The organism is Methylocaldum sp. GT1BB (assembly GCF_051027545.1).
Taxonomy (GTDB): domain Bacteria; phylum Pseudomonadota; class Gammaproteobacteria; order Methylococcales; family Methylococcaceae; genus Methylocaldum.
The window spans coordinates 982,672-1,095,634 of the sequence record NZ_CP194902.1 but is presented as its reverse complement, the minus strand read 5'-3'; the positions used below and the strand labels follow the sequence as shown (position 1 = coordinate 1,095,634).

Below are 112,963 nucleotides of genomic sequence, written 5' to 3'. Positions count from 1 at the left end.
GGAGACGAGTTCACCATCATTCTGTCGAACGTCGCCGATGCCGCGGAACCCGCCGATGTTGCCCAGAAACTTATCGATACGGTGGGGAAGCCGATCCACATTCAGAACCATCAGATCTTCGTGGGCGCCAGCATCGGCATAGCTTTATTCCCCGACGACGGTCGGGATTTCACCACCTTGACCAAACACGCCGATGCCGCCATGTATGTGTCCAAGGCAAAGGGACGCCGGACATTCCGCTATTTCGAAGACCACATGAAAGAGGAGCCGCGCCAGCGCATGGTGATGGAAACCCAGTTGCGCCAGGCGATCGAGCGGGAGGAGTTCTTACTCTACTATCAGCCCAAGGTCGACTGCGTTTCGAACCGGATCACCGGCGCTGAAGCGCTGATCCGCTGGCGGCACCCCGAGCAGGGCATCGTATCGCCCGGCCGCTTCATCACCATTGCCGAAGAAACGGCCCTGATCATTCCGCTCGGTCAATGGATTCTCAGGACAGCCTGTTTAAGAACCAGCGCTTGGCAGCACAAACTGCCGGAATTCCGAATCGCTATCAACCTTTCGGCCAAACAACTTTTAGCGGACGATTTCATCGACTTGCTGGATCGGGTGCTGGCCGAAACAGGAACCGATCCCGGGGCCGTCGAATTGGAAATCACCGAGACCTTGGTAATGCACGACATCGAAAAAGCGTCCGAGCGGCTGAGCCGTATCCGGGATCGCGGCATCCATATCGCCATGGACGATTTCGGCACCGGCTATTCGTCCTTGTCTTATCTGCAAAAATTGCCCGTCCAGACCATCAAGATCGACCGCTCCTTCATCCATGCCTATACCGGCGACCCGACTTCGGAGCAAGCGGCGCTGATCAAGACCATCGTGACTTTGGGGCAAATCCTCAATTTAAAGGTCGTGGCCGAAGGCGTCGAAACTCGGGAACAACTGGAACTTTTAAAATTCTATGGCTGCCACGAAATTCAGGGTTACTACGTTTCTCCCCCTCTGCCGGAGGACGAGTTCGAAAAACGCTTTATCGAGCAGCGGGACTCTTGAATCCAATGCCGCTCCGAGCATTTCTTTGAGCGTTTTTTCAGCATGCACGCGCAGCCCCCGAGCTCCAAGCATTCAGCCATAGAGCGGAGATACGAATTCGCCTAGATCGATTGTTCGGGGAGACTGTCCCAGCCGTTCAGTCCGTCCGTTTTCAGGCTAATCTCCAGTAGCAATTCGACCTCTATCCAGAACGGCCGTGCGTGCCGATGCAGTCCCGGGCATGCAGTTCCTTGTACTAGCGCCGGACATCCAATGCATCAAGAGTTTGCGCATCGGCTCGGAAAGCCCTGGTTCGAGCTTAGAGCATTTTCGTATCTACCGTACGGGCACTCGCGAGTAGGTCGGGAATCCTTTCACGGCGCATTTGTCGGCAAAGGATTGCCGACCTACAAATACTTGAGTCGATTTACCCTAGCCGAAAGCGCCAACGACTTCCGTCAAGTCCGTTATGCCGTATGAGCGAGATGAACACTTCGCTGTCATTTCGGCGGGCGGTCAGAATCGCGGGCTTAAGATGCCTAGAAACCCATCGGGGCGTCGTTTTAGGTTATATCCCAAAAACATACCGAATTTTGGGATATAACCGATTCAGATGCTTTCGAATTGATACGGAAGCCCGCGTCCGGTCTCTGCGCCGTCGCGTCTTCCGACAAAGCTATACTTCGTTGCGAAAACGACTTCTCAGGTTCTCCATGCGCAACGCCCTAAACCGACTCTTCCATACCGCCAACACCGTCATCCTCGGCAAGCCGCGCCAGATCCGTCTCGCGATCTGTTGCCTGCTGGCGCGGGGGCATTTACTCATCGAGGATGTGCCCGGCGTCGGCAAAACGACCTTGGCGCACACTCTCGCCAACCTTTTGGGCCTCAAATACCAACGCATTCAGTTCACCAGCGATCTTTTGCCAGCCGATATCGTCGGCTCGTCGATCTTCGACGGGAACAACCATGCGTTTCATTTTCAACCCGGTCCGATCTTCCACCAAATGATCTTGGCTGACGAGATCAACCGCTCGACCCCGAAAGCCCAGAGCGCGCTGCTCGAAGCGATGGAAGAACACCAAGTCACGGTCGAGGGAGAAACCCGTTCGCTGCCGGAACCGTTTTTCGTCATCGCTACTCAAAATCCTGTGTGCCAGATCGGAACGTTTCCTTTGCCCGAGTCTCAATTGGACCGGTTCCTGATGCGCATTAGCTTGGGTTATCCGGATAGCCGGTCGGAGCGTGCCTTGCTCAAAGGCGAGGACCGCTCCGTTTTGCTCGAAAAACTCCCGGTCTGCCTTCAGACGGACGAATTAGTGGCGATCCAGGACCAGGTCAGGAGCATACACGTCTCCGATGCGCTGTTGGATTATCTCCAGGCGCTGATCAGATTCAGCCGCGAATCCGGTCATTACGAATGCGGATTATCGCCGCGCGCGGGCCTCGCCCTGTTGAACGCCGCCCGCGCCTGGACCTTCATCGAAGGACGCGAAGCGGTCTTGCCCGAGGACGTGCAGGCGGTATTGGCTCCGGTTTGCGGGCATAGGCTGCGCCCCGTATCGAGCGGCGCTACGAACGCCGACGTCATCGTGGCGCCGATGCTGGAACAGGTTGCGGCGGTTTGAAATGACTGCTCTCCCGCTTCGGGAACGGCTGGACCTTCGGCGCTTCCTCCGAGGCGAAAAAGCGACCGATGGGCCGATCATGTTGTCTCACCGGCGAATCTTCATTCTGCCCAGCCGATCCGGCTTGGCCCTTGCGCTGCTCCTGTTGATTCAGTGGCTCACCGCCATCAACTATGGCAACAATCTGGCGTTCATCCTCACTTTCCTATTGGCGGCGGCTGCCATGTCCTCGTTGTTCTACAGCTACCGCAACCTTTCCGGACTGAGCGTCGGCGCCGGAAAAATGAGCCCCGTCTTCGCCGGCGACCAGGCATCTTTCGAGTTGCGGCTGACCAACTCCGCGGCTTTGCCGCGCTATGGCATCGAGTTGAGGCTGAAAGACGCCGAGGCGTTACGGATGGACATACCTCCCGAGGGTACCGTTTCGGCAATCCTTCGGGTCCCAGCGGAAAAGCGGGGCTGGCTCGAGCTCGACACCGTAACCATCAGCACCGCGTTTCCTTTGGGAATCTTCTACGCCTGGTCGCCGATCAATCTGAAATATAAGGTTCTGGTCTACCCGAGACCCACCCAGGAACGATTGCCTTTCCCACGTTCCGAGGACGATCATGTCGGTGCCCGACCACGAAATGCTTCCGATGATTTCCACGGGTTTCGGGCTTATCAACCGGGCGATCCGTTCAAGCACATTCACTGGAAAAGTCTGGCCAAAGGACGCGATCCGGTAATCAAGCAATACGCGGGGGACGAAACGGAAGTCCTTCATTTGAACTGGACGGATACCAAGGGATTGGATACGGAGGCGCGCTTGAGCCGGTTTTGCCGCTGGGTGTTGGATGCCGAGCAGGCTGGGATGCGATATGCCCTCAGCTTGCCAGGAACGACCATAGCCGAAGGTCACGGCGCATCGCACTGCCGGAAGTGTCTCGAGTCGCTGGCTCTGTTCGATCTATGAAGAAGCCCGCAGCAACGTCGTTCGTGCCGGATCGGACGCAGGAAAACCTGCTTCTATTCAGTGTTTTCTTCGTTGCCGCACCGCATCTTCTCAATCTCGGCTGGGCAATCGTTCTTTATTTTTCCTTGATGGCGGCCTGGCGATTCGCGTCAGGGTATCGGCCCGCCTTGCTGCCCGGCCGTCTGCTGTTGTTTCTTCTGACCTTGTCCGGCGCAGCTTTGGTTTACGTCGATTACCATCGCTTTTACGGACGCGAAGCCGGATCCAGCCTCTTTCTCGTCGGCCTGGGACTGAAACTGATGGAAATGCGGAACCGGCGCGACGTATACCTGGTGGTCTATCTCGCGTTCTTCGTGGCTCTGACTCAGTACCTGTTCTCCCAGAGCATCGCCCTGGCCGTCTATACGCTGGCTGCCGTTGCCTTGCTGATTTCCGTATTGATCGGTCTGAACGCGGGTCCTGTCCTGTCGCTCAAAACCCAGTTCAGAATGGCGGCGTCATTGGTGGCGCAAGCCATGCCGATCATGGTAGTCCTGTTCATATTCTTCCCGCGTATCGCGGGGCCTTTGTGGAAGCTTCCGGACGATCCGAGCAGTGCAAAGACCGGGCTCAGCGATATCATAGAGCCCGGCAGCGTCAGCCGCCTCGCCTTGTCGCGGGAGCCGGCTTTTCGCGCCGATTTCGAAGGTCCCTTGCCGCTGCCCGCCGAGCGCTACTGGCGAGGCCCGGTGTTCTGGCATACCGATGGAAGACGCTGGACCCTGCCGCCGGAACAAGGCCGGAACACCGTTCAGGCACCGGCATTCTCCGGACCGGCTTACCGTTACACGATCACTCTTGAGCCGCATCAAAAACGCTGGGTTTTCGCTTTGGATCTACCCAAAGTTTTTCCCGAGAACCTCGCTCAGACGCCCGAATATTTGCTGCTGACGCCGCAAAACGTCGGCGAACGCCGGCAATACACGATCAGCTCCTATCCGAATTACCGAACCGGCGAACTCAGCCCCGCCGAGCGGGAACAGGGTCTCCAGCTGCCGGATAGACCTTCGGCACGCATGCTCCGGCTGGTCGAACGCTGGCGCCAGTCGTCGTCGGACCCAAAAGACATCGTGAACAAGGCGCTGCTCCATTTTCGCGAGGAGCCGTTCGTATACACGCTCAACCCGCCGGTCATACGCGACAAGCCGGTGGACACCTTTCTTTTCGAGACCCGCAAGGGCTTTTGCGAGCATTACGCCACGGCGTTCGTTTATCTGATGCGGGTTGCGGGAATCCCGGCGAGGGTGGTAACCGGTTATCAGGGAGGGCAATGGAACCCGGTTGGAAAATTCCTGGAAGTACGCCAAGCCGATGCGCACGCCTGGGCCGAGGTGTGGTTATCCGAACAAGGCTGGACGCGCGTCGATCCGACCGCTGCCGTGGCGCCGCACCGGATCGAGCAGGGGATAGACCTGGATCGGCAAATGGCCGATCACGAGGTCAGTTTCAGTCCTGTCGGACGGGCACTGGCCGACGCCGCTTTCGATCTTCACGACTGGTACGATCAGGCACGTCTCATCTGGGCCAGCGTCGATCACGCTTGGAACCAGCGGGTTCTCAGCTATAACCCGGAAAACCAGAAGCGTTTTTGGGAAGCTTTGGGTATCGTAGACTGGCGGGGATTGATCACCTGGCTGACTGCACTGCTAATCCTCTGCGGCGTGCTGGTCGGACTTTGGCTGCGCCCTCGCCGAAAGCCCAAGGCGGCCGATCCCGCCATGGCGGCTTACAATCGATTCCTCAAAAAAATGGCAAAAAACGGGCTGGTCAAACAGACCGGCGAAGGACCCCGTGATTTCGCTTTACGCGCCGCCTCCGAACGGCCCGAGGCCAAAGAGGCCATCGGCGCCATCACCACGCTGTTCCTGCGGATCCGATACGGACGACAGGCAGATCCGCGCGATATCGACCAGCTGAGGCGACGCGTGAGAGCGTTGAGGGTTTAAACGCGCGCGATTCACGCAGCCTTTTCGACCTTCAGAACAACGCCTTCGGCGGCCACGACGCGAACCTTGCTTCCCGGCTCGCAGTCCTCCCCTTGCACCTTCCATGTGGAATCGTCCACGCGGATCCGCCCCTGACCGTTGACGATCGGATTTTCGAGCGTGAACAGTCGTCCTATATATTGCGCGGCTCGCTGGTTCAGCAAAGGCTGATCGGTCTCGATGGGATGTCTTTTGAGGAACAGCCGGAACACCGCGATGCTGACGATCGACAGTACCGAGAACAATATCAGCTGATACTCCCAGCTCAGCGCCGGCACGATCAGCTTGATCACGCCGACGACGAACGCCGATTCGGCCATCCATAGAAAGTACATTCCCGGCGCGAGGAGTTCGACGATAAGAAGAAACACGCCGAACGCCCACCAGTGCCAAAAAACGATCTCGAATGCCATTTAGCTTGCCTTCTTGGAAAACGCTTCTTTGGTGATTTCGCCGATGCCGCTTAGAGCGCCGATAACGCTGGAGGCTTCCAAGGGCATGAGAATAACCTTGCTGTTTTCGGCCGCGGCGAGGGTTTGCAACGCTTCGACGTATTTTTGCGCAACGAAGTAGTTAATCGCCTGAACATCCCCTTTGCCGATGGCCTCGGAGACCATCAGGGTAGCCCGCGCCTCGGCCTGGGCCAAACGCTCGCGGGCTTCGGCCTCGCGGAATGCGGCTTCCTTGCGCCCCTCGGCTTCGAGAATCGCCGCTTGTTTTTCGCCATCGGCGCGGAGAATCGCTGCCTGTTTCAAGCCTTCCGCCTCGAGTACGGCAGCGCGCTTGTCCCGTTCCGCCTTCATCTGGCGAGCCATGGAATCGACCAGATCTTGCGGCGGCGTAATGTCCTTGATCTCGATCCGCGTCACCTTGACACCCCAGGGCGTAGTGGCATCGTCCACCACTGAAAGCAGACGGGCATTGATTTCGTCTCGCTTCGACAACAGCTCGTCCAAGTCCATGGAACCCATCACGGTACGGATATTGGTCATCGTCAGCTGCATGATGGCAAGCTGCAGGTTGCTGACCTCGTAGGCCGCTTTGGCGGCATCCACCACTTGAAAAAACACGACGCCATCCACTTTGACCATGGCATTGTCTTTCGTGATGACCTCCTGCGAAGGAACGTCCAAGACCTGTTCCATCATGTTGATCCGTGCGCCGATCTGATCGATCACCGGCATGATCACATTGAGGCCGGGCTTGAGTGTCGCGGTGTATTTTCCGAACCGCTGTACCGTGAATTCGGAACCTTGAGGCACGAACTTGACACTCAGTACGACCAAGATAACGGACAGTACCAAGAGAAATAATACGAAAACGCCAAACGCGGTCATCTCTCCCCCCTTATCGATTTTTTGAATATGTAACGTTCTAGAAACTTTTTTCTTTTGCAACTCAGCCGCTTTTTCGCAAACAGGAATCGATATTCTCGTTTTTCGCGGCCTGTTAAAGCTTAGCCGCTTATCTAGACTCGGACCCGATTGGCCACATTACCAAATGTAAACAAGTCAAAAAATCTTTCCTTTAGTTACAAAGCCGGAAGAAGTCTGTTGACGCTCACTATTTTTCTTTTTTAAACAATGCATTAAGAAATATATAAAGGTGTGTTAAAAACAGTGTACGCCTGTGGCTGAGTTGTGGATAATTTTTTGCCGAGCTCTTTCGTGCTCGTTCAGCACACGCTGTCCACAAACTTTAGCAAGGGTTTTCCAGCGGGGGATGGAAAGTATGTGCTTGGCGTCTTCGGAAAGGGGGAGATCGCTTTACGGCCGTACCGGAATGTATGGCAGATATGCGAAACCTCGTCGAGCGTACTCATAGAGATGGTAAGGTGTTGCCTAAGGAGAAAAAATGTACAGGCTATCGAACAATGACTCCGCAAATGCGACGGATAACGTGCAAGCGTATTCGTCTCGAGGCAAACATCGCCGCTCGTCGTCCAAGACGAGGTTGATTTTTCTTTTATCCATTGTGTTGGTCGTAGAAACCACGGCGCTTTTGGTCTTGTTTATCCAGTTGACTCTAAGTGAACAGGAAAATCTGGATTTGACCGTATTGGAGAAGAAACAGGCGCTGGAGCTTCAAGCCCTGAAACCGGAAGTCGAAAAACTGCGGGCCGACATCGCTGCACTAACGACGTCTCGCCTGCCGAACTTGACCAAGCTCGAGTTCGATAAAGTGATTCCGCTCGATCTAGGCTATGTGAAAAACATCGTTTTCACCGTCGCCGGCAAGAACTCGGATAAACATTACGAGTATAAGATCGTTATGCACAATACCGACTTGACGCTCATCCATCCCGAGGTGGATGTCCTTTTTTTCGACCGGGTCGGCGTTCAAGTCGGCGTGTCCAAAATCGGTTTTCACCAAGACGGCACGCCGAATTTGGATATGCTGGAGCGGGGCGAGGTTCGTTCTTTCTCGTCAATGGTCGATTTGACCGGTGATGCCGATCCCGAATATTTCCGGGTCAAAATTCACAAATAAGAGCGAACCGCCGGATCAAACATACAGGGCACTGGAGAGACGGCCGCGATACTCCCGGGTCAGTTCATGATCATCGCCGAGAAACTTGAAAATGGCCAGGCAGGCTTTTCTGGCGCCATCGCCGTCATAATGACGCGCGGCTTTGACCACCTCGATAAAGGTCGATAAGGCCTGCTCGAAGTCGGCATTCTTCAAATACTCGATCGCTGATAAATAGGCAGGCTTCAGGGGAGCTTCCGGCAGCATTTCCGGGTTTTCGGCGTAACCGAACAACCGGGAAAAAGTGCGAATACTTTCCGCCATCGGATGAGAATCCGAATCGGGGCCGATTCGTTCCACGACTGCCATGGCTCGCCTGTGATCCGACGGAAGGAGCAAGCGAGCCAACATGATGGCGGCGACATCGTTATCCGGTTCTGCGGCAAGCACTTCTTCCAGGATTGCCGCGGCCTTGTCGGGACGACCGGCGAAGACCTCGGTTTCCGCTTGTTTGATTCTGTTCCTCAGTGGGCTGGGCAGAACACGGTTCAGCCACTGCTCGATCATGGCCTCCGGCAACGCGCCGCTGAACTCATCGACGACCTGTCCGTCAACGAAAAGCTTGACGTTGGGAATGCTGCGCACCTGATAACGGGCGCTGACGTCCGGCAATTCCTCGGTGTTGATCTTCACGAGCACGAAGCGGTCCGAATTTCTTTGTGCGAGCCGTTCCAAGAGCGGGCCCAAAGCGCGGCAGGGCGCGCACCAAGGCGCCCAGAAATCGACTAGAACCGGTATGGTGTGGCTGCGTTGAAGCACATCGGCATCAAAGTCTGGGATAGCGTCGGACATGATCGTTTCCATCTGAATGAGGTTTTGTTTATCTCGAATCTATTTTCGTAAAGCTGAACTATTCTTTCACTGAATCACGGCCAATCGGGCCAAGCGAGCGGAGAGTTCAAATCTTCGTTCCTGCCGGGTGAGCCACCCGACTTGTCGAGTGTGTGTCTCAGTCTTCGCTAAACTTTTCATGACTCATTACCTATCCGACGCTATCGTCGGTGAATCGGGGATAAATCGTAGCGCAGTAACCAGTCTGCAACATGCCAAACCGATTCAAACCTCAGACACAGGGCTCGATCATCGTGAGGAACGATTTTCTCATCGGACGGCAACAAATCTTTGACCGCGACTTGCGCATTTTTGCCTATGAATTGTTATTCCGCGACATAAACGGAGATACCGTTGAGACGTTCGGACCAACCGCCGCCAGCAATCAAATCGTCGTGGACAGCTTGCTTGAATACGGGTTGGATCAAATCGTCGGAGCACAACTGGCTTTCATTAATTTCACTCGGGAGAACTTGCTCTCCGAAACCCCTTTGCTGCTCCCCAAAGATAAGGTGGTTATCGAGGTACTGGAAGACGTCCACATCGACGAGGCTTTGATTCAAGCCGTGCGAGGCCTGGTTCAACAGGGTTATAAGATCGCGCTTGACGACTTTGTATTTGAAGAGCGTTGGCAGCCTTTGATCGAAATGGCCCATTTCATCAAGTTCGACATCCAAATGGTCACTCCGTCTGCGAGCGGACGTGTGATGGAACGACTGAAGAAGCTGCCGGTCCGCTTCCTGGCCGAAAAGGTGGAAACGCAGGAGCAATATCTGGAGTATCGGGAGCTGGGCTGCCAGTATTTTCAGGGATTCTTTTTCAGCCGGCCGAACATGGTGCGGGGAAAACGGTTGGAAACCAGTCAACACGCCGTTTTACAGCTGTTGGCAAAAATCAATCGGCCGAACATCTCGATACCCGAACTCGCGCGCACGATTTCGATGGACGTGGGACTCAGCTACAAACTGCTCCGCTACATCAACTCCGCATTTTACGCGCTGCCGAAACAGATCGATTCGCTGAAATTCGCGATTACCTATTTGGGTATCCGCGAAGTCCAGCGCTGGGCATCGTTGATCAGCCTGGCGAATTTTCCCGACCGGCCGAGAGAGATTGTCAAAATCGCTTTGATTCGAGCAAAAATGTGCGAATCTCTCGCCGCGTTCCTCAAGTTGCCGAACAGCGAGCAATTCTTCCTGGTAGGCCTGATGTCCACCATCGACCAGCTGCTGGAGACTTCCTTGGATGACGCGGTTGGCGGCCTGCCGCTATCGAGCGAGGTGAAAGATGCCTTAGTGCATCGCGCGGGATTGGCTGGAGAGGCCCTGAGTTGCGCCATCAACTACGAATGTTGGAAGCTGGACGAGGTGCGTTTCGAGAACCTGGACTTATCCCGAATAGGCAAGATTCATCTCGAAAGTGTCGGATGGGCGAACAAGATTTTTCAAGTACTGGAAAAATAGCGGCATCGCCACTCCCGATAGCCGTGGGGCTGAATTTCTTTATTTTTCCTCGCCCGTTTTCAGCTCGCAATGCTCCAGTTCGGGCAATGGCGCTTCCGAAACGCCGATACCCTGCTGTTTGAGGGCGCGCTTTAGCGCCTCGATCTGCTCGTCCAGCGCTTGTATGTGATCGAGCATGTGATTGATCGCGTGAGCCACCGGATCGGGCATGTCGGGCGTCAAACCATAAGCGTCGAAACGCAGTTTGCTGGCGATAGCCTGACGGCGCGCTTCCTGGGCTTGGCGGTCGGTACTCACCACATGACCGGGGATGCCCACCACCGTGGCGCCGGCAGGGACACTCTTCAGTACTACCGAATTGGAGCCGATACGGGCGCCGTCGGCAATGGTTATCGGACCGAGTATTTTGGCGCCGGCGCCGACCACCACTCCATTGCCCAAGGTCGGGTGCCGCTTTCCCTTTTTCCAGGACGTGCCGCCCAACGTCACGCCGTGATATAGCGTGCAGTCGTCGCCGATCACCGCCGTTTCACCTATGACCACTCCCATGCCGTGATCGATGAAGAACCGCTTTCCGATCCGCGCTCCGGGGTGGATTTCGATACCCGTCCACCAGCGGGCCAAGGTCGAGATGAATCGAGCCGGCCATTTGAGCCCGAAATTCCACAATCGATGGCTGAATCGATGAGCCAAAATGGCGTGCACCCCCGGATAGGTGGTGAAAATTTCGAAATAGGATTGGGCCGCCGGGTCACGGTCGAAAATACAGCTGAATTCTTCTTTCAATCGTTGCCACATAAGGGTTCACGCCGGGGGTCGTATTCGAAGCTGAACGGCCGTCAAGATGCCGCGCAAAAGATGAATTTCCTTTTTCTCCAGCATGGCTCGGTTAAAGATTCGCCTGAGCCTGCGCATCACCGAAGGTCCGGGCTTTCTTTCGTGGAGAAATCGGAGGTCGTACAAGGTGCGTTCCAAGTGTCCGTAAAAGGATTCCATTTCAGCCGCCGTAGCCAGGGCTGGACCGTTATTGTCGGTGTGAGCTTGTTTCTGAGTTGAGAGAAAAAGGTCGTAAGCCACGATCTGAACCGCCGCGGCGACATTCAGTGAACTGAAATCGGGATCGCAGGGAATATGCAGCAAGTAGTGACATCGCTCCAATTCCTCATTGGTCAGACCCGAATGTTCCCGCCCGAATAAAATCGCAGTCTTCGTATTACCCGCAGTGACCTGTTTCGCGCATTCCCGCGGATCGAGCTGCGGCCAGGAAATGGTGCGGAGCCGTGCGCTGGCCCCGACAATCAAAGCACAATCGTCGATGGCTTCCTGCAAGTCACGGCAAACCCGCGCCTCGGACAGAATATCGTCGGCACCGGATGCTCGCGCCGTCGCTTCTCCGCTGGGAAAGACCTTGGGCGCGACCAGAGCCAAATCGCGCAGCCCCATGTTCTTCATGGCGCGCGCCGCCGCACCGATGTTGCCGGGATGCGTGGTTCCAACCAGCACGATCCTGACATGGGACAAGCGATTCATGCTTCAGCGAGAGCTATAACCAAAAAAGGTAAAATACTATCAGAAATTTGATACCCTAAACCGCTTTTTAACCAGCGCCGATTCCAATATGGATCCCATGCTCACTATCGCGGTTCGCGCGGCTCGGACGGCGGGCGATATTATCGTTCGCTCGATGGACCGGGTGAACCTTCTTACGATCACGCCCAAGGGACGCAACGACTTCGTCAGCGAAGTGGACCGCCAGGCGGAACGTGAAATTATCCACACTTTGCAGAAAGCTTATCCCACTCACGCTTTTCTAGGGGAAGAAAGCGGTCGGCAAGGCCCGGCCAAGACCGATTTCGTCTGGGTCATCGATCCCCTGGATGGAACCACCAATTTCCTGCACGGGTTTCCTCAATTCTGCGTATCCATCGCTCTGCTCCACCGCGGGCGCATCGAAAAGGGCGTGATCTACGACCCATTGCGCCAGGAGCTGTTTACGGCGGCCCGAGGCGCCGGCGCGTCGCTCAACAATCGGCGTATCCGGGTAAGCAAGCAAAACGGCCTGAAGGGGGCGTTGCTGGGTACGGGTTTCCCGTTCAAGGATCAGCGTCACGTCGAGGCCTATTTGGGCATGATGCGCGATCTCATGAAAGATACGGCCGGAATCCGGCGCGCGGGCTCGGCGGCTCTGGATCTCGCTTACGTGGCAGCAGGGCGGTTGGACGGTTTCTGGGAAATCGGCCTGAAAAAATGGGACATGGCTGCCGGCCTTCTCCTGATTCAGGAAGCAGGCGGCATCGTTACCGATTTGGAAGGGAAAGACAAATACTTCGAATCCGGTAACGTGCTGACGGCAAATCCCAAGCTGCATCAAATCATGGCAAGCATCATCGACCCCCACTTGACCGAAGCGCTCCGCTATTCGGACAATCCGGCGGGCGATCAGTCGGAGTGATCCGGGTTCAATTCCCTGGCGGTGTTTTTTCCTCGCGCACCGTCAGGATCTGCTGCAACTGCTCGCCGTTAAGATTCAGGTTCAAATTCCGAGGCGGGAACGGAATCGGGATTCCTTCCTTGCGGAATATTTCGTCGATTTCGAAACAAAGATCGCTGGTCACTGAATCGACCTTTCCGGCATCGTGGAGAAGCGCGATCAGTTCGAAGTTTCGGGTACTTTCCGCGAACCCTTTGAACAAAACGACCGGCGGCGGGATGCGGCGGATTTCCGGGTGATCTAGCGCGATCTTCAGCAGAAGGTCCCGTACTCGCTTGGCATCCGTGTCATGAGACAGGCCGAGCGGCAGCACGACGCGCCCCACCGCTTTGTCGGCGTAGGTTCGGTTCGTTAGCGCGCCCGAAATCAGCGTGGAGTTCGGGATATACACCGAAGCGCGGTCTAAGGTCGTGATTTCGGTCGCGCGCACGCTGATCTTCTTCACATAACCCTGGTGATCGCCCACCACGACCCAATCGCCGGCCTTGATCGGGCGTTCGATGAGCAGAATCAGCCCGGACACGAAATTGTTGACGATATTCTGCAGGCCGAAACCGATACCTACGGATAATGCGCCGGCGATGATGGCCAGATTGGACAGGTCAATACCTAAGGTCGAGATCGCCAGCATCGCCGCGACAGTAAATCCGACGTAGCCGGTTCCGGAACGGATCGAATGCCGGATGCCGACATCCAGTCGCGTCCGCGGAAAGATACGCTGGTCCAGCGCTTTCTGAATCATCCGGGTGGCTGCGAGTAGCCCTGCAAAAAGCGCCAAGGCCAGCAGCATGTCGGCAAGGGATAGGGTGATGTTGCCGACCTTGAAGCCGAAAAACACGCTGTGAAGCCAGGCGGTGAGATCTTTGCCTGCGGCTCCCCACAATACCAACAGCAGGACCACGCCCATGGCCAGGATTAAGAGGCCAACGGTTCCGCTCAGCCAAAACTTGAGCATCTCGGCGCCGTCGTCGCTCAGGGCGAGGCTGCTGCGGAGCTTGGCCCCCAAGGGCGATGTCTTGCTCAAGACGTCGTCGATGAGTTCGTAGCTGATCTTGCGCAACAGGAGCACGGACAAATAAAGCCCGGCAGTCAACACCAGCTGTGTGGCCAGCAAACGGGACAAGGCCACGTAACCGAGCAAGCCCGATACCGGAATCGCATAAACGAGGAACTTCAACACGAAGCGAAGACGCTGCCAGGTCGGGCTGAGCGAGGGTCTGTCGGGCGAGAACCATATACTGCGACGCAGCAGACTCAGCAACAAAGCTGCAATGAGCAAGCCGAACAGGAATTTTTGCAAAAGCGTCGATTCGACCGAGGCATTGAACTGGGTCCCGATTTCGCTCAATACCCGGTCGAGAGCGAATACGAAAGCCAAGCCGTTCACGGTGCGGCTGATAGCCCGGGCTCCCTCGTCATGGATTTGAACCAAGCGCCACTCCGGCTCGAACGGGGCCAGCGCCGCACGGGAAAAGCCTGCCACGAAAAACAGCGAAATCAGAGAGAGCAAAGCGGTCCGAGCCACGGCCAGCAGCGGCTCGGTCAACAATCCGGTATAAGACAGGCTCAGGAAAAGCGCCAAAACGGCCGCGGACGGTAACAGAGCCCGAATAAAGCCTGTGAACAAAGCCGTTCTCAAACGCTGGCCATAAGTCGGTTCGGCCTCGACTTCGATATAGCCGAATCTTCGAATCAAAGCCCTGCGCAAGGGAAACGCCAACAGGATCGCGACGCCTACGCCTAAGGCCAGGCGCCAACCGATGGCCCGGGCATCTCGCGCAAAGGTATCGCTGGACCGCCACTGCTGAAGGTTTTGCGCGATGACGCTAAATCCGGTACTCAACTCGGACCAAGCTTTTCGCCAAACTGCCGGCGTCAGCGGCGAGATGCCCCGCTTCAAGACGTGCTCGGTGAAACGGATGCGCCGCAAGGTCTTGACCTCGCCTGCGAGTCGGCCGGCTCGAGCGATGATGAGCTCGGCCTCTTTGATTGCGCCTTCCGCCGCAGCGAGGCGTTCGTTCATGGCTTTGCGCTTGGCCGCCACGGTCGGCGCTTCGGGCGGCGCTCCCTCGGCCGGCGGCGGCCCCAAGGCAGCGAGTTCGTCCCGAATCACTTGTACTTCCGGCAGGGCTTCGTCCGATGCCCTGCGGGCATCGAGCTGCATGGTCGTCAGCTCTTCGCGCAGAGCCGCAAGCCGGCGGTCCGGGACGTCGGGTTTAGCCAAATCCTTTTCGGCCTGGTCCAGGACTTTCTGCCAATCCTTCACCAACTCGTTCAACGGGCGCGCCTGTTCAACCTCGGCCGACTGGCTGAGCCCGAGGGGGGATACCAGCATTAAAAGAAGAATTACCGGCCAAAGAAAACGCGGCATCGAAAAATACTTAGTCATTTTGAAATATAGAGAGATAGCGGCGGCGCCGATTGCGTGACCGTTTACATTCCGCTTAGAGGCCTCGCTTAAATGCCCAGGCTATCCCAAAGCTGATCAATTTTTGACCGAACAGCCTCCGTCATCGCGATGGGTTGGCCCCATTCGCGAACCGTTTCGCCGGGCCACTTATTGGTCGCGTCGAACCCGACTTTCGAACCCAGACCCGAAACCGGCGAGGCAAAATCCAGATAGTCGATCGGCGTGTTTTCGATCAACGCGATATCGCGCGCAGGATCCATGCGAGTCGTCATCGCCCAGATCACATCCTGCCAATTCCGCGCATCGATATCCTCATCCACAACGATCACGAACTTGGTGTACATGAACTGCCGCAGGAACGACCATACGCCGAACATCACCCGTTTTGCATGGCCAGGGTACTGTTTCTTCATGCTGACCACGGCAAGCCGGTAAGAACAGCCTTCCGGCGGCAGATAGAAATCGACGATTTCCGGAAACTGCTTTTGCAGGATAGGCACGAAGACTTCGTTCAGGGCAACGCCCAGAATGGCCGGCTCATCCGGAGGACGTCCCGTATACGTGCTGTGGTAGATCGGGCTTTCCCGTTGCGTGATGCGCTCGATGGTGAAAACGGGGAATTCCTCGACCTCGTTGTAATAGCCGGTGTGATCTCCGAACGGGCCCTCCGGCGCCGTCTCGCCTGGATAGATGAAACCTTCCAAGACGATTTCGGCCGTCGCGGGCACTTGCAAATCGCTCAGAAGACAATTGGCCACTTCCGTTTTGGCGCCACGCAAGAGCCCCGCGAAGGCGTATTCCGAAAGCGAATCCGGCACCGGCGTCACGGCACCGAGAATGGTGGCGGGGTCCGCGCCCAATGCGACGGCAACCGGAAACGGCTGGCCGGGGCGGGCCTCCTGCCAGTCCTTGAAATCCAGCGCGCCGCCCCGATGCGCGAGCCAGCGCATGATGACCTTGTTTTTGCCGATGACCTGTTGCCGGTAAATTCCCAAATTCTGCCTTTCCTTATGCGGACCTCGGGTAATGACCAAGGCCCAGGTGATCAATGGTCCCGCATCTCCCGGCCAGCACGTTTGAATGGGATAACGGCCGAGGTCGACATCCGATCCGGCATAAACGATCTCCTGGCATGGCGCGTTCTTCACTTCCTTGGCCGGCATGTTCAGCACCTGCCTGAACATTGGCAGCTTATCGAACATGTCGCGCATGCCTTTCGGCGGTTCCGGTTCCTTGAGAAAAGCCAGAAGCTTTCCAACTTCACGAAGCGCTTCGACCGATTCCTGCCCCATCCCCAAAGCAACCCTGCGGGGCGTCCCGAACAGATTGGCCAGCACCCTGACATGCGATCCGGTCGGCCTTTCGAACAGTAGTGCCGGACCGCCAGCCTTGAGAGTCCGGTCGCATATTTCGGTCATCTCGAGGTTCGGGTCGATTTCCACGGTTATGCGTTTAAGCTCGTCGATCGACTCCAAATGGAGAATAAATTCACGAAGATCGCGATATTTCATGGAATGATGATTCGGACAATAGTAAGGCTGGCTATTGTACCGGTCGCAGAAGATTCGTTTTAGGCCGGATTTGCCAAAAACAGTTCATGTAAACCTCTCTTCGACAGTCCGCCCGCGAGCCGAAAAAACGCCATTCGTGCCTGCCAGGATGTCGATTCCAGCTCTGTGCAAATTCTTCTGCCGACTCCTCCGGAACCTCGAGCCGGCATGTGCAGAATATATCCAAAACCCTGTTAGCAAACTGTTCCGAGCCGAGAGAGCAACGGTTCATCTACATTTGTCCACAGTTCTTACCCGTGTGTACGATGATTTTTATCCACAATAAGGGGTTTCGTAGCTTATTGTTTTTTAATTAGAAATAACATCATTTCAACAAATGCACCGTGCTTACATTTAATTCAGAAAGAAATTTCTACTTATTTGCAATAAGTGTCGTTAATACCGCTGCGACATTCTCGATCCCGATTAAACTTTGTAAGAACCCGTTTCAGTCCTCCTTTCTTTGGAAGGCAAGCACCTCACGCCGCGACAGACACGACTATGAACAACCTCAAATCAGATGATCCGCAATACTGGAAAGCGAGACACACAACGCTGGTTGATGAATCGACGGGATCCCGGCAGAAAACGGACGAGCGAGAGAAATTACTGTGCCGCACCATTATTCGCCTGACCCTGGCGACCAGCGGGCTGGATCCCGCGATCGATCCTCACCTCCTTTATATCCGCGACCTGTTGAGGAAAGGTATTTCGAATGAAAAGCGCCTGGCCGAGTTGAACGACATATCGGAAACGCTCTTGCGGGACGTAAAGGATAGGGGCGGAAACAACAAGCCTGTTAAGCAGGAGAGCGGAATTCTGTTTCGCTTTGCAAAGCAACTTGCAATAAGCGACGAAGAAACAAAAGCGATTACATTGCTCGAACAAAAAGTCGGCCGGGGCGAAATAGCGGACTGGAAATGGTTGCTTTCCGAATTACGGGAGATTTTGCGTCACGACACACCGATTTCGGTTTCTGACAAAGCGGCAAAACCGGGATTTTTTGGCAGATTGCTTCAAACGAACAAAAAGTCGGAGGGAGAAACGGTCGAAATCGGTCCGGTCCGCGATCGTTTGCTACTGCTGCTGGATGTCATAGATCTTCCTTTGAACTTTAGGCAGCAGGCAGAACAGATCAAAACGCGTTTGAAATCGGAATCGGATACGGAAGTACTCGAAAGCCTGCTCGGCGAGGCTATCGGTTTTTTAAGCGACGTAAAAACGTTCATTCAAAAAGAGCAACTGGAAATCGAGTATTTTCTGGCCGGCTTATCCGGCCGCTTGACTGAATTGGGACATGATGCGATCGGAGTGGATGCCAGCACTAAGGCCTTCGTTCGCGATCGTGAGGCAGAACACTCCTCTTTCTCGCTGCAGTTTGAGAACTTGCGCTCGAAGATGGAAGTGATCACCGAAGTGGATCAGCTTAAGGTGCTAGTGAACAACGGATTGAGCGGGCTGCTGCAACAATTGCATATCAATCGTGATCGCGAATTGGGCCTTTTGCGGGACTCCACCGGAAGACTCGGCGAGTTGACTCGCAGGCTTCAGGAATTGGAGCTCGAGGCGGCTGAATTGCGTTCCAAGTTGAGGTTGGCGCATGACATGGCACTTAGGGATTCCTTGACGAACTTGCCTAATCGTATGGCTTATCAGGATCGTATTGCCCAAGAGATTGCCCGATCGCAGCGTTTTCAACAGCCTTTGTCGCTACTGCTGTGGGATGTCGATCATTTCAAGGGTATCAATGATCGTTTTGGACATTCGGCCGGGGACAAAGTGTTGGTGACGGTCGCCCAAGAGTTGGATAAATCCATCCGGCAGACGGATTTCGTAGCGCGCCTAGGCGGTGAAGAGTTCGCGATGATTTTATGCGGCGCCGATGGAGACGCCGCACTCCGGATTGCCGATCAGATTCGGCAAAAAATTGCCCACTGCGGTTTCAATTCGCAAGGACGGCCGGTTCAGGTTACCGTGTCTTGCGGAATGAGCCAGGTACGGAACGGCGACACGTCGGAATCTCTCTTCGAACGGGCGGACAAGGCGCTTTATGAAGCGAAGAAAACCGGACGCGATCGATGTGTACTAAGTTAATTAGCAGATTCGAGCCCGCATTTCGCACAACCCCCTGCTGCTGACGCTATCCAATCGCAGACGGTCGGCCTGGGAGCGCCAGGGCGACCCTTCCAATCGCAAATGTCCCGTTAATGCGCGCTGGCGGATCAGAAACATTCTCGTGAATTTGACAGTCGAAGGGTATGGCGGTCAATAACAACGATGAGGTGTGCCATGATCCCCAGAAGACTGATTGCCGTAATATCGGTAGCATTTTCGCTGTTCGCGGGCGGTCTCGTTGCGGCTGAGCTTGACCGGCTTAACACGGAACTGGATCAAAAGTTTCGACCCGGACTCATCTACCTCAATAAGGCGTTCAATAATGCGATCTATAGCTATTTAGTTCCCGAAAGCATAGTCTTCGAAGTGAAGAATCCGCAAATCGTTTACGTGAATAAGGCTTATGGACAATCGATATATAGCTATCCGAGAGTCGGCCCGGATACGGTAACGGCTTTCAACGTGCAATACGTGAGCCCGGCCTATGGTCAGGCCATCTATAGCTATCCGGGTAACTATAATCTGTCGGGGCGATTGACGTTGTCTTCATGGGTCGACTGAGCCCGATCTTTCGAATAAAGAAACCGCCTCTCGTTCGCTTGCCCGGTCTCTTTTATGGCGCTTAGGGCGATCCATGCTCGTATTTTCACGCATAGACTGAAGATTTTTCGAAGGTCAATACTGGCGCTGCTTTGCGTGTAAATTTAAGGCTTATGTCGGCCGGTCCGAAAGTCGATATCAGGGGAACCGCCGACAGCTGGATTGACGGCGTCGTCGATCGGTATACACGGACATGCAGCCCCCGATCAAGGAGTTGCTTCGAATCACGACTCTAGGGAAAAGGGTTCACGATGAGAAGATCTACGGAAGAGTTCAACTATTCGGACTATTTACGGCTCGATATCCTTCTAAACGCCCAGTGTCCTGAAAGCGGGCGGGATGATCGAGAGGTCCATGACGAGACCTTATTCATTATCGCTCATCAGGTTCACGAACTTTGGCTCAAGGAAGTCCTCTACGAGCTGAAATCAGTGCTTGAATTGTTCTCGGCGATTCCCTTGGACGGACAGAAAGTCGGCTTGATCGCTGCCCGCCTCGGTCGCCTAGTGGCGATCCAGAAGATTATCAATCGTCAGATCGAGGTGCTCGAAACGATTTCTCCGCTCGATTTTCTCGATTTCCGCGATCATCTGTTTTCGGGCTCGGTATTCGAGAGCGGCCAGCTCCGAGAAATCGAGCTTCGTCTTGGTTTGGCCACGGAGCTTACTCCGGACTCGTTCGATCGATTTCGGTCTGAAGAGCGCGAGGCTCTCCTGAAAGCGCGTGAAGAAAAGACCTTGTTCGAGGCAGTCGATAATTGGCTTGCCAATATGCCTTTTCGGAATCCGGAAGGGGGCGAGTTTTGGCCGCATTACCGCCGCCTGGTGCATGACATGCTGCAACAGGATTATCAATGGGTACAGAACAACCGCTCACTGTCCGGTTGGGATCGTCGGGGGCAGCTCAGCAAGCTGGAAAACGGCCGTTACCGGTTCGACGCATTGTTTAAGCCGGAGGAATACGAATTGCTGCGGGATGAGGGGGTATTCCAATTCCGCCAAGCAGCCGTCCTATCCGCCTTGTTTCTCCTTCTTTACCGGGATGAACCGCTTTTGCAGGTCCCTTTTCGAGTGCTTAAACGGTTGATGGATATTGATGACCAATTGATCGGTTGGCGCATCAATCGTTCATTATTCGAGCAACACATGTTGGGAAATAAAGTCGGACCGGGAGGTAGCGTTCGCCACGATTATGTTCGCGAAATGATGGAAGAGAAAAGAATTTTTAGAGATTTGTTTGTTCTCACGACTTTTCTGGTGCCGCGTTCGTCTCTGCCGGAGTTGCCGCAAAAACTCAAACGCAGCCTTGATGTCCACTTCAGCCACAGTTCGGGCGGATAATGACCGTCGGCCATCACGTGCGGGACCGGGTCCCATGATGAGATCCGGCGTTTCGGCTCTTGCTATGAGCTTTGGCTGCGGCTTTAACGACGCACCGCCGTTAAGCGAAATAATTCCGCACGGCAGCTTCGATCAGATTCCACGGAACGATAAACGGCTTCTTAGAAATCCGAATAGAAAGCGTGTCGCCGCTGATATGGTAATGGCCCTCGATTCCATTACCGGCAAACTGTCCTCTTTCTTCGTCGCCGATCAAATGAATGCCCTTGTCGCGCGCCGCTTCCCTCGCTTTGGCGACGATTTCCTCCGCTGATTGGTTAAGCTTGACTTGTACCACTTTGCTCATGATCGAATTGCCCAACGCTGCGTTCTTAAACGGCTATATTAAATGAACTCAATAGCTCCGGGGTGGCGGTTCATGCAATAAACGTCCAATTACTGCCCGCACCAGAACTCAATCGGATTCCCATGTCCTTAGTTAACCTTTATTATCAATACTGATGTGGAAGATGATGCTGAAGTTTCAGCCGTGTGTTTATTGGGTGGGATGCCAAGCAAAAATTTTCTCGAAAAACAACAAGAAGTCTCGTCAATAACGCTACCGGACGGGAGGAGAGGACAACACAATGCAATTGGAATACATCCTAAAATCATACGCACGCTATGCGCCAGTATATGATCAGACTTTTGGCTGGATGCTGAGTTTTCGCGGCCGTTCGATGGCGGCGGGCGTTACCAACAAGCGGCCTGGCAAGGTACTCGAAGTTGGGGTGGGCACGGGTATTAGCCTCTCTTACTATCGTAAGGAGCACGAAGTGCACGGCATCGATATTTCTCCCGACATGCTGGAAAGAGCCCAGCAACGGGTAGCGAGAGGAAAGTTGAGCCATGTTTCCAGCCTTCGCATCATGGATGCCCGTGAACTGGAATTTTCCGACGATTCTTTCGATGCCGTGGTCGCAGCATACGTGATGTCGGTGGTTCCGGACCCGGAGAAAGTGATCCGGGAAATCGAGCGGGTGTGCAAGCCCGGAGGCGATGTGATCATCGTGAATCACTTTGCCGCAGAAAAGGGTTTTAGGCGGGATATCGAAAAATTCTTGGCTCCGCTTTCGAACAAGCTGGGTTGGCGTCCGGACATGCCTGTTCAGGAGATTCTGGGAAATACGTCCCTGCGCGAAGTTAAACGGCATACCTTGCCGCCGCTCGGCATGTTTACGATGTTGCATCTTCGGAAGGACCACGAGACCGCCCTGCAATAGGATCTAGAAGCCATCGGCCTCGGTGAGCGGAAGTCGGATACAAAAAAGGTGACTTTGCGTCACCTTTTTTAGTGCGTGGGGTCGAGTCTGCTCGAAGCTCAGGTGTCGACCAGGGAGTTTCGCAGCTTTTTCATAGCGGTATTCTCCAATTGGCGAATACGCTCGGCAGAAACCTGATAGCGTGTGGCCAGATCGTGCAAGGTCAGTTTTTCTTCGCTCAGCCACCGGCTCGTAACGATGTCCCGGCTGCGCTCGTCCAGTTGCTCGATGGCGGCAACCAGCCGTTGCTGCTTATGCTGTCCCCAGTCGTTATCTTCGAGCAAATCCGCGGGATCGGCATTTTCTTGCTGAAGGTAATGCACCGGAGCCGGTGCTTCTCTATCGTCGCCGTCGTTATCGCTGGGTTCGAAGGCGACATCCTGATTGTTCAGGCGATTTTCCATTTCATAGACAGTCGCGACATCCACACCTAATTCGTTGGCTAGAACGTGAGCCTCGTCGTGGCTCAGCCATCCCAAGCGGTTCTTGAACTTGCGCAAATTGAAGAACAATTTCCGCTGAGCTTTGGTGGTGGCGACTTTAACTATGCGCCAATTCTGAATGATGAATTCGTGGATTTCCGCCCTGATCCAATGAACGGCAAACGAAACCAGCCGGACGCCGACGGCAGGGTCGTAACGCTTCACGGCTTTCATGAGGCCGATGTTTCCTTCCTGGATCAAATCGGGCAGCGGCAAACCGTAGCCCAGGTATCCCCTGGCAATATGGACGACGAAGCGCAAATTGCCGAGCACTAACTGCCGTGCAGCCTCCAAATCGTTATGCTCGCGAAAGCGTACAGCCAGTGCGCGCTCTTCATCGGCGCTATAACGCGGCATCGAGTTTACGGCAGAGACATATTCTTCGATGGAGCCGAGCGAGAGATTAACCGGAAGAGTTAATGCGTTGCTCATAAGTGTCCTCAGTCTTAATTCCTGTTTTAGCTTAGCACTCAACAATGACGAGTGCTAATAGTATGTCTATAAAACCTCGTCAATCAAGTAGGATCAAGTTCCCGTAAATGATAAGAGACGACTATCCATGCCCCGATTATTCCCAATAAGACCGATGCTCCAATCAGGAGTTCTGTTTCCGATAGGCTCAGAAAGGAAAGCGCGTAAGGGCTGCCGTAGAGTTCCGCCAAGTGTCGGGAGGGGCCACGCAGGAACAACAGGAAGAAGCTGACCAACAACCAGGCAAGAGTTCCGCCGAGGAAGCCGTACCAAAAGCCGGCATACAAGAAAGGGCGGCGGATAAAACGGTCGGTGGCCCCGATCAGTTTCGCGACGACGATTTCCTCGCGGCGGTTTTGCAGTTCGAGACGGATGGTGTTGCCTACGATGAACAATACGCCAAGACTAAGTAGCACGCTGAACACGACTACGCTGCGTTGGGCGATCGTTAATATGGCGTGCAGCTTGTGCATCCACTCGGTATCGAGCTGGACGAAATCGGTTTCCGGCAGCGCTCGGAGCTCGCCGAGCAGTTTTTCCACTTCATCGGGACGAGTGAGGGAGTCCTTCGGTTTGATGCCGACGACCGCCGGCAAGGGATTGAAATCCAAAGCCTGTAAGGCATCGCCAAAACCGCTGTAGCTCTTGAGTTGCTGTAACCCCGCTTCTTTCGTAACCAGCTCGGCCACCGCGATTTGCGGGTGCTTATTGAGTGTTTCCGCGACCTTGCCGCCGGCTTCGTTGGTCAGTTCGGGTTTCAGGAACAGCGATATTTGGTTCGTCGCTTCGAGGGTCGAACTGGCCTGCTGAGCGTTCTTGATGAAAACATGGAAACTAGCCGGTATGGTCAATGCGATGGCGATCACCAGCACCGTCATGATGCTGGCGACAGGAGTTCGCCGAAGACGTACAAAACTGGATTTAAGCGTTTCGACGTGCAAGTCGACGTAGGCTCGCAGCCAGTTCGCCGGCCCATTGCCGGTTCGCCGGGCATGCGCCGCATTAGTATCGCGCCTCCTTCGAGGTTTCTGCATTCTTGCAATCGGCACGTCTCAGCCGCCTTCGACCAATTGGCCTTGCTGTAACTTGAGGGTTCGGCAGGCGAACCGCGAAATCAGGTCGAGGTTGTGACTCGCGATCAAGAGCGTTACGCCGACCTGGTTGAATTCCTTAAATAAATCCATGATCTCTGCCGAGAGGCCCGGATCCAAATTGCCGGTCGGCTCGTCGGCCAGAATCAGGGAGGGTTTGTGTACGATCGCTCGAGCGATGCCGACCCGCTGCTGCTCGCCTCCGGACAGCGCAAGAGGAAACCGCTTTTCCTTGCGGAGTAAACCGACCTTATCGAGGGCGGCCCGAACCCGTCGGGCGGTTTCTTGCTGGCTGAAGCCGGCGATGAGCAGGGGCAGGGCTACGTTGTCGAATACGGTTCTATCGTGCAGTAAGCGGTAATCCTGGAAGATCAATCCCAATTGGCGGCGAAGATAAGGCACTTGCCGTTTGGATATACGGTTGATGGGCTTTCCTTCGAAGAGGATCTGCCCCCGATTGGGCCGTTCGATGACCGGAATCAGCTTGAGCAAGGTGCTTTTCCCGGCCCCCGAGTGGCCGGTCAGGAAAGCCATTTCGCCCTTTTCGAGCTGAAAACAGACGTTGGACAATACTTCTCCGCTATCCGAATAGCGTTTGCTGACGTTGATAAATTGCAGCATGGGAAGCGGACAGATTAAGAAAAGGAGCTCTTACGAAAAGAAAGACGAAGGCGTGCGCTCAAGATCGCAGCGCCCCGCCGCAACTGCTGCCGGCGCCCAGTGGCAAATCGAGCATCTGGTTGAAATCGCGGTCGTATACATGACCTTGCCAGTCTACGCTGATCAAGCTGCGGCACATTACGTCTTCCGGATTTTTCGAATTGTGGCTGTTCCTCAACAAAGTCATGTATTCGTCGAACCTCCCCTGACTGATGGGGGTGCTGCCGAAACGCCGGATCGGCATATTGGCAAGGGTGTACAATCGGTTGAAAACGATCCCGTAGCGGCTTTCCAGCTCGCGCTCATAGGCGTTTTCCAATTCAATTTGCGGCGGCAGCAGCGCCGCCCCCTGTGGATTGTAGACCAGATTTAGAATCAGGCCCGAATCGAAGCCGCCGTAGCCGAAGCGATTCAGCTGGTGTAAAGCCCTAAGACTCCTATCGAATACCCCCTTGCCGCGCTGAGCGTCCACGTCCTGCTCAAGATAACACGGCAGAGAGGCAACGATCTCGACGCGATGTTCCGCAAGGAACCTAGCCAGATCTTCATACCCCGGTTCCTCCAAAATCCTCAGATTGCAGCGATAGCCCAGATTGACCTGAAGAGTCTCCAGCCGTTTCCGCGTGATACGGGGGAAATCGGTGCCGGGCAGCAAAGCTAAAGGATCACGCATGGTTCGAAGTACGTTCTGCCATCAGCTTATACCCATCGACCCTTATGGAGAGTAACGCTTCCTATCCAGGTTTTGCAAAGGCCGATAAGCATCGCTTCGGATTATGTCAAATTCGTTTAACGGACTTACGACAGGGATTGTCTTAGGCTTAAAATCGGTTGGACAGCAAAATTTAACAACGATACGGGAGGTTATGATGAACAAATTTGGATTGATGGCCGCAGGCGCGGCGATCATCTTCGGATCCGCGGTTTATGCCGAAGAGATCAGAGTGGAGATGAACAAGATCGACGAAACCGGAATTGCGGAGTCCATCGGTTCCGTCGTCGCCGCGGATACGGCCGCTGGATTGAAGCTGACCCCGGATCTCAGAGGTCTGCCGCCCGGGCCGCACGGCTTTCATGTTCATGAGTTCCCCGACTGCGGCGCCAAAGAAAAAGACGGAAAACCCGTGGCGGGATTGGCGGCAGGCAATCACTTCGATCCGAAGAAAACCGGAAAGCATGCGGGCCCCGTCGGCGACGGTCACGCCGGAGATCTGCCGGTTTTGAATGTGGCCTCCGACGGTACGGCTCAGGAAGCGGTCACCGCCAAGCGTTTGCGCGTAGCCGATCTCAAGGGACGTTCATTGATGATTCATGCGGAAGACGACAACTATGCCGATAAGCCGGGCGGAGCCCGTATTGCATGCGGTGTGGTGAAATAGGGTTTCGGTCGCTGCCTTATCGGCGGTTTGGCTAGAGCTCGAAAACCGCCCGGCCATCCACAAACGTACGAGTCACCCGGCCCTTGACGGTTTGCCCCCAGTAGGGAGTGTTCCGGCCGGTGCTTCGCCAAGTCGAGCTATCAACCGTCCAGGTGCACTCGGGGTCGAAGATGCAGATATCAGCCGGCGAGCCGACGCTGAGGGTGCCCGTCTCCGTGCCCATGACGGCGGCCGGGCCTTGTGTGAGGAGGGCGATCGCCTGACTTAGGGAAAGGACGTCCTCGTCGACCAGCTTCAGCGTCAGAGGAAGCAGCATTTCCAGCGAAGCCATGCCGGGCTCGGTGGACGGAAAGACGTCCAGCTTGGCGTCCGGCTCGTGGGGTTGGTGGTCCGAACAAATCGCCGTTATCACGCCGTTCCTGAGCGCCTCGCGCAGAGCATCCCTATCGGGCACGCTTCGTAGCGGGGGTCTAACGTGGCACATGGCGTTGAATCCGTCGATGTCCGTTTCGGTCATATGCAACTGATGAGCCGCTACGTCGGCGCTGACCGGCGCGCCTTTTTCCCGTGCTCTGGCAATCATCCGGGCGGCCCGCGCGCAGCTCAACTGCGCGAAATGAACCCGTGCCTCGGTGTGCTCGACCAGCGCCAGGACTTGGGCAATGGCTACGGTCTCAGCCGCGTCCGGAATCCCTGGCAAACCCAATCGAGTCGCGGTCGGCCCTTCGTGGACACAGCCTTGGTCGGCAAGCCATGGGTCTTCCGGACGGATGACGACCAGAAGGTCGTGACTCGCGGCATATTCGAGCGCCCGGCGCAGCACCAGCGTATTCGCCATCGGCGCGTGGGCATTGCTGAGCGCAACACAGCCGGCGCGCTTCAACGCACTCATTTCGCTCAAATCCCTACCTTTAAGGCCGCGCGTCAAAGCGCCTATGGGTAGTACCCTTATCTTACCGATCTGTTGCGCCCTTTCCCGGATCAGGTTGACCACGGCGGGTGTATCGATGACCGGATCGGTATCGGGCGGACAGCAGAGCGTGGTAATCCCGCTCGCGCTAGCGGCCTCGCTTTCGCTGGCGATCGCCGCCTTGTGCTCGTAACCAGGCTCGCGCAAACGCGCGCAAAGATCTATAAAACCGGGACATACGATCTGCCCTTCCGCTGAAATCGTTCGATCCGCCATGTAACCGTCCGGCGCGGTCCCGAGCGACACCACACGTCCCTCGGCCAAGTAGAGATCGAGCGTTTCTTCGATGCCGTTCGACGGATCGACGACATGGCCACCGCGGATGGCGATGCGTTCGGTCATGCTATTCGGTCTCCAGGCGAACTTTCGAGATCGGGGCGCATCGCCATGGACAGAATCGCCATGCGAACGGCGATCCCGTGGTCGACCTGCTGAAGTATGACGGAGTGGGGACCATCGGCGACTTGGGAATCGATTTCAACGCCTCGATTGATGGGCCCCGGATGCATCACGATGACATCCGGTTTGGCGCGCGCCAGGCGTTTTTCGGTCAGCCCGAAGCAGGCGAAGTATTCGTGCTCGGTCGGAATGAAGGCCCCGCTCATGCGCTCCTTTTGCAGGCGCAGCATGATCACGACATCAACGTTTTCCAGGCCTTCCTCCAGATCATGGAATGTGGTGACGCCCAAGGTCTCGACCGCAGCCGGCAGCAGCGTTTTGGGACCAATCACGCGCACTTCGGCGGCACCCAGGGTGTTCAGGGCATGAATCTCGGACCGGGCTACGCGGGAATGAAGGATATCGCCGACGATCGCTACTTTCAGATTCGAGAAATCGCCCTTGTATTTGCGGATAGTGAACACGTCCAGCATCGCTTGGGTCGGGTGGGCATGCCGTCCGTCTCCGCCGTTGATGACGCTGATATGGGGTGCCACGTGGCGGGCGATGAAGTGGGCCGCGCCGCTTTCCGCGTGCCGGACGACGAACATGTCGACGTGCATCGCTTCCAGATTGCGGATGGTATCCAGCAGGCTTTCCCCCTTGGATGTGGCGGAAGTGGCGATGTTCAGATTGATTACGTCGGCGGACAGCCGCTTCGCGGCCAATTCGAAGGTGGTGCGCGTGCGCGTGCTGTTCTCGAAAAACAGGTTGACCACGGTCTTGCCGCGCAGCAGCGGCACTTTCTTGACGGTCTGCTCGGTGACGCTGGCGAACGATTCCGCCGTGTCCATGATCTTGACCAGCAAGTCTCGGCTCAAGCCCTCGACGGTCAGAAAGTGTTTCAATCGTCCGCTGGAATCTAATTGAAGATTGTCGGCCTGAATCGGATTCATGATTGCGGAGAAACCGAATGGATGCGAAGTTCGAGCGGGCTCGGCCCGCTGAGGGTAATGCGCTGATCGGCGGCAAGCGTAATTTTGTGCCCTATGCAATCGGGGCGAATCGGAATCTGCCGCCCGTTTCGCTCGATCAGCACGCCCAGCAAAACCTGGGCAGGGCGTCCGTAATCGAAGATCTCGTTCAGCGCGGCACGAACAGTCCGTCCGGTATAGAACACGTCGTCGATCAGCAATATGTTCCGGCCTTCGACGCGAAACGGCAGCACGCTTGGTTTGACTTGAGGGTGAATACCGGTCTGTGAAAAATCGTCCCGGTAAAACGAGATGTTCAAGAGTCCCAAAGGCTCGGCCAGACCGAGTCGGGCATGTAAGCGGTCGGCGATCCAGGCTCCGCCGGTGTGAATGCCGATCATGGCCGGGTCGGAAAACTCGCGCCGCGCCATTTCTTCGCGCAAAGAAGCTTCCAGCCGGTCGAGCAACAGGTCCACCCGCAATGCCGTATCAAACATTCCCGACATCCTTTTCCTTCGTATGGGCCAACCAGGTTTGCAGAATCAATTGGGCGGCGAGTTCGTCTTTGACATCGGCGAAATGCGTCGACCGTTTGGAGCGCCTGCGATAAAAAATCTCGCGGGATTCGCTGGTCGACAAGGTTTCGTCCATCGTGTGGACCGGCAGGTGATAACGGCTTTCCAATTGACGGCAGAAGCGCAAAATGGGCTCGATGATAGGGTTTTCTTCACCTTCCGGGTTATAAGGGAAGCCGACCACGAACGCCGACGGCCGCCATGTCTGAACCAGGCGGGATATGGCGTCCCACAGGGCCTTGCGGCTGGTTACGCGTATCGTTTCAAGAGCTGTCGCGGTACCGGTTACCCGCTGTCCGACGGCCACGCCGATGTTTTTTTCTCCGAAATCAAAGCCGAGATAAGTGGGCTCGTTGGTCTCGTGCCGCACTGGATCGACGAAATCCATGAATTAGCCGTGCCCCGCTTGAGAGGACAGAAGTGAAATATCCACGCCCATCAGTTCGGCGGCGGCCTTCCAGCGATGGGCCGGCGCATAATCGAACAGAATGGCGTCGTCGGCGGGCGCACTCAGCCAGGAGTTCTCGACGATTTCCCGTTCCAGCTGTCCCTTTCCCCAGCCGGCGTATCCCAGCGCCACCAGGACCTTTTGGGGTCCCTTGCCAATGCTCATGGCTTCCAAGATGTCGCGGGAGGTGGTGAGGGAAATGGAGTCCGATACCTTCAGGGTGGAATTCCAGTTACCGCCCGGCTCGTGAAGGACGAAGCCGCGTTCGGCCTGCACCGGCCCGCCGAAGTAAACGGGAATTTGGCCTATGGCGGATTCCTGGATATCGATCTCCATTTGCTGCATCACATCGCCCAAGGTCAGCTCGGACGGGCGATTGATAATGATACCCAATGCGCCTTCCGGACTGTGTTGGCACAGATAAGTGACGGTGCGGGCGAAAAAGGGGTCCGTCATCCCGGGCATGGCGATCAGAAAGTTGTTGGTGAGGTTCGCGATCGCTTCAATCATGGTCATAGTATCGGGGTAGACCGACGAGGCTGCAAGTCAGTTCACGGAAAGGCTGAAATTTCTTGTGGTACTCCAATCGCGCTCAAAGCGCGGAGCATAATCCTATGCGTGAAGCGAGGATCGTCAGCTTGGTGGATACGGGAACAGCGGCGATGTGCGAAAAGCTTCGCAGTCGAGCGCAGAGGCTCCCGGTATTTTGATCGGGTGATCTCGTGCTCAGGTCACAAAGGTGTCCATGAGATCGATCATGAATTCCATCTCTTCGTCGTCGACCCGTTCCCAGCGGGGGATCTTCAGCGCTGCGAGAGCACTCTTGCCCTTGTCGTTTTCGGACATGGCCAGCAGCGCGCCGAGCAGGCGGTCTCGGTGATCCGCGAGCCTAGGGCTTATCATCAGCGCGTGATGGACCACCTGGATCTGGCTGTTGACCAATGCCCGCAGTTGCTTGCGTATGACCGAAGAGAGATCGTTGAACGCCTCGGCGAGAAAAACGCCTGCATCGCAGTAGCCTTTGAGCAATTCCTTGGCGACCAGCACATAGGAGTCGCAGACTTTTAGTTCGACCGATGCGGCATCGAGGTCGGCCGGCTCCAGCATGATCATGCCCATCATGTGGACATCGGGGTCTTCGGTGGTCGCCAGCTTGATCGAGCCGGGCAAATCTTCGACCTGAAGGTAAGGGCGTTCGGTACTCACCGCGATAACCGCCTCGTCCGCCTTGCCTTCCGGCTTGACCAAGGGTTTGAAGCCTTTTTCCCGCACCAGCATGGCGGCATCGTAAGGGTTGGCGTAGATCAGATCGATTCGGTCGGACTTGATGGCGTCCCGCTGACTGTGGAAGTCGTCATACAATTGCAAATGAAATGCCTCGCCCAAGGCCTTTTGCAACCAAGTATTGAAAATGAACCAGCCGGACAGGTGCTCGGGCGTAAAATCCGGGCTTACGGTGAAAACGTGGGGCATGGCATAGTCCTCGCGGAGTCGAGACGCTCAAAACAAGGTGGGATAGAGTTTCATGCATTCGGCGACTTTCTGTCGGGACGGCTTGCGCCGGACCGAGGTATAGCCGATGACCTGGGCGTTTCGAATGTTCGGGATAACCGTGGCCTTGACCCAGTAGAAACCGCCGTCCTTGCGCAAATTCTTGACATAGCCCTGCCATTTTTCGCCGCGCCGCAAGGTTTCCCAAAGATCCCGGAAAGCTGCCGGCGGCATATCGGGATGCCGCAGAATGTAGTGTGGCGCGCCGATCAGTTCTTCCTTGGAATATCCCGACATGTCGACGAAGGATTGGTTGACATGGGTGATGATGCCGGCCGGATCGGTGCGAGAAACGATCAAGCGTCCGTCCGGATAGGGCGACTCGATGTCGGTTACCAGCACTTTCCGGCGAGTCCCGTCGAAATGGACGAGCGTATGTTCTCGGTAGGCCCCGACGATATCTTCGGGCTTCATGTCTTGCATGGCGGCCTCTTGGAACTACGGTGGTCGGGCTGTGCGCCGGTCAAATCAGGCCGGCTATGCTTTCGGCCGCCCGTTTTACGTCCAGAAAGATCAGACCCAACTTGGCATTGGGCTTGGCCATCACGGTCAGCACCGCTTCCTTGCCGGCATAAGTCATCAGCACGTATCCCCTGTCGCCTTTGATGAGCACCTGCTCGAGCGTACCCCGCGACAGTTCCTGGGCGGTCCTGTCGCCCAGGGACAGCATGGCGGCGCTCATGGCGCCCACCCGATCCTCGTCCAGGTTTTGAGGCAATACGGCCGCCATCATCAAGCCGTCCGTCGAAATGACGCCGGAAGCTTCGATGTCGGCCGATGTGCCGTTCAACTCACTCAAAATGGAAGTCAACATTTCTGCACGCATAACTGAACCTCGCTCGCACTCGGATGATTCGGGAAAATTCGTTCTTGATTTATTTGCATCAGCTGCCGACGCCGGCATAGCGGCGGCTCAATATCCAGACCAGGGTAACGAAATCCGGCTGGTTGAACCTCGGCATTCCCGCGGCGACCAGCACGAATCGCTCTTTCCCCAGGTATAGCGGCCAAAATCCCACTTTGCTGTTGCCCGCCGAGTCCACTACGGACCAGGCGCTCGAATTGAGCCCCAGGTTGTTGAGCAAGAGACCCGAGCGACGCTCATGCAGATTGGCCAAATCGGCGCTGAGCGCCGACAGCTCCTCGGCGACTTCGTGGGGAAAACCGTGGGTCGCAAGATAGAACCCTTGGCTGTCGGCCAACAGAACCTTGGCTTGGCTGCTGAGCTGGCTCAGCAGTTCGGGCAGGATTTCGGAAAGAGGCTGATTCGGGCATTTCAGCGGCGCCTTCAACCCTTGCAGCCATTTCGCTTCTTGTGCATGGTGCAGCATGGCATAGGCCCTTTCGGCGTCCTCGATAGCCGACCAGTCTTTCAGGCCGGCCAGGGTGAGCGCTGGGCTGGACTCCATCTGCAGCAAGTTTCTGATGAGCTGTTTGGCTGGGGTGTGCGCCTTGGTCGTGACCGCATGGTAGGCGCCGCCTGGCGTCGGATGAAGATAAAGGTGCTCCGCCAGCGCGTAGTCCTTCATTGATCCTCCAGCCCCGGATCGATGGAGTAGAGCAGCGCCTGTACCAGCAGAGAAACGTCTTTCTTGCGCCGGGCGTCGACCTCGAAAATCGGCGGATTCAGACCGGTCGCTTCCAACTGGCGATGGTAGTCCGATACCAGAGGCGTTGCACGGACGTCCATTTGGGTGACGCCTATGACCAAGCTCGTGGCCTCGATGAAGCTGCCGAATTTGTTCAAGAAAAAGCGCAGATCCTGGAAGGGATCGGCGCGGGTGTTGTCGAGCAGCAGCACCAGGCCGATGCCTCCGGTGGTCAGAATGTCCCACATGAAGTCGAACCGCTCCTGTCCCGGCGTTCCGTACAGATGAATCTTTTCCCCGCCGGGCAAAGTCATCATCCCGTAGTCGAGCGCGACCGTGGTCGAAGCTTTCCGGCTTTTGGTCATATCGCTGGCGACTTGGTCCGTTTTGACCGGCGGAACATCACTGAGCGAGGTGATGGCGGTCGTTTTCCCAGCGCCCACGGGTCCGGTGAAAATGATTTTGTTGTACTGAATCACGATTCGATTCCGCTCCCGTCAAGACATTTTCAAGTGTTTCAAAATCTTCCCGAGAAAGGACGTGCGCTCCGGCTCCGGTCTGGCGGTCGACGCCTGAATTTCCGCGCGGGCCGTCTGCTGTTTCGGCCGTTGCTCTATCAGTCGCAAGGCATGAGCGGCGCTGATGAAGGCAAACACATACTGCTGCCGTATGCCTAAAATCTGCGCCGCCTCGCATACGGTATGGGGGCTGTGATACAACAGTGCTGCGATTCGCATGGTATGAGGGATCAGCAGGAAGCGGGTCAGATTGGGCCAGTGTTTGAGGGCTACCTCGTGTTCGAACGAGATGTCCACAGGGATCTTGCCTTTTGACGTCCAGATCGCCATCTTCCATAAGAAGGCATCCAGCGAGATCATCCGGCTCGGATCGAGCTCGGCCTGGCCGGTGTCGATCGGCGTAACTTTCAGATCCTTGGCGGTTTGCGCGCGGGGTCCGCTGATATCCATATGCGCAAGATTGTTAATGCGAATCGCGCAGGCGGCGCGCAATTGAGCTTCGTCTGCGTTGATCCATATCCGTCGAATCTGTGGAAAGACGACCAGCGGCTTCCATGGCGTTTCCACCCGCAAAGCCTGTTGATGCGAAATGGCGAGCGCGCAGGCCGATTCGAAGCTCCCCTGCAGAAAATCCTTGGGATCGTAGCGGACCGCCGCAGCCTGTTCGGGAACGGTCGGATCGATGTCGTCGCGGACGCCCAGAAAGCTCATGAAGCTTTGCTCATCCATTAGGGCGGCCACTTTGGATACGGATCCATCCGATTTTTCCGGCGCAACGACCGCCCGTAACGGAGTCGGGCGGGTTTCCGGCTCCGGCTTTCCGGCTTGCCGCGGTTGGCGGCCTTGGAGAATTTGCCGGACGCGCCGGATCGCCTGCAGCATGCTCTCAGCTTGGACCGGTTTCTTCAAAAAAACGGTCTCGGGCGAAGACGCACGGTCGTTCAGGGAAAGCAGGATAAGGACCCGGTCGGGATGGGTTTGCCGTTCCCGATCCAGCAATTCGGCCGCCCTCTGTGCGTCCATGTCGATCATACAGGCTTCCGCTTCTTCTCCGTCGCCGACGATCTCGGCCTGGTTTCGGCAAGGGCCGTGCAGGAACATCTTGAACAGTTTCGCAGTCCGCTCGTCCATCCCTAGAACCGCCAACCTTAATGGCGCGATGGCAAAATCGGTCATGGGGTATGTTCCTTTCGCAGATATCGTTCGCACTCGTCCCAAATCGCCGGCAAGGGGTCCATGATCGCCCGAAGCTTTTCACGCGTGTGCAAGAAATTGTCGAGATCACCGGTCGCCCGATACAGCAGCAGTAGTTCCTCAAGTAAATCGGTTCGCTCAGGCAGTCGGAACAATGCGCCTTCCAGTACCGCTCTCGCTTGGTCGATCTGGCTGTATTCGATGTGTTCCCGCGCTTCCACCAGCGGGTCGCGTTCTTCGTCCGAGGCATCGATCGACACCTGGACCAAATTCAGCGAACCGATGACGCCGGGGGCAAGAACCGATTGCCCGGCCGGCGGCAGCTCGGCCCAATCGGGCGTGTTTCCGCATTCAAGCCATCGATCGAGACGCGCATAGCAATCCTTCCTCAACCGATCCCGCGCCCCTGTCAGCAATCGCTTGCGGAGAGAGGGTCCCCTGTGTTCCAGGGCAATGAAAAGGTCCAACAAAGCGGCGTACAGGCCGTCTCGGTCGTTTTGATGGTAGTGGTGCAACACCCGCTGAGTGTGTCGCAGCAAGTTGTCGGGAACCGCAGACACGGAATGGGCCAGATAATCTGCGACGTCGTTTTCTGTGCCTAGGCAGAGCGGATTCGGTTGGAGCGAGTCCTCGATCAGAAAGGCCGGTTCGGCAAAATTCCCTGGACCAACGTCGGGCCCTGCCTCACCGCATCGCGGCAAGGCCGGTCGCTGAGCTTGGGAGAGATAATCGACCATCGGTGTTCTTAATGAGGAAACGGCTAGGCAATTAACAGGGATAAGGTGGACGGCTCTCTACAGGGTCGGCGGACATCGTTCTAAAGGGAAGATTCAGTCAGCGGACCCAGGCGTCCTGGCCGGACACATCAAGAATAGTCGGTTTTTGGGGGAAGGCTAGGCGGTGGAAGGCTGCCTGGACAGGCGCTCGGACGTTATGGCGGAGAGTCCGAGCTTGCAGGGAAAGCTGGGGTGAATCAGGGGCCGGTTTGGAGACGGTGATCGTTCTCGAACCGCCAGGTGCGGGTGATGATCAAAACATCCGCTTCCTGTTTCAGCTCTTGGGGAAAAGGTGCGAAGGGAGCGGCAAGCTGCACGATATTCGTTGCGGCGTCGTCCAGAACTTGATGGCCGGAAGAATGCCGGACCTGTATGCTGTACACGGTTCCGTCCGGCTTGATGCCGACGCTCAGAAGCAGGCTTCCGGAAAGATTCCGGCGGCGGGCTTCGTCGGGATAATTAAGATTGCCGATACGCTCGATTTTGTCCTGCCAGGCCTTCTCGTAGGCAGCGGCCTTGTATTTGTGGGCGTTCACCGAGTTGATGTAAACCAGCTTGGGACGGCGGGCATAGTCTTCCCGCGATTTGTTCAGTTCGGCGCTCAATTCGGCAATCTGCTGGCTGAGCGCCGCGGCGGTGAGCTTTACGGGCTGCGGTTCCGGCAGTATCTCCGTGCCTTGATCCGTGACGATCTTCTTTTCGGATTTTTCCTGTCTCAGCACGCGTTTGAGTTTGGCTTCCTGAACATGCGCGGGATTGGGCGCGTTTTCGGTTTGCTGGCCCTGTCCTTCCTGCGGTGTGGGCTGGTTCCTCGGAATCGCCTTTTCGGTATGGGTTCCGCTGCCTATCTGGTTGTCCGGAGCGAGAAAGTCGGCCTTTTCCGGAGCCTTCTGCGAAGCATTTCGCACCAGAGCGATGGTCAAGGATTTCTTGATTTCCGGGTGCTTGGGCATTTCGAAGCTGACGCCCAGGATGAGAACGGCGTGTGCGATGCCGGCAAAAACCAGGGATAGAAGAAAGCGGTCGGAAAAAACCTTTTCGGTATTCATGAGTCGACGTTATTAAGCCCGCACAACGGACTCGATATGATTCATCAGCAAGGCACTGATATTCAAGCCGAACAGTGCATCCAGCTCCTGCACGCAGGTCGGGCTGGTCACGTTCACTTCGGTCAGATAGTTTCCGATCACGTCCAGTCCCACGAATACGAGTCCTCTTTCGCGAAGCGTCGGACCTACTTGCTCGGCGATCCAGCGATCCCGCGGGGTCAGTTCGCGTCCCTCCGCGCGTCCTCCGGCGGCGAGATTCCCGCGGCTTTCTCCCAGCGCGGGGATACGGGCGAGAGCATAAGGAACCGCCTCGCCGTTCACTAGCAGGATGCGCTTGTCGCCGTCGACGATTTCCGGCAGATAGCGTTGAGCCATGACGAAGCGCGAGTTGTGCCGGGTCATGGTTTCCAGGATGACGCTCAGATTGGGGTCTTTTTCCGCGATGCGGAAAATCGAGGCGCCGCCCATGCCGTCCAGGGGCTTCAGGATGATTTCGCCCTGTTCGTGCAGAAATTCGCGGATCTTGTGCCCTTCCCTGGCCACCAGGGTCGGCGGGCAGCACTGCGGAAACCAGGCGGTAAAGAGCTTTTCGTTCGCATCGCGCAGCGAGCGGGGTTTATTGACCACGTAAAGCCCCTGGTTTTCGGCGCATTCCAAGAGATAGGTGGCGTAGATGTATTCCTGGTCGAAAGGCGGGTCCTTGCGCATCAACACCACGTCCAGGGAATCCAGCGGCGCGACCGTCTCGCCGAGGAAGCTGAACCAGGACTGCTGGTTGCGCTCCACGCTCAGGCGGCGCATCCGCGCATAGGTGCGTCCGTCCCGCAAATAAAGATCGTTGAGCTCCATGTAATGGAGCTCGTAACCCCGCGACTGGGCCTCCAGCAGCATGGCGAAGCTGGTGTCTTTGTGGATTTTGATTTTTCCGATGGGATCCATGACGATCCCGAGCTTTAGACTCATAGCGATTTTTCCGTAATAGGAGGAGCGCGGCTTGACTTAAAAACCTTGAATCATATATAAAGCCTGATTTCCGTTCCAGCTAGGCGAGTTAGAGGTCAACCATGTCCAGAGTATGCCAGGTGACGGGCAAGCGCCGTATTGTAGGCAATAACGTCTCGCACGCTAACAATAAGACGAAGCGCCTGTTCAATCCGAATCTGCACCAGCACCGTTTTTGGGTCGAAAGCGAAAACCGTTGGGTAAGCCTTCGCGTTTCCAGCCAGGGAATGCGCATCATCGACAAGAAGGGTATCGATGCCGTTTTGGCGGATATCCGCAAGCGCGGCGAAAAAGTCTAATCGAGGTCTGAACCATGCGCGACAAAATCAAATTGGTATCGAGCGCCGGCACCGGCCATTTTTACACGACCACCAAGAACAAGCGGAACATGCCGGAAAAGATGGAGATCAAGAAATTCGATCCCGTCGTCCGCAAGCATGTCCTGTACAAGGAAGCGAAAATCAAATAATCCGTGATTTGTCCGGGTCGCGGACCCAAATGACCTCCGTGATCCGGCTTATCGCCCGGCCGTTCCATTGAGCCGAGGCGGTCAGCCCGCCTTTTTTCGGCTCGATTCAAGATTAGTTCATTCGCTCGGCTGCGTAATCTGAGACCGGGCGCCGTCCTCACCGGAAACCGGCCTCGCTCCAAGCAGTTCGAAAAATCATTCGAGTTTAGTAGGTCGGCAATCCCTTGCCGACAAAGCTCCTCGCCGACCGCGTGTGTCGGCAAGGGATTGCCGACCTACGAATTTTTCGGTCCTCACTGAAAAACCGCGGCGAAAAGCTCTTTAGCGGCACAGGAAATTTCGCCCTGCCTAGAGCGGTTCGAAAAAAGCGCCAAGCTCCGCCAGCAACGCCCGCTCCTCCTCGAGCCGTTCCGGATAATCGGAATGGCCGGCTTTGAGCACGAACAAGCGTTTCGGTCCCGCCAGGGCATTATAGATGGCGAATTGGCCGGGCGGTGCGACGAACGGATCGGACAAGGCCGCCGCGACATGAACGGGAATCCGAATGTGCCGCGCGGCGCAGGCGGCGTCGTAGTAGCGTAAGGTTTCCAGCACGGACCCGTGCCGGCGCTCGTATCTTCGGACGGCTTCCCCGCTTCCCAGGGTCGGCAGCGCAAGACGCAAAGGATGATGGCCGAAGGTCGGAACGTTCAGATGGGCCATGCGAATGCGCGGCTCCCAAGGCAGGGCCAAAGCGCCGATGCCGCCGCCGAAGCTGATCCCCGAGTAGCCGATATGCCCCTCGACTTGCGGAAAGACGTTCAGCAGCGCCGAAACCGCCAGCCACAAATCCTCGACACAGCCGCCCAGGATGTAACGATCGCGCCGGTCGATGCCGTGCAGGACATGACGGGCGGGGTTGTCCGGCAGGCGCGGATCGCGGCTCAAGGAAAGGCCGCGGAAGCAGGGAAACAACACCACCGCTTCCCCGACCGGAAGATCGAAATCCGGACCCTCCCGGCCGCCGTAACCGTGCCCCACCACCAGCCCCCGCCGAATCGGTCCGTGTTTGGGACTCAACAGCCAGCCGCCGATCATATAATCGTCCGTCGATCGATAACGGACATCGTAAACATCGAAGTCCGGATGAACGTCTTTGCCGCGAGACAGCTCGGGGTTCGGGTAAACACTCAGCGCGCGCCGGTAACGGGTTTCCCAGAACTCGGCGAAATCGCCGGGTTCCTCCGGGCAGTCGACCCGAAGCAGCGACTCCAGGGTGTAGCCGTAGGTGGGGTCGAATGGAGGCTTAGCGGAAATCACCGTGTTCTTCTTCGAATAATCCGATTCGGCAGTCTCGGCCGCGGGCTGAAACCCGCTCCCACGGATCGAAAACCTTCCAACATCGCCGTAAGCTTCGGCTGAAATACGACTACAGTCATCACAGCAAGCTCTCGATCCAGTCCCAATGCTTGTCCCTGACCATCACGAAACAACACCGGCCATCCGAGAGCGAAGCCCAAATCCCGCCGATCAGGCGGTCGTCCTCGGCACTCGGCCAGCGGTCTGCGCCTTTGTATTCCACCGCGAGCACGACGTCGTTCGGCAATCGGCAGAGGAAGTCCGGATAAAACCGGCCATCGGCCTTCTGCAGAAAGAACGAACACCCCTCCCGCCGAACCAGATTGCGTACCCAGTACCGAATTCGTTCTTTCTGTGCCTGAGTATCAAGCCAGCAAGCGCACTCGAATTCTTCCTTGCTGTCGAAATCGCCGATCCGGCCGTAGAAGTGCCTGCGGAATTCGAAGTAGCCGAAACGTCCGTCGTAGTCTCGGCTCGGTGCGTAGGCTTGCGGGTGAAATTCGAAAGCGTACTGATCGCTTACGGCCACGCGCTCGGCCTGATTTTCGCCAAACAAAGTTTGTTGATAGGCGCTGCCGATAGCTTTGGTACGCAAACGGCGAATGCGCGCTTCGATCAGGTCTCGGATGAGAAACTTCTGTAAGTTGATGCGGGCTAGCGTAAAACCTTCGCGTTTGAGCAGGTTCGTGATCCAGGCCGCGACGAAAGCCTGTTTACTGGCATGCGTCAGCGACGGCTCGGGCAGGTTACGGCACAGCCACGTGGCCAACCGCAGCTCATCCCAGTGTTCCGGCTGATAGACCAGGCCCAGATCGCGCTGTAATTCTGGCAAGAAGCGGGAGACTACCCGACCCGAGGTTTCATCGATATCGATCTCGCCGCCTTCCGAGACCTGGAGGCCAGCCCCCAGCGCAGCGACATCCTCGGCGGTCGGCGCGGCGTCGTAAGGCGATAAGTCCCAGGGATACTCCAGGACCTCGGGATCGTCGAATAGCCGCAACTCGCCTTGTACCCAAAGGGCTAGCTGTGGCACGCGAAAGCGCTCCCCCAGCTCGGCCGGAGTCTGGAAAAATTCCACGGCGGCGGTGCGGCTCGTTTCGGCGGCTTGCTCGATGGCGGCCACGGCAGTCTCCGTTGTGACCGCCGCCTTAAGGTCTTCGGTTTCTTCCTCGGTCAGCGGTGTCTTGATGGTCAGGGTGTTGAGCCGGCTATCCCAACTCACCTTGTCCCGCACCGGCTTGGGTACGCTCTTGAGGTCGGGTTTTTCGGGCAAAGTGATCGCGACGGGCCGGACCACGATGCGGCCGGTGTGCCCGTCCAGGTCGAGCCGCGCCTGTTCGGGTTTCGCCGCGGTGACGAACTCGGCGACTTCGCGCCGCTCGAAGCCGGCCCCGGTTACCAGCCGGTCGCGCAATGCGGCGGCCGTCTCGGCGAAGTTGCGCGACACCACGAAGGCATAGGACTGGTTGAGCAATCGATTCTGCCGATGGCTCGCTCCGGGTTGGCGAAGCACCCGCCCCAGCAACTGTTCTACCGCAGTGGCCGAATGGAGCGAAGCCATGCTCACCAGAATGTAGGCGAACGGGCAATCCCAGCCTTCGGCCAGCGCCTTCTGGGTGATGACGAACTTCACCGGGCAAGCGGGATCGGCGATACCGAGCTTATGTTCCGCCTCGATCTTCTCCAGACCTTTCTCCTCACCGGTGGCGACCGCGATTTCGTCGGCCGGAATCCGGTGATTGGCGATCAGTTCATGGCGCACCCGCTCCACGTCCAGCGTTTCCACGCCGCTGCGCCGGGGTTCGGCTTGGATCAGCACGATCGGGCGAAGGTAATCGGCACCGGTTCGGTGCTCGTCGTCGGCCAGTTTGTGCAATGCGTCGCGGCGGCCGATAGCGTCCGCCAGGCACTGTTGCCAGTTGGGCTCGGTTTCCAGCACTACCGGCAGCTTGATCATTTCCTCCGCTTTCAGCTCGGCGGCGGAAACGCTGTGCAGTACGTTGGACGGCGTCCGCTCGGTATCGGGCGTGGCCGTCAGCTCCATCACCCCGCTGGGCCGAAACCGCGCCAGCATGTCGAAAGCCAGTTCGGTGCGGCTGTTGTGGGCTTCGTCGATGATGACGAGAGGTCGGCGCTGGCGCAGTACGTTGGCCAGCGAATAGGGCACGGTTTGCTCGGCTCCCTGGCCCTCTCTCAGAAGCTCGTCCCGCTGCACCGGCGAAAGATTGTCGAAGTGATGCATCAGCGCTCCGCTGGACTGATAAACCTTGCGGCATTCTTCCTCCTCCACCTGGAAGGCCTGGCGGGTGGCGACGATCACCGCCGTCGAGGAATCCAGCGTGGCGCGGGTTACGCTCTTGGCTTCCTCGAGATCCATCACCGTGACCGGACCGGCTTCCCTCAGCGCGGCATGATAGGGGTGCTTGCGGTCCTTCAGGGCCCGCAGTGTCTGTTCGCGAATCGGCTTGGACGGCACCAGCCACAGAATCACGCTGTGCTCGACGCGTAGCAGATGCGTATTGACCAGTTGCACGCTCCTGGCTGCAAGCCAGGTCTTGCCGCCGCCGGTCGGCACGCGCAGACAGAAATAGGGCATGTCCGGCGGAAAACCCGACAGCGGGTTGTAGGCTAGGCCTCGGCCCCAGAGTCTTTCTGTAACGGCATTGAACGCCACCGAAGGACTGGGGAGTTCGTGGCAGGCTCTGAAATACGCCTCGACGCTTTCGAGTACCTGCGACTGATAGGTTTTCGCGGAAAACGTCGTCATGGCTCACACCTCCAGCGCATAAGGAGTTTGCTTGAAGACGATGCCTTCGCGCGCCGTGCGTGCCCCCATCCGGTTGGCGGCGGCATAGATCACTTTCGGGCCGTCGAATCGGGGCAAGAGGTCGAACACCGGGCCGGTCAGCACGTTGCCGCCCGTCACCGTTTTGTCCTTGAGAATGCCGTTGTAGAGCAGATAGATCGCCCTGCCCTCGTGCACGCCCAGCAAGGGCGATTCGGCCTGGCCGGCGTAGCCGCTGCCGGTTTCGGCGAACCAGACGAATTCGGCGAGTTGGGCGAACGTGACGTCGGAGCGGATCTGGCCGTCGGCGGCGAACAGGGGCTCGGCGGAGAGGCGGCAGAACTGGAATCCGCCGCGGAGTCCCTCGACCTTGTTGCCTTTGGCGCTGGTGTAGCCGGATGCGATGCGCTTAATCCTTTCCGCGGTCACGTTCCGGGCGATGCCCTTGTCCATTTCCACCAGGATGAAGCGGCGGTTGCCGCCGTCCTCCGCGTTTTGCTTCAGTACCGCATGACCGGTGGTGCCGGACCCGGCGAAGGAGTCGAGGATTAGCGAGTCTTTGTCGGTGGCGATTTGGAGGATGCGCTGGATCAGTCTGGTGGGTTTGGGGGTGATGAATACGTCGTCGGATGTTTGGAAGTGGATCAGTTCCAGCAGTTCCTGCTTAGCCTCCTGGGTATGGCCGACGTCTTTGTAAAACCACATCGTTTGCGGAACGCGACCGTCCTTCACCTCGTGTAGGAAACGTTTGATCTGTGGAATGGCATTACCGTCTTTACCCCACCAGATCCGGTTGTCGCGCTCGAGTTCCACAAACCGTTCCTTTGATACACGCCAATACATTCCCTTCGGCGGACTGTCAATCACTCGTCCAGACGGACAAGTGATTGGGTAAGTTCCAGCTGAATAGTAATTACGCGCCGATAAGTCACTTGTTTTCCAAACGCCGCGTGGATCATCGTCCGGATTCCTATATGCAGCATTTTGTTCGTCCGTACGCGGCAGCAAGTTTGGCTTCCAAGCGTCTGCTTTGGAGGCGTATATCACAACGTAGTCATGGTCTTCTGACAAATGACGCGCAGAGTTCTTTGGCGAATAGACCTTCTGCCACAGTACCGTCGCGACAAAATTCTTCGCCCCGAAAATCTCATCCATCAACAATCTCAGCGTCGCCACCTCGTTATCGTCGATTGAAACAAATATCGCTCCATCCTCGCGTAAAAACTGCTTCAGCAGCACCAGCCGCGGATACATCATGCACAGCCAGCGGTCGTGCCGGTCCAGGGTTTCACCTTCCTTGCCGACCACTTCGCCCAGCCAGCGGCGGATTTCCGGACTGTTGACGTTGTCGTTGTAAACCCAGCTCTCGTTGCCGGTGTTGTACGGCGGATCGATGTAGATGCACTTGACCTGGCCGGCGTAGCGGGGCAGCAGGGCCTTGAGCGCGTGCAGATTGTCGCCCTGGACGATCAAGTTGCCGCTTTCCCTCGCTCCCGGCCCTTCTTCCAAGAAGAGAGGCGGGCAGGAAAGTTCCGGCACCGGTTCCAAGAGCCGGAAAGGCACTTCTTTGTGATGTTTGACGACGGCTTCTTTGCCGATCCAGTTCAGAGTGGGCATCCGCGATCCTGATCTTTAGTCTTTTGGTTAGTGCTGATTCGAATGGCTCAATGATGTGCCGATCTCGGCCACGGAATCGGCTTCGCAGCATTGATAGCCGTGCCAGCAGTTTAAAACGTAGAGTCCGAGCGCGAGTGGCGAAGGAGTGTTTGAAATCGACGGTCTCGGTGGCGATGCCGTCGATTTCGCTGTTCTTGAGCAGCGATATAGCCGTAGGGTGGGTTAGGCGCACTCCAGCACCGGCCAGTCATTGAACACTGCGCTTCGAGTGCGCCGTAACCCACCGATTCCGCGGCTTGCCTGGTGGGTTACGGCGCGCGGCAACACGGAAGGAACGTTGCAGGGTCCGTCCGACGCGCGCCTAACCCACCCTACACCAGAAACATGAATCGGAACGTTGTTTTCGGCCATAGTCTTAATTATTGTCACGTATACGGTGCAATAAACAAACAAAAAGGAAAGTTCCCGCGAACCGCGAATGCAGCTAAACCGCTGATCCGCAAGGCTTAGCTCGAACGGCAAGCTCAAGCGTTATATCCAAGCCTCAGCCTATCCAATGCTGCCCCGATCCACCCGAAGCCGATCCGTTCCTGTTCGAGACGGAGGGAAGGACGGATGCGGTTGTCGCGGAGGTCGTCGTAAAGCGCCTGTTCCTCACGGGTGAGGCGGGGAAGATCGCGGCGGACCGGCTGGGGTTCGGTCACCCATTGGGACGGGTGGGCCATCAGGGTTTCGCGGTCCATCAGGAAGGATTCGGCATGGGGAAGATAGGTCCGCAGTTGGTCCAGGATGGCGAATCCGTGGGTGTCGATGTCGCCCCAGTAGTGGACGGCGCAGCGGTGCAGCCAGGCGGCTTTGGCCAGGCTGTCGAATCCGTACCCGGCGCCGAATACGACCATGCTGCGGGGCAGGTTCGGGAAGGCCAGGAAGTTGATTTCGTTTTCGGTGATGAATACCCGGTTTACTTTGGCGTCCAGCAGGGCGAAGGTGCCGTGGTCCAGGGTGACGTCCTGGTCGGTGGTGCCGGGCAGTAAAGCCAGATCGGAATCGAGAATGCGGAAACGGATTCGGACCGGCTTGTCGCGGAATCCGTAGCGGCGGCAAAACTGGCCGAGGCCGACGGCGTCGGCATCGATCGCGTCGGGCGGCAGGGTGAGGTCCAAGAGTTCCGACAACACCGAGCGATGGGTTTCGATGAACTTGGTATGGACGCCCGGAATGTCGATTTGCCGAAGATAGACGCCCGGACGCGGGTGGGCCTCTATCCAGTCGATGATGTCGAGTAGCAGCGGCCAGCGATCGGCCAGTTCCAGGGCTTTCAAGGGATGCTTGGCGAGCCAGGGGAGCGCCGAAGACTGGCGGTTCCGGGTGATCGCCGCCAGCTCGGCGAAGCGCTCGGCGTCGCGGCGTTTTCCGATCAGGGCCAGCGCGTCGTCGAGCGTGTCGATCCAGACTTCGTCGGGAATCCGGTTCGCGCCGAGGACGCGGTGCCGCACCTCGCGCATCACCACCCGGTAGTGCGAACCGCGCCTGAGATCGGCGATCCAGGTTCGTACCTGATCGAACCGGTCCGCGAGTTCGGACGACGAGGGGCCCTTGAGCGTCAGTCGGCGTGGGAAAAGGGTTTCGCCGTCGGCTAAGCCGGAAAGTATCAGCCCTTTGTCCCACAGTTTTTGCACCTGGGCGCGGAGGTCGGTGGGGGTTGTCCACTTCATGCCTCAATTTCTTCCGGTTTATGCGTCATACCGGCAGGGATTGCCGGTATCCAGGACACATGGACGTGACCGGCCTTTGCCGTCCTTGGCTTCTGGACCCCGGCAATCCATGCCGGGGTGACGATCTGCGTAGATATTTATGCTCCCACAGGAAGAGGGCTTTTTAAGAGATTCCGTAAGTGGATGAAAAGATGTCACGCCCTGGCCCTCGCCTTTTCCGCGCGGTAATCCTCGATGGAGAGATTGCGCAGCTTGGAGGCGCGGCCTTCTTCGTTGTGGACGAAGCCGACGCTGGCGACGAAGGGTTCGATGATGTGGATCTTCTGGAGCGGAGTGACGATCAGGAGTTGCAGATTGAGCTGCTGAAACAGCTTCAATCCGTACTGGGCCGATTCGTCGGAGCCGCGGCCGAAGGCTTCGTCGATGACCACGAAGCGGAAGGAGCGGGAACGCACCGCGCCCCATTCCAGGCCGAACTGGTAGGCTAGGCTGGCCGCCAGGATGGTGTAGGCCAGTTTTTCCTTCTGCCCGCCCGATTTGCCGCCCGAGTCGGAGTAGTGCTCGTGCTCCGTTCCGTCGGCACGCCAGCGTTCCGAGGCGGCGAAGGTGAACCAGTTGCGGACGTCCGTGACCCGCGCCGTCCAGCGCCGGTCCATGTCGGCCTGTCCTTCGCGCCCGCGGAAACGCTCGATGATTTCCTTCACCTGGAGGAATTTCTCTTCCGAGTATTGGGCGTCGTCCGAACCCGTCAGCGCGCCTTCGGTGCATTTGCGCAAGGCGGCCTGGAAGTCGCGCAGGTCGTTGTCCGGGGACAGCTGCGCTTCCAGCACGATGTAGCGGCCGGGGTTGTAGTCGATCTGATTCAGCGAGGCGTTGATCTGGGCGATCCGCTCCTTGATGGTCTCCCGCTCGCGGTTCAGTTGCGACTGGAAATTGGCGACCTCGCGGATGGTGTTTTCGTTGAGCAGTTCCTTGAAGCGCGCCTCGAAACGGGGCAGGTCGTCGGCTTCCAGTTTCGCCAGCATCTCGCGGTATTCGTGGGCCGCCTCGACGCTGACGTCGACGTCCTGGGTTTCCAGCCGGTAGGCTTCCTTGTATTCGGCCATGGCTTTGATGATCTTGTCACGCAGACGGCCGAGCTTGGCGTCCTCCGCTTCGATGCGGCCCTGCAGCCACTTGCGCGTGTCCTGTTCGCGCGGGTCGCAGTTTTCGACTTCGAGGCGATGTTCGCCCAAGGCTTCCGCCCGCATTGCGTCCAGCGAGGCGAAGCGGGCCGCGTGGACGGCATTGGCCGGGTCGTCGAGCACGGCCTGGGTTTGCACGCGCAAGGCGTCGGCATCGTTCCTCCTCTGTACTGCCCTCGATCGATCGTCCCTGCGGTCGACGAGCCGGCGTTCGGTTTCTTCCAGGGCGAGCACCAGGGCATTCAAGCGTTCACCGAGTTGCTTGAGCACGTCCGAGGCGGCTTCGAGCCGGCGTTTTTCTTCCTGTAACCTCGCCACTTCGCTGGCCAGGGGGTGCCAGTCGAGTTCGCGGAAGTCGCGGTAGACGTCGAGCTTCGACAGCGTCGCCAGGCGGGCTCTGATCGCCTTTTGTTCGGTGTCGAGGGCGGCGAGGCGGCTGCCCAGCTCGCCCAGCCGGGTCTCGAGCTGCCGTGCCCTGGATTCGAGAGTCGCGATCTTGGCGGCGTTGGACCAGCCGAGCACGTAGCGGCTGCGGTCGTCCAGGCGGTGCCGGTCGTCCTTTTCGTGGCGCTCGCCGGGCGCCTTGATCTGGCCGGCGCGGGTGATGGCCTTGGGTTCGCGCCGGAACTGCTCCTGCGTTGCGCAGCAGGCGTAATCGAAGCGATGGGCGAGTTCGCGTTCCAGCCAGTCGTAAAAGGCCGAATCGGGCTTGACGGCGAGCTTGTGCGCCAGCGAGCCGCGGTTGAGGCTGGGGAGCTCGCCGCGCTGGCCTTCCCGCACCCGGAAATAGACCAGCCGCCCCTTGAGGTGGGTGCGGTCCACCCACTCCGCGACCCGGGCGTAATGGACGTCCGGCACCAGCATGGACAGGCCGAAGTTGCGCAGCAGGCGTTCCGCCGCGCCTTCCCACTCGTCCTCGCGCACCTGGATCAGCTCGCCGGCGAACGGCATGTCGTCCTCGGACAGGTTCAGCGCACGGCACAAGGCGGCGCGCATGGCGATCTGCTGGGCGTCGATATTGCTGCGGCGGGCTTTCAGGCTCTCGATCTCGGCCGTCAGCGCCTTGTGTTCCTCGCGGCCCTGGGCGAAAGCGAAGCGCACTTCGTTTTGCTCGTTCTGCAGCTCCGCTTCGCGGGCGTCGGCCTTGTCTTGCAGGAGGGCGAATTCGCGCCGCCGGGCGAGAAAGGCGTCGTCGTCCTCGGGCGGAACGAGATCCAGGGACCGCACCAGTTCGGCATAGTCTTCGGCTTTCTTGCGCCGACGCGCCTGTTCTTCGTCTTTCTGGCGGATTTCCTCGCCGATCCGCTCGATGCGGTCGCCGCCGTTCTCGGCGATGCTGCGCCGAAGTTCCCTCTCTTCGGCCTGCTGTCCTTGCTTTCGTTCTTCCAGCCGCGCCACCAGCGTATTGAGTCGCGCCAGGTCGTCGTCGAGTGTCGCGATGCGCTTTTCCAGCAGGCCGAGTTTCAGGCGCGCAAAATAAGGTTTGAGCGCCTCGCGGCAGGCCCGCAGTTCCTCGCAGCGGGCGCTGACTTCCGTATGCCGGTCGCAGTCGGCCACCAGAGGCGTGAGCAATTCCACCTGGCGCTTGGCCTTGAGCACCGCCTCGTGGGCGCGGTTGAGGTCGTCGAAGTGAGCGATCAGGGCGGCGACGCGGGGGGCGACGTCGAAAGGCTCCAGCATGTGGCTGCGCACGAAGTCGGTCAGGTTGCCCACCGATTTCATCGACACCGTCTGGTGAAACAGTTCCAGCGCCTGTTCGTTGTCGATGCCGAAGCGGCGGCGGAACCAGGCGCCGTAAGGCGGGAAGCTGTCGAAGATTTCGACGCCCGAGTTGCGCAGCCGTTTGCGCAGGGCGCCGATGTCCGAGCCGAAATGGGCGAAATCCGCGGTGATGGACAGCGCGCGCTCGGCGCCGACGAAAAAGCGCGCCGGCTGGCCTTGCGGCTCTTTCATCCAGAACACTTGGGCCAGGGTCACGGTCTGATCGTAGCCGGCGTTGTGGAACACGCCGAGAATCACCGAGTAGCTGTTGTGGTCGCGCAGGGCGACCGGCTTGGCCGAGCCGGTGGCGTCGCTGCGCTCGGATTTGTAATGGCCCAGCACGTAGGAGCGCAGGGTGCGCTCCCTGGTGTCGGCTCCGGCCGCCTTGTTGTAGGCGATGCGGTGGGCCGGCACCAGCAGCGTGGTCACGGCGTCGACCAGGGTGGATTTGCCGGAACCGATGTCGCCGGTGAGCAAAGCGTTCTTGCCGTCGAGATGCAGCGTCCAGATCCGGCCGTCGAAGGTGCCCCAGTTGAACACTTCCAGGCGGTGCAGGCGATAGCCGGTGAGCGTGTCGTCGCCGATGAAATCGAGGCTCAGCGTTTCCATGTCAGTCATTGTCTCGGTTGTCTTGTCGGTTTTCGAGCAGATGCGCCTTGTAGGCATCCAGCCGCTGATCGAATTCCGCCAGCCACTGTGCGTCGATGAAAGCCTTGAGAATGCGCCGCACCTCGAACATGGCTTCCTGCCCGGCGGGCGGCTTCAAGCGGCGCAGGAAGCCGAGTTCCACGATCCTGTTGAGGTGGGCGTCGACCTGGTCGATCAGCCTGGCCTCGTTGCTGCCCTCGGGCAGGAACACCCGGATCAGCTCGACCGCCTCGCCACGCGACAGCACGAGACGGGTGTCGCCGCCGCTCGCATCGAATTCGGCCAGTTTCTTGCGCAGCAGCGCCAGCAGCAGGCTGACCGGGAACGACAGCGGGCGCCGGACAACCAGGCGCGGCGTCCTGGCCGCGGCGTCGTCCTCGTCGTCGGCGAGCGAGCGCAGGAAGGCGTAGCCTTCGGCTTGGTCCAGCATCAGCTCCAGCCCGAGCACGGCCACATAGTCGCGCACGCGGCCCTGGAAATTGAGCAGCGCGTTCCACAGCGCGGGATCGCTTTCCTGGTAGATCACGCCCTTCAGCAGCGGCACCACTAGGGCCGAGAGATCGGGCGCGGTGTTGTTCGGCGTTTCGATGTCTTGTTCCGCCATCATTACCTCACGAAGATCACCCGCGGCAGCCGGGCTTGTTTCATGCGCCCGTCGTCGCCGTAGTGCCACACGATGATTTCGGTGACCTCTTCATCCACAACGGACTTGAAGGTTTCGCCCGCCAGTTGCAGGTAAGCGACCAATTCGGCAAGCCCCTGCTTCAAGGGACGCTTCTCGCACAGTTCGCGCAGAGTGATTTGCGAGCGTTCCTGCAAGGCATGGCGGATGTGGCGCGACAGCGCCGTTTTGTCGACGACCACCTGGGAGAACAGCGCGGCGGCGTCCACCTCGGTATCGCCTGTTTCCAGCGCCAGGTCGGCGATGCGCGGCTTGATCGGCGGGACGTAGAGCGGCCTTTCCAAGGGCAGCTCGATGGTCGCGGCGGTGTCGGCGACGCTCATGACCTCGCCCGCGGGCGGCGAGTCGCGCAGTTCCAGCGCCTTGGCCTCGATGTTGCGGAGGATGTCCATGATGCGCCGATTCTCCAGCCAGGCCTTGTCGTCCAGGAAGCGCCGCAACTGCTGCGAAAGCTGGGCGACCGTGCGCTGGGTGTGCTCGCCCGCTTCCAGCCAGTCATAGTGAATGCGGCGGGTGCGGGCGTCCGGCCGGAGTTCGGCCACCGGCGGCAGGTTCAGCACCCGATCCAGCAGTTCCGTCAGTTCTTCCTGGCGGCGGCTGGACATGAGGAAATCCCAGAAGGCGCGGAAGCTTCGGCCCTGATCCGAATCGGCGATGGCGTCGCGCTCGCCCATGATCTCTTCCAGCAGCGCGCCCTTGCCGCCGTCCCACAGCGCGATGCGCTCCCGCACCCGCCGGTCCAGTGCGCGGAAATTGTGCTCGACCTCGCGAAAATCGGTGAGGAGTTCTCGGGCGAGCGCCATGAACTGCTGGAAGCGGTCCTTGAGCGCCGTGTCGTCCAGCAGGGGGATGTCGCCGGACAGAATGCGCGCGATCTCGGCGTCGATCTCGTCGCGGCGCTTGTGGAGTTCTGCGATGCGCGCCTCGGGGTCGGTCTCGGAGCCTTCGCTCATCTGCTTGAGCAGTTCGAACAGCGTGAGCAGCCGCGATTCCGTCCCGACGAAAGCCCGTTCGGTCAGCGTGCCCAGCCAGGCTATCGCCTTTTCGGTGGCTGGGGTCAGATCGAAATGCGGTTCGTCCGAGCCCTGAACATAGAACTTGCGTAGCCAGGCCTTGTCGTTGCCGGCCCAGTCGTTCAGGTATTCGAGCGCAGGCTTAGGGAAAGCGTCCTCCCCCAGCCGCTCGCGCAGCCCGAACAACTCGTCCTCCAGCGCCTCGGCCAAATCCGCCTGCGCCATCACCCGCACATTGGGCGCGACGAACACGCGATGAAGAAAACTCGCCACCAGCGGCGCGTGATCCGAGCGCAGCAAGCGCCAGGCCGGATGGTTCTGGCGGAGAAGGTCGAGGGTGGTGAAATCCAAACTCATGGCAGGTCGTGAAAGCGCTCAATCGCCCGTTGTGATTCGTTGGAATTGCCTTCCTTAGTGCATGGCGACGCCAGCCCGGTCGGCGATTTTTCGGGCGAGGCGTTGAAAGTCTCTGTAACAGTCGGAGACCGCTTCTTGATGGGAGCCAATGGCGCCGTCGGCCGATTTCAGGAAAAACATCGGCTTGCGGGCGTCCATCGCCATGGGCATCAGGCTGCGGTAGTGCCTGAGCAAGGCAAGATTGTAGGGATCATTTGCAACGCTGGGGCTGTTTGCGGAGGACTCAGTCAGTACCGCTTCACGATAAACCGAAGGAATACGTGCCATCCAGCGCTGATAGGCCTTGACCGGCCGGCTGTCGCGTATGCTGTGTTGCATGACGACATAACCGACGGGCTGCATCGTGCCGCGGGGCATGGGAACGTCTTGCGGCGCTTTCGGCAACAACTCCGCCCAAACCTCGCGCCATTCCCGCAGCGTGGGTCCCAAGTTCTTGAGGCCTTGCAGCGAAAATAAATCCGGTGCCAGCGGCAGTACCACCTGATCGGAAGCGATGAGCGCCGAGCGGTTGATAGCGCCTAAATTGGGACCGACATCGACGAGAACGATTTCCGCTCCCCAGGTACTCCCTTCCAGAATGAGCCGGTGGAAAGCCGTCATGGTGCGGAAAGCCGACTCGTCGCGGTTGTGGCAGCGCGGCCAGGCATCCGAGAGTTTGTCTTCGAAGCGGGAAAGCCCCAAATCGCCGGCGATGAGTCCCAAATTCGGGGTGATTTTTTCGACATGCGGCGAAGCGATGTCGCCGATGCCGCGCAGAATGGGACGGATGATCCCGTACACGGTCTGCGGGTGGTCATCGTCCGGCCACAGTTCTTCCAGGCGAGTTTCGTCCAGGAACATGGCCGTCAGATTGGCCTGCGGGTCGAAATCCACCGCCAGGGTTCTGACGCCGCGGTCGGCCAGCATCCATGCCAGGTGATATACCAACGACGTTTTGCCGACGCCGCCCTTGTTGTTGAAAAACGCCACGGTTTTCATGTCGCTCTCCGATACACCTTGACCAGTACCGTGTGCGGGTCAAAAAAGTCGAACTGGGCCGGCGGATTGCCGTTCAGCGCGAGCAGCGCCTGCGCGCGCTGAACGCCGTAGCCGAAACGATTCACAAAGCCCAGCGATTTCATGGCTTCCGCGATGATCGGATTGCGGTAGCTGTTGCGAGTAGGGAAATTCTCCGGCGTGGCCTCGCCGTACAACCCGCCCGGACTCAGGATTTCGACATGATCGCTGAACCAATAGAAGCGGATGGGGGTGTTGCTCTCATAGTTACGGTGCATCACGGCATTCATCAGAAGCTCCCGTAGCGCCCATTCGGGGTAATCGGGCACCAATTTTTCCTCGAAACCGCCTACCGTATGAAGCCTGGTTTGGATAAGCAGTCTTACGCGGCTTTCGAGCTCGTGCAGAATGGAGTGCAAGTCACCGGAGATTTCGGCCTGATCCTCGGGCACATCGGTCAAATCGGTACCCGGCAGTTTTAGATATTGCACATAAGCGCCCGGAAGGTAAAAGCGCGGGTTTTTGCCGAACAAAAGAATGCCCGCATGGGTAGGACAGTGGCGTTCGGTGTCGAACAAGCGGAGGGCGGCTAATTGATGTTCGATGGGCCTGTGATTGGCCAAGACCGTTTCAGGGTCGATGGTCTCACGGCGGTAGGCGTCAAATTGCCCCAAGGCAATGTCGTTGAGCCTCGCTTCCAGGCACGGGCGGGCATCGAAGGAGCGTGCCAGCGCTGTGCGGCGCTCGGATAACAAACGTTCTTCCTGCTCGTTGGCAAGGCCTTTGCGCGGACCAACACGGATATGGACCCGCCCCTTGTACCTTACGGGGGGCAAGTCGGAGGGCAACACCTCGACGACCGCCACATCGCCGCCCTGCAATGCGAACTTGAATACATTCATTGCCGGTTGCGGCAGTACGTTTCCATCGGAACGGATGGCGCCGAGATTCTTGAGCAACTCGTCGGTAACGGTCAGTCCTGAAAGAGATCCGTCGTCATTGACCCCTATCAGGAGATAGCCGGGACGGCGATGGCCGGGGAGGTCGTTGGCAAAGGCACAGATGGCTTGGCCGAATTTGTCGGTATCCGACGTTGATCGGGTTCGTTCGATGCGGTCGGATTCGAGATCCGATAGCAGCGCGAGCAGTTCATCTTGACCTAACATGCTTTGGTCCTCCGACGCTTCGTTTGCCTGAACCCACTGGAGAGATTACCGCGCGTTGGCATACAGGGTTCACCCGGGCCGAAAACAAACAGTAATTCTAAGGAGAAATCGGGTATACCGACACAAGATTATCTCTTTAGTTGCCGGCTATTCGATTATTCGCCGAAGGATAGCTCGACTGGCGCGAGAGCAGGCGAAAGCCCGTTCCCAAGGTTGCCATCGGGCAGATCATCGAGCGGGGCGCCGGTCCGATTACGTCGCCATTCCGGTAGGCGCAGGGCGCGTCTCGGCGTTCAACGCGCTCCGGTGACCGTGACGGTTTTCTGGGTCCGGCAGGTGTCGCGGATGCTCTCGCAGCGGGTAAAGGCGTGGGTGTCGCGGTCGAAGCAAACGATGACTTCGTCTAGGGTCTTGGCGCTGCTTCTTTGGCCGTTCGCGCCGCAGGACAGCACGATTTCGTCGTCATCGAGCCCTGGATTCTTTTCCATGAACAGCCGCTCGATCTCCTCCGCTTCGGCGGTTTCGGCGAGGCCGGGCAAATTCAGTTTTCGGTAAAGCGCTTCGGTCAGCTCGAAATAGCCGCTGCGGGACAGCGCGGTGCAGGTTCCGTGGGCCCTCCATTCGTGACGGATCAGATAGTCCGACGGCATGAAGGCGTGAATCCTGCGTTTATCGACCCGATCCGGGCGTCCGCCGTTTCGGCATTCGCGCGGAGCATCGTTTTCACACTGAGGCCAGAGTCCATGTACGATAAATCGACGGTTTTCCCGGCACTGCGGCTCGTGCCGGAGGCCGGGATGGGAACGGCAGAACTCCGGCGACCAGGACAGGGCCAGGGCGTAATACTTGAATTTGCCGGCCACATTATCACTGCAGGCGTATTCGTCTTCCGCGCTCCAGTCCGCATATGCCGGAAGAGCTGAAAAGGCCAGTGCGAATAAGACGATTCTCTTCAGGATGTTCACGGTTTGCCCCCAAGAAGCGGTGCGGCTGAAGCGACCGTTTGCGATGGGTTTAGGATCACGGTTTTCTTATGTGTCTTTTCGGGGTTATTGTACTTGGGCATTTGTGCGGAATGCTCATGCGTCTCGGCGGCAAAATGTGAAGGCGGAATTTACCGGCGATTCGAGTTCAGGTCACCGGCAAATCTCGTTATCTCGGCTGTAGAACGAGTATCTTCGCAAACGATCGAAGGTTCACCACTTCTTCCAGCATCATCCCGCACCGGTCGAACAGACTCCGCCATTCATCGAGAGTCCTCTCTCTTCCTCGGGTGGCCATGAACATTTGCATGTCGAGAGCAGCGCCGGCAAGGTCGGCCCGCAATTCGGCCATGACCAGCTCCATCAGGGCGATGCGGGCGTCCGTTCCGGCGCAAGCGCCGGCAAGATTGGTGAGAGCTTTGGCGCAGGTCTCGTCGTCGAAGCCGTGCAGTACGGCGCTGAGCAGGTAGATGTCCTTGTCGCTCGTCGCCGTCGGGACCGCTTCGAGTAGATCGCCGGCCTGAAAGCTCAGGCGGGCGAGCAGCTCCGGAGCTTCGCGTCCAATCCAATATCGTTCGGCATCCCGGATAACCTGAGCGCGATCGACCACCACGGCTTTCAGATGCGGATGCCGTTTCAGAATGGCAAGGGACTTACTGCCCCTCGATCCGCCGACATCAATCACGCGCTCGAAACGTCCCCAATCGAAGTCGCGGGCGAAGCTGTCTCCGGTCAAGGCTTCAACGCTGTCCATCGCCCGCGAGAACAGTGCGTCGAATTCGGGGTGGCTGTCCATATAAGCAAACAGGTCCTGCCCATGAGCGAGCCCGAAAGGAACTTCCCCTCTCTTGACGCCGTTTTCCAATTGTTCATACCAGGGGCGACTCATCTCCTCCGAGTTGTGCATCAGAATCATCGCGCGCACGCTTTTCGGGTGGTCCTTCCGCAGATAGGCGGAAACGCGGTTATTACCGAACACACGTGGCGACACTTCCTGGAAAACACCGATGGCAGCGAGCATCCGAAGCAGCCGGTGGACGCCATCGGGCTGCGCGGAGACCTGCGCGGCGATCTTTTCGGCCGTGAGCTGTTGGTCTCCCAGCACCGTCGCGATGTCGAGTCGGGCGGCGACGTAAAGCGCCCGCGATTGCCAGAAAGCCGAGCCGATCTGCATTAGGCGAAACGGCGGCGGCGTCAGCTTGTCCGGGATGGTCTGGAGCCAGCCGGCGAATTTCATCAATCGGGAAAACAGCCGAACGGCTCCGGTAGTTTTTTGTAATGGCATCGCGGCTCCAGCTATTCGTGCGGGGCCGGTGCCAGGCCCCCTGTAAAGAGTCGGCCGTTGAACTCGGCCAGGGTTTCGATGAACGCTGCATCCATCGCATGCCCCATCTGTTCCTCGAAGATGTCTTTCAGCAGCATCGGCATCATGGCCAGGCTGACGAATGTCATTCTCAGGATGTCGGGGTCTACCGATGGGGCGATCTGTCCATGGCTTTTCAAGTCGGCCACGGTCCGCGCGCCGCGTGTGCGTCCCCGTTCCAGCAATTGCTGAATGAAGCGTCGGCCCGGGCCTTGGTTCAGCGCCAGCACTTTCAGGATCAGCCTGGGAAATTCAGGCCGTTTGGACATCGTGTCGTAGTAGAGACGGAGGAAATCCGTAAAGCCTTTCACCGACGACAGCATCGGGCCGTCCAGCACATCCAGCAACGGGCTCAACGTATCCCGGATCATCTCCTCGTACAGACCTTCCTTGCTGCCGAAGTAGTAACGGATCATCGAAATATTGGCGTCGGCCTTTTCGGCAATCCGTCGGGTCGTGACCTTGTGGTATTCGTCGGCGAGAAAGCATTCGAGAGCCGCCCTGAGCAGCCGGGACCGGACGGGGGCTGGAGCTTGTTCGGCGGCGACAGCCATGGTCTTCTCCTATAGCGGATGACGGAAACCAGAGTAGCATCCGCCTGTTGCCATCGATAGCGGTTTCGCCAATCAAAACGCGTCCTTTGATTGATTCATGGCTCGGCGCGCAGGGCTATTAGCTCTATCGCGTATTCGGCAAAACTTGTTGCGTTGCCGCCAAATCATAACGGATTAATGCTTGCGTTCGGCCATCAGGCGGGGCACACTCCACGACTGTTGAGGCACGGCTAATTTGTCAAGGGGACAAATATGGATATCAAAAATGAAGAAGAACGTTTTGATCCCTCGAAATTCACGCCGATCGGCACTTGGACACTGCTTTGCCTGATCGTCGCCGGAATGGTGATCGCCTGGCTTTTCCTTTACTTCGGCGTGTTTCTGCCGCGCGGCGGCGTGCAGTGAGGTGAGCCATGCATATCCACCCGCTCGAGAGAAGATGGATTTATGTCGTTCTGGCGGTCATCGGCATCTTTCTGCTGGCCATTTTCTACACCGCCATCGCACGAAACATCCATCCGCCCAGTCACATCGAAACCATCGATTCCGCCAGTCTCCATCTGAGCGAGGAATTCGCCGAGGATAAACTCGGCGTTTGGACCCAGCCCGACGGCACGATCAAAGTGACTCTGGTCGCCGCCCGCTACGGGTTCTATCCCCGCGAGATCCAGCTTCCCGCCGGAACCCAAGTGACGTTCCGCATCGCCAGTGCCGACGTCCTGCACGGCATCCATATCCCGATGACCAACATGGGCACGATGGTCGTGCCGGGCTACGTCTCCGAGATCACCACGACCTTTCCGAAGCCTGGCGAATATCCCATGCTCTGCAACGAATACTGCGGGCTCGGGCACGATCACATGTGGAGCAAGGTGACCGTAGTGGCCAAGGAAAGCTGGCCCGCGGCACCCAATGCGCAACCGGTAAGGAGATAAGCGTATGCTCGCAATCGAAATCAGAAAACTGGCGCTGAGCCATTTCGCGGTCGCTTTCGGTGCCTTCGCCTTGGCGGCGGTTATGGGGTTTTACCAGGTGCTGGAGCGCAGCGACCTGATCCCGGCCCTGCAGTCGCCCGGCGTGTACTTCGCTTCCGTCAGCACTCATGGGGTGTTGATGGCTTATGTGCTGACCACCTTTTTCATCATGGGGTTCGGCTACGTCACGGCCGTGTCCAGCCTGAAGATGCCGCTATGGAATCTGAAATGGGCCTGGATCGGTTTCTGGATCAGCACGGTCGGGACGGGATTGGCCGCGATCCCGTTGCTGCTGGGTCGGGCATCGGTGCTCTACACCTTTTATCCGCCGGTGCAGGCCCATGCGCTGTTTTACATCGGCGCAACGCTGCTGGTGGTGGGCTCCTGGTTCTGGTGCGTGATCATGATCGCCATGCACAGGCAATGGAAGGAGGCTCATCCGGGCGAGCCGGTGCCCCTGCCGATGTTTGCTACTACCGCCAACGCGATTCTGTGGCTTTGGACCAGCGCGGGCGTGGCGGCGGAGGTTTTGTTCCAGCTTGTTCCCTGGTCCTTGGGATTGAAGGATACGGTTGACGCCGGGCTAGCGAGAACGCTATTCGCCTGGACTCTGCATCCTATCGTCTATTTCTGGCTGATACCGGCCTATATCGCGCTTTACAGCTTCGTTCCCAAGGCGGCGGGCGGGAAACTTTTTAGCCACGAACTGGGACGTGCGGCTTTCGTCATGCTCTTGGTGCTCAGTCTGCCGATCGGTTTTCACCATCTTTATATGGACCCCGAACAGAGTGCCGGCTTCAAGCTGTCTCACGGTGCGCTGACCTTTCTTGTGGCCGTGCCGACCTTGCTTACCGCCTTCACGGTGACCGCCTCGCTGGAGATGGCCGGCCGATCCAAGGGAGGCACGGGCTTGTTCGGCTGGATCGGGGCCTTGCCCTGGCGCAACTCCATGGTGCTCGCGGGCATTCTTGCGGCTGCGATGCTGGTCCTGGGCGGTTTCGGCGGCCTGGTCAACGCGAGTTATGCGATGAACGCCATGGTCCACAATACGGCCTGGGTGGCCGGGCATTTCCATCTGATCTTCGGCGGGACCACCATCATCATGTACATGGCCACGGCCTATTACCTTTGGCCACACGTGACCGGCAAGCCGCTTGTTTCGTCCACGTTGCCTCTCGTGCAACTGTGGTCGTGGTTTTGGGGGTTCGTCATTCTGACGACGGCCTGGCATATTCTCGGGTTGCTCGGCCAGCCGCGCCGCATTTCGACCGTGACCTACAACAGTCCCCTCACCTTCGCGTGGGATCCCTATATATTGACCATGGTCGTCGGGGGAACCGTGCTGACGTTTTCGGCCGGGCTGTTCGTCTACATCCTCGCGAAATCGTACCGACAGCCGGAAACGGCGCCGATTCAGGCGGACGAAATCGAATACGCGGAATCGCTGGACCCGGTGACCCGGGTGCATCCGCTGTTGAACGGTTTTAGAGTGTGGAATATAGCGATAGCGGTGCTCATGCTGGTGAACTTCGGCTATCCGATCGCCCAGTTTTTCCTGATCAAGACCTTTGGCTCGGTCGCGTGGGGGTACTGACATGAAAAAGGGCTATGTTTTCGCATGGATCGTGCTCGTTGCGGCGAACGGTCAAATCTCGGCGGAGCCTTCGACCCAGGTGGCGTGGACCCCGGAAACCCTGAGGTTCGTCAAGAACGGCGATGCCGAGAGGGGTAAGGAACTCGCGCAAGCTTGCGAAGCCTGCCATGCCGCGACGCCGGAAAACGCCGAAAGCGAATTCCCGTATCTTCAAGGGCAATCGGCGACCTATCTCTATAAGCAGCTTCACGATTACAAGAGCGGCAGCCGCTCGAACGAGATCATGGTGGGCATAAGCGCCGGCCTGTCGGATCAGGACATGGCGGACGTCTCGGCCTGGTACAGCCGCCAGTCCCTGCCTCCCGCAAAGAAGGCAGATGAGGTTCCGGACACGATCCGCAAACTCGTCGACCGCGGCGACGGAACGCGCATCGTAGCGCCCTGCGCCGTCTGTCACGGTTCCGCCGGGCAAGGCCAGACCATGGATACGCCGGTCCTTGCCGCCCAAAAGGCCGCCTATCTCGAACAAACGATGCTGGCGTACAAATCCGAGGCGCGACGCAACGATATCTACCGGCGCATGCGCCTGATCGTGCAGCAGCTCAACGACGAGGAGATCCGGCAGTTGGCGAGGTATTACGCGGGTTTGGAACGCTGATCGATTTTCCCTCTCATTTTTTCGCGTAACCGGAATAAGCGTTAGCCGGTCTGCCGGGAACGGCTAATTCCATTCGGCATGCGTGTGGACATTCATCGTAGGGTGGATTTAGCGGAGCGTAATCCACCGATTGAAGGTCGCTCGGTGGGTTATGGCCTCGCGGCCTAACCCACCCTACAAACATGAATTCCAGATTGAAAGCGACTTGGAATAACGCCTCTTCGACGCCGCTCGGAAAGGCTCATCCTTCTACATGGCTAATGCGTTTTGGTGCCCTCGGGTTTTACCGTACCTTCCGGCGTAACTTCCACGATCGGCAAGGGTGTGTCTTTGGTGTGAGCCGGCAGGTGGGTCAATTCGATTTTGGGTTGATCGCCGGTCAAGGTTCTCAAAAAGGTGGTGACCGAGTCGATTTCCGGATCGGTCAGCTTGGCACCCAGTTGCGCCGTGCCCATGATGGCCACGGCCTGCCGGAGATCCCACACCTGGCCGGAGTGGAAATAAGGAGGCGTCAGCACGATATTCCTCAATGAGGGCACTTTGAAGACGTATTCGTCGCTGGCGGTATTGGTGACGGTGAATCGTCCCTTGTCCTTCAGCGGCAGGATTTCCGCACCGGGTTTTTCCACGACGCCGAAAGGAAAATAGCCGTTGCCGCCGATGTTGATGCCGTTGTGGCAGTTCGAGCAGCCCTTGTCCATGAACAGCGCCAGGCCTTGTTTTTCCGCATCGTTGAGCGCTTTGTCGTCGCCTTTGAGATAGCGGTCGAACTTGGAATTCGGGGTAATCAGGGTCGCTTCGAAGGCCTCGATGGCCTTTGCCAGATTATCGAAGCTCACCGGGTTGGGTTCGTTCGGGAAAGCTTGCTTGAAGCGTTCGACATAGCCGGGGATGGTGTTCAGGGTTTTTTCGAGCCGCTCGGGGGTATTGTTCATCTCCACGCTGGCCTGCAAGGGACCCTTGGCTTGCGTTTGAAGATCGGCCGCCCGCCCGTCCCAGAACTGGGCGATATTGAACACGGAATTCAGCACCGTGGGTGCATTGCGGGGCCCTTTCTGCCATCCGTGTCCGATCGAAGTCTGCTCGAGATCGACGCCGCCCAGCGCCAGGTTGTGGCAGCTATTGCAGCTGATCATCCAACTCCTCGAAAGACGCGGATCGAAGTAGAGCATCTTGCCCAACTCGATCCTTTCCGGCGTAACGACAGTGTTCCGGATGGGCGGCGGTTCGGTGGGAATGGGTTTGAACAGGGCCTGCGCCCTTTGCATAAGCTCCTCGGCTGCCCATGCGTTTCCCACCACCATAAGCGGCAAGCACAAGATTAGTCTTTTCACCTTTCCTCTCCTCGTGAAAACCGAGTACCAGAACCGGCAAGCCCTGGCGAGTGATTATCGGATCGCATTTCAGCCGCTCAAATGCGATTTATCAACTGCAAGATTAGAGAATCCTAGAAACGGCCGTCGGACGAGTCCGAGCGTACGGCTGGCGGACCGGCTGCCCGACTATGGGATTCGAGTGTGGCGTGCGGCGTACGGTTCCGGATCCCGGCCGAGAAACGCCTCGAATTCGCCGGCATCGATGGGTTTTTGGAGATAGTATCCTTGGCCGAACCTGCAATAGATGCGCTGCAAGAACGCCAATTGGTCCGCGGTTTCGATGCCTTCGGCCACGGCATCCAAATCGAGGTGCTGAGCCAGGTTGACTATGGCTTCCACGACGGCGGCATCTTGTTGATTGTGCCCGATGCTGCGGATGAAGCTGCGGTCGATTTTCAGTTCGTCGAGCGGCAGTTGTTTGAGATAGGCGAGCGAGGAATATCCGGTCCCGAAATCGTCCAAGGATAAACGCACACCCGCGTCTTTCAGCTGCCGCATCCTCTTCAGCGAGCCTTTGAGATCCTCCATGACGACATTCTCGGTCAGTTCGAGCGCGATCAGGCGAGGATCGACGCCCTGCTGGGCCAGTATCCGCAGGATCGTCTCCACGAGCTGCGGATGGCGGAACTGCACCGGGCTGAGATTGACCGACACGGTGCGGATGTCGGCGAGCAGGCCGCTTTGTTCCCAGCAGCGCAGATATGCGGCCGTTTGCCCGATGATCCACTCGCCGATGGGCAGTATCAGGCGGGATTCCTCGGCGAGGGAAATCAAGTCCGATGGGCCGATGAGCCCCCTTTCCGGATGCAGCCAGCGCATCAGCACTTCCGCGCCCGAAGGCCGGCCGCTGTGCAAATCGAATTGCGGCTGGAAGTGCAGGCGCAATTCGAGCCTGTCGATTGCATCTCGGAGCTCCTGCTCGAGCGCCAGTCTTTGTTGGGCGTTTTTGTGCATCTGCGGATTGTAGAACCGGATGGCGTTTCGGCCATCGTGCTTCGATCGGTACATCGCCATGTCCGCATGCTTGAGCAGATCTTCGCCGTTCCCGTCCGCATCGGGAAAAAGGGCGATGCCTATGCTCGAGGTCACATGATAAGAATGATCCCCCAGCCGATAAGGCTCCTCCAGCGAGGCAAGCACTTTCTCGGCTATTTTCCAGCACTTGTCACGGGCGTTCTCGGGTCTATCCGCCAGCTCGCAGAGCAATATCACGAACTCGTCGCCGCCGTACCGCGCTACGGTGTCCTCGCTGCGAACCAGCGAGACCAGGCGATGGGCTATCTGCTGCAATAGCGTGTCTCCCGCCGAATGGCCCAGCGAGTCATTGATGTTCTTGAAGTTGTCGAGATCCAGGAAGAGCAGCGCGCCGTGCCAGCCGTGCCTTCTCGACGCGGCCAATGCTTGCTCGATCCGAACCTGGACGGAGCGGCGATTCTCCAGCCCGGTAAGCTCATCGAAGAGCGCCAGTCGCTCGGCCTTGGCTTCGGCCGCCATGCGAATCTCGACTTCGTTTTCCGCCTGCCGATAGGTGGAATACATGTTGATCATAAGACCGGTCAGTACACAAACGTAGCTGGCGAATTTGAGCACATGGGCCAGATTGAATTCGAGGTCGAACAGGCCACTCGACAAGGGCATGAAGACGGCTTGGGATTCGAAGCTCACGATCAACGACAGTATCATCCAATGCTCGAAACTGTCGGTCTTCCATCGGCCTTTTCTCAGATAACCGATCAAGGCGAGCAGAAAGAGGATTGCCGGAAAGAATTCCTGGGGGCGAAAAAACGGACTCAACAACACAAAATGATGAGACGGCGGGAGCGGTACGAACGCGAAGAAAAGAAAACTCAGCAACGCGGCCCCGGCAGCCGTCGAATAAACGGTTTTTTCGTCGAATCGGCCGGCTGTGCCGAGTTTCGCCTCGCGGCGCCAAATCCACCCGCTCAACAGCAGCGCCGCAGACAAAAAGAAACGGGATGCCATCCAGCTCCACGGTATCAACGACGATAACGCCGAGGGCAAGCGCTGACTCAGCCACTCCGAGGTCACCAGGGCGTGGTGCCCGTCGAGGAGGCCGGTGCCGAGGAAACCGGTGCCGATAACCAGAAAGGTATTGCTCTTGCGGCTGTAGTAGCGGACCAGGGCCATGGCTCCGACGACGAACGCCAGCAGCGTCGCGACCGTTTCCATAATGGTGTGCAGATGCGCCGAGCCGGTCCACGAATGGCCGCGCAACGCGAGGTAGCCGGCGACGAGAAGCAAGGCCACGAGCCCGTAGCTGAACAGACGGGGCCTGACCGGAATATCGGAGTGGATATTGTTCAAGGCAAAGGACGGTTTAAATTGATTAACTTTAGTCAACTATCGTCGACATGATGGTTCGCCTTGGAGCAACAATCCGGATCGTGGGTTTGTACCGGCGGGCACGGTACGCTGCCGTAGGAGCAGAAGACGCAGCAATGCCCCTGCTTGGGCCTCAGCATCCGTCCGCAGCCGGCGCATTCGTAGAACCACTGGCAGGCATCGACGGGCATTTGTTCCTCCCGCGAAAATCCGCACGCCGGGCAGGTGATGATCGATAAGGTTTTCGGTGGCGTTGTCATAAGTTTTTTCCGCTGGAAACCGCCGACCGGGCGAATCAAGCCGATTTTCTCGGGCGGCTTTTCGGAGTGCCGGCGCCTCTCGATTTTCCACGTGGAGGGTTCGGGCGGCGCGTGGGCCGCGTGGCGTCGGATCGCGGACGCAACGCGTAAGCCAGGATCGCCGCAGTCGCCGACACGTTGAGGGATTGTACCTGGCCGGAGCCCGGCAGGGTCACGACGGCTTCGCAAGCCGCCAGCGTCGCCGTCGGTAGCCCATCTTCCTCGTTGCCGAGAACGACGGCAGCGGGGCGCGGGTCTTGCGTCAGCGTTTCCATGGAAACGCCGCGCCCCAGGGCCGTGCCCACGACGCGGTAATCGCGTCTCAAGCGCTTCAGTGCCTCGGGCAAAGACGTGGCCTTGCGGATTTGCAGGTATTCGAGCCCGCCCTCTGCCACCCGATAGGCCGATTCGGAGAGTCCGGCTTGAGCCGGGTGATCGGAAATCACCAGATTCTGAAATCCGAAAAAAGCCAGCGTGCGGGCGATGGCGCCGAGATTATGAGAATTGCTGACGCCGTCCAGGATGAACAGGGGCTGCCCGCTTTGAGCCCACTGATGGGCTTCCCCGAGATCGAGGGGTGGAATCTGGCGCGGCTTGGCAACCGCGACGATACCGCCGTGCAGCATGGTGCCGGCGATGCGTGCCAACTCCTCGGTGTCGACCATGCGGTAGGGACGACGGAAGCGTGCCATATAGGCGCAGAACTCGCCGACCAGGGGCACCATGTGCTCTTCATAAAAAAACCGCAGTACCCGGTCGGGATCGCGCTTGAATAAGGCGGTAACCGCGGGCAGCCCGGCGATTCTGATCGTCCGCTCGGGCGGGTGGGCCATCGGTTTCTCCGGCTGCGGGCGTTTAGGCGTGCGTACTTGGCGGGGTGAGCGGTCCGAGGGACGCGGCGTTTTCGGTTTGGACACGGAAGGAATTGCATAGTAGTTTCTACGGTTTTCCATTCTACCCATTCCGCACCGTCCGCGGTGAGCCAAGACCCGTGTCCCGTCTGATACTTTTCAATAAGCCCTACGACGTTCTGTCTCAGTTTACCGACCGCGCTCACGACCGCGCGACGCTCGCCGATTACATTCCGCTCAAGAACGTGTACCCCGCCGGTCGGCTGGACCGGGACAGCGAAGGACTTCTCCTGCTGACCGACGACGGCCGCTTGCAGGCGCGCATCGCCGATCCGCGTCATAAGTTGCCTAAGGTTTATTGGGCGCAGGTGGAAGGGGTTCCGGACCAGGCGGCGTTGGAGCGGCTGCGGCGCGGGGTGCTGTTGAAGGACGGTCCGACTCGGCCGGCCAAGGCGCGCGTCATGGAGGAGCCTCCGGGTCTTTGGCCGCGCGATCCTCCGATTCGCTATCGTGCCGCCATTCCGACTTCGTGGATCGAACTGACTTTGCGGGAAGGACGCAATCGTCAGGTACGGCGCATGACCGCGGCGGTTGGATTTCCCACTTTGCGTCTCATTCGCTGGGCAATCGGGCCTTGGACGCTGGGCGACCTCAAGCCGGGAGAATGGCGCGAGGCTGAACCGCCCCGATGAACACCGACCTCGCTTCGATCTTCCCGATCGGCGAGGTGAACCCGAAAGACGAACAAATGTCTACAAGATTATGGCTCCGGAAACGGGCCTGAAGGATTCAATGGAAGATCAACGGTATGGATACGAAGCGCGCATCATTTGGCGCTTTGCTGCTTGTAATAGTGCTATGGCTGGCCGATCCGCTGCAAGCGAAATCCATGACTGTAACTGCCACCGCTTACAATTCCGTCGTTGAGCAAACCGACAGCACACCTCATATCGGCGCCTGCAACAAACCCATTGAATCCAAACGCAACGTCATTGCTGTCTCACGCGATCTTTTCGAGATGGGGCTCAATTGCGGAACGAAGGTTAAAGTCCATGGCATGGGTGAATTCGTCGTGCTGGACCGTATGCACGACAGATGGGAACGGCGAATCGATATTCACATGGGCAAGAAGTTGGGGAAAGCGGTAGCTTGGGGCGAGAGAAAAGTCAGAATCTCGTGGTAGGCTCCGATACCGATCCACGCAAACGAATCCGACCTTCGGCTTTGGCCGTGGAACTTAAGGGATGTTTCTATATGGAGATTTTCGATGGAAACGATTCTACTGATTGTTCTGATCCTGCTGATTTTCGGGCTCCTTCCCACGTGGCCGTACAGTAGAGGATGGGGTTATTACCCGAGCGGCATCGTGGGCATCATTCTGATCATCATCGTATTGATGATTTTGTTGTAATCATCGGACCTTCGGCGAAAAGCGGTACTTGAATCGGGCTTCGGCCGAGCGAGACTCTAAACTGCGGCTCACAACGGTCCTCCCCTGAGCCGCAGCAGGTCGAAAAACTCCCGCCTCGTCTTCGGTCCGTAGCTGGCGAAACTGGGCTCTGGGTGTTCCAGGTACACTTGCTTGATGCCGGCGACGCGGTCGGAAGCGGTGCGCCTTTTTATTTCCTCCGTCGAGACGCCGTAGGGCTTGGCGGCATTCAAGCCGAACACTTTGGTCCGCAATTCCGCAGTAATCTCCGGATAGCCGTGGCGTTCTCTAAGGGGTTCGCCGATCTGGAACGCACGGAAAGCCTGAATCTGGTCTTGGGGGCTGCCGTACCAGATCGAATCGGTTCCCCACAGCACGTTGTTTTCGCCCACGTATTTGAACAGCTTGCCGAGCACATGGGCGGCCTGGCCGGGGTCGCGCATCAGCAGCTTCCAGGTGCTGCCGAGTTCCGCGTAAACATTGCTGTTCGGCGGAATGCCGTTATCCTGGACGCTCTTGATGAGCGAATCCACACCTGCCGAAGCGTTATTGGGATCGTAGCGCCCTTCCTTGCGTTTCGGCTCGTAGCCGGAGTGATAGACGATAAAGGCGACGTCCGGAAAGCGTTTGGCCACCACGCCGATGTCGCGGCAGGTGGAATGCGTATAGTCGAGGCCGAACAGGGGAAGCCCTTTGTGTATGCAAATCACTTTCACGCCCAGACTGCGCGCTTTTTCGATGAAGGGAATCCCGACGTTGGGATCGTCCAGCCAATACCCTTTTCCCGAGGGTCCCCACTGGGTATAGGTTTTCCAGGCGGCGACGCCGTATTTTTCCTTTTGCACGGACATCGCATCGATTTCACCCGGCAGATTGGGACGGACCAAACCGTGGATCAGCAGCCGGTGCGAGCCTTTCAGGGCGTCCACCGTGGCCCGCGTGGCGGCGGCGTCTTCGATGGTCAAGGGATCGTCCCCCGGAGCTGCCGGGACGGCGGAGAGGACCGCCATGGTGGTGTCGCTGTCAAGGAATACTTCTCGGATGAAATGCTCCGCCGAGAAGCACTCGATGGCGCCGTCGCCGCAATCGGATTGCGGAAAGAACCGGAGGCTATACGTCCAGCGATTGGTCGGTTTTCGCCACGGCCCTTCGGGATTCACGTGGTGTCCCTGAATGTCAAAGATGAACTCCTTTCCACCCAAAGCCGCTTGGGCCAGGTCCGGTTCGTAGGCCGCTTCTACCGGAATTTCGTATCGTCCTCCGGTTCGGCCGAAAGCGGCGAATGCCTGATTCATGGCCAGCAGCGTCGTTGCCGCGCCCGATGCCGACTTAAGAAACGCCCGTCGGGTCATGCCGAGCCGTCGCGATACTCTCGAAACCTGTTCGTGGGCTAGCCGTTTCGCAATGACGACCGGGTCGGTCAGCGGCATCGGCAGGTATTCGCCATTGGTGGCGGTATCCAGTTTGACGGGCAAACGTCTACCCTCCGGATCAATAGGCGCCATGAAGTTCTCCTTGCTCGATTCGATTCACCGTTTCGAAATCTACTTATGAGACTTGCGATCAAAACGCTTTGTTTCACCAGAAGGCGATTTCTGCCGTTCGCCCTAAGCTTTGCTTTATCATGCAGAGACAAGTCGAAGATCCATAACGTCCGGGAGACACTTTCATGCCCATCAGATTCACCCTCGCTATCGTCGCGTTGATTCTGCTGCTATTCGGCTGCAGCCGCGACGAGCTTGAATTGAAGTTACAGCTCGACGCGCCGGGCGGTTTGCAGCCGGGAGACGCTGTTGTCATTCGGAACCAGAGCGTGGGCAGGGTCACGGACGTGGAAGCAACAGGGCAAAGCGGTTACGTGGCAAAGCTCGCCATTGAGCCCGGGTTTGCTGCGGAGGTCACTCAGAGCGCCCGTTTCGTAGTGGACGAAGACCCTGATAATTCCGAACGGCGTCGTGTCGAAATTCAGGCGGGGAACGCGGGTGACGCGCCTTTGGCGGATGGTGCCACGGTTCGGGGTTCTGTCAGACAGACGCCGCTTTTTCCTCTGGGGGAAATCTTGCGCAGCTTCACCGAGGGGCTTGGTATTCTTCGCGAGCAGGTGGAGCGCTTCGAGTCCGATATGCGGCGGGTGCCGGAATCGGAGGAGGCACAAAAGCTGCGGGACGAATGGGCACGGTTATTGGGCGAGATACAAAGAGCGCAGGCTGCTACCGAAGAGTCCATCAAGAAGGATTTGTTGCCCAGGCTTCAACAGGAACTACAGCAGCTGGAAGACCAACTGCGGGCTCTTGAAGCAACGCCCGGAAAAAAGCCGCAGACGATATGAGGCCGGAGTCACGGGTTTTTAGGGCATTTCCGGAGCGAAGCGACGCAAAAAACGTCTTCGGAATTCCGTTTCTTGCTCCGACTCATGTCAAGCTTTCGTACATACGAAGGCGTACGTATTTGTCTTGGGGCTATATGCGGGTTTAATGAAGCCACCTGAAACCGGGAGCGCAGGGTTTCGGTTTCAGGTCCGGAACAGTGGACGTTCCGGTAGGGATTAGGATGTTGCGAAGGGACTTAGGGATGTCGCGAGGAACAGGATGTTCCGAACGGAATAAGGATATTCCGTGCAGGATTTGGAACGCGAACGGACTTAAGGATATCGCAGTAGGAAAGGGATGTTCCGAACGGACTCGGGATGTTTCGAAGGGAATCGGGGCATTCTGATCCGGAATTCTTCAGCGGACCAAACTTATTTCTTAGTGACAGCGGATGTCGACCCTGAACAGGGATGTTCCCCCTATGGCTGTCTCGTCGGAAGCGCGCTGGTTTTCCATAAAACGCCGATGCGACTGAGATGTCGCCTATTGTTGGGTTCCTGAGACAACTATAACTGCCGGTCCACCGTATCCCGCGCCGGAGCCGAAGGCCGCTGGTCCGCGGGGATTGTTTTTTCGATCCGACAGTCGACCGACGCTGCTCGGCCTGCGTGGTAAGCCGCAAAAGGCTTGGTACGGTCAAGCTTCGATATTTGCTTGATGGCCTAGGGCGACCGACAAGCGAAAACAATGGTACGCAAGCCCGAAACTGTTTCTGAACCGTTTTAGCGGTCGGCAGAAAGCAGTTCGGGCCAGCGTTGCAGAGCAGGCCGCATCGAAACAACCTGCTCTTGAAGATGTTTCTCGGCTACCGGTTAGTAACCGCGACGCTGACCGCCGAAGCCACCATCGCCACCGCCGCCGCGACGTTGAGTAGAACCGCCACGGTTGTTTTCGCGGGGACGCGCTTCATTGACGGTAATGGAACGGCCGCCGAATTCGGTCTGATTTAATTTATCAATAGCTTCCTGCCCCCCCCGGCTGTCCATCACGACAAAGCCGAAGCCCTTGGATTGTCCGGTAAAGCGATCGGTGATCAGATTAACCGATTGAACCTCGCCATACTGGGAGAACAGCCCACGAAGCTCGTCTTCCGTGGTCTGGAATGATAAGTTGCCTACATAAATATTCTTCATTTGAAAATAACTCCCGCTCCGACACGCGCCGGAACATCAACAAACAAAACCGGCCTCCAAGGCCGAGGACAAACCTACGAGTTACTTCTTGAGGTATGAGGCGAGGACTTCGGGAACAGAGCGAGAACGACGCCGGATCCAGGAAGGAATTACCAAATGCCGCTGAAGGAACGTGTCAGGTTCCCGAACTCTAGCATGAGGATATGGCTTTGCCTATGGTTATTTCTACGAATCCCGCATCGGGCAAAAGTATGTCTGTGCCGGTTATGATTTGATTCGATCCGAGGGAAAATCCGGACGACGATGGTGGATTTGCAATCCGTCCCGTTATCGGGAAACATTCGCTCGATCGAAAGCCTTCATCTCTCATTCGCCCAAGCCCTCAAAACTCTTCATAAAACAGATCCACTCTTGATTTCCAACCATCCCCATCGAACCGCCTGTTGCGCGGAAGGCGGCCGTATGTGGCAAGGACGAATGCGCGGACTGGCCTACATGGTCATTGCCGCTTTCCTGTTTTCGGTGATGGGAGTAGGTGTGTACGGCGCGGCCCTAACCGTCCCTCCGGTTGCTGCGCCTATGGTTAGTTTCATTCGGGTGACGGTGAATCTCGTCATCCTCGTGGCGCCGGCGCTGTGGTTCAAGCAGGGATGGGCGTTATTCGGCGACCGGCGGGCCTCGCTGTGGTTGCGCGGTCTGTTCGGTGCGGTCTCGCTGATGCTCTCGTTCGCGGCTATTCAGCGGATCGGGCCCGGCGAGAGCGCGTTTTTGTCGGCGAGCAGCGGCGTGTTCGTGGCTCTGTTCGGACCCGCCGTTTTATCGCAGCGAAACCCGCTGTCCGTCTGGCTGGCCATATTCGGCTCGCTCGCAGGCCTTTTTCTGCTATTTCAGCCGAGGCTCGGCCCTTCGGACTTTCTCGGGCGGGCTATGGCGTTGGGGTCCGGATTTCTGGCCGCTCTGGCGTACTTGATGGTTGCCCGCGCCGGCCGGAGTAATCCGCCGCAGGCCGTGGTTTTCTATTTCTGCCTGGTCGCCGTGGCGATTCATCTGGTTTATTTCGGAATTTATGGCGTCCTTTGGCCGTCCACGCAGAATGCTTGGGGCTGGGTGATGCTCGCGGGGATTTCCGGCAGCGGTGCCCAGTTGTACATGACGCGAGCCTATCAAATGGCCCCGGCCGCCTTGGTCAGCTCCGTGGGCTACATCGGTCCGGTTATGAGCGTGATTTGGGGCGTGTTGCTGTTCGCGAAGGTCCCCGATCAGAAAGCCCTGGCCGGTTGCACGCTGGTCTTGCTTTGCGGAGTCTTCCTGCCGTTCTCGGCCGTCCGTTCACGTGCCGAGAAATGAGAGGTCGACTGCGTTGGCGGGCACCGGGCGGGGGGCGAAACTGAACTCGGAAGACGGAACCGACTTGCCGAATAAATAACCCTGGCCCAGTTGACACCCTTCTGCGGCGAGAAACGCGTGTTGCGCCGCCGTTTCCACACCCTCTGCGATCAACTCCAGGCGGAGCGAGCGAGCCATTGCCGCAATCGCCCGAATGATCGCATCGTTATTCTCGTGCGGCACATCCATGACGAAGGATTGGTCGATCTTCAGGCGATGCACGGGCAATTGTTTCAGATAACCCAGGCTGGAATAGCCGGTGCCGAAATCGTCGACCGCAAGATTCACGCCGAGTGTGCGCAAGTCTTCGAGAATGCGCAGCGTTTTCTCGGTCTGCTGCATGACGACGGTTTCGGTAATCTCGACCTCCAGATATCGCGCGTCGAGGCCGGTTTCCGCGAGTGTGTGGGAGACGAGTTCGACCAGATCCGAATCGTGTAATTGCTGACTGGAGACATTGACGGCGATTTGCTGGAAGGAAAACCCGTGATCGAGCCAGCTCTTGGCCTGGCGGCACGCTTCGCGAAGCACGAATTCGCCGATTTGGCAGATGATTCCGCTTTCCTCGGCGAGCGGGATGAATTTGGTGGGCGATACCAGACCGATTTCCGGATGGCGCCACCGTACTAGCGCTTCGGCTCCCGATACGGTGCCGTCGAGCAAATTGATTTGGGGTTGATAAAAGACTTCAAGCTCGCCCCGTTTGAGCGCCTGGCGTAATTGGGTTTCCAGCCGCACTTTTTCCAGGACCTCCTGGGTCAGCGATTTGCTGTAGAACTGGAAGCGATTCCGTCCCAGCCGCTTGGCGTGATACATCGCCGCATCGGCATGCCGAATCAGGTCGTCGGTACCTTTCGCATCGTCCGGATAAATGCTGATGCCGATGCTGGGGGTGATGAACAAATCGTGTTCGTCGACACGGACCGGCTCGCTGAGCGCGTTGACCAGCACTTCGGCGAGTATCGCCGCGCACGCCGGGGTCTTGATGTGCTCCTGGGCGATGGCGAATTCGTCGCCCCCCAGTCTGGCTACGGTATCGTTCTCGTGGACGGCGGAAGTCAGTCGCGACGCAATCTCGCACAGCAACTGATCACCCACGGCATGGCCCAGGCTGTCGTTGATGTTCTTGAAACGGTCCAGGTCTATGAATAGGACGGCCACCCGATGTCCTTCGCGATGGGCGTGGGATAAGGCGTGATCCACCCGATCCGTGAACAGCAGGCGGTTGGGCAATTGGGTGAGGACATCGTGGTGCGCGAGTTGGAACAATTGCTTCTCGAATTGCTTGACGCCGCTGATATCCGAAACCACGGCGACATAGTTCAGAATCTGGCCGTCCCGATCGCGAATCGCGCTGACGTTCTCGAGGGCAGGAAAGATTTCGCCGTTCTTGCGCCGGTTCCAGAGCTCGCCGCGCCACTGCCCGGTTGTCCGGATCGCGGCCCAAAGTTCTTTGTAAACAGCGCCGTTGTGTCGTTTGGACTGCCAAAGACGAGGCGTCTTGCCGAGCAAATCGGATTCGGAATAGTCGGTAATCGCGGTAAACGCCCGGTTGACGGCAACGATTCGAGTTTCGGCATCGGTAATGACGATCCCTTCGGTGGTATTTTCGAATGCCGCTTGGGCGAGACGGAGCTCGGTTTCGATCCGTTTTTCCGCGGTTATGTCGCGGGTGATGCCGTCAAGGCGAGTGCGTTCTCCGGCCGCATCGGTAACGGGATAACCCATATCGTGGACCCAACGGATCTCTCCGTCGGCGCGAACGATCCGGTACACGGCATCGAAGTTGGCGCCTTGGAGGAGATCGGCGAATCCGGCATGAACGAACGGGCGGTCGTCCGGGTGAACAACATTCAGCCAGAGTTCCGGATCGGCATAGAATTCCTCCGGTTTATGGCCGTAAATATTTTCGACGACTTTGTTGACGAACAGCACTTTTTCGCCATCCGGAGAGACGCTCCACACGGCATCCCGCATGTTGATCAGAATGCTCTCCAGATGTTCGCGCTCTTGCTCGAGCTGCCGCGTCGATTCCACGACCCGTTGCTCGAGAAGCTCTCCGCGGTTGCGCAGCATGGACTGCGTGGACTTTTGCTCGGCCACCAACGCCGACATGACGTACGTGGTGCCGCCGACGATGAGTATGAAGGCGTCGAGCAGCAGAAAAGAGGCGTTCGTCGGGTACTGGGAAAATGGCCCGATTCCGTTCGCCGTGCTCGCCGCCGCGATCAGAACGTTGAGGGCCAAGGTCGAAGCGATGGCGAGCGGGCCGAAGCGGAAAGCCGCCCAAATGAGAGTGGGAATGGTGAGAAAGACCAACGGATAGTGAGCGGTATCCGGGTGCAGCCATCCGCCGAAGGCATAAAGCCCGGTCAATACTGTCAGCACTGTATGGAGTGCCTGTTCCAAGCTTAAAGCTTCAAGCTTAGAGCGCGCGGCCAACGCCAGAAAAAGCGGGGCCACCACAAGCGCTCCGCTGGCATTGCCCAGCCACCAGGTCCACCATAGATCGCAAATCGGGCGGGATGCATTTGGTTCCAACAGCATCACGCTCAAGCTTCCGATGCCGGCGCTGATAAGAGGAGCAGCCAGCACGCCGAACGTCAAAAAGCGAAATACGTTCCGAACCGTACAAAATATCCGGTCCGAGGGCACGGCGCGGGCGATCCATGCGGCTCCGGCGACGGCCTCGAGCGTGTTGCCGACGGCGATGGGGAATGCGGAAAGCCACGCACCGGTCGTGAGATTGACTGCCAGGGCGCCGAGAAAAACGCCAGGCCACCAGCGTCGGCCGAAGGCGAGACACACAGCCAGGGCGAGGCCGGTCGGAGGCCAGATGGGAGTGACTTTGACGTGGACTGTCGCCAGCAACAGAGCGGATTTCGCCGTCAGAAAATAGGACGCGGCGAAAATGACCAAGCTGAGCGGATAAGTGAGCCGCCCGCTCGTAAGCTTGGGTCGGGAGACGGATGCCATCGTTTTTGAATGTCAGATGCTAAACGAGCCGCGAGGCGGAGTTATCGGCCGAAGACTTTAAACATAACCCGCGATAAATGAAAGCTCGTTTCGCCCGGAAACCAGATTTGGACTTGCCGGGGACTCAGGGGTGTCGTCGTTTACCGGAACGGCGTTTCGGTTTAATGCTGTTCCCCTTGGCGGCAGGCGGTGTTTCGACGATGCGGTGCGGGAAACGATCCATTGTGCGCAAATCGGGAAAGCCGTACATCCAAACTATGGCGACGGCCAGTGTGACCGCTCCCCCGACGATAATGGCGGGAGTGAGGCCGAACCAAGCGGCGGTCAGGCCGGATTCGAATTCGCCCAGTTCGTTCGAAGCGCCGATGAAGACGGAATTGACGGCGCTCACTCGCCCGCGAATCGCGTCGGGCGTTTCGAGCTGGACCAGCATGTGGCGGATGTAAACGCTGACCATGTCACCGGCGCCCAGCAAGAAAAGCGCGGCGAGCGACAAGGGAAAACTCGTCGACAGGCCTAGCACGATGATAGCCGCCCCGAACACAGCGACGCCGCCGAACATCCAGCGTCCGACGTGTCGGGAGATGGGCGCGAAGGCGAGCAACATGGCAGTCAGGGCGGCGCCGGCTCCGGGTGCGGTGCGAAGCAGGCCCAACCCGGTCGGGCCTACGTGCAGAATATCGCTGGCATAGGCCGGCAGTAGCGCCGTGGCGCCGCCGAACAGAACGGCGAACAAATCGAGCGAAATGGCGCCGAATACGGTGGGCCGCGAACGTACGAAGTGCAAGCCGTCCAGAACGGTATGCCAGCTCATGGGTTCGCGGCCGTTGGTCCGCCGGGGAAGGCTGCGCATCGACAGAATCAGGATTGCCGAGAGTCCGAGCAGCACCGACACCGTCGTGTAGACAGTCATGGGCCCCGCAAGATATAGGACGCCGCCGAGTGCCGGACCCGCAATCACCGCCAGTTGAAAGCTCGATGAACTGAGCGCTACGGCATTGCTGAAGCTTTCGGCGGGGACCAGATTGATTACGATCGCCTGGCTGGACGGCATCATGAACGCCCGCGCCGATCCGTAGAGCGCCATGACGGCAAATACCGGCCACACGACCTTTAGGCCAGTTAGGGTGAACCCGATCAGCAATAGGCCGCATAGCATTTCCACGGCATAACAGAGCATGATGATGCGGCGCCGGTCGAAGCGGTCCGCCAGTTGGCCGGCTATCAGCACGAGCGGCACGAAAGGCGCGAACTGGGCGAGCCCTACAAGTCCGAGATCGAGCGCGTCGCCGGTAAGCGCGTAGACTTGCCAACCCACGGCCACGCTTTGCATTTGCACCGCAACGGCGCCGAGAAATCGGGCGCACAGGTAAAGCACGAAATTGCGATGGCGGAGTGCGGACGTTTTGGTCGTGGATAATGACATGTATTCCGGAGAAAGTTGTCAGCGCGCTTGGATGGTTGGGGTCGAGCTTGCGCCGCGGTGGGCGAGCGGAACGCCTTCCGGAGGTTCGGAGCGCGAACTCGACAGCCCGCTACTTGCCGATGCAAAAACTGGCGAAAATCCGGCCTAAAAGGTCTTCGTTCGTGAATTCGCCGGTGATTTCCGATAAGGCGTTTTGAGCTTCGCGAAGGTCTTCGGCGAGGAGTTCGGCGGCGCGGATTTGGAGTTGCGTTTCGGCGTTCTCGATGAGGCTTTCGGCACGGCTTAGCGCATCGAGATGGCGGCGGCGGGCGATGAAAACATCGTTCGCCTCACTGTCGTAGCCCATCGAGGCTTTGAGGTGTTTCCGAAGATGTTCGAGGCCTTCGCCGGTCTTGGCGGATAGATACACGGCGGGACCTTTCCGTTCTTCGATGAAACCGGCCGGTTTTCCGGTGAGATCGATCTTGTTGTAGACGCGGGTGAGCGGGATGTCTGCGGGCAGGCTCTGGAGCAGGGCTTCCCCTTCTTCCGGAGTGCGATCATCGATTAACAGCAATATCCGGTCGGCCTTGTGAATTTCGTCTCGGGCCCGCCTTATGCCTTCGCGTTCGACAATATCCTCGCTCTCCCGCAGACCGGCGGTGTCCACCACGTGCAGGGGCATGCCGTCGATCTGGATATGTTCTCGCAAGGTATCGCGGGTGGTACCTGCGATTTCGGTGACGATGGCGGCTTCACGTCCCGCCAATCGGTTGAGTAGGCTGGATTTTCCGGCATTGGGGCGGCCGGCGATGACAACGGTCATGCCTTCGCGCAATAGACAGCCCTGTTGGGCGGAATGGCGGATATGCCGGAGCGTCGCCGAGAGGTCTGCGAGCTTTTCGGCAATACGGCCTTCGGACAGGAAATCGATGTCTTCGTCGACGAAGTCGATCGACGCTTCCACGTACTGCCTCAGTTCGATCAGGGCTTCGACGAGTTGGTGGATGCGGATCGAGAACTCGCCCTGGAGAGAGCGCTGCGCGGACCGGGCGGCCTGCTCTGTGGTGCTTTCGATCAAATCGGCGATGGCCTCCGCCTGGGCAAGGTCGATCCTGTCGTTGAGGAACGCCCGTTCGGTGAATTCTCCCGGGCGCGCCAGCCGAACGCCTGAGGCCAGGACGCGACGCAGCAGCAAATCGAGGACGACCGGACCGCCGTGCGCGTGCAACTCGAGGACGTCTTCGCCAGTAAAAGAATGGGGTGACGGAAAGTACAGGGCTAATCCGGTATCGAGGACCGAACCATCCAAATCATAGAAATGACCGTAGTGGGCGTAGCGCGGCTCAAGTTCTTTGCGTAGCAGCGCGCGCATCAGTGTGGGGACAGCGTTGCCGGAGATGCGGATTACGCCGATGCCGCCCCGGCCGGGAGGCGTGGCAATGGCGCCTATGGTGTCGCGAGATAATGTGTTCATGGGGTGGATTCCGGAACAAGCATTCGTTCCGGATCAAAGCAGAGAAGCCGGCGTATCGCATCGTCGCAAGGCGAAAGGTGCGCGGCAGGGGTGCGGAGCCAGCCCTGCCGCGCGAGAGATCGCGCTAGGCGTGTACGTTCCTTTCGATCTGCCGGGTGATATGCCACTGCTGGAGGATGGACAGAATGTTGTTGACCACCCAGTAGAGCACGAGTCCGGACGGGAAAAAGGCGAAGAAGCCGGTGAATATGACCGGGAAGAACTGCATCACCTTGGCTTGTACCGGATCGGCCGGTGGCGGATTGAGCTTCTGCTGGATGAACATGGAGACGCCCATGATCAGCGGAAGAATGAAATAGGGGTCCTTGGCGGACAGGTCGTTCAGCCAAAGGGCGAACGGCGCCTGACGCATTTCCACGCTTTCGATGAGAACCCAATACAGGGCGATGAACACGGGGATCTGGACCAGGATCGGCAAACAGCCGCCCAGCGGGTTGACCTTTTCCTTCCGATACAGCTCCATCATCGCCATGTTGAACTTCTGCTTGTCGTCGGCATGACGCTCCTTCAGCTGTTGAAGCTTCGGCTGGAGCTTCCGCATTCTGGCCATGGAGCGATAGCTGGCTTGCGACAGCTTATAGAACAGGGCCTTGAGCGTGATGGTGACGAACACGATCGCCCATCCCCAATTGTTGAAAATTTTGTGGAACTGTTCCAGGAGCCAGAAAATGGGTTTGGCGACAATGGTCAGCCCGCCGTAATCCACCGTCAGGTCCAGGCCCGGTGCCGTTTGCTCCAACACTCGCTGGAGTTTGGGGCCGGCGAACAAATTAGCCTTGAAGACTTTCTCTTCGCCCGGTTTGACCTCGAGCATGGGCGAATAGGTTCCGATGACGAAATGATTGTCGGAGAGGGCTTTGGTGTAAAAACTATGCTCTTCGCCGGCCAGCGGAATCCACGCCGCCAGGAAGTAATGCTGAATCATGGCGATCCAGCCGTCTTTGGCTTTCCGATTCAGGTTCGAATCCGCCATGTCGTCGAACGTGATCTTTTCGTACTTTTCTTCCGGAGTGTATAGTACGCCGCCGGTATAGGTCCGGACGAAAGCGTCCTGATCCTTGCTTTCGGGATTCTTCCGCTGCAACTGAACGTATTGACGCCCTTTCCATTCGGCTCCGGATTGATTGTTGACCTGCTGCTCCAGTTCGATCAGATAGCTGCCTTTGGTGAAGACCAAGGTCTTGATAATCTTGATTCCTTTGTCATTGCTCCACGTGAAAGGTATGCGGAGGGTGTCTTGGCCTTCCGCCAGCGTGTAGATATTGGCTTCAGCTTGCCATGTGCTGTGATGGGTGGGCGACAGGGCCTGTTCTCCCAGGAATCCGCTCTGCGCGATGAAAAAGTTGTTCTCATCGTTGAGCAGCCGTACTGGCTGGTCGGGCTGGTCCTTGCTCTGGGGATACTCGAGCAGATCGAGTATGCGCAGGTCGCCGCCCTTGGTGTCGATCTCTGCTCGTATGACATCCGTGGTGACGGTGACGCGCTGACGCTCGACGCTCGGAGCAGCGGACGGTTCAGGCGTCTTGGCGACGTCGTCGACGTCGCGAGCTGACTCGGGTACGTCACCTGCGACGTCCGGCGTAGTCGACCCGGATTGCGCCGTGGGCTCGGGCTTAGGCCCGTAATCCAGCTGCCATTGCTGCCACAGCATGAAGCTGAGAAATATAAAGAAGACGAAGAGAACGAACCTTAAATTATCCATTCTTATTTTCCGAATTGTTCTGGGACGGGATCAATACCGCCTTTGTGCCAAGGGTGGCATCTCAGCAGTCGCCTTGCGGCAAGATAGGAGCCCCGCAGAGATCCGAACCGCTGGATGGCGGTCAGGGCATAGCTGGAGCATGTCGGGTGGAAACGGCAATGCTGCCCCACCCAAGGGCTAATCAGGTACTGATAGAGTTTGATGAGGAAGACCAAGATGGCTTGCATCGCCTCACCAGGTTTTCCCAGTGCTTATGCAATGAGCTTCGGATTGTGTCATGGTCTGCCTGAATTGCGGCGCTGCGCGCCATTACCACAAAATCGACTCCGCCGAGCAGCGACTGCTGCAGGCGGAAGCTTTCGCGGATGAGGCGCTTGATGCGGTTGCGATCGGCGGCGTTACGGATTTGTCGTCTGGCGATAGCCAACCCGAGGCGCGGATAATCCCTACCGTTGGTTCGCGCGAGCACGGTTAAGTATTGGTCTGCGGACTTGCAGGGCTGCTCGAAAACGCGCTGGAAATCGGCGGCGGTACTTAAGCGGCGCGTTCGGGGGAAGCCGTAGCTAGGCGACGCCAAACGTCAGACGGTAAGCCGTTTACGACCTTTCGCGCGGCGCGCACTCAAAACCAAACGTCCGCCACGGGTTTTCATGCGCGCACGAAAGCCGTGGGTCCGGACACGCTTTATCTTGCTGGGCTGATAGGTTCTTTTCATGGTGTACCTGTTGAATTCCGCAAAGAAAATACAAAGCTGTGCATGCTAATTCACAGGCGATACGGTGTCAATGCTGTGGATAAGTCGGCTGTTGCGGTATGATACTGAATTCCGTTAAAGCGCTCACGCATTTATCGCCTATGCCTTATGTCCTATTCCTCGAGCACAATAAGGGAGCTGCACAATGAGCGCGCTGTGGAATCAGTGCATGAGCAAGCTGGAAGGAGAATTGCCCCCGCAGCAGTTCAATACCTGGATCAGGCCCCTGCAAGCCGTCGAAAATGGTTCGGAGTTGAAGCTCTTGGCTCCCAACCGCTTTGTGCTCGATTGGGTAAAGCAGCATTTTATCGGCAAGATCGAAGAAGTTCTATCTGACCAGAAGATCCAGCCGCCACCCCATGTCGTTCTGGAAATCGGCACGCGAAAGCAGCAAGAAGCGTCTCCCGTCGCGCCGGCGATCAAGAGGCCGGCCGGTGTCAAGAAAGGCCTTCCCAACAATCTCAACACGGCTTTTACCTTCGATAATTTCGTCGAGGGCAAATCCAACCAGCTGGCCAAGGCCGCGTCGATTCAAGTGGCGCAGAACGTCGGACGGGCCTACAACCCCCTCTTTATTTACGGCGGTGTGGGTCTGGGGAAGACCCATCTTATGCACGCTATCGGAAATGAAATTCTAAGGGCGAACTCCTCGGCAAACATCGTCTATTTGCATTCGGAGCGCTTCGTTTCCGACATGGTCAAGGCCTTGCAGCATAATGCGATCGGCGCCTTCAAGGAGTATTACCGGACGGTCGATGCCTTGTTGATCGACGATATTCAGTTTTTTGCCGGCAAGGAACGCTCCCAGGAGGAGTTCTTTCACACATTTAACAGCCTTCTGGAAAACAAGCATCAGGTGGTCCTGACCTGCGACCGCTATCCCAAGGAAATCAAAGGCCTAGAGGAACGGTTAAAGTCGCGTTTCGGGTGGGGGCTTCCGGTGGCCATCGAGCCGCCGGATCTGGAAACCCGCGTGGCCATCCTGATGAGCAAAGCGCAGCACGCCGGCGCCGATCTGTCGCCGGAAGTGGCTTTCTTCATCGGTAAGCGAATTCGCTCGAACATTCGCGAACTGGAAGGCGCTTTGCGGCGCGTCATCGCCAATGCTCACTTCACCGGTAAGCCGATTACGCTGGAGTTTGCGAAAGAGGCCTTGCGCGATTTAATCGCGCTTCAGGACCGGATGATCAACGTCGAGAACATCCAGAAGACGGTTGCGGAATACTACAAGATCCGGGTGGCCGATCTCTTGGCCAACAAACGCACCCGCTCGGTGACGCGTCCTCGTCAAATCGCCATGGCATTGGCCAAGGAGCTGACCAATCACAGTTTGCCGGAAATCGGGCAGCAGTTCGGCGGACGGGACCACACCACGGTCTTGCACGCCTGCCGCAAGGTTCAGGAGTTAAAGGAAAGCGACAGCAAATTCGCCGAAGACTACTCGAATCTCATGCGCACATTATCGAACTAGACTTGATGGATCGGCAGTTTGAGAAGTCGGCTTTTTTCGTTCAACGAGTTCCGCATCAACATATGACCTTACTATGAAGTTCACCATAAGCCGGGAGAATTTGCTGACGCCCTTGCAACAGGTTGTCGGCGTCATCGAGCGACGCCAAACCTTGCCCATTCTGTCCAACGTTCTTTTGAAGCTGTCCGATGAGGCTTTGGAGTTGACGGGCACGGATTTGGAAGTGCAGTTGGTCACCAAGGCCGTGGTTGAAGGCAGCGATTCGGGTTCGGTTACGGTGCCGGCGCGTAAGTTCTTGGATATTTGCCGCCTTTTACCGGAAAAAAGCGTGGTGAACATCGATTGCCGGCAGGAGAAATTCGTTATCCAGTGCGGGTCCAGCCGATTCAACCTGAGTACTCTACCCGCGGAAAACTATCCGGAATTCGATGCGGGAACACCGGAGATAGAGGTCTCCATTCCGCGCAATTGCTTGAGACGCGCGCTCGAAAAGACCCTCTTTGCTATGGCGCAACAGGATGTCCGTTATTATCTGAACGGATTATTGCTGGATTTGGGCGGCCAAGTGCTGCGGGCGGTTTCTTCCGACGGACACCGTCTCGCTTTTTTTGAGCAGTCGCTGGAAAGTGGTCCGGAGGAAGGCCGGCAGATCATCGTTCCGAGAAAAGGCGTTCTGGAATTGAATCGGTTGTTGGGCGAAGGCGAGGAACCGGTAACAGTTCAAGTTGCACCGAACAATCTGCGTGTCGATTTGGGGACGGTCAGCTTTGCGGCCAAGCTGATCGAAGGGAGGTTTCCCGACTATCAGCGTGTCATGCCACGCGAGCTGACGCGAGTCATTTTGGTAGACAAGGCTGCTTTCAAAGGGGCTTTGACGCGCGTCTCGGTATTGTCGAACGAGAAGTACCGGGGCGTTAGCATGGAAGTGAGCGAAGACGGCAATATGTGCCTCAAGGCCCAGAATCCTGAGCATGAAGAAGCGGAAGAAAGGTTCGCCGTCGAACTGGAAGGCAAGGATATTTCGGTCGGTTTCAATGCGTCTTATCTTTTGGACGCTATCAACAACGTGGATTCCGATAACGTTAAATTGTCGTTCACCGAGAGTGCCAACAGCTGCCTAATCGAGGATTGCGAGGATACGCAGTTCAAATTCATCGTTATGCCCATGCGTCTGTAGCGTGGGGCATTTTTCGCTAGCCGGATATGGCGCGATTACGGGCTGATCCGTGCCTCAAGTCGTGGATGAGCGAGGACGCGTATGAGTCTGGTCAAGATTGAGGCCCATGATGTACGCAACATTGAATCCGCTGCGCTAGAGCCATCCCCGCGCCTCAACTTCATCATCGGACCCAATGCCAGCGGAAAGACCTCCTTGCTCGAGGCGGTTTATTTGTTGGGGCGAGCGCGTTCGTTTCGTACGCCCCAAATCAGTCAGGCGATCCGCTTTGGGCGAAGCGGATTAATGGTGACCGGAAAAGTTACGAGCGATACCGGCCACACGATTCCGATCGGAATTCGCATCGCTCGCGATGAGCGGGAGATCCATCTTTCGGGCAGGAAGATCCAATCCAGTGCCGAACTGATCCGTACATTTCCGGTCCTCGTCATTCAGCCTTCGAGCGGCGCTTTATTGGAGGGCGCTCCGAAGCATCGCCGCCAATTTCTCGACTGGGGAGTGTTTCACTTTGAAGAGTCGTATCTCGATTGCTGGCGACGCTACGCCAAGGCGTTGAGCCAGCGCAATATCCTGCTGCGGGAAAGGCGACTTCGCGACATTGAGCTATGGAACCGGGAGCTTGCGCGGTACGGTACAATAATACATGGTGCGCGCGAACGCTATACGGAGAGGCTTATGCCCTATTTTTTTCAAGCTGCCGCGCAGTTTTTTGCGGGCGTTAAGCTTGATTTGCACGTGCAATCGGGGTGGAACAGGAACAAGACTCTGGAAGCGGCGTTGCAGGAGGATGTCGCCTCGGACATTCGCCTCGGACATACTCAATCGGGTCCCCACAAAGCCGACTTCTCCATCGTGCTGGACGGTCGTTCGGCAAAAGCGTATCTCTCCCGCGGTCAAATGAAACTTTTGGTTTACGCGCTTTTGCTGGCCCAGTCCCTTCTGATGGAAGAGAGCGCCGGCATGAGTGCGTGCGTGCTGGTTGATGACGTGGCGTCCGAATTGGACGAAAACAACAAGAATAGACTTCTCGGTTTTTTGAAGGAGCGGCGGACCCAGTTTTTCATTACCGCCACCACGGAGGAAATGATCAAAGAGGCCATCAACGACGCCGCTGTGTTCCACGTGGAACATGGGCAAGTAAAGCAAGCGTGAATTAAGAAATGAGCATGACCAAACTCGCGAAAGATTATGACAGCTCCGCCATTAAGGTCCTGAAAGGTCTTGATGCCGTCCGCAAACGCCCTGGTATGTACATCGGCGATACCGATGACGGTTCGGGGCTTCACCATATGGTATTCGAGGTCGTGGATAATTCGATCGACGAAGCCTTGGCCGGCCACTGCAAGACGGTCCGAGTTATCGTCCACAGCGACGAATCTGTGACCGTGACGGACGATGGCCGAGGAATTCCCGTCGACATCCACGAAGAAGAGGGACGCTCTGCCGCCGAGGTTATCATGACCGTCCTGCATGCCGGAGGAAAATTCGACGACAATGCCTATAAAGTTTCCGGTGGGCTTCACGGTGTCGGCGTATCCGTCGTAAACGCATTGTCTGAGCATCTGGTCCTGGAAATTCAGCGCGGGGGCAAGCGTTACCGACAGGAGTATCGTGACGGCGTGCCGCAGGCTCCGCTGTCCGCTGTCGGCGATGCGAACGGGACCGGCACGACCATCCGCTTCAAGCCCAGCCCCATCATTTTCACCAACATCGAGTTTCATTACGAAGTTCTGGCCAAGCGCCTCCGTGAACTGTCGTTCCTGAATTCCGGAGTTCGGATTTCTCTGGAGGACGAGCGTACGGGGAAGAGCGATGTCTTCGAGTTCGAGGGCGGTATACGCGCCTTTGTCGAACATCTCAACAAGAACAAGACGCCGCTTTTCGATAAGGTGTTCTACTTCCAAACGGAAAAGGACGGTACCGGGGTCGAGGTCGCCATGCAATGGAACGACTCGTACCAGGAAAACATTTTCTGTTTCACTAACAACATCCCGCAGCGAGACGGCGGGACCCATCTCGCGGGCTTCCGCGCAGCGCTTACGCGGACCCTCAATCAATACATCGAAGATCAAGGCTTGCTGAAAAAGCAGAAGATCGCCACCTCGGGCGACGATGCGCGGGAAGGGTTGACGGCGGTACTCTCGGTAAAGGTTCCAGATCCCAAGTTTTCGTCCCAGACTAAGGACAAGCTCGTCTCGTCTGAGGTCAAGCCAGTGGTCGAATCGGCCATGGGTGAAAAGTTTCAGGAATTTCTGCTGGAAAATCCGCCGGTCGCCCGCCTGATCGCAAATAAGATGATCGATGCCGCTCGTGCGCGGGAGGCGGCTCGTAAAGCCAGGGAAATGACGCGAAGGAAAACTGCGCTGGATATCGCGGGACTTCCCGGCAAGCTGGCCGACTGCCAGGAGCGCGATCCGACTTTGTCGGAACTGTTCATCGTCGAGGGCGACTCTGCGGGTGGCTCGGCCAAGCAGGGTCGAGACCGCCGCACGCAGGCGATACTTCCGCTCAAGGGCAAGATTCTCAATGTGGAGCGGGCACGGTTCGACAAAATGCTCTCTTCGGAGGAGGTCGGTACCCTGATCACTGCGCTGGGTTGCGGCATCGGGCGGGAGGAATATGACCCGAACAAGCTGCGTTATCATCGCATCATCATCATGACGGATGCTGACATCGACGGATCTCACATACGGACGCTTCTTTTAACTTTCTTCTATCGTCAAATGCCGGAACTGATCGAGCGCGGCCATATCTACATCGCTCAACCCCCGCTCTACAAGGTCAAGAAAGGCAAACAGGAGCAGTATGTAAAGGACGATACGGAGCTCGATAACTATTTATTGCAATTGGCGCTCGAAAAGACCCGTCTGCATATCGATGAAACGACACCCCCAATACAAGGGCAGGGGTTGGAGCAGCTCGCGAGGGAATACCTGAATGTTCAGGCCCTGATCGAGCGCCTCGCCCATCGCTATGACGAGAGTTTGCTCAATCTTCTAGTTGAATATCCGGTTTTGGACGCCGCGACGATTGCTGATCGCGCGGCGTGCGAGGCGTGGTTTGCCGGTTTGGTCGCACGGTTGAATGCCCGCGATCGCAGTGCAAGCTTTACTATAGATCTGGATTTTGCGAATCAGGCCGACGGGTTTAGGGCGCATGTCAGCAAGCGGCTGCACGGCGTTCACAAGACCTTCGATATCGGCGCAGGATTTTTCAGCGGCGGCGATTACAAGCGTCTCACCACGTTCGGTCAGAAAGTGGACGGACTATTTGGTGAAAATTCGTTTATCGCCAGTGACGACAAACGGGAGCGCGTGCGGAACTTTAAGGAAGCCTTCCAGTGGATGATGACGGAAGCGAAGAGAGGTCAACATATCCAGCGTTATAAAGGACTTGGCGAGATGAATCCCGAGCAGCTTTGGGAGACGACATTGGATTCGAATACTCGCCGTTTGCTTCAGGTGAAGATCGAGGATGCGATAGCGGCCGACGAGGTCTTTTCGACGCTCATGGGCGATCAGGTCGAGCCACGACGCGATTTTATCGAGAAGAACGCGCTGGAAGTCGCGAACTTGGACGTTTGATGCGGATCGTCTTACAGGCTAGAGATCGGAACCCTTCGGCGGTTCGAAAAGGCTCCTAACCAGGAGCCTTTTTTTTGGGATACTGCAATTACTCATTAGAGCCTCGGAAACATCATTCGAGGGAGCTTGATCCGTCCGAGTTAAACAGTTTGTTCCACGTGGAACATAGAAACGAGTTACCTCGCTTTTCCACCGCACCGATGACCTACGATCACGGTATACTTCTACCAGTTATAATCTTCCGATAAGCCTCGATCGCACCTTCTCGAGCTCTAAAGCACGCTTTATCCGGACCCCATCTGCGGAGAGACAGCCAAATGTTGCCATATCCCTCTATCGATCCAGTGGCTATTAGCATCGGTCCTTTGAAAATTCATTGGTACGGGCTGATGTATGTCATCGGTATCGGCGGTGCATGGTGGCTGGCTCGCCAAAGAGCCAAAGAACCCGGTTTCCCGTGGACCCCAGCTCAGGTGGAGGATCTCATCTTTTATACCGCTCTTGGGCTGGTGATCGGCGGCCGGGTGGGATATATGCTCTTCTATAACTTTCCGGCATTCACTCAAGACCCGTTAATGCTGTTTAGAGTATGGGAAGGCGGTATGGCCTTCCACGGAGGATTGTTGGGAGCGTTAGCGGCAATGTGGATCTTTGCTCGAAAGCAGAAAAGCTCGTTTTTTGCGGTGACCGATTTTGTCGCGCGGTACGTGCCGATCGGACTTTTTACGGGCCGCATCGGGAATTTCATCAATGGCGAGCTTTGGGGAAAACCAACTGATGTGCCTTGGGCGATGGTGTTTCCGGATGCCGGCCCGGAGCCGCGCCATCCTTCCCAGCTCTATGAAGCCTTTCTGGAAGGTATCGTTCTTTTCGTGGCACTACACTTTTTCAGCCGTCGGTCGCCGCCGACAATGGCGGTAAGCGGCTTGTTTCTGCTCCTCTATGGCATGTTCCGCTTCATGGTCGAGTTCGTTCGTCTACCGGACGCTCACATCGGTTACCTGGCCTTCGGCTGGCTCACCATGGGGCAGGTGTTGAGCTTTCCCATGATCATCCTGGGTATCCTGCTTCTCGTTTTGGCCTACCGCCGTCCGATGGCCTCTGGCCTGAGGACTGATGAGTCCTGAAATCGAAGCACCGTACGAAACGGAAGACCGGCTTAAACAACGAAAACGCCAGCCATAATGTCCCATCCCGAAGAGCAATATCTCACTTTACTTCGAAAACTGATAACCGAAGGGGATGAGCGAATCGATCGAACCGGGGTCGGGACGCGCGCTCTGTTCGGCTATACGATGCGATTCGACCTCGCGGCGGGATTCCCGCTGTTCACGACCAAGCAGATTTTTTGGAAGACGGCGTTCAAGGAGCTTTTGTGGATGTTGTCGGGCGGTCGGAATATCCGGGAGCTTCTCGAACAGAACGTGCGTATCTGGACGGATTGGCCCTTGAAAAAATACCGAACTGCGACGGGTGAATCGATAAGCCAAGAGGATTTTGAACGCCGTATCTTGAGCGACGATGAATTCGCCGCCCGCTGGGGCGACTTGGGACCGGTGTATGGGCATCAATGGCGCCGTTGGCGGGATTACGATGGGAAAGAGATCGACCAGGTGCAGCTATTGGTCGATGGACTGAAGAACGATCCGACCTCACGCCGGCTGCTTTTCGAGGGTTGGAACGTGGCCCAGTTGGACGAGATGGCGCTTCCACCCTGCCACAAAACCTATCAATTCTTTGTTAGCCAGGCTACGAACACTTTGTCGGGAGCCTTGATGCAGCGTTCGGCGGATGCCTATCTGGGGCTGGGTTGGAATGTCGCCAATCTAGCCTTGTTGACCCATCTGCTCGCCGATCATTGCGGGTATACGCCTGGAGAGATCGTTTGGTTCGGTTGCGACGTGCATCTATATCGCAATCATATCCCGCAGGCACAGCTTCAGGTAGAGCGACAGCCGCGTCCATTTCCCCGGTTGCACATCAAACGCAAGGCAGCCGATATATTCGGATATCGAATCGAAGATTTCGAAGTGGAGGGCTATGATCCCCATCCCCACATACCGGCCGAAGTGGCGGTTTGAACGCTCCGACGCGGCGGCACGCGCAGCAGGCGAAAACGAATCGATTTAGTTCCGCACTCGGCCGCCGGGCGCCGTTCGGTTTCCAGGCTGTTCAGGCGTCATTTCCTGCCGAGCATTCATCGCGGTGTTGTCTGACAGCGGCAATCTAACTACGAACTCGCTCCCTTTCCCCGGACCGCCGCTCAGGGCCTCGATGCTTCCACCGTGCATTTCGACCAATTTCCGCACCAGAGTCAACCCGATACCGAGCCCGCCTTGAGACCGGTCCAATGAGCGTTCGGCCTGCGTAAATAAATCAAATACGTGCGGCAGGAGTTCGGGCGAAATGCCGATACCGTTGTCCTTTACAGACAATATGAGTTCCCGTGCATTTGGGATCGCCGTTAGCTGAATGTGGCCACCGTGAGGCGTGTATTTGGCCGCATTATTCAAGAGATTGGTAACTACCTGAACCAGCCTGACCGCATCCCCTCTCAGCAACACCGGTTCCTCGGGAGATGAGATAGAAAGTCGATGCTGTTGGGAATCGATAATGGCTTCGGTAGCTTCGACTGCCCGGTCGATGAGGACGGACAGTTCGATAGGTTCGTTCTTGAGCGTAATCTTGCCGCGGGTGATGCGCGATACATCCAGGAGATCATCGACCAAATGAACCAAATGTTTGACCTGGCGATCGATCATGTCTTTAACCCACAGCAATCGCGAATCGGTCAGATTCAGCAGTCCCATCACCTGAACCGCATTGCGAATGGGAGCCAAGGGATTACGCAATTCGTGGGATAGCATTGCCAGGAATTCGTTCTTGCGCCGATCGGCTTCTTCCAAGGCATCCTGAACCCGGACGAGTTCGTCGATGTCGGAGCAGATTCCGAACCACTTGGTGATGCGACTGCTCGCATCACGAATCGGGCGAGCGCGAACCTGAAACCATTGGTAGGATCCGTCGGTCGAGCGAAGACGATACTTGGTTCGGAACGGCTCACCCGTTGTCACCGCATGCTGCCATTGCAGCCTGGTGCGCTCTTCGTCATCCGGATGTATGGCCGCAACCCATTCGGTGCTTTTCGAATCCGGCGGTAAGCCCGAATACTCATAGAATCGGGGGCTGATATAGTCGATAAACCCGCTCGAATCGCTGGTAAACAGGATATCCGGCACCGTCTCGGCCATGGCGCGGAATCGCGCTTCGCTCTCCCTAAGCGCCGTCTCGGCCCACTTGCGCTCGGTAATATCGCGTATGATTCCTGTGAACTTTGTTTGCCCGCCGATCTGCATCTCGCTGACGGTAAGTTCGGCCGGAAAAATAGAGCCGTTTTTGTGTAGTACATCGACATCCCGACGGATGCAGATGATGGTCTTCGTGCCCGTGGCTAGATAACGTTCGATGAAACTGTCATGGCGTTCGCGGTCTGGCGACGGCATGAGAATTCGAATGTTTTTCCCGATAACTTCAGCAGCGGTATAGCCGAATAGCCTTTCCGCAGCGGCGTTGAAAAGCTCGATGTAGCCGCCGCTGTCCGTGGTGATGATCCCATCGACGGCGGTAGTGATAATGCTTTGGAGACGTTCTTCACTGAATTTTAGGGCTGCGGTACGTTCTTCGATTCTCCTTTCCAACTGCTCGTACGCTTCATGCAGCGCCGACTCGGCCGCTTCCCGCCGCTGGATTTCCGCCTCCAGTCGGGCGTTCTTTTCCAACAAATCGGCAGTACGAGCGGCGACTTGATTCTCCAGATCATCTAGCACCTGCTCCAACCGTTCCTTGGTTTCCCGTTTCTCCATTAAAGTCGCCACGAAATTGGCGGTGTTGAGGATATAGGGAGCATAAGGCGTGAACGCCTGCAGGTTTGCGATTCTGAGGATGAGAAAGCCGAACAGCGTCGTGTTCGTGCGCAACGGGATACACTCATGCCCGGCATCGGGAATGGCGCCACAGCGTTTAAGTCCAATGGACGGTGTGGTGTTCGTACAATGATCGCACGTAGAGAGGCCGGCACCTTTCCGCTGTTCGGATACGAATGATCCACAAAAGCAAAAGTGGACATTCTCGACCCCGGGGATGTCACGCAATGCGCGGCAAAGGAAAGCGGCCTGCTCTTCCCTTGCGGACAAAATCCCGAGCGTTTGTTGCACGATCAGCAGTTTCCCCAATATTTCGGGCTGCGGCTGAAGAACGACCGTTACCGGACTCGTCATAACGCTGTTTCCACCTTCAGGTGGATGATGGGGCCAACTCAAGCTCAGGCAGGAGCGCGGAGTATGCAAGGCAAAGCCGAAAAAATGACCGTGCGCTAAGGGTAACGATCATCTTGAAGCCCGGAGCCGGGACAGATATTGCTCGGGTGCTTCGTAATAGGGGTTGTGCAGAATTTGCCCCTGAACGATCATCAGAGGATGCACCCTTAGAATTTCGTACAGATTGGCACCGCCCAGTCGGTTGGCATCGTACTGGCAAATGATGCTGCTAAAAGGGACCTCGTTTACAACGATGTTGAGCATCGACTCGTATTCGAACCACCGCTCCAGCCCAGGATGCTCGTTGCTGGTCCAGCCGGTTTCACCAGTGGCGCGTATTCCCAAAAAGCCTTCATCGATACTCTGCCGATACATCGACCGCCAGGTGTCGATCATCCGTTCCGGCAGAAAGGCCCCGTCGGGGCAATACGTCTTTTCAGCTTGGCTCAAAATGAACTGGCCCGGCCGGAGATGCTCGGGTAAATTAATGCCCAGTCTAGCGATATACTGTTCGAGTTCGTCGCCCGATGACACATCCGCCAGATAGGCGACCTTTTCTCCGGATACCAGACCGCTCTCCACGAATTGCGCCATCGTGCGGGAATGCTCTTCTTCATCGGTGTAGATGTAGCAGAGGTGACTGCCTGAAGGGAGATGCTGATCGGTGAAGCCGAACGCCGCATCCTTTTTTTGCGCGTAACACATAAGCTTTTTCAGGAAATTTCTGTCCGATCTAAATCAATGCTAACCCAAGTCATTTGTCAGAAAAAGACCGCGACCATTTTGTACGTACCGAAGTCGAATAGAGCGAATAACCAATTGAGACAGAGTTGACACCGGAAAGCGCCTATATGTTCCCCACCGCGATCGCCCTTTGTGCTCATTCTTCGAACCGTAGCCAGACCGGGGGCGAACCATGAACAACCCGATCTTCGAACCTTACGCATTAGGGCCTTATAAACTGAAGAACCGCATGGTCATGGCGCCGCTGACGCGTTCGCGGGCTGGGCAGCCCGGAAATGTTCCCACCGATCTGAACGCACTTTACTATGCGCAACGCGCATCCGCAGGGCTCATCATTTCCGAGGCTACGCAAGTCTCGCAGCAAGGCCAAGGATACGCGTGGACGCCCGGCATACATACGCCGGACCAGGTCGTCGGCTGGCGTTCGGTTGCGGAAGCAGTACATCGAACTGGCGGCCTTATTTTTATGCAGCTATGGCACGTGGGTCGCATTTCTCACCCGGCCTTGCAGCCGGACGGGCAGCTCCCGGTGGCGCCTTCAGCGATTCGGCCATCGGGTACGGCCTTCATCGTCAACGAGCGAGGCAAAGGCGAAATGGTTCCCTTCGTCACTCCCAGAGCGCTGGCTATCGAGGAAATGCCCTATATCGTGAAGCAATATGCGCACGGTGCGAGCAATGCCCTCCACGCAGGTTTGGACGGCGTCGAGATCCACGCCGCCAACGGCTACCTGTTGGACCAATTTCTCAACACAAGTTCCAACCACCGCACCGATGAGTACGGCGGACCGGTGGAAAACCGTGCCCGGCTGCTAATGGAAGTGATGGAGGCCGTCTGTCGGGTATGGGGATCGCAGCGTGTCGGTGTCCGTTTGTCGCCGCTGGGCAGTTTCAACGATATGGGTGATGACGACCCGGAAGCGCTTTTCCGTCACGTCGCGGAACAGTTAAACCGCTTCAATCTCGCTTATCTTCACATTGTCGAGCCAGAAATGGCCCGCGATCCTGCCTCCCCGTCGTTTGATCCGCGGGGACCGGCGATGATGAAGCTGATCCGCGCCAAATACAGCGGTACGCTGATCGTTTGCGGCGGATACGATTACCGCAAGGCTGTCGCGTGTCTTGAGGAAGGGCGGGCGGATTTGGTGGCGTTCGGCCGCTTGTTCATCGCCAATCCCGACCTCCCGGAGCGCTTTCGACAGAATGCCGAGCTGAACCCGCCGGATGAATCGACCTACTACGGCGGCGGCGCGAAAGGGTATGTGGATTATCCGACGCTGAAGCAGCTGAGAGGCGAGGAACCGATGCCTATGATCAATGGAGCGGAAAAAATCTGACTTATGAAGATCTCTCTTATCGTCGCCATGGGCGAAAACCGGGTGATCGGCGCAGATAACCGAATGCCCTGGCATCTGTCTGCGGACCTCAAGCGTTTCAGGAAGATCACCATGGGAAAACCTTTGATCATGGGCCGCAAGACTCACAAATCCATCGGCCGGCCGCTGCCGGGCCGGAAGAATATTGTCCTTACCTCAAACCGGGAGTACGCCGCTCCGGGCTGTGTGGTGGTACATACTTTGGCCGAGGCGCTCAGTGAGGCCGACGCCGACGAAGTCATGGTCATCGGTGGCTCGTCTTTGTATGAGGAGTTATTGGCGAAGGCCGATCGGCTATATCTCACGCTCATTCACCGCGAGTTCGCGGGAGATACCTTCTTTCCGGAATTCGAATGGAAGGAATGGTCTGAAATTGAGCGCCTCGACGTGACGGACGATCCGGACAGCGGTCTGAGCTACAGTTTCTTGGTGCTCGAAAGGAAAGCACCGTAATCCGAGCGACGAGGGCGTTTGATCGAGTTCTCTTCCTGCCTTTTCGCAGAAAGAGTTCTCGGCTCGCGCCTAGCCTTTTTCTCGCTGCCAGTGCCCGGATTTTCCGCCCGCTTTCTCGAGCAGGCGAACCGACTGAATCGTCATTCCGCGATCCACCGCCTTGCACATGTCGTAGATGGTGAGGAGCGCCACTTGCACCGCGGTCAGCGCTTCCATTTCGACTCCGGTTTGCCCGACGGTTTTGACGGTGGCTTCGCAGCGCACACGGTGGCGCTCCGGCTCCGGTTCGAGGATCACGTCCACACTCGTGATCGCGATCGGATGGCATAGCGGGATCAGCTCCGAGGTCTTCTTGCTGGCCATGATGCCGGCGATACGGGCGATACCCAGCACATCGCCTTTCTTGTGGCCGCCTTGCAGGATCAACGCCAGGGTTTCGGAACGCATCTCGATATAACCTTCGGCGATCGCCACCCGTTGCGTGGCCGATTTGCCGCCGACGTCGACCATATGGGCGGCGCCCGATTCATTGAAATGAGTAAGCTTGCTCATGCTACGGTAGTCTAAAGCCAAGATGACGCTATTATAGAGCCGCGATAAGCCAGTTCGGGGGCAAAGAGAGAATCATGAGTCAAGCCATAGCCGATTTATTCAGACGAATCACTTGTGGTGTCTACGTGATCGGTGTCGCCGTCGGCGAACGCCACAACGCCTTCACCGCAGCCTGGGTTATGCCCGTATCCTTCGACCCTTTGCTTTTGGCGTTGAGCATCAATCCCCGTCATTCCTCCTATGAACTGCTCAAGCAAGGGAAATCGTTTTCGGTGAACGTGCTGAGTCGGGAGCAGATGGATGTGGCGAGACATTTCGGAAGTCCGGCCAGCACCGATAAACTCGCTTCGGTGGCCTGGCGGAGAGGGCGCGACGGTACGCCGCTATTGATGGATGCCCTAGCCTGGTTCGAGTGCGAGTTAACCGGAGGATGCCCGGCCGGAGATCATGTGCTGGCGCTTGGCCGGGTAATTGATGGAGCTTTGCTGAAGCCGGATGCAGCACCCCTGACGTACCGGGAGACCGGCGATATGGATGGCGCGGCGGCGATTTTTCCGGATCGTTTTTCCTGAAATGACGCCGCGCGCCCGGACATCAGTAATTCAAAAAGAGGCTGACCGACAATACATGGCTGATTCGGTCGGGAGCCTCGGCTCTCCGGATATATTGATTCATGTAGCCGATTTCGGTCCTGATTTCTTTATTGAAGTTGTAGCCCAATCCTACGAAGAGCCGGTTCTGATCAAGCCCATCATCCCCGCTCCAGTCGGCTTTGTTGATTCTGACAAACACCTCTTCCCAGCCCACCAGGCTGAAGTCCGGTGCGAAGTCGAGCGGGACCGAAAGTTTTACGAATTGCCGGAAGCGCCAGCCGACATCGCTGCCGGTTTCGGCGAAGCGCTGCTCTAGCCGGGATCGGCTGGTGAAAGTGCCGAATGAAGTAGGCTGTGTCCACAGGAATTGCTGCCAGATACGATTTTCGTCGAAGCGCCGCCCGGTAAACGGCCGATCGGTGAAAATCCAGGCATAGCCCAGCCACACGCTTGCATTGTCGTTGAGCGCGTAACCCAGCGCGGGCCTCACCATGCTTTGTGACAAGCGGGAAGTATCCTCGCCGAAACGCCCCTGGCCTTCCAGCCAATAGCGGAAGCTTTTGAACTTCGGATCAATAAACCCGAAGCCGCCGACGGCGGTGACATTGCCCCAGGTTTGGAAATCTTCGAGCGATTCGGCTGAGGTAACGTGCGGCCCGGACAAAAAAATTGCCGGCAACAGCCAGCGGAGGCGCTGATTCGATCGGTATTTCATCGTCTACCCTGTCTCTTGAAAGCAAGTCGGGTATTATCGGGTCAATACTATCTGCGTCAACCCGTTTTCGCGACGACCTACGGCTTGGTCAGACGTTCCTCCGCTTCCCGATATTTTTCGGCCGTTTTGGTAATCACTTCAGGCGGCAAATGAGGAGCGGGAGGCTGTTTGTTCCAGGACAGAGTTTCCAAATAATCCCGTACGAATTGTTTGTCGAAGCTGGGCGGGCTGATGCTGACCCGGTATTGATCCACCGGCCAGAAACGGGACGAATCCGGAGTCAGAGCCTCGTCGATGAGATAGAGCTGGCCGGCATTATCCAGGCCGAATTCGAATTTGGTGTCGGCAATGATGATGCCCCGATCGAGGGCGTAGGCCGCCGCTTCGGTGTAAAGCTTAAGGCTGATGCGTCTGACTTGTTCCGCCAAATCTTTTCCGATCAGTTCGACGGTTTTCTCGAAACTGATATTTTCGTCGTGGCTGCCGAATTCCGCCTTGGTCGACGGTGTGAAAATGGCCTCAGGCAGTTTCTCCGCAAGCTGCAATCCCGGCGGTAGCGCGATACCGCAAACCGCTCCGTTCTTTTGATAATCCTTCCAGCCCGAGCCGATCAGATAACCGCGTACGACGGCTTCCACCGGAAGGGGCTTGAGTTTCTTGACGACGATTCCCCGCCCTTCGACCTGGGCGCGTTCGGCGGGATCGGAAATGACCCGATCCAGCGTCAGGCCGGACAAATGGTTGGGGACGATATGCTTAAGCCTTCCGAACCAGAAATTGGAAACCGAGGTGAGTACCCGGCCTTTTCCGGGAATGGGATCGGGCAGAATGCAATCGAACGCGGACAGGCGGTCGGTCGTGACGATCAACATGTGATCGTCGTCGATGTCATAAATGTCGCGGACTTTGCCGCGGCCGCGGAGGCTCAAGCTTTTCAGCGAGCTTTCGTATAGGGTGTCCGGGGCGTTCATCATTCCTCTTCGGCAACTGTGGTTGAAACGGACTATGGTCAAGACCCGATCGGCGTCTTGGCAGGCCGTAAAGCACGGACTGCGCCAACGTTGTGGGCTTTATGAATAACCGCCAATCATGTAACTTTGTGGCTTTCACTGCAAGAATAAAAGACCCTTTCAATCATGACTTGGCTCGGCAAGGTCGTCGGCGGGACGTTCGGTTTGTTCATGGGTGGACCGTTATTCGCTATTCTGGGCGCTGCCCTGGGGCACCAGTTCGACCGGGTCATGGGCAATGTCGGTCTGCTGCAAACGGATTTCGTTCCCGGTACGCAGAGTCGCGTGCAGATGGTCTTTTTCACCGTCACCTTTTCGGTGGTGGGGCACATCGCCAAAGCCGACGGACGGGTGTCGGAAGCCGAAATCAAATCCACCCGGGCCATCATGGATAGGATGGGGCTTTCGGAGGACATGCGCAAAACGGCCATCCGGCTGTTTAACGAAGGTAAGCGCGCCGATTTCCCGCTGGATGACACTTTGGATCAATTTCGAAGCGAGTGTCGCCGCCGATCTTCGCTGCTGCGCCTGTTTATCGAGTTGCAGCTGGAGGCGGCCTATGCCGATGGCGTCCTTCATTCAGCGGAGGAACAGCTGCTGCTCCGAATCTGCGACCGGCTTCAGTTTTCCCGCTTCGAGTTTCATGCCATCAAGGCCCGCATGGAAGCGGAACTGCGCTTTGCCCGCACGGGGAGCCAGTACTCTCAGTGGCGCCGAGAACGAGCCGCGGGCGCGCGCCGACCGTCGGCCGCCGATGCCTATGCCGTTCTGGGCATCACCCCGTCGGCCAGCGACCAAGAAATCAGGCGTGCTTACCGGAGGCTGATGAGCCAGCACCATCCCGACAAATTGGTCGCCAACGGCTTGCCCGAGGAAATGGTCAAACTAGCCACCGAAAAAACCCAGCAAATCAGGAGCGCTTATGACGTTATCGCCAAGGCACGCAAGTTCTGAGCGCTCGCGGCACCTTTCAAACACGTTCTGAGAGGACACGTCATGCCATCTTTCGACATCGTATCGGAAGTCAATCTGCACGAAGTGAGCAATGCGGTCGACCAGGCCAACCGCGAAGTCGGCACACGCTTCGATTTCAAGGGTTCCGACGCCCGTTACGATCTCGCGGAAGCCGTCGTGACCCTGCACGCGCAGACCGAATTTCAGCTTCAGCAAATGATGGACATCCTGCACACCAAGTTGGCCAAGCGCGGGGTCGACATCGCCTGTCTCAAAATCGATCCGCCTCTGGTTTCCGGCAGGGAGGCGCGTCAGACCGTGACCTTGCGCCAAGGGATCGATTCGACGCTCGCCAAGACTATCGTCAAGCTGATCAAGGACAGCAAACTGAAAGTGCAGGCCGCGATTCAGGGCGAACAGGTCCGAGTGACGGGCAAGAAAAGAGACGATCTGCAAGATGTCATCGCACTGCTGCGCGAGGCCAAGCTGGAATTGCCATTGCAGTACGTCAATTTCCGGGATTGACCGGTTTCGGCGTGGCACGGGGACCGCTCCCGCAGCATTCAGCGCTTGTATGCCAGGCGCGGTCGTGCCCAATTCTGATGTGTGCGAGTGAATCTGCGGTTGTTACCGACCGGCAAGGCCGCCTGCCGACGCGCTTCGTCGGCAGGCGGCTTTCGGCAATCCTTTTGGGATCAGCTTCGTTCCGTTGCGAACGCGGGCTCTTCATCCTGCAGCGATAGCTGACTCGATCGCTGCAACAAGCCGCTGACGACCTGCCAGGCGATCGACAACGCGCCGACGATGAAGACGACATCGCCAAACGTGCGCACCCAGCGCAGCGTCTCGAGGACGGGTTGCTGCAGAAAGGCTTCGCTGCGCGCATACCACAGGCCCTGGCTGACGCTGGCATGGAACTGGAACAGTCCGATAGGTAAGAGACTGGTGGCTATCATCAGCACCAGCCCTGCATTGAGCCACCAGAAGCCCGTCTTCATCAGCCGCTCGCTGAACACCAATTCCGGACGGACATAGCGCAGCACCAGCAGCGTGAAGCCCAGCGCGAGGAAGCCGTACACGCCGAACAGTGCGGCATGGGCGTGCACCGGCGTGGTGTTGAGCCCTTGCACATAGTAGAGCGAAATCGGCGGATTGATCATGAAGCCGAATACGCCCGCGCCCAGCATGTTCCAGAAGGCGACGGCGATGAAACACATCAGCGGCCATTTCAGGTTCGTCATCCACGTCGCGCGATCCTTGAGACGCCAGTTCTCCCAGGCCTCGTAACCGAGCACCACCAGCGGAACCACTTCGAGCGCGCTGAAACTCGCGCCCACGGCCATGATCGGCGTGGTCGTGCCGGAGAAATAGAGGTGATGAAGCGTGCCGGGCACGCCGCCGAGCATGAACAGCGAGGCCGAGGCCAGGCTGGCGGTCGTCGCCATGCGCACGGAAACGAGGCCCAGCGTGGAGAAGACGAAGGCCAGCGCCGTGGTGGCGAACACTTCGAAGAAACCTTCGACCCAAAGATGCACCACCCACCAGCGCCAGTACTCCATCACCGACAGGTGCGTGCGCTCGCCGTAGAAAAAGCCGGCGCTGTAAAAGAGGCCGATGGCCACGACCGAGGCGGTGAACAGGGCCAGCAGGTTTTTGTCGCCCGCCCGTTTGAATGCCGGCACGATGCCGCGCAGCATCAGCACCAGCCAGAAGGCGACGCCGACAAACTTGCCGATCTGCCACAGCCGGCCGAGATCCACGTACTCGAACCCTTGATGGCCGAGCCAGAAGTTGAGCTCTTTCGGCATCACCTGCGCGATCGCCAGATAGTTGCCGATGAAAGAACCGAGCACCACGATGACCAGCGCCCAGAACAGGATATCGACGCCGGTCTTCTGATAGGCCGGGTCCTTTCCGCCGTTGATGAGCGGCGCGAGAAACAGGCCGGCCGCCAGAAAGCCCGTGGCGATACAGAACAAGGCGCTCTGGATATGCCAGGTGCGCGCCAATGAATAAGGCAGCCATCTCGAAATATCGAGGCCGTAGAACTCTTGCCCTTCCACCGTGTAATGCGCGGTGAGACCGCCCAAGAGGACCTGGAAAGAGAACAGCGCGACCACCAGGAACAGATATTTCCCCAAGGCCCGTTGCGAGGGCGTGAGCGCGATCAGGGACAGGGGATCGCGCGCCGGGGCTTTCGGGTCGCTTTCATCGTGCTTCCGCAGGAACGCCCAGCCCCAGATCAGGAAGCCGACGCCGGCCATCATGAAGGCAACGCTGGCGATCGACCACACGATGTTCTCGCCGGTGGGCCGGTTGCCGATCAGCGGTTCGTGCGGCCAGTTGTTGGTATAGGTGGCGCTGGAACCGGGGCGCTCGGTTGCGGCGGCCCATGCGGTCCAGAAGAAAAAGGCCGAGAGGTCGCCACGCCGTTCGGCGCTCGGCAGCGTGGCCTCTTTCATGGCATAGCTTTCGCGGGTGCTCCGTAGCTCGGGCGCATCGCCGAACAGCCGGTCGTAATAAGCGGCAGTCCGTGCGATCGCTTCGGCTCGCTGCGCCGAGACAGTCGCGGTGCCGGTCGCTTCATCGAAGGTATTGTGCCGGTATTCATTCTTCAGGCGCGCCGTCAGTATCGCCTGGCGTTCCCCATCAAGGGCGTCGAAGTTCATGCCGTATTCCGCTTGTGCGGCCAGCTCCAGCCAGTTCGACAGTTCGCGGTGCAGCCAGTCGGCGGTCCAGTCCGGCGCCTGATAAGCGCCATGCCCCCAGATCGAGCCCAGCTGCATGCCGCCCACGGACTGCCAGGCGGTCTGTCCGTCGAGAATGCGGTTCTGGGTGTAAAGCGTCCGACCTTCGTGCGTGATGACGCGCTGCGGAATCGGCGGCGCGCTGCGATAGACTTCGGTGCCGTAATAACCGAGCACGGTGAAGGTCACGGCCAGTACGCCGATCAGCGTAAACCAGAGCTTGCGGTAATTACCCATGAGAGGCCTCCGTTTTATGGACTGGTGTGGCGGTTTCGAAAAGGACGTTGTTCTCGAGATAGATGTTTTCCATCAGGTCTACGCACAGCGCAGCCAGTCCCAGATACAGCGCACGCCAGGTATTGCAGGCGCCGGGCGGCGGGGTGAAGCCATCGGTGAGGCCGTTGAGGCGTTTGAGTGCTTCGCCGTAATGGTCATGCTCCATGCGCATGACCAGAATCAGCGTGCGCGCGAAGGCCCCTTCACCGCGAGCCAAAAGAGGGAACAACACCTGCTCCTCCGTCTGTATGTGACTTTCCAGCGCCTGTTCCAACACACTGAGGTGATCGGCCAGTCCACGCGGGCATGAGGGATGCTCGCCGTGCGTCTGCTCGATCCGGCGCGCCAAGTGGATCAACTCCGGCAGTTGTCGGCGATGCCGTTGGTGAAAACGATCGAGGAGATGCGTGATGAGTTCCGCCGGGGACGCATTCTTCCAATCGGTCGTCTCGGAAGTCTGCTGCTCCTCAAGGCTTTCGAGCTTGTTATCGATCTCCTGTGCTCGCCGCCCTTTGGCTCGGGCCGCTTCGCGGAGACTCTGTCCGTCGGGGCGACGGAATTTCGGTGCGTATTGTTGAAAGATCTGCGTTGTTCCGGCGAGACTGCCCGGAGGTTGGTCGAGTGTGTTCATGATCGGCTCCATTGAGAATTCCAATCTTCCCTTAGCAAGCCGTAGGCCACACAATCTCAATAATAAAATCCGTAACTTAAATAACTGAAGGTATTTTTAACCATAGCGTGTTATGGTTGTTACTACCATATACGGTAAATAACACCATGATTGAGAGCATGCTGGTCGCCGACCTGGCGGCCGACTTGCCGCAGGCTATGCGCTTGCAAAGACTGGTAAGCGCCTTGCGGACACAGTTTCGTTGCGGGGCGGTTGCCCTGCTGCGTTTGGAAGAAGCGCATTTGCGTCCGGTCGCCGTCGACGGCTTGGTACGCGATGCCTTGGGCAGGCGCTTTGCGATGAGCGAGCATCCGCGCCTCGCCGCCATTCTTTCGCGTCGCGAGCTCACGTGCTTCGATCACGACAGCACGCTGCCCGATCCGTACGACGGCCTCATCGAGACGCATGTCGGCGAGCCTCTCCCGGTGCATGACTGCATGGGCATCAGTTTGTACGTGGAAGATCAGCCGTGGGGCGCGGTCACGCTGGACGCCCTGGAAGTCGGCGTGTTCGACGATGCCGCGCGGGACTGTCTGCGCCAATACACGGCGTTGATCGAGGCTTCGATACGGGTGACCCGATTGGAAGCGGAAATCCGTGCGTTGCGCCTCGCTCACGATAAGGAACCCTTCTCGGCATCGCCGTTGGAAGACGACGGCGAGATCGTCGGTCAGAGCCAGGCCATCACTCAATTGTTGCGGGAGCTCGATGTCGTGGCCGATTCCGAACTCCCGGTGCTGTTGTTGGGCGAGACCGGCGTAGGCAAGGAATTGTTCGCGCGTAGGCTGCACCGCCTGTCGCGCCGTCGCGCTCAGCCGCTGGTCCACGTCAATTGCGCGGCCTTGCCCGAATCGCTGGCCGAGAGCGAGCTGTTCGGCCATGCCAAGGGAGCGTTCTCGGGGGCGGCGGTCGAGCGTCCGGGTCGCTTCGAGGCCGCCGAGAACGGCACGCTGTTTCTCGACGAGGTGGGCGAATTGCCGCTCGCGGTTCAGGCAAAGCTCTTGCGCACGCTGCAGAACGGAGAGGTTCAGCGCCTCGGCGAGGATCAACCACGGCATGTGAACGTGCGGGTGATCGCCGCGACCAATCGCAAGCTGCGCGACCAAGTACGTGACGGGGCTTTCAGGGCGGACCTTTATCACCGTCTCTCGGTTTATCCGGTGCACATACCGCCCCTGCGCGAGCGCGACAACGACGTGCTGCTATTGGCGGGCCGCTTTCTCGAACTCAATCGCGCACGGCTGGGCTTGCGCAGCCTGCGGCTCGCTCCGGAAGCGGAAACTGCTCTCAGGCAATATCGCTGGCCGGGCAATGTGCGCGAACTGGAGCATGCGATCAGCCGTGCCGCCTTGAAGATCATGAGTCGTGGCGTCGATCGAAACGATATCGTCACCCTGCCCGTCGATTTGCTCGATCTCGACCTCGATCAGTTCGAACCTGGTCCCAATGTGGACTCCACGGCTTCGGTTCACGAACCGGCGGTGGTTTTCACGCTGCGTACGGCGGTTGAGGAAAGCCAACGCCGCTGCATACAGCACGCGCTTCGCTTGTGCGGCGGAAACTGGGCCAAGGCCGCGCGCCAGCTGGACGTGGACCCGAGCAATCTGCACAAGCTCGCGAGGCGGCTAGGTTTAAAGCCGGACGACGTACGAACGGGGCTAAGAGAAAAATGAGAACGTCGCGAGCAGAATGGCGCCGGCGATCACCCAATACCTCGGGCGAACCTTGTCGGCCCACTGCCGCGCGGTGACGAGTTCTTTCAGCCACCACGCCTTGGCAGCCGCGACAATCCCGCCGAGGATCGCCGTGATCTTTCTGACGATGAAGGGCGATAGACCCAGAAAAACCACCAGGCCAAACCAGGCGGTGACCATTTGCGCGCTTCGGGTAGATAGCCCGAAGTGTGTTTCCAGCAGGTGTTCGGACGCGAGCTCCACGACCTCCACGAAAAGATGAAGTCCTTCCAATAGGAAGGCAAAAACAGCATCGCCCTGAAACGCGATGACCAACAGAACCAGGGTGATCAGACTTCTGATCTGAATTTCTTTTCCCATGCTTACCTCGGGTGGATCGAGATGCTTCCGTCAGCATTCCCGGCGCGCATCTCCGAGCGACGATGGCTCGCGGAGATTGCCAAACGGTTGACGGTTTTATTGGGGGATAGCATTAGAGGAGTCCGTGATAGCCATACATCACTCGATTGCAGGTTGCCGTCCCGATTCGGCGCGGCTCGGCCGAGCCGTTCCGGAGACGGTTGCTCCGTAGCGGAGAGCCTGGGCGCGGCACGGTTCGCCTCTAACGAATCATTTTTCGGTACCAGATCGGCCATGGTGATTGCCTCTGCTTTTTGCGTTGCTCAACAGGACAGCGTCGGCGCTTGGTTCTCGTTTCTGCCGGCGCGCTCTCAGTCGGCGATCGATTGGGGGCGCGTGATGTCGGCGTTGTTCGTATATCCCCCGCCCAGGGCTTCGATCAGATCGGTCATGGCCACGAGTTGGTTGGTCTCCAGGCTCTTCAGCACATATTCCTGATTCAGAACCGCGTGCCGGCTCTGGAGTACCGTGCGGCGGTCGTCCAGTCCGGCTTGGAGGCGCGTCTGCGCGAGGTCGAGATCTTCCCGCTGTGAAACCAGGAGACGCAGGTGCGCCTCCAATATGTTGCGCGTCTCGCGCCAGCTGCTCAGGCTGTCTGCGACCTCTTGTATCGCCTGCACCAAGGTGTCGTTGTAGAGCTCGACCGCTCCGTCGTACTCTGCCCGCTGCGCCGACAGCTCGCCACGCAGGCGTCCGCCCTCGAACCAGGGCAGCCTGAGCCCCGGCGCGATCCCGTAAGCGAAACTCGAACCCGAGAACAGAACGTTGGCCAGGGAGCTCGCCCCTTTGGTGGTGAGCCTCAGGGCATTCACGCCGACGAAAGCGGTGAGATCGACCGTGGGCAGAAAGCGCGCCTTGGCCTCTTTGATCCTGTGCGCCGCCGCCTCGGTCCGATGGAGGGCGGCAGCCAGGTCCGGCCGATGCGCGAGCAGGCCTATGGGAAGCCGGGTGGGCAGCGGAATTCTTTCCGGGATGGTCACCGGATTGGCAAACAGTTGGCGGGTTTCGTCCGGGCTGGTACCCATCAGCCGGGCCAGTAGATTCCGCTGCACGTCCAATTGATCCTCGGTACCGGCTTCTCGTTTTTGGGCCGTTTCCAGGGCGATGTTCGCCCGCTTCACCGAGCTGGCAGACGTGAGGCCGCTTTCGAAGCGGGTATCGGCGAGCTCGAGCAGCTCATGACGCAGCTCCACCATTTCCCGGGCCAGATCGAGCTGCCGCTTGAGCGCCGCTCCGCGGAAGTAGGCTCGGGCGATGGCGGTCGTCAACTGCAGACGGACTTCCGCCTGTTCGGCCGCGGTCGCTTCCGCCTCGCCCAGCGCCGCTTCCAGCGCCGCTCGATTCTTTCCCCAGAAATCGAATTCGTAGCGGAGACTTACGGGGTTGATGCTGGCGAAAATGACGTTCGCGCCTGCCGCCTCTTCGCGATTGAGCGCGGCGAATACGCCGTTCTCCGAAATCCGTTCGTTGGCGAACTCCACGTCCGCGTCCAGGAAAGGCAAAAGTCTCGCGCCTTCCACTCGGGCCATGGCCTGCGCCTGGCGCAGCCTCGCCGCCGCTGCCTTGAGGCCGGGATTGTCCTTGAGTGCCACCGCCATGAGACGATTCAGTTCGGGACTATCGAACTGCCGCCACCATCGGTCTTCGGGCCATGCTCTCCTCGGCGTCAGGGGCTCCTTCTCGCGGGCTTCGGATAATCCATGCGCCATGTCGGGGGCGGGCATGAACTCCGCGCGCTTTCCGCCGGGCGGAATCCAGGCACACCCTGCGGCAAGGAGTACGCATCCGACGGCGAGCCCGGCCCAAAGGCTTCGACCTCTAGCAAACGCGGGAGTGGACAAGTTGAAGCGCCAGCTATGCAGGCGCCCTGAGAAAATCACTAGCATCCACTGTCCTCGCAGTAAACTTTTATCGGCGCCCCGGTTTGCCGAAATTGCTCGCGGCACCGGGCCTGTTCATTGGTCACCTGAAGCTGGCGTTTGCGCAGGGTCGTTCGACACGCATTCGGAAAAGTCGGCGATGACCGATTGGACGAGACCGGCCGTGAGTACCTGACGGATTCACACGGGTTGCTGCCGATGGTGAAGCATTCCGGATGACGGGGGGCTTCTCGGGAACGCCAGGCATTAGGCTGCAGGCGGCGAACCCTAGGCACCGTTTCGGCCGGTCCTGTCGGCTAGACAGTGGCAGGATCAGTGCCAATTTGTAACTAACTGAACTAAATGAGAAACTTTCAAACGCAATTCTGAGCAAAATTGTCAGATACAGTCATTTTGACTACATGCACTCGTCAGTCATCAGATAAGTTACTGAGCTACAAACAAATCGTACGAGAAAGACTGACCGACTCATCGTTGTCATTTCGCCACACAAAATGATTTGATTAAGAACGATGTCATTTTTACTCGATACGTTTGGCGATTCGCAGAACGCTCTGCTCGACACTGTCCTGGATTTGACCGCGTGCCTGCCGTCGAGAGAGAGATATACCCGGCTCCTCGCCGCGTTGAGCCGGGTGGTTGGGAACGATGCCTGTGCCTTGTTGCGCTGTCAGGGCGATGTCCTGGTGCCTACCGCCTCCCAAGGACTTAACGCCGAAGTCATGGGCCGGCAGTTCCGGCCCGAAGAGCAGCCACGCCTGGCCGCTGCTCTCGCTTCCCGGAAGCCGGTCCGCTTTCCGGCCGACGATTCGCGGCCGGACCCTTACGACGGGCTGCTGCTCAATGATTCCGGAGGGCGATTGCAGGTCCACTCCTGCGTTGGGTGCGCCCTGTATTCCGAAGATGACTTATTCGGTGTATTAACGGTCGACTCCCTGGCGCCCGGCGCCTTCGACGGGATCGAAGACCGGGTATTCGAGATTTTCGCCTCGATAGCCGCCGTGGCGATGCGCTACGAAACCTTCATCAACGCGCTGGAAGCCTTGGCGAATCATCGCGGGCTGGTCAGCCGGGAACTGGTGCGGGAAGCCTTGCTGCGCGGTGGTCGAATGCTGGGCGAAAGCCCGGTCATGCGGGACCTGAACCGAGAGATCGATATCGTCGCACGGTCCGATCTGACGGTTCTTCTGACGGGGGAAACCGGTGTCGGCAAGGAGGTGGTGGCCCGCACTCTCCACGCGCGTTCGCGGCGCGCCGACCAGCCTCTGGTCCATGTCAATTGTGCGGCGCTTCCGGAGACTCTGGCGGAAAGCGAACTGTTCGGACACGTGCGCGGTGCTTTTAGCGGCGCGAACGCCGACCGGTCCGGCAAATTCGAACTCGCGGACGGCGGTACCTTGTTCCTGGATGAAATCGGTGAACTGCCGCTCTCGATTCAGGCGAAGCTGCTACGGGTATTGCAGTTCGGAGAGATTCAGCGCCTGGGATCGGACAAGAATCATCGGGCCGATGTCCGCATCATCGCGGCGACCAATCGTCATTTGGCGGAGGAAGTGAAAGCCGGCCGATTCCGAGCCGATCTTTACCATCGGCTGAGCATCTATCCCTTGCATGTACCTCCGCTCCGGGAGCGGATCGAGGACATACCGTTGCTGGCGGGGCATTTTCTGGATCAGGCACGGGTGCGCCTGGGCCTTGATCGGGTGCAGTTGGCGTCTTCGGCCGTCGAGGCCCTGACACGCTATAGCTGGCCGGGAAACATACGGGAACTCGAGCATGTGATCCTCCGGGCAGCGTTGCGCGCTTCCAGCCGGGGGAGTTCGGTGATGCTCCAGGTCGAAGATCTCGCGATTGGGGGCATGTCGGCGCCAAAGCGAGTGCCAGAGGTCGAGTCGGCCAGCGGCACGTCGCGGTCTCTGGCGGAAGCAGTAGCGGACCTTCAGCGGCAGGAGATACGCGCCGCTTTGGACCGCTCCTCTCAAAACTGGTCGGAAGCTGCGCGGCGGCTGGGACTCGACCGCAGCAATCTGTACCGCCTGGCGAGGCGATTGGGAATCAAGTAGGCCAGCCGTGCAATCGGGTGCGTAGCGGCTTCACCCAAACGGTGAGATCGGTAGCAGGTAGGACGGTCACAATTCATACGGCTTTTCTATTCCTTCTAAGCGGTCAACTGCCGTTTCTAGGACGATGTGCTCGCGCGACCGCATCAGCCTAAATCGCCCCAAATCGCTTGTATCGCCGACAGTGCGGCGAGCACGGCGGTTTCCGTCCGGAGGATACGTGGCCCCAGCCGAACCGGGACGAACCCCGCTTCCCGGGCCAGCACCCGCTCCTTCTCGGCGAAGCCGCCTTCGGGCCCTGAAAGGATGCTTACAAAACCTTCCGGCCGCGGCAGGTCCTTCAGGCCGACCGCGCCTTGCGGGTCGAAAAATAGCCGCAAGCCTTCGCGTCCTACCACCCAATCCTTAAGCTCGATCGGTTCCTCGACCTCGGGTACGCGGTTCCGGCCGCATTGCTCGCAGGCGCTGCGCGCCACTCTCTGCCAGTGCTGGCGCCGGTTTCCGCGTCGCGTATCGTCGAGGCGAACCACGCAATGTTCGGTGAACAAGGGCGTAATTCGGCTCACTCCGAGCTCCACCGCTTTCTGGATGGCGAGATCCATGCGTTCGCCGCGCGAGATGCCGAGGCCGAGGTGAGTGGTGAGCGGCGATTCGACTTCGCGGTTTCGCCCGTCGCCGATTTCCACGTGAACCTCATCGCGTCCTATAGCCGAAACCCGAGCCGAATATTCGCGCCCGTCGCCGTTGAACACGGTCAAGTCGGCCCCTTTTTTGAGCCGAAGCACGGTGCGGAGATAGTGGGCGCTTTCCTCGTCCAGCCGAAGGACCGCGCCTTCTTCGAGCGTTTTCTGAAGATAAAGCCTGGAAACACGCATAGCTAATCTTTCGTTGCGATATCGATGGCTTCGCCCGCGACATCCGCCATGAAACGGATTTGGTCGGGGGTGATGACGTATGGCGGCATGAAATAGATGACGTTGCCCAGAGGACGCAACAACACGCCCCTCGTCAGCCCGTGACGATACACGCGAAGCCCGCGCCGCTCCTGCCAGGGGTATGGTTCGCGATCCGTCTTGTTTTTAACCAGCTCGATGGCCAGAATCATCCCGGTTTGGCGGATTTCGGCAACATGCGGATGATCTTCGAACGCCGCCGCCGATTCTGCCATGGCATCGGCCAACAGCCGGTTCGCTGCCAATGTGTTCTCCTTCTCGAATAAATCCAGCGTCGCCAGTGCCGCCCGGCATGCGAGAGCGTTTCCGGTGTAGCTGTGGGAATGCAGGAAAGCCTTCAGCTTGGTGTATTCGTCGTAAAAGGCGGCATAGACCGCCTCGGTGGTCAGCACGCAGGACAGCGGCAGGTAGCCGCCCGTCAGCCCTTTAGACAGACACATGAAATCCGGCCGGATACCCGCCTGCTCGCAGGCGAACAAGGTTCCGGTACGGCCGAAGCCCACGGCGATCTCGTCGGCGATCAGATGCACGCCGTGGCGGTCGCAGGCCTCCCGCAAGAGCTTCAGATAAACGGGGTCGTACATGCGCATGCCGCCTGCGCATTGGACCAGGGGCTCGACGATGACCGCGCAGGCCTCCGCCGCGTGAGCCGCGAGTGTCCGTTCCATCTCGGCGAATTTCCGTCGGGAATAATCCGCCCAGGTTTCGCCCGGCTCCCGGTAATGACAGTCGGGACTCTCGACGGTGATGGGTTTCAGCAAGAGCGGCTCGTAAATTTTCTTGTAAAGCGCCACGTCGCCGACGGCCAAGGCGCCAAGGGTCTCGCCATGATAGCTGTTGCTCAAGGCGATGAAGCGGGTCTTCTCCGGTTTTCCGGCATTCCGCCAGAAATGGAAGCTCATTTTGAGCGCCACCTCGACCGCGGACGAGCCGTTGTCGGCATAGAAACAGCGGGATAGTCCCTTCGGCGCAAGGCCGATCAGCCGTTCGGCCAGCCGCACCGCCGGTTCGTGCGTGAATCCGGCCAAGATTACGTGTTCCAGCGTTTCGAGCTGATCCTTGAGCGCGGCCTTGATGTAAGGGTGGCCGTGGCCGAACAGATTCACCCACCAGGAACTGATAGCGTCGAGATAACGATTGCCCTCGAAATCCTCCAGCCATACGCCCTGCCCGCGCTTGATCGGAATCGGCGGCAGGGCCTCGTGGTCCTTCATCTGGGTGCAGGGGTGCCAGAGGACGGCGAGGTCGCGGCTGGACCAGTCGTGGTTGTTCATGGTCGAATACAGGAATCAAGTGAAAATGGCGTTGATCGCATAGGAGATACAGTCGTGAGCCGGCCTCATACTCTGATGACTCCGAATCCTTACGAACGCTTGCTCGCGCTGCCGGAAAACCTGGTGGGCGAAGTGCTCGACGGCGAGCTGTATACCCAGCCCCGCCCCGCCGGGCGCCACGCCGCGGCGGAGTCCGGTCTGCAGAGCAAAATCGGTGGGCCATTCCGCTACGGCGACGGCGGCCCCGGCGGGTGGTGGATCCTGGTGGAACCGGAAGTCCACTTCGTTCGTGACACCGAAGTCGCCGTGCCCGATCTCGCCGGCTGGCGGCGGGAACGGATGCCGACGCTGCCCGAAGACCACCGTTTCGAAGTGGTACCGGACTGGGTGTGCGAAATTCTTTCGCCCTCGACCGAGCAGAAGGACCGTACCCGAAAGCTGCCATTGTACGCCCGTTACGGGGTTTCCTATGCCTGGCTGGTCGACCCTCTGGTACATACCCTGGAAGCCTTCGCGCTGCGCGAAGAAGGCTGGCTGCTCATCGCTACGCTCAAGGACGACGATCCGGTCAAGGTTCCGCCCTTCGACGCTATCACCTTCTCGCTGGCGGATCTGTGGGCGTGAGGCTCAGTCCGCCGCAACCCCCAGATTCATCCAAATCCCAAACACCGCCTCGGCACGATTCAGCGTGTAGAAATGCAGTCCTGGCGCGCCCTGCTCCAACAGCCGTCGGCACAGGTCGGTCACCACTTCTAGACCAAACGCGCGGATCGATTTGCGGTCATCGCCGAACACCTCGAGCCGCTTCCGTATCCAACGCGGGATATCCGCTCCGCAGGCGTCGGAAAACCGGGCCAGTTGCGTGTAATTGGAGATCGGCATGATGCCGGGCACGATGGGAATGTCGATGCCCATTTTTTCGCAATCGTCGACGAAGCGGAAATAGGCTTCGGGATTGTAAAAATACTGCGTAATGGCGCTGTCGGCGCCGGCCTTGACCTTGCGCTTGAAGTTGCGCAAATCGGCCTCCATGCTGGCCGCCTGGGGATGCATTTCCGGGTAGGCCGCCACTTCGATGTGGAAGTGATCGCCTGTTTCCCGACGGATGAATTCCACCAGTTCGTTGGCGTAACGGAATTCTCCCGGTGACAGCATGCCGGAGGGCATGTCCCCGCGCAGCGCGACGATATGCCGGATGCCCTGATTTTTATAGGCTTCCAGAACCTCCCGCACGCTAGTCTTGGTGGACGCGATGCACGAGATATGAGGAGCCGCCTCGATGCCGGTATTCCGCTGGATTTCGACCACCGTCTCGAAGGTCTTCTCCCGCGTCGTCCCGCCCGCGCCGAACGTCACAGAACAGAATTTCGGCTTGAGCGCGGCCAGTTTCGCCAGGTTCGTGCGGAAAGCGTCTTCCGCTTCATGATTCTTCGGCGGGAAGAATTCCAGGCTGAAGATTCTCGGATATTTTTTTTGCGATTCCATGGGAGTCATCGTATCTCAGATAGAAGAAATCCTGCACAAGGCAGGATTTCTTCGTGGTCAGAACGGTAAGCGTAGGGCAAACGGTTTTCTACCCTATTTGCTGCCTCGCAGGATCAATACCGGTAATGATCCGGTTTGTACGGACCGTCCACCGGTACGCCGATGTACGCCGCCTGTTCCGGCGTCAACTGCGTGAGCTGTGCGCCGATCTTCTTGAGATGCAGGCGCGCCACGTGCTCGTCCAGATGTTTCGGCAGCACATAAACCTTGTTCTGGTACTTGTTGCCATGGCAGAACAGCTCGATCTGGGCCAAGGTCTGGTTGGTGAACGAGTTCGACATGACGAAGCTCGGATGACCCGTGGCGCAGCCGAGGTTCACCAAGCGCCCTTCGGCCAGCAGGATGATGCGCTTGCCGTCCGGAAAGATGACGTGGTCGACCTGCGGCTTGATGTTTTCCCAGGTGTACTTCCTGAGACTCGCGACCTCGATTTCCGAGTCGAAATGGCCGATGTTGCAGACGATGGCGTTGTTCTTCATCTTTGCCATGTGATCATGGCTGATGACGCCAACGTTGCCGGTGGCGGTGACGAAGATGTCGCCCTTGTCGCACGCGTCGTCCATGGTGACCACGCGGTAGCCTTCCATCGCCGCCTGCAAGGCGCAGATCGGATCGATTTCGGTGACCCATACGGTGGCGCCGAGGCCACGGAACGCTTGGGCGCAGCCCTTGCCCACGTCGCCGTAGCCGAGGACCACGCAGATCTTGCCCGCAATCATCACGTCGGTGGCGCGCTTGATGCCGTCCACCAGCGATTCGCGGCAGCCGTACAAATTGTCGAACTTGGACTTGGTCACCGAATCATTGACGTTGATCGCCGGGAACGGCAAGCGGCCTTCCTGCTCCATCAGGTACAGGCGGTGTACGCCGGTGGTGGTTTCCTCGGTGACGCCCTTGATGTTGGCGAGCACTTTCGAATACCAGCCCGGCTGGGAAGCCAGACGCTTCTTGATGGCGGCGAACAGCACCTCTTCCTCTTCGCACGTCGGCTTGTCCAGGAGCGACGGGTTCTTTTCGGCGCGCGAACCCAGCGTGATCAGCAGCGTCGCGTCACCGCCGTCGTCGAGGATCATGTTCGGCGTGCCGCCGTCATGCCATTCGAAGATGCGGTGAGTGAAATCCCAGTATTCTTCCAGGGATTCGCCCTTGTAGGCGAACACCGGGATGCCGGCGGCGGCGATGCCCGCAGCGGCGTGGTCCTGAGTGGAGAAGATATTGCAGGACGCCCAGCGCACTTCCGCGCCCAGGGCGACCAAGGTCTCGATCAATACGGCGGTCTGAATGGTCATGTGCAGACTGCCGGCGACGCGGGCGCCCTTGAGCGGTTGCAGTGCGCGATACTCCTCGCGCACCGCCATCAGGCCCGGCATTTCGGTTTCGGCGATGGCGATTTCCTTGCGGCCCCAGTCGGCCAGGGAAATATCGGCGACGCGGTAATCGTTGGATGAATCAGGATTTACGACAGCGTTCATGTTTCATGCTCCTCATTGCGTGAATTTCTCCACCGGCCACAAACACTGGTCAGGTGTCCCGACCAGCGGAGATGAACCGAGCGCCGTTGACATAACAGTTGCGCCGACCGAGCCTGGCGGATGTCCCGTCGCAGCGCTCCTCAGCCTGCACAACACCGCCTCACCCGGCGGCCGGGTAAAACATTACAGAGCGGATAAGCCGGCCGCTTCGCGCAGCGCCTCGGCCTTGTCGGTCTTTTCCCAGGTAAACGTGTCCTCGGTACGGCCGAAATGTCCGTAAGCGGCCGTGGGACGATAAATCGGCTGCAGAAGATCCAGCATGCGGATCAGCCCTTTCGGCCGCAGATCGAAATACTCGCGCACCAGTTGCACCAGGCGTTCCTCGGCAATGACGCCCGTCCCGAAGGTATTGACGCTGATGGAGGTCGGCTCGGCCACCCCGATGGCATAGGACACCTGAATTTCGCAGCGTTCGGCCAAGCCGGCGGCCACGATGTTCTTGGCCACGTAGCGGCCCATGTATGCCGCCGAGCGGTCCACCTTGGACGGGTCCTTGCCGCTGAATGCGCCGCCGCCGTGCCGTGCCATGCCGCCGTAGGAATCGACGATGATCTTGCGGCCGGTCAGTCCGCAGTCGCCGACCGGACCGCCGATGACGAACTTGCCGGTGGGGTTGATGAAGTACTTGGTGTCCTTGTGCAGCCATTCTTTCGGAAGGACGTGGAGGATGATTTCGTCCATCACCGCCTCACGCAGGATTTTCGGATCGATATCCGGTGAGTGTTGGGTGGACAGAACCACGGCATCGATGGCGACCGGCTTGTTGTCCTCGTAGCGGAAGGTCACCTGGCTCTTGGCGTCAGGACGCAGCCAGGGCAGAAATTTCTTTTTTCTCACTTCCGCCTGGCGCTGCACCAGCCGGTGGGCGTAAGTGATGGGAGCCGGCATCAACACATCGGTCTCGTTGGACGCGTAACCGAACATCAGGCCCTGATCGCCGGCTCCTTGTTCGTGGTCGTCGGATTCGTCGACGCCCATGGCGATGTCGGGCGACTGTTTACCGATGGCCGTGAGCACCGCGCAGCTTTCCCAGTCGAACCCGATCGACGGATCGTCGTAGCCGATTTCGCGCACGACCTGGCGTACCAGCGTCTCGGTATCCACCCAGGCCGATGTGGTAACTTCGCCCGCCAAAATCACCATTCCGGTCTTGACCAAGGTTTCGACGGCCACTCTGGCCCTCGGGTCTTGTCTCAGCATTTCGTCCAGAACGGCATCGGAGACTTGATCGGCGATCTTGTCCGGATGGCCTTCGGAAACGGATTCGGAAGTAAAGATAAAGTTGTTGCTCACAGTATGACCTTCCTTAAAAACGGTGATTACGAGCGGGCCTAAAAGCCCGCCATTATAGGGTAATGGGATAGACCGACCAAATTTTTGCGGCAAAAGTCAATGGGCATCCGGCGCAGTCTCAAATCACCCGGAAAACCGCATTCAGCCCGAGCAGCAGAAAGCTAAACGGAATCGATGCTAACAGAAGAAACAAGGAGACGACGAGGCCGGCGCGAATGCCGATCGGTCGTCCAGTCCGATCGAAGCGGACGCCAAAGCCGTAAAGAGCACCGAGCATCTGTGATGCCACCGCGATTACAAAAATCAGGATATACCGTTCTTCCAGGCGAAATGCATGCGCCAGTATGTCGCTCGACACCGTGAGCATCAGCGGCGCGTAAACCACGGCGGACGGCAAGGCGAGGCCGTAAGCGCGGGGGAGCGTCAGGCGGATTCCGACCGTTCGTCGCACCGCGAACCGCAATGCCGCCATCCACGGAAGATTGATGATGAGGTAAATCAGGACCAGCCTGGAAAAATCGTCGACCGAGTACGCGGACGGGCGGAGTAAGAGATCGGCTGAAAGATACAGTAAAGGGTGAGCTTTAAAAAGCAAAGGGTTCACGGTTTTATGCCCAAAAATTAGACCTCATCCAGGAAATAGCCTATTTGATGGCTGATCTTGCCGGGAATGTCGCATCATATCGTCCACAGTTCCTTACCAACCGGCCGACCAGCAAACATTGCTATAATCCCGCAGTTTTACCTCAGCTAAAGGAGTATCCGACCCCATGTCTTTGATGAAAGTCAGTTCCGGCAAGAGCGTTCCGAACGACATCAACGTGGTCATCGAAATCCCGGCGT

105 protein-coding genes and 1 riboswitch (2 of these 106 running past the window's edge) are annotated in these 112,963 nt (G+C 57.9%); of the genes, 39 read left to right on the top strand and 66 right to left on the bottom strand.

What is annotated here, in order from left to right; all coding sequences use genetic code 11:
* The 4 genes from ACR2TX_RS06110 to ACR2TX_RS06095 all read left to right on the top strand — a co-directional run.
* Positions 1–1,053, top strand: partial view of an EAL domain-containing protein gene (locus tag ACR2TX_RS06110; RefSeq protein ID WP_434131554.1) — the 3' portion only. It extends 1,569 nt beyond the left edge of the window; 1,053 of the gene's 2,622 nt are visible here — the last part of the coding sequence; the start codon falls outside the window, past its left edge; it ends in the stop codon at positions 1,051–1,053.
* A gap of 692 nt (positions 1,054–1,745) precedes the next feature.
* On the top strand, positions 1,746–2,660 hold the full coding sequence (locus ACR2TX_RS06105; protein ID WP_133716335.1) for an AAA family ATPase: 915 nt from the start codon (positions 1,746–1,748) through the stop codon (positions 2,658–2,660).
* Position 2,661: 1 nt separating this feature from the next.
* Positions 2,662–3,615, top strand: coding sequence for a DUF58 domain-containing protein (locus ACR2TX_RS06100; protein ID WP_434131553.1), 954 nt, complete (start codon positions 2,662–2,664; stop codon positions 3,613–3,615).
* Positions 3,612–5,600, top strand: a complete 1,989-nt coding sequence (locus ACR2TX_RS06095) for a transglutaminase TgpA family protein (RefSeq protein ID WP_077728299.1) — start codon at positions 3,612–3,614, stop codon at positions 5,598–5,600. Before ACR2TX_RS06100 ends, ACR2TX_RS06095 begins: the two co-directional genes overlap by 4 nt.
* A gap of 11 nt (positions 5,601–5,611) precedes the next feature.
* Here ACR2TX_RS06095 and ACR2TX_RS06090 read toward each other — a convergent pair whose 3' ends face one another.
* Both ACR2TX_RS06090 and ACR2TX_RS06085 read right to left on the bottom strand, forming a co-directional pair.
* Positions 5,612–6,052: an NfeD family protein gene (locus tag ACR2TX_RS06090; RefSeq protein ID WP_434131551.1), complete on the bottom strand. Its 441-nt coding sequence runs from the start codon at positions 6,050–6,052 to the stop codon at positions 5,612–5,614.
* Positions 6,053–6,976, bottom strand: a complete 924-nt coding sequence (locus tag ACR2TX_RS06085; protein ID WP_077728297.1) for an SPFH domain-containing protein — start codon at positions 6,974–6,976, stop codon at positions 6,053–6,055.
* Between the two features lie 517 nt (positions 6,977–7,493).
* Between ACR2TX_RS06085 and ACR2TX_RS06080 the strand changes: the two genes are divergently transcribed.
* The gene (locus ACR2TX_RS06080) at positions 7,494–8,129 is read left to right on the top strand and encodes a hypothetical protein (RefSeq protein ID WP_077728296.1); all 636 of its coding nucleotides are present in this window, start codon (positions 7,494–7,496) and stop codon (positions 8,127–8,129) included.
* Between the two features lie 15 nt (positions 8,130–8,144).
* Here ACR2TX_RS06080 and ACR2TX_RS06075 read toward each other — a convergent pair whose 3' ends face one another.
* Complete coding sequence (locus tag ACR2TX_RS06075) at positions 8,145–8,960, bottom strand: tetratricopeptide repeat protein (protein WP_156879905.1); 816 nt, start codon at positions 8,958–8,960, stop codon at positions 8,145–8,147.
* Between the two features lie 251 nt (positions 8,961–9,211).
* Between ACR2TX_RS06075 and ACR2TX_RS06070 the strand changes: the two genes are divergently transcribed.
* Complete coding sequence (locus ACR2TX_RS06070) at positions 9,212–10,462, top strand: EAL and HDOD domain-containing protein (RefSeq protein WP_077728295.1); 1,251 nt, start codon at positions 9,212–9,214, stop codon at positions 10,460–10,462.
* Between the two features lie 39 nt (positions 10,463–10,501).
* Here the strand turns inward: ACR2TX_RS06070 and cysE are convergent, their stop codons facing one another.
* Together cysE and ACR2TX_RS06060 are read right to left on the bottom strand one after the other, a co-directional pair.
* A complete protein-coding gene (cysE, locus tag ACR2TX_RS06065) occupies positions 10,502–11,260 on the bottom strand; it encodes a serine O-acetyltransferase (protein WP_077728294.1) in 759 nt (252 codons plus the stop codon).
* A 6-nt stretch (positions 11,261–11,266) separates the two neighbouring features.
* Complete coding sequence (locus ACR2TX_RS06060) at positions 11,267–11,992, bottom strand: RNA methyltransferase (RefSeq protein WP_434131549.1); 726 nt, start codon at positions 11,990–11,992, stop codon at positions 11,267–11,269.
* Positions 11,993–12,080: 88 nt separating this feature from the next.
* Here ACR2TX_RS06060 and ACR2TX_RS06055 point away from each other — a divergent pair, with 88 nt between their 5' ends.
* Positions 12,081–12,914, top strand: coding sequence for an inositol monophosphatase family protein (locus ACR2TX_RS06055; protein WP_077728292.1), 834 nt, complete (start codon positions 12,081–12,083; stop codon positions 12,912–12,914).
* 7 nt (positions 12,915–12,921) lie between these two features.
* On the opposite strand, the gene ACR2TX_RS06050 is transcribed toward ACR2TX_RS06055, so the two are convergent.
* The gene (locus ACR2TX_RS06050) at positions 12,922–15,288 is read right to left on the bottom strand and encodes a DUF3772 domain-containing protein (protein ID WP_168183780.1); all 2,367 of its coding nucleotides are present in this window, start codon (positions 15,286–15,288) and stop codon (positions 12,922–12,924) included.
* A gap of 122 nt (positions 15,289–15,410) precedes the next feature.
* On the bottom strand, positions 15,411–16,874 hold the full coding sequence (gene ubiD, locus ACR2TX_RS06045; RefSeq protein WP_086133819.1) for a 4-hydroxy-3-polyprenylbenzoate decarboxylase: 1,464 nt from the start codon (positions 16,872–16,874) through the stop codon (positions 15,411–15,413).
* Positions 16,875–17,414: 540 nt separating this feature from the next.
* Between ubiD and ACR2TX_RS06040 the strand changes: the two genes are divergently transcribed.
* The 3 genes from ACR2TX_RS06040 to ACR2TX_RS06030 all read left to right on the top strand — a co-directional run bounded on the left by ACR2TX_RS06040 (position 17,415) and on the right by ACR2TX_RS06030 (position 20,968).
* Positions 17,415–19,007 (top strand): GGDEF domain-containing protein, encoded by a 1,593-nt coding sequence (locus tag ACR2TX_RS06040; protein WP_434131547.1) that lies wholly within the window; start codon positions 17,415–17,417, stop codon positions 19,005–19,007.
* 195 nt (positions 19,008–19,202) lie between these two features.
* Complete coding sequence (locus tag ACR2TX_RS06035) at positions 19,203–19,589, top strand: hypothetical protein (RefSeq protein ID WP_434131545.1); 387 nt, start codon at positions 19,203–19,205, stop codon at positions 19,587–19,589.
* A 290-nt stretch (positions 19,590–19,879) separates the two neighbouring features.
* Positions 19,880–20,968, top strand: a complete 1,089-nt coding sequence (locus tag ACR2TX_RS06030) for a tryptophan 2,3-dioxygenase family protein (RefSeq protein WP_077728287.1) — start codon at positions 19,880–19,882, stop codon at positions 20,966–20,968.
* Positions 20,969–21,068: 100 nt separating this feature from the next.
* On the opposite strand, the gene ACR2TX_RS06025 is transcribed toward ACR2TX_RS06030, so the two are convergent.
* The gene (locus tag ACR2TX_RS06025) at positions 21,069–21,314 is read right to left on the bottom strand and encodes a hypothetical protein (RefSeq protein ID WP_077728286.1); all 246 of its coding nucleotides are present in this window, start codon (positions 21,312–21,314) and stop codon (positions 21,069–21,071) included.
* A gap of 349 nt (positions 21,315–21,663) precedes the next feature.
* Here ACR2TX_RS06025 and ACR2TX_RS06020 point away from each other — a divergent pair, with 349 nt between their 5' ends.
* Positions 21,664–22,230: a class I SAM-dependent methyltransferase gene (locus ACR2TX_RS06020; RefSeq protein WP_240502376.1), complete on the top strand. Its 567-nt coding sequence runs from the start codon at positions 21,664–21,666 to the stop codon at positions 22,228–22,230.
* 98 nt (positions 22,231–22,328) lie between these two features.
* Here the strand turns inward: ACR2TX_RS06020 and rpoH are convergent, their stop codons facing one another.
* From rpoH to ACR2TX_RS06000, 4 genes are all read right to left on the bottom strand, one after another.
* Positions 22,329–23,183, bottom strand: a complete 855-nt coding sequence (gene rpoH / locus ACR2TX_RS06015; protein ID WP_077728284.1) for an RNA polymerase sigma factor RpoH — start codon at positions 23,181–23,183, stop codon at positions 22,329–22,331.
* Between the two features lie 83 nt (positions 23,184–23,266).
* The gene (gene ftsX / locus ACR2TX_RS06010; RefSeq protein WP_086133814.1) at positions 23,267–24,256 is read right to left on the bottom strand and encodes a permease-like cell division protein FtsX; all 990 of its coding nucleotides are present in this window, start codon (positions 24,254–24,256) and stop codon (positions 23,267–23,269) included.
* A gap of 18 nt (positions 24,257–24,274) precedes the next feature.
* The gene (gene ftsE, locus ACR2TX_RS06005; RefSeq protein WP_077728282.1) at positions 24,275–24,934 is read right to left on the bottom strand and encodes a cell division ATP-binding protein FtsE; all 660 of its coding nucleotides are present in this window, start codon (positions 24,932–24,934) and stop codon (positions 24,275–24,277) included.
* 58 nt (positions 24,935–24,992) lie between these two features.
* Complete coding sequence (locus ACR2TX_RS06000; RefSeq protein ID WP_077728281.1) at positions 24,993–25,646, bottom strand: DUF3641 domain-containing protein; 654 nt, start codon at positions 25,644–25,646, stop codon at positions 24,993–24,995.
* Between the two features lie 193 nt (positions 25,647–25,839).
* Here ACR2TX_RS06000 and sodC point away from each other — a divergent pair, with 193 nt between their 5' ends.
* On the top strand, positions 25,840–26,352 hold the full coding sequence (gene sodC / locus ACR2TX_RS05995) for a superoxide dismutase [Cu-Zn] SodC (protein ID WP_434131544.1): 513 nt from the start codon (positions 25,840–25,842) through the stop codon (positions 26,350–26,352).
* Positions 26,353–26,383: 31 nt separating this feature from the next.
* On the opposite strand, the gene ACR2TX_RS05990 is transcribed toward sodC, so the two are convergent.
* From ACR2TX_RS05990 to gshB, 14 genes are all read right to left on the bottom strand, one after another.
* A complete protein-coding gene (locus tag ACR2TX_RS05990) occupies positions 26,384–27,664 on the bottom strand; it encodes a dihydroorotase (RefSeq protein WP_077728279.1) in 1,281 nt (426 codons plus the stop codon).
* Complete coding sequence (locus ACR2TX_RS05985) at positions 27,661–28,656, bottom strand: aspartate carbamoyltransferase catalytic subunit (protein ID WP_077728278.1); 996 nt, start codon at positions 28,654–28,656, stop codon at positions 27,661–27,663. The genes ACR2TX_RS05990 and ACR2TX_RS05985 overlap by 4 nt, the downstream gene beginning before the upstream one ends.
* Positions 28,653–29,171: a bifunctional pyr operon transcriptional regulator/uracil phosphoribosyltransferase PyrR gene (pyrR, locus tag ACR2TX_RS05980; protein ID WP_077728277.1), complete on the bottom strand. Its 519-nt coding sequence runs from the start codon at positions 29,169–29,171 to the stop codon at positions 28,653–28,655. The genes ACR2TX_RS05985 and pyrR overlap by 4 nt, the downstream gene beginning before the upstream one ends.
* On the bottom strand, positions 29,164–29,637 hold the full coding sequence (gene ruvX, locus ACR2TX_RS05975) for a Holliday junction resolvase RuvX (protein WP_077728276.1): 474 nt from the start codon (positions 29,635–29,637) through the stop codon (positions 29,164–29,166). Before ruvX ends, pyrR begins: the two co-directional genes overlap by 8 nt.
* Before the next feature lie 3 nt (positions 29,638–29,640).
* The gene (locus tag ACR2TX_RS05970; protein WP_077728275.1) at positions 29,641–30,207 is read right to left on the bottom strand and encodes a YqgE/AlgH family protein; all 567 of its coding nucleotides are present in this window, start codon (positions 30,205–30,207) and stop codon (positions 29,641–29,643) included.
* Between the two features lie 216 nt (positions 30,208–30,423).
* The gene (locus tag ACR2TX_RS05965) at positions 30,424–31,170 is read right to left on the bottom strand and encodes a phosphate/phosphite/phosphonate ABC transporter substrate-binding protein (RefSeq protein ID WP_086133813.1); all 747 of its coding nucleotides are present in this window, start codon (positions 31,168–31,170) and stop codon (positions 30,424–30,426) included.
* A gap of 27 nt (positions 31,171–31,197) precedes the next feature.
* Positions 31,198–31,671: a PAS domain-containing protein gene (locus ACR2TX_RS05960; protein WP_086133812.1), complete on the bottom strand. Its 474-nt coding sequence runs from the start codon at positions 31,669–31,671 to the stop codon at positions 31,198–31,200.
* Between the two features lie 40 nt (positions 31,672–31,711).
* Entirely contained in the window at positions 31,712–32,074 is a 363-nt protein-coding gene (locus tag ACR2TX_RS05955) for a roadblock/LC7 domain-containing protein (protein ID WP_077728272.1), read from the bottom strand.
* A 58-nt stretch (positions 32,075–32,132) separates the two neighbouring features.
* Positions 32,133–32,777 carry a hypothetical protein gene (locus ACR2TX_RS05950; protein WP_077728271.1) on the bottom strand — a complete coding sequence of 215 codons (645 nt, stop codon included), beginning with the start codon at positions 32,775–32,777 and terminating at the stop codon, positions 32,133–32,135.
* Complete coding sequence (locus ACR2TX_RS05945; RefSeq protein WP_205780645.1) at positions 32,774–33,313, bottom strand: ATP/GTP-binding protein; 540 nt, start codon at positions 33,311–33,313, stop codon at positions 32,774–32,776. Before ACR2TX_RS05945 ends, ACR2TX_RS05950 begins: the two co-directional genes overlap by 4 nt.
* 21 nt (positions 33,314–33,334) lie before the next feature.
* Positions 33,335–34,531, bottom strand: a complete 1,197-nt coding sequence (locus tag ACR2TX_RS05940; protein WP_086133811.1) for a hypothetical protein — start codon at positions 34,529–34,531, stop codon at positions 33,335–33,337.
* Positions 34,528–35,286, bottom strand: a complete 759-nt coding sequence (locus tag ACR2TX_RS05935) for a type IV pilus assembly protein FimV (RefSeq protein ID WP_077728268.1) — start codon at positions 35,284–35,286, stop codon at positions 34,528–34,530. The genes ACR2TX_RS05940 and ACR2TX_RS05935 overlap by 4 nt, the downstream gene beginning before the upstream one ends.
* Positions 35,287–35,522: 236 nt before the next feature.
* Positions 35,523–36,374, bottom strand: a complete 852-nt coding sequence (locus ACR2TX_RS05930) for an energy transducer TonB (protein WP_077728267.1) — start codon at positions 36,372–36,374, stop codon at positions 35,523–35,525.
* Between the two features lie 12 nt (positions 36,375–36,386).
* A complete protein-coding gene (gene gshB, locus ACR2TX_RS05925) occupies positions 36,387–37,337 on the bottom strand; it encodes a glutathione synthase (protein ID WP_086133810.1) in 951 nt (316 codons plus the stop codon).
* A 101-nt stretch (positions 37,338–37,438) separates the two neighbouring features.
* Between gshB and rpmB the strand changes: the two genes are divergently transcribed.
* Both rpmB and rpmG read left to right on the top strand, forming a co-directional pair.
* On the top strand, positions 37,439–37,675 hold the full coding sequence (gene rpmB, locus ACR2TX_RS05920) for a 50S ribosomal protein L28 (protein ID WP_077728265.1): 237 nt from the start codon (positions 37,439–37,441) through the stop codon (positions 37,673–37,675).
* Positions 37,676–37,689: 14 nt separating this feature from the next.
* Positions 37,690–37,845, top strand: a complete 156-nt coding sequence (gene rpmG / locus ACR2TX_RS05915) for a 50S ribosomal protein L33 (protein WP_077728264.1) — start codon at positions 37,690–37,692, stop codon at positions 37,843–37,845.
* Positions 37,846–38,193: 348 nt separating this feature from the next.
* Here the strand turns inward: rpmG and ACR2TX_RS05910 are convergent, their stop codons facing one another.
* The 12 genes from ACR2TX_RS05910 to ACR2TX_RS05855 all read right to left on the bottom strand — a co-directional run bounded on the left by ACR2TX_RS05910 (position 38,194) and on the right by ACR2TX_RS05855 (position 56,067).
* A complete protein-coding gene (locus ACR2TX_RS05910) occupies positions 38,194–39,144 on the bottom strand; it encodes an acetylxylan esterase (RefSeq protein ID WP_434131542.1) in 951 nt (316 codons plus the stop codon).
* 118 nt (positions 39,145–39,262) lie between these two features.
* The gene (locus ACR2TX_RS05905) at positions 39,263–41,950 is read right to left on the bottom strand and encodes a DEAD/DEAH box helicase (RefSeq protein ID WP_434131540.1); all 2,688 of its coding nucleotides are present in this window, start codon (positions 41,948–41,950) and stop codon (positions 39,263–39,265) included.
* 3 nt (positions 41,951–41,953) lie between these two features.
* The gene (locus ACR2TX_RS05900; RefSeq protein ID WP_434131539.1) at positions 41,954–43,585 is read right to left on the bottom strand and encodes a site-specific DNA-methyltransferase; all 1,632 of its coding nucleotides are present in this window, start codon (positions 43,583–43,585) and stop codon (positions 41,954–41,956) included.
* Between the two features lie 524 nt (positions 43,586–44,109).
* Positions 44,110–45,300 carry a DUF3322 domain-containing protein gene (locus tag ACR2TX_RS05895; protein ID WP_434131537.1) on the bottom strand — a complete coding sequence of 397 codons (1,191 nt, stop codon included), beginning with the start codon at positions 45,298–45,300 and terminating at the stop codon, positions 44,110–44,112.
* A gap of 194 nt (positions 45,301–45,494) precedes the next feature.
* The gene (locus ACR2TX_RS05890) at positions 45,495–48,863 is read right to left on the bottom strand and encodes an ATP-binding protein (protein ID WP_434131536.1); all 3,369 of its coding nucleotides are present in this window, start codon (positions 48,861–48,863) and stop codon (positions 45,495–45,497) included.
* Positions 48,856–49,500: a DUF4194 domain-containing protein gene (locus ACR2TX_RS05885; RefSeq protein ID WP_434131533.1), complete on the bottom strand. Its 645-nt coding sequence runs from the start codon at positions 49,498–49,500 to the stop codon at positions 48,856–48,858. The genes ACR2TX_RS05890 and ACR2TX_RS05885 overlap by 8 nt, the downstream gene beginning before the upstream one ends.
* On the bottom strand, positions 49,500–50,945 hold the full coding sequence (locus ACR2TX_RS05880; RefSeq protein ID WP_434131531.1) for a DUF3375 domain-containing protein: 1,446 nt from the start codon (positions 50,943–50,945) through the stop codon (positions 49,500–49,502). Before ACR2TX_RS05880 ends, ACR2TX_RS05885 begins: the two co-directional genes overlap by 1 nt.
* A gap of 54 nt (positions 50,946–50,999) precedes the next feature.
* On the bottom strand, positions 51,000–51,983 hold the full coding sequence (locus tag ACR2TX_RS05875) for a ParA family protein (RefSeq protein ID WP_347259157.1): 984 nt from the start codon (positions 51,981–51,983) through the stop codon (positions 51,000–51,002).
* Complete coding sequence (locus tag ACR2TX_RS05870) at positions 51,980–53,167, bottom strand: RNA-binding domain-containing protein (RefSeq protein ID WP_347259156.1); 1,188 nt, start codon at positions 53,165–53,167, stop codon at positions 51,980–51,982. The genes ACR2TX_RS05875 and ACR2TX_RS05870 overlap by 4 nt, the downstream gene beginning before the upstream one ends.
* Positions 53,168–53,460: 293 nt before the next feature.
* Positions 53,461–54,132 (bottom strand): ribonuclease T2 family protein, encoded by a 672-nt coding sequence (locus ACR2TX_RS05865; protein ID WP_434131529.1) that lies wholly within the window; start codon positions 54,130–54,132, stop codon positions 53,461–53,463.
* A 187-nt stretch (positions 54,133–54,319) separates the two neighbouring features.
* Positions 54,320–55,435: a methyltransferase gene (locus ACR2TX_RS05860; RefSeq protein WP_086134454.1), complete on the bottom strand. Its 1,116-nt coding sequence runs from the start codon at positions 55,433–55,435 to the stop codon at positions 54,320–54,322.
* A gap of 11 nt (positions 55,436–55,446) precedes the next feature.
* Positions 55,447–56,067, bottom strand: a complete 621-nt coding sequence (locus tag ACR2TX_RS05855) for a TetR/AcrR family transcriptional regulator (RefSeq protein WP_086134453.1) — start codon at positions 56,065–56,067, stop codon at positions 55,447–55,449.
* A 252-nt stretch (positions 56,068–56,319) separates the two neighbouring features.
* Here ACR2TX_RS05855 and ACR2TX_RS05850 point away from each other — a divergent pair, with 252 nt between their 5' ends.
* Genes ACR2TX_RS05850 through ACR2TX_RS05835 form a run of 4 tightly spaced genes read left to right on the top strand, consistent with a single transcriptional unit; the run spans position 56,320 to position 59,293 of the window.
* Positions 56,320–56,472, top strand: a complete 153-nt coding sequence (locus ACR2TX_RS05850; RefSeq protein ID WP_166642458.1) for a hypothetical protein — start codon at positions 56,320–56,322, stop codon at positions 56,470–56,472.
* 8 nt (positions 56,473–56,480) lie between these two features.
* Positions 56,481–57,002 carry a cupredoxin domain-containing protein gene (locus ACR2TX_RS05845; RefSeq protein WP_077728254.1) on the top strand — a complete coding sequence of 174 codons (522 nt, stop codon included), beginning with the start codon at positions 56,481–56,483 and terminating at the stop codon, positions 57,000–57,002.
* A gap of 4 nt (positions 57,003–57,006) precedes the next feature.
* Positions 57,007–58,635 (top strand): b(o/a)3-type cytochrome-c oxidase subunit 1, encoded by a 1,629-nt coding sequence (locus ACR2TX_RS05840; RefSeq protein WP_434131527.1) that lies wholly within the window; start codon positions 57,007–57,009, stop codon positions 58,633–58,635.
* 1 nt (position 58,636) lies between these two features.
* The gene (locus ACR2TX_RS05835; RefSeq protein ID WP_434131526.1) at positions 58,637–59,293 is read left to right on the top strand and encodes a c-type cytochrome; all 657 of its coding nucleotides are present in this window, start codon (positions 58,637–58,639) and stop codon (positions 59,291–59,293) included.
* Between the two features lie 257 nt (positions 59,294–59,550).
* Here the strand turns inward: ACR2TX_RS05835 and ACR2TX_RS05830 are convergent, their stop codons facing one another.
* The 4 genes from ACR2TX_RS05830 to ACR2TX_RS05815 all read right to left on the bottom strand — a co-directional run bounded on the left by ACR2TX_RS05830 (position 59,551) and on the right by ACR2TX_RS05815 (position 64,144).
* Complete coding sequence (locus tag ACR2TX_RS05830; protein ID WP_143735048.1) at positions 59,551–60,597, bottom strand: cytochrome-c peroxidase; 1,047 nt, start codon at positions 60,595–60,597, stop codon at positions 59,551–59,553.
* Positions 60,598–60,795: 198 nt separating this feature from the next.
* A complete protein-coding gene (locus tag ACR2TX_RS05825) occupies positions 60,796–63,030 on the bottom strand; it encodes a putative bifunctional diguanylate cyclase/phosphodiesterase (protein WP_434131525.1) in 2,235 nt (744 codons plus the stop codon).
* The gene (locus ACR2TX_RS05820) at positions 63,027–63,272 is read right to left on the bottom strand and encodes a GDCCVxC domain-containing (seleno)protein (RefSeq protein ID WP_133716367.1); all 246 of its coding nucleotides are present in this window, start codon (positions 63,270–63,272) and stop codon (positions 63,027–63,029) included. The genes ACR2TX_RS05825 and ACR2TX_RS05820 overlap by 4 nt, the downstream gene beginning before the upstream one ends.
* A 35-nt stretch (positions 63,273–63,307) precedes the next feature.
* Positions 63,308–64,144: a TrmH family RNA methyltransferase gene (locus ACR2TX_RS05815; protein ID WP_434131523.1), complete on the bottom strand. Its 837-nt coding sequence runs from the start codon at positions 64,142–64,144 to the stop codon at positions 63,308–63,310.
* 158 nt (positions 64,145–64,302) lie between these two features.
* On the opposite strand from ACR2TX_RS05815, the gene ACR2TX_RS05810 reads away from it, so the two are divergent.
* From ACR2TX_RS05810 to ACR2TX_RS05800, 3 genes are all read left to right on the top strand, one after another.
* Positions 64,303–64,854, top strand: a complete 552-nt coding sequence (locus ACR2TX_RS05810; RefSeq protein WP_086134446.1) for an rRNA large subunit pseudouridine synthase E — start codon at positions 64,303–64,305, stop codon at positions 64,852–64,854.
* Between the two features lie 116 nt (positions 64,855–64,970).
* On the top strand, positions 64,971–65,345 hold the full coding sequence (locus ACR2TX_RS05805; RefSeq protein WP_086134445.1) for a 3D domain-containing protein: 375 nt from the start codon (positions 64,971–64,973) through the stop codon (positions 65,343–65,345).
* Between the two features lie 84 nt (positions 65,346–65,429).
* Positions 65,430–65,573: a DUF3309 family protein gene (locus tag ACR2TX_RS05800; RefSeq protein ID WP_077728224.1), complete on the top strand. Its 144-nt coding sequence runs from the start codon at positions 65,430–65,432 to the stop codon at positions 65,571–65,573.
* Positions 65,574–65,641: 68 nt separating this feature from the next.
* Here ACR2TX_RS05800 and ACR2TX_RS05795 read toward each other — a convergent pair whose 3' ends face one another.
* On the bottom strand, positions 65,642–67,096 hold the full coding sequence (locus tag ACR2TX_RS05795) for an amidohydrolase family protein (protein ID WP_434131520.1): 1,455 nt from the start codon (positions 67,094–67,096) through the stop codon (positions 65,642–65,644).
* Between the two features lie 164 nt (positions 67,097–67,260).
* Between ACR2TX_RS05795 and ACR2TX_RS05790 the strand changes: the two genes are divergently transcribed.
* On the top strand, positions 67,261–67,920 hold the full coding sequence (locus ACR2TX_RS05790) for a hypothetical protein (protein WP_086134443.1): 660 nt from the start codon (positions 67,261–67,263) through the stop codon (positions 67,918–67,920).
* Between the two features lie 852 nt (positions 67,921–68,772).
* On the opposite strand, the gene ACR2TX_RS05785 is transcribed toward ACR2TX_RS05790, so the two are convergent.
* Positions 68,773–69,093 carry an RNA recognition motif domain-containing protein gene (locus ACR2TX_RS05785; protein ID WP_434131519.1) on the bottom strand — a complete coding sequence of 107 codons (321 nt, stop codon included), beginning with the start codon at positions 69,091–69,093 and terminating at the stop codon, positions 68,773–68,775.
* Positions 69,094–69,555: 462 nt separating this feature from the next.
* On the opposite strand from ACR2TX_RS05785, the gene ACR2TX_RS05780 reads away from it, so the two are divergent.
* Positions 69,556–70,440, top strand: coding sequence for a DMT family transporter (locus ACR2TX_RS05780; RefSeq protein WP_434131517.1), 885 nt, complete (start codon positions 69,556–69,558; stop codon positions 70,438–70,440).
* Here the strand turns inward: ACR2TX_RS05780 and ACR2TX_RS05775 are convergent.
* From ACR2TX_RS05775 to rpmH, 7 genes are all read right to left on the bottom strand, one after another.
* Positions 70,423–73,455, bottom strand: coding sequence for an EAL domain-containing protein (locus ACR2TX_RS05775; RefSeq protein WP_156879924.1), 3,033 nt, complete (start codon positions 73,453–73,455; stop codon positions 70,423–70,425). The genes ACR2TX_RS05780 and ACR2TX_RS05775 overlap by 18 nt on opposite strands.
* A 124-nt stretch (positions 73,456–73,579) precedes the next feature.
* The gene (locus tag ACR2TX_RS05770; RefSeq protein ID WP_434131514.1) at positions 73,580–74,881 is read right to left on the bottom strand and encodes an MFS transporter; all 1,302 of its coding nucleotides are present in this window, start codon (positions 74,879–74,881) and stop codon (positions 73,580–73,582) included.
* 109 nt (positions 74,882–74,990) lie between these two features.
* Positions 74,991–76,337: a tRNA uridine-5-carboxymethylaminomethyl(34) synthesis GTPase MnmE gene (gene mnmE / locus ACR2TX_RS05765; protein WP_077728217.1), complete on the bottom strand. Its 1,347-nt coding sequence runs from the start codon at positions 76,335–76,337 to the stop codon at positions 74,991–74,993.
* Positions 76,338–76,461: 124 nt separating this feature from the next.
* Positions 76,462–78,099 (bottom strand): membrane protein insertase YidC, encoded by a 1,638-nt coding sequence (gene yidC / locus ACR2TX_RS05760; protein ID WP_434131512.1) that lies wholly within the window; start codon positions 78,097–78,099, stop codon positions 76,462–76,464.
* A 2-nt stretch (positions 78,100–78,101) separates the two neighbouring features.
* Entirely contained in the window at positions 78,102–78,326 is a 225-nt protein-coding gene (gene yidD, locus ACR2TX_RS05755) for a membrane protein insertion efficiency factor YidD (protein WP_077728215.1), read from the bottom strand.
* Complete coding sequence (rnpA, locus tag ACR2TX_RS05750) at positions 78,281–78,676, bottom strand: ribonuclease P protein component (protein ID WP_077728214.1); 396 nt, start codon at positions 78,674–78,676, stop codon at positions 78,281–78,283. The genes yidD and rnpA overlap by 46 nt, the downstream gene beginning before the upstream one ends.
* A gap of 3 nt (positions 78,677–78,679) precedes the next feature.
* Positions 78,680–78,814, bottom strand: coding sequence for a 50S ribosomal protein L34 (rpmH, locus tag ACR2TX_RS05745; protein ID WP_077728213.1), 135 nt, complete (start codon positions 78,812–78,814; stop codon positions 78,680–78,682).
* A 184-nt stretch (positions 78,815–78,998) separates the two neighbouring features.
* On the opposite strand from rpmH, the gene dnaA reads away from it, so the two are divergent.
* The 6 genes from dnaA to thyA all read left to right on the top strand — a co-directional run bounded on the left by dnaA (position 78,999) and on the right by thyA (position 87,166).
* Positions 78,999–80,324, top strand: coding sequence for a chromosomal replication initiator protein DnaA (dnaA, locus tag ACR2TX_RS05740; protein WP_086134437.1), 1,326 nt, complete (start codon positions 78,999–79,001; stop codon positions 80,322–80,324).
* A gap of 73 nt (positions 80,325–80,397) precedes the next feature.
* Positions 80,398–81,501 (top strand): DNA polymerase III subunit beta, encoded by a 1,104-nt coding sequence (dnaN, locus tag ACR2TX_RS05735; protein ID WP_347257533.1) that lies wholly within the window; start codon positions 80,398–80,400, stop codon positions 81,499–81,501.
* Positions 81,502–81,582: 81 nt separating this feature from the next.
* Complete coding sequence (gene recF / locus ACR2TX_RS05730) at positions 81,583–82,653, top strand: DNA replication/repair protein RecF (RefSeq protein ID WP_133716377.1); 1,071 nt, start codon at positions 81,583–81,585, stop codon at positions 82,651–82,653.
* Positions 82,654–82,661: 8 nt separating this feature from the next.
* A complete protein-coding gene (gene gyrB / locus ACR2TX_RS05725) occupies positions 82,662–85,085 on the top strand; it encodes a DNA topoisomerase (ATP-hydrolyzing) subunit B (RefSeq protein ID WP_086134435.1) in 2,424 nt (807 codons plus the stop codon).
* Positions 85,086–85,402: 317 nt separating this feature from the next.
* Positions 85,403–86,212, top strand: coding sequence for a prolipoprotein diacylglyceryl transferase (lgt, locus tag ACR2TX_RS05720; RefSeq protein ID WP_086134434.1), 810 nt, complete (start codon positions 85,403–85,405; stop codon positions 86,210–86,212).
* Positions 86,213–86,269: 57 nt separating this feature from the next.
* Positions 86,270–87,166 (top strand): thymidylate synthase, encoded by an 897-nt coding sequence (gene thyA / locus ACR2TX_RS05715; RefSeq protein ID WP_077728208.1) that lies wholly within the window; start codon positions 86,270–86,272, stop codon positions 87,164–87,166.
* A gap of 45 nt (positions 87,167–87,211) precedes the next feature.
* On the opposite strand, the gene ACR2TX_RS05710 is transcribed toward thyA, so the two are convergent.
* Entirely contained in the window at positions 87,212–89,062 is a 1,851-nt protein-coding gene (locus ACR2TX_RS05710) for a PAS domain S-box protein (protein WP_168183835.1), read from the bottom strand.
* A 141-nt stretch (positions 89,063–89,203) separates the two neighbouring features.
* Here ACR2TX_RS05710 and ACR2TX_RS05705 point away from each other — a divergent pair, with 141 nt between their 5' ends.
* Entirely contained in the window at positions 89,204–89,461 is a 258-nt protein-coding gene (locus ACR2TX_RS05705; RefSeq protein ID WP_166642461.1) for a hypothetical protein, read from the top strand.
* A gap of 9 nt (positions 89,462–89,470) precedes the next feature.
* Here the strand turns inward: ACR2TX_RS05705 and ACR2TX_RS05700 are convergent, their stop codons facing one another.
* Positions 89,471–90,106 (bottom strand): MEDS domain-containing protein, encoded by a 636-nt coding sequence (locus ACR2TX_RS05700; RefSeq protein WP_077728206.1) that lies wholly within the window; start codon positions 90,104–90,106, stop codon positions 89,471–89,473.
* A 211-nt stretch (positions 90,107–90,317) separates the two neighbouring features.
* Between ACR2TX_RS05700 and ACR2TX_RS05695 the strand changes: the two genes are divergently transcribed.
* A complete protein-coding gene (locus ACR2TX_RS05695) occupies positions 90,318–91,481 on the top strand; it encodes an alkene reductase (RefSeq protein WP_434131509.1) in 1,164 nt (387 codons plus the stop codon).
* Positions 91,482–91,484: 3 nt separating this feature from the next.
* Positions 91,485–91,973: a dihydrofolate reductase gene (locus ACR2TX_RS05690; RefSeq protein WP_434131507.1), complete on the top strand. Its 489-nt coding sequence runs from the start codon at positions 91,485–91,487 to the stop codon at positions 91,971–91,973.
* A gap of 69 nt (positions 91,974–92,042) precedes the next feature.
* Here the strand turns inward: ACR2TX_RS05690 and moaC are convergent, their stop codons facing one another.
* The gene (gene moaC / locus ACR2TX_RS05685; RefSeq protein ID WP_133716383.1) at positions 92,043–92,525 is read right to left on the bottom strand and encodes a cyclic pyranopterin monophosphate synthase MoaC; all 483 of its coding nucleotides are present in this window, start codon (positions 92,523–92,525) and stop codon (positions 92,043–92,045) included.
* Positions 92,526–92,599: 74 nt separating this feature from the next.
* Between moaC and ACR2TX_RS05680 the strand changes: the two genes are divergently transcribed.
* Positions 92,600–93,097 (top strand): flavin reductase family protein, encoded by a 498-nt coding sequence (locus tag ACR2TX_RS05680; protein WP_434131504.1) that lies wholly within the window; start codon positions 92,600–92,602, stop codon positions 93,095–93,097.
* A 22-nt stretch (positions 93,098–93,119) separates the two neighbouring features.
* On the opposite strand, the gene ACR2TX_RS05675 is transcribed toward ACR2TX_RS05680, so the two are convergent.
* Both ACR2TX_RS05675 and ACR2TX_RS05670 read right to left on the bottom strand, forming a co-directional pair.
* Positions 93,120–93,833 (bottom strand): DUF2490 domain-containing protein, encoded by a 714-nt coding sequence (locus ACR2TX_RS05675; RefSeq protein WP_077728201.1) that lies wholly within the window; start codon positions 93,831–93,833, stop codon positions 93,120–93,122.
* A 77-nt stretch (positions 93,834–93,910) separates the two neighbouring features.
* Complete coding sequence (locus ACR2TX_RS05670; protein ID WP_434132423.1) at positions 93,911–94,804, bottom strand: phosphoribosylaminoimidazolesuccinocarboxamide synthase; 894 nt, start codon at positions 94,802–94,804, stop codon at positions 93,911–93,913.
* Positions 94,805–94,969: 165 nt separating this feature from the next.
* Here ACR2TX_RS05670 and djlA point away from each other — a divergent pair, with 165 nt between their 5' ends.
* Both djlA and ACR2TX_RS05660 read left to right on the top strand, forming a co-directional pair.
* Entirely contained in the window at positions 94,970–95,797 is an 828-nt protein-coding gene (djlA, locus tag ACR2TX_RS05665) for a co-chaperone DjlA (RefSeq protein WP_156879933.1), read from the top strand.
* Positions 95,798–95,839: 42 nt separating this feature from the next.
* Positions 95,840–96,322: a YajQ family cyclic di-GMP-binding protein gene (locus ACR2TX_RS05660; protein ID WP_077728199.1), complete on the top strand. Its 483-nt coding sequence runs from the start codon at positions 95,840–95,842 to the stop codon at positions 96,320–96,322.
* A 170-nt stretch (positions 96,323–96,492) separates the two neighbouring features.
* Here the strand turns inward: ACR2TX_RS05660 and ACR2TX_RS05655 are convergent, their stop codons facing one another.
* Together ACR2TX_RS05655 and ACR2TX_RS05650 are read right to left on the bottom strand one after the other, a co-directional pair.
* The gene (locus tag ACR2TX_RS05655; RefSeq protein ID WP_434131503.1) at positions 96,493–98,781 is read right to left on the bottom strand and encodes a nitric-oxide reductase large subunit; all 2,289 of its coding nucleotides are present in this window, start codon (positions 98,779–98,781) and stop codon (positions 96,493–96,495) included.
* Entirely contained in the window at positions 98,774–99,451 is a 678-nt protein-coding gene (locus ACR2TX_RS05650; protein WP_434110678.1) for a hemerythrin domain-containing protein, read from the bottom strand. The genes ACR2TX_RS05655 and ACR2TX_RS05650 overlap by 8 nt, the downstream gene beginning before the upstream one ends.
* A gap of 146 nt (positions 99,452–99,597) precedes the next feature.
* On the opposite strand from ACR2TX_RS05650, the gene norR (ACR2TX_RS05645) reads away from it, so the two are divergent.
* Positions 99,598–101,163, top strand: a complete 1,566-nt coding sequence (gene norR, locus ACR2TX_RS05645; RefSeq protein WP_434131502.1) for a nitric oxide reductase transcriptional regulator NorR — start codon at positions 99,598–99,600, stop codon at positions 101,161–101,163.
* On the opposite strand, the gene ACR2TX_RS05640 is transcribed toward norR (ACR2TX_RS05645), so the two are convergent.
* Both ACR2TX_RS05640 and ACR2TX_RS05635 read right to left on the bottom strand, forming a co-directional pair.
* Positions 101,149–101,544 carry a hypothetical protein gene (locus tag ACR2TX_RS05640; RefSeq protein WP_077728196.1) on the bottom strand — a complete coding sequence of 132 codons (396 nt, stop codon included), beginning with the start codon at positions 101,542–101,544 and terminating at the stop codon, positions 101,149–101,151. The two genes, norR (ACR2TX_RS05645) and ACR2TX_RS05640, sit on opposite strands and share 15 nt — an antisense overlap.
* A gap of 350 nt (positions 101,545–101,894) precedes the next feature.
* Positions 101,895–103,469, bottom strand: coding sequence for an efflux transporter outer membrane subunit (locus tag ACR2TX_RS05635; RefSeq protein ID WP_156879939.1), 1,575 nt, complete (start codon positions 103,467–103,469; stop codon positions 101,895–101,897).
* 506 nt (positions 103,470–103,975) lie between these two features.
* Here ACR2TX_RS05635 and norR (ACR2TX_RS05630) point away from each other — a divergent pair.
* Positions 103,976–105,526 (top strand): nitric oxide reductase transcriptional regulator NorR, encoded by a 1,551-nt coding sequence (norR, locus tag ACR2TX_RS05630; protein WP_077728194.1) that lies wholly within the window; start codon positions 103,976–103,978, stop codon positions 105,524–105,526.
* Between the two features lie 143 nt (positions 105,527–105,669).
* Here the strand turns inward: norR (ACR2TX_RS05630) and ACR2TX_RS05625 are convergent, their stop codons facing one another.
* Positions 105,670–106,398, bottom strand: coding sequence for a 16S rRNA (uracil(1498)-N(3))-methyltransferase (locus tag ACR2TX_RS05625; protein WP_434131499.1), 729 nt, complete (start codon positions 106,396–106,398; stop codon positions 105,670–105,672).
* Between the two features lie 2 nt (positions 106,399–106,400).
* The gene (locus ACR2TX_RS05620; protein ID WP_434131496.1) at positions 106,401–107,750 is read right to left on the bottom strand and encodes an adenosylmethionine--8-amino-7-oxononanoate transaminase; all 1,350 of its coding nucleotides are present in this window, start codon (positions 107,748–107,750) and stop codon (positions 106,401–106,403) included.
* 75 nt (positions 107,751–107,825) lie between these two features.
* On the opposite strand from ACR2TX_RS05620, the gene ACR2TX_RS05615 reads away from it, so the two are divergent.
* Positions 107,826–108,374 (top strand): Uma2 family endonuclease, encoded by a 549-nt coding sequence (locus ACR2TX_RS05615; RefSeq protein ID WP_347257689.1) that lies wholly within the window; start codon positions 107,826–107,828, stop codon positions 108,372–108,374.
* A gap of 3 nt (positions 108,375–108,377) precedes the next feature.
* On the opposite strand, the gene metF is transcribed toward ACR2TX_RS05615, so the two are convergent.
* From metF to ACR2TX_RS05595, 4 genes are all read right to left on the bottom strand, one after another.
* Positions 108,378–109,235, bottom strand: a complete 858-nt coding sequence (gene metF / locus ACR2TX_RS05610; protein ID WP_434131495.1) for a methylenetetrahydrofolate reductase [NAD(P)H] — start codon at positions 109,233–109,235, stop codon at positions 108,378–108,380.
* 113 nt (positions 109,236–109,348) lie between these two features.
* The gene (gene ahcY / locus ACR2TX_RS05605; RefSeq protein ID WP_434131493.1) at positions 109,349–110,767 is read right to left on the bottom strand and encodes an adenosylhomocysteinase; all 1,419 of its coding nucleotides are present in this window, start codon (positions 110,765–110,767) and stop codon (positions 109,349–109,351) included.
* Between the two features lie 71 nt (positions 110,768–110,838).
* Positions 110,839–110,915: riboswitch (S-adenosyl-L-homocysteine riboswitch) on the bottom strand.
* Positions 110,916–110,950: 35 nt separating this feature from the next.
* Positions 110,951–112,120, bottom strand: a complete 1,170-nt coding sequence (metK, locus tag ACR2TX_RS05600; RefSeq protein ID WP_086134422.1) for a methionine adenosyltransferase — start codon at positions 112,118–112,120, stop codon at positions 110,951–110,953.
* A gap of 118 nt (positions 112,121–112,238) precedes the next feature.
* On the bottom strand, positions 112,239–112,724 hold the full coding sequence (locus tag ACR2TX_RS05595) for a hypothetical protein (RefSeq protein ID WP_434131492.1): 486 nt from the start codon (positions 112,722–112,724) through the stop codon (positions 112,239–112,241).
* Between the two features lie 166 nt (positions 112,725–112,890).
* Here ACR2TX_RS05595 and ppa point away from each other — a divergent pair, with 166 nt between their 5' ends.
* Positions 112,891–112,963: the start of an inorganic diphosphatase gene (gene ppa, locus ACR2TX_RS05590; RefSeq protein WP_077728186.1), read on the top strand. Its footprint extends 476 nt past the window's final position; the window shows 73 of its 549 coding nt (coding positions 1–73); it begins with the start codon at positions 112,891–112,893; its stop codon lies off the right edge, out of view.

Excerpts from the sequence above, each read along its gene's own strand:
- ACR2TX_RS06105 (WP_133716335.1), top strand. The coding sequence starts at position 1,746 with ATGCGCAACGCCCTAAACCGACTCTTCCATACCGCCAACACCGTCATC.
- ACR2TX_RS06100 (WP_434131553.1), top strand. The coding sequence starts at position 2,662 with ATGACTGCTCTCCCGCTTCGGGAACGGCTGGACCTTCGGCGCTTCCTC.
- ACR2TX_RS06095 (WP_077728299.1), top strand. The coding sequence starts at position 3,612 with ATGAAGAAGCCCGCAGCAACGTCGTTCGTGCCGGATCGGACGCAGGAA.
- ACR2TX_RS06090 (WP_434131551.1), bottom strand. The coding sequence starts at position 6,052 with ATGGCATTCGAGATCGTTTTTTGGCACTGGTGGGCGTTCGGCGTGTTT.
- ACR2TX_RS06085 (WP_077728297.1), bottom strand. The coding sequence starts at position 6,976 with ATGACCGCGTTTGGCGTTTTCGTATTATTTCTCTTGGTACTGTCCGTT.
- ACR2TX_RS06080 (WP_077728296.1), top strand. The coding sequence starts at position 7,494 with ATGTACAGGCTATCGAACAATGACTCCGCAAATGCGACGGATAACGTG.
- ACR2TX_RS06075 (WP_156879905.1), bottom strand. The coding sequence starts at position 8,960 with ATGTCCGACGCTATCCCAGACTTTGATGCCGATGTGCTTCAACGCAGC.
- ACR2TX_RS06070 (WP_077728295.1), top strand. The coding sequence starts at position 9,212 with ATGCCAAACCGATTCAAACCTCAGACACAGGGCTCGATCATCGTGAGG.
- cysE (WP_077728294.1), bottom strand. The coding sequence starts at position 11,260 with ATGTGGCAACGATTGAAAGAAGAATTCAGCTGTATTTTCGACCGTGAC.
- ACR2TX_RS06060 (WP_434131549.1), bottom strand. The coding sequence starts at position 11,992 with ATGAATCGCTTGTCCCATGTCAGGATCGTGCTGGTTGGAACCACGCAT.
- ACR2TX_RS06055 (WP_077728292.1), top strand. The coding sequence starts at position 12,081 with ATGGATCCCATGCTCACTATCGCGGTTCGCGCGGCTCGGACGGCGGGC.
- ACR2TX_RS06050 (WP_168183780.1), bottom strand. The coding sequence starts at position 15,288 with ATGCTGGTATCCCCCCTCGGGCTCAGCCAGTCGGCCGAGGTTGAACAG.
- ubiD (WP_086133819.1), bottom strand. The coding sequence starts at position 16,874 with ATGAAATATCGCGATCTTCGTGAATTTATTCTCCATTTGGAGTCGATC.
- ACR2TX_RS06040 (WP_434131547.1), top strand. The coding sequence starts at position 17,415 with ATGAACAACCTCAAATCAGATGATCCGCAATACTGGAAAGCGAGACAC.
- ACR2TX_RS06035 (WP_434131545.1), top strand. The coding sequence starts at position 19,203 with ATGATCCCCAGAAGACTGATTGCCGTAATATCGGTAGCATTTTCGCTG.
- ACR2TX_RS06030 (WP_077728287.1), top strand. The coding sequence starts at position 19,880 with ATGAGAAGATCTACGGAAGAGTTCAACTATTCGGACTATTTACGGCTC.
- ACR2TX_RS06025 (WP_077728286.1), bottom strand. The coding sequence starts at position 21,314 with ATGAGCAAAGTGGTACAAGTCAAGCTTAACCAATCAGCGGAGGAAATC.
- ACR2TX_RS06020 (WP_240502376.1), top strand. The coding sequence starts at position 21,664 with ATGCTGAGTTTTCGCGGCCGTTCGATGGCGGCGGGCGTTACCAACAAG.
- rpoH (WP_077728284.1), bottom strand. The coding sequence starts at position 23,183 with ATGAGCAACGCATTAACTCTTCCGGTTAATCTCTCGCTCGGCTCCATC.
- ftsX (WP_086133814.1), bottom strand. The coding sequence starts at position 24,256 with ATGCAGAAACCTCGAAGGAGGCGCGATACTAATGCGGCGCATGCCCGG.
- ftsE (WP_077728282.1), bottom strand. The coding sequence starts at position 24,934 with ATGCTGCAATTTATCAACGTCAGCAAACGCTATTCGGATAGCGGAGAA.
- ACR2TX_RS06000 (WP_077728281.1), bottom strand. The coding sequence starts at position 25,646 with ATGCGTGATCCTTTAGCTTTGCTGCCCGGCACCGATTTCCCCCGTATC.
- sodC (WP_434131544.1), top strand. The coding sequence starts at position 25,840 with ATGATGAACAAATTTGGATTGATGGCCGCAGGCGCGGCGATCATCTTC.
- ACR2TX_RS05990 (WP_077728279.1), bottom strand. The coding sequence starts at position 27,664 with ATGACCGAACGCATCGCCATCCGCGGTGGCCATGTCGTCGATCCGTCG.
- ACR2TX_RS05985 (WP_077728278.1), bottom strand. The coding sequence starts at position 28,656 with ATGAATCCGATTCAGGCCGACAATCTTCAATTAGATTCCAGCGGACGA.
- pyrR (WP_077728277.1), bottom strand. The coding sequence starts at position 29,171 with ATGTTTGATACGGCATTGCGGGTGGACCTGTTGCTCGACCGGCTGGAA.
- ruvX (WP_077728276.1), bottom strand. The coding sequence starts at position 29,637 with ATGGATTTCGTCGATCCAGTGCGGCACGAGACCAACGAGCCCACTTAT.
- ACR2TX_RS05970 (WP_077728275.1), bottom strand. The coding sequence starts at position 30,207 with ATGATTGAAGCGATCGCGAACCTCACCAACAACTTTCTGATCGCCATG.
- ACR2TX_RS05965 (WP_086133813.1), bottom strand. The coding sequence starts at position 31,170 with ATGCCCCACGTTTTCACCGTAAGCCCGGATTTTACGCCCGAGCACCTG.
- ACR2TX_RS05960 (WP_086133812.1), bottom strand. The coding sequence starts at position 31,671 with ATGCAAGACATGAAGCCCGAAGATATCGTCGGGGCCTACCGAGAACAT.
- ACR2TX_RS05955 (WP_077728272.1), bottom strand. The coding sequence starts at position 32,074 with ATGCGTGCAGAAATGTTGACTTCCATTTTGAGTGAGTTGAACGGCACA.
- ACR2TX_RS05950 (WP_077728271.1), bottom strand. The coding sequence starts at position 32,777 with ATGAAGGACTACGCGCTGGCGGAGCACCTTTATCTTCATCCGACGCCA.
- ACR2TX_RS05940 (WP_086133811.1), bottom strand. The coding sequence starts at position 34,531 with ATGACCGATTTTGCCATCGCGCCATTAAGGTTGGCGGTTCTAGGGATG.
- ACR2TX_RS05935 (WP_077728268.1), bottom strand. The coding sequence starts at position 35,286 with ATGGTCGATTATCTCTCCCAAGCTCAGCGACCGGCCTTGCCGCGATGC.
- ACR2TX_RS05930 (WP_077728267.1), bottom strand. The coding sequence starts at position 36,374 with ATGAATACCGAAAAGGTTTTTTCCGACCGCTTTCTTCTATCCCTGGTT.
- gshB (WP_086133810.1), bottom strand. The coding sequence starts at position 37,337 with ATGAGTCTAAAGCTCGGGATCGTCATGGATCCCATCGGAAAAATCAAA.
- rpmB (WP_077728265.1), top strand. The coding sequence starts at position 37,439 with ATGTCCAGAGTATGCCAGGTGACGGGCAAGCGCCGTATTGTAGGCAAT.
- rpmG (WP_077728264.1), top strand. The coding sequence starts at position 37,690 with ATGCGCGACAAAATCAAATTGGTATCGAGCGCCGGCACCGGCCATTTT.
- ACR2TX_RS05905 (WP_434131540.1), bottom strand. The coding sequence starts at position 41,950 with ATGACGACGTTTTCCGCGAAAACCTATCAGTCGCAGGTACTCGAAAGC.
- ACR2TX_RS05900 (WP_434131539.1), bottom strand. The coding sequence starts at position 43,585 with ATGCCCACTCTGAACTGGATCGGCAAAGAAGCCGTCGTCAAACATCAC.
- ACR2TX_RS05895 (WP_434131537.1), bottom strand. The coding sequence starts at position 45,300 with ATGAAGTGGACAACCCCCACCGACCTCCGCGCCCAGGTGCAAAAACTG.
- ACR2TX_RS05890 (WP_434131536.1), bottom strand. The coding sequence starts at position 48,863 with ATGACTGACATGGAAACGCTGAGCCTCGATTTCATCGGCGACGACACG.
- ACR2TX_RS05885 (WP_434131533.1), bottom strand. The coding sequence starts at position 49,500 with ATGATGGCGGAACAAGACATCGAAACGCCGAACAACACCGCGCCCGAT.
- ACR2TX_RS05880 (WP_434131531.1), bottom strand. The coding sequence starts at position 50,945 with ATGAGTTTGGATTTCACCACCCTCGACCTTCTCCGCCAGAACCATCCG.
- ACR2TX_RS05875 (WP_347259157.1), bottom strand. The coding sequence starts at position 51,983 with ATGAAAACCGTGGCGTTTTTCAACAACAAGGGCGGCGTCGGCAAAACG.
- ACR2TX_RS05870 (WP_347259156.1), bottom strand. The coding sequence starts at position 53,167 with ATGTTAGGTCAAGATGAACTGCTCGCGCTGCTATCGGATCTCGAATCC.
- ACR2TX_RS05860 (WP_086134454.1), bottom strand. The coding sequence starts at position 55,435 with ATGCCATTACAAAAAACTACCGGAGCCGTTCGGCTGTTTTCCCGATTG.
- ACR2TX_RS05855 (WP_086134453.1), bottom strand. The coding sequence starts at position 56,067 with ATGGCTGTCGCCGCCGAACAAGCTCCAGCCCCCGTCCGGTCCCGGCTG.
- ACR2TX_RS05850 (WP_166642458.1), top strand. The coding sequence starts at position 56,320 with ATGGATATCAAAAATGAAGAAGAACGTTTTGATCCCTCGAAATTCACG.
- ACR2TX_RS05845 (WP_077728254.1), top strand. The coding sequence starts at position 56,481 with ATGCATATCCACCCGCTCGAGAGAAGATGGATTTATGTCGTTCTGGCG.
- ACR2TX_RS05840 (WP_434131527.1), top strand. The coding sequence starts at position 57,007 with ATGCTCGCAATCGAAATCAGAAAACTGGCGCTGAGCCATTTCGCGGTC.
- ACR2TX_RS05835 (WP_434131526.1), top strand. The coding sequence starts at position 58,637 with ATGAAAAAGGGCTATGTTTTCGCATGGATCGTGCTCGTTGCGGCGAAC.
- ACR2TX_RS05830 (WP_143735048.1), bottom strand. The coding sequence starts at position 60,597 with ATGGTGGTGGGAAACGCATGGGCAGCCGAGGAGCTTATGCAAAGGGCG.
- ACR2TX_RS05820 (WP_133716367.1), bottom strand. The coding sequence starts at position 63,272 with ATGACAACGCCACCGAAAACCTTATCGATCATCACCTGCCCGGCGTGC.
- ACR2TX_RS05815 (WP_434131523.1), bottom strand. The coding sequence starts at position 64,144 with ATGGCCCACCCGCCCGAGCGGACGATCAGAATCGCCGGGCTGCCCGCG.
- ACR2TX_RS05805 (WP_086134445.1), top strand. The coding sequence starts at position 64,971 with ATGGATACGAAGCGCGCATCATTTGGCGCTTTGCTGCTTGTAATAGTG.
- ACR2TX_RS05800 (WP_077728224.1), top strand. The coding sequence starts at position 65,430 with ATGGAAACGATTCTACTGATTGTTCTGATCCTGCTGATTTTCGGGCTC.
- ACR2TX_RS05795 (WP_434131520.1), bottom strand. The coding sequence starts at position 67,096 with ATGGCGCCTATTGATCCGGAGGGTAGACGTTTGCCCGTCAAACTGGAT.
- ACR2TX_RS05790 (WP_086134443.1), top strand. The coding sequence starts at position 67,261 with ATGCCCATCAGATTCACCCTCGCTATCGTCGCGTTGATTCTGCTGCTA.
- ACR2TX_RS05785 (WP_434131519.1), bottom strand. The coding sequence starts at position 69,093 with ATGAAGAATATTTATGTAGGCAACTTATCATTCCAGACCACGGAAGAC.
- ACR2TX_RS05780 (WP_434131517.1), top strand. The coding sequence starts at position 69,556 with ATGTGGCAAGGACGAATGCGCGGACTGGCCTACATGGTCATTGCCGCT.
- ACR2TX_RS05775 (WP_156879924.1), bottom strand. The coding sequence starts at position 73,455 with ATGGCATCCGTCTCCCGACCCAAGCTTACGAGCGGGCGGCTCACTTAT.
- ACR2TX_RS05770 (WP_434131514.1), bottom strand. The coding sequence starts at position 74,881 with ATGTCATTATCCACGACCAAAACGTCCGCACTCCGCCATCGCAATTTC.
- mnmE (WP_077728217.1), bottom strand. The coding sequence starts at position 76,337 with ATGAACACATTATCTCGCGACACCATAGGCGCCATTGCCACGCCTCCC.
- yidC (WP_434131512.1), bottom strand. The coding sequence starts at position 78,099 with ATGGATAATTTAAGGTTCGTTCTCTTCGTCTTCTTTATATTTCTCAGC.
- yidD (WP_077728215.1), bottom strand. The coding sequence starts at position 78,326 with ATGCAAGCCATCTTGGTCTTCCTCATCAAACTCTATCAGTACCTGATT.
- rpmH (WP_077728213.1), bottom strand. The coding sequence starts at position 78,814 with ATGAAAAGAACCTATCAGCCCAGCAAGATAAAGCGTGTCCGGACCCAC.
- dnaA (WP_086134437.1), top strand. The coding sequence starts at position 78,999 with ATGAGCGCGCTGTGGAATCAGTGCATGAGCAAGCTGGAAGGAGAATTG.
- dnaN (WP_347257533.1), top strand. The coding sequence starts at position 80,398 with ATGAAGTTCACCATAAGCCGGGAGAATTTGCTGACGCCCTTGCAACAG.
- recF (WP_133716377.1), top strand. The coding sequence starts at position 81,583 with ATGAGTCTGGTCAAGATTGAGGCCCATGATGTACGCAACATTGAATCC.
- gyrB (WP_086134435.1), top strand. The coding sequence starts at position 82,662 with ATGAGCATGACCAAACTCGCGAAAGATTATGACAGCTCCGCCATTAAG.
- lgt (WP_086134434.1), top strand. The coding sequence starts at position 85,403 with ATGTTGCCATATCCCTCTATCGATCCAGTGGCTATTAGCATCGGTCCT.
- thyA (WP_077728208.1), top strand. The coding sequence starts at position 86,270 with ATGTCCCATCCCGAAGAGCAATATCTCACTTTACTTCGAAAACTGATA.
- ACR2TX_RS05700 (WP_077728206.1), bottom strand. The coding sequence starts at position 90,106 with ATGTGTTACGCGCAAAAAAAGGATGCGGCGTTCGGCTTCACCGATCAG.
- ACR2TX_RS05695 (WP_434131509.1), top strand. The coding sequence starts at position 90,318 with ATGAACAACCCGATCTTCGAACCTTACGCATTAGGGCCTTATAAACTG.
- ACR2TX_RS05690 (WP_434131507.1), top strand. The coding sequence starts at position 91,485 with ATGAAGATCTCTCTTATCGTCGCCATGGGCGAAAACCGGGTGATCGGC.
- moaC (WP_133716383.1), bottom strand. The coding sequence starts at position 92,525 with ATGAGCAAGCTTACTCATTTCAATGAATCGGGCGCCGCCCATATGGTC.
- ACR2TX_RS05680 (WP_434131504.1), top strand. The coding sequence starts at position 92,600 with ATGAGTCAAGCCATAGCCGATTTATTCAGACGAATCACTTGTGGTGTC.
- ACR2TX_RS05675 (WP_077728201.1), bottom strand. The coding sequence starts at position 93,833 with ATGAAATACCGATCGAATCAGCGCCTCCGCTGGCTGTTGCCGGCAATT.
- ACR2TX_RS05670 (WP_434132423.1), bottom strand. The coding sequence starts at position 94,804 with ATGAACGCCCCGGACACCCTATACGAAAGCTCGCTGAAAAGCTTGAGC.
- djlA (WP_156879933.1), top strand. The coding sequence starts at position 94,970 with ATGACTTGGCTCGGCAAGGTCGTCGGCGGGACGTTCGGTTTGTTCATG.
- ACR2TX_RS05660 (WP_077728199.1), top strand. The coding sequence starts at position 95,840 with ATGCCATCTTTCGACATCGTATCGGAAGTCAATCTGCACGAAGTGAGC.
- ACR2TX_RS05655 (WP_434131503.1), bottom strand. The coding sequence starts at position 98,781 with ATGGGTAATTACCGCAAGCTCTGGTTTACGCTGATCGGCGTACTGGCC.
- ACR2TX_RS05650 (WP_434110678.1), bottom strand. The coding sequence starts at position 99,451 with ATGAACACACTCGACCAACCTCCGGGCAGTCTCGCCGGAACAACGCAG.
- norR (WP_434131502.1), top strand. The coding sequence starts at position 99,598 with ATGATTGAGAGCATGCTGGTCGCCGACCTGGCGGCCGACTTGCCGCAG.
- ACR2TX_RS05640 (WP_077728196.1), bottom strand. The coding sequence starts at position 101,544 with ATGGGAAAAGAAATTCAGATCAGAAGTCTGATCACCCTGGTTCTGTTG.
- ACR2TX_RS05635 (WP_156879939.1), bottom strand. The coding sequence starts at position 103,469 with ATGCTAGTGATTTTCTCAGGGCGCCTGCATAGCTGGCGCTTCAACTTG.
- norR (WP_077728194.1), top strand. The coding sequence starts at position 103,976 with ATGTCATTTTTACTCGATACGTTTGGCGATTCGCAGAACGCTCTGCTC.
- ACR2TX_RS05625 (WP_434131499.1), bottom strand. The coding sequence starts at position 106,398 with ATGCGTGTTTCCAGGCTTTATCTTCAGAAAACGCTCGAAGAAGGCGCG.
- ACR2TX_RS05620 (WP_434131496.1), bottom strand. The coding sequence starts at position 107,750 with ATGAACAACCACGACTGGTCCAGCCGCGACCTCGCCGTCCTCTGGCAC.
- ACR2TX_RS05615 (WP_347257689.1), top strand. The coding sequence starts at position 107,826 with ATGACTCCGAATCCTTACGAACGCTTGCTCGCGCTGCCGGAAAACCTG.
- metF (WP_434131495.1), bottom strand. The coding sequence starts at position 109,235 with ATGGAATCGCAAAAAAAATATCCGAGAATCTTCAGCCTGGAATTCTTC.
- ahcY (WP_434131493.1), bottom strand. The coding sequence starts at position 110,767 with ATGAACGCTGTCGTAAATCCTGATTCATCCAACGATTACCGCGTCGCC.